We start from the raw sequence: 80899 nt of genomic DNA on the forward strand, positions 1-80899 counted from the left end.
AGGACGGTGACCTCGTTGGCGGCGAGCACCTCCAGCGCGTCGACCGCGGCCGGGGCGGAGAGCGCGTGCGTGTCGCGGCCGAGGAACAGCGGGCCGTCCAGGCCGCGCTCCCGGCGGTAGTCGCAGAGCGCCTGGGTGACCGCGAGGATGTGGTCGGAGTTGAAGGCGTTGCGCAGCGACGAGCCCCGGTGCCCGGACGTGCCGAAGGAGACCTGCTGCGCCGGGTCCTCCGGGTCGGGATGCTCCGCGTAGTACGCGGTGACCAGCATCGGCACGTCGACCAGGTCGGACGGCTGGGCGGGCTGACCCGCGCGGGGATGCGTGCTCACGGTTCCACCTTCTGGCCCTTGCCGATGACGACGATGCCGTTGTCGGAGACGGTGTAGCGCTGCCGGTCCTTCTCCAGGTCCACGCCGATCTCGCAGCCCTCGGGCACGTAGACGTTCTTGTCGAGGATGGCCCGGCGGATCACGGCGTGCCGGCCGATCTCGACGCCCTCCATGAGCACCGCGCCGTCGACGTGCGCCCAGGAGTGGACCTTGACCTTGGGCGAGATCACCGAGTTCTCCACCAACGAGCCGGAGATCACCGCCCCCGGGGAGACCATCGACGCCACCGCCCGGCCGACCCGCTCGCCCCAGTGGTGCACGAACTTCGCCGGCGGGAAGGGGGGCTGCTGGCTGTAGATCGGCCAGTCGAAGTTGTAGAGGTTGAACACCGGGTGGACGTTGATCAGATCCATGTGGGCGTCGTAGAAGGAGTCGAGCGTCCCCACGTCCCGCCAGTAGCCGCGGTCCCGGTCGGTGCTGCCCGGCACCTCGTTGTCCTTGAAGTCGTAGACGTTCGCCTCGCCCCGCTCGACGAGCATCGGGATGATGCTGCCGCCCATGTCGTGCTTGCTGGTCCGGTCCTCCGCGTCCCGCTCCACCGCCTCGCAGAGGGCCTTGGTGGTGAAGACGTAGTTGCCCATCGAGGCGTAGATCTGGTCCGGCGCGTCGGGCAGGCCGACGGCGTCGGTGGGCTTCTCCCGGAAGGCGCGGATCCGGCGGCCGTCCTCGCCGACCTCGATGACGCCGAACTGGTCGGCCATCGACAGCGGCTGCCGGATCCCCGCCACGGTCACCCCGGCGCCGGAGGCGATGTGGTCCTCCACCATCTGCCGGGGGTCCATCCGGTAGATGTGGTCCGCGCCGAAGACGATCACGTAGTCGGGCTGCTCGTCATTGATCAGGTTGAAGCTCTGGTAGATCGCGTCGGCCGAGCCGGCGAACCACCACGGGCCGCGGCGCTGCTGGGCGGGCACCGGCGTCACGTAGTTGCCGAGCATGGTCGACATCCGCCAGGTCTGGGTGATGTGCCGGTCCAGCGAGTGGGACTTGTACTGGGTCAGCACCACGATCTTGAGAAACCCGGCGTTGGCCAGGTTGGAGAGGACGAAGTCGACCATGCGGTACATCCCGCCGAACGGGACGGCCGGCTTGGCCCGGTCCGTGGTGAGCGGCATCAGGCGCTTGCCCTCCCCACCCGCCAGGACGATCGCGAGCACCTTGGCAGCCATGTCACGACGCTATCGATCCGGCCGCCACTTCACCACTCGTACGGGCACAGTTCCGCACCCGGTGCGGCGTGGGTTTCTGCACTAGGGTGCCGGGCATGACCGACGTCCCGCGGATCCGCGTCGACCTGCTCACCCGCGAGTACCCGCCCGAGGTGTACGGCGGAGCCGGGGTCCACGTCGAGTACCTGGCCCGCGAGCTGCGCGCCCTCGCCGACGTACGGGTCCACTGCTTCGGCGCGCCGCGCACCGAGCCGGGCGTCACCGCGTACGCCGAACCGGCCGGCCTGGCCGGCGCGAACGCCGCGCTGCGCACGATGGGCGTGGACCTGGAGATGGCCGCGGGCTGCGCCGGCACCGACGTGGTGCACAGCCACACCTGGTACGCGAACCTCGCCGGGCACACGGCGAAGCTGCTGCACGGCGTGCCGCACGTGGTGACCGCGCACAGCCTGGAGCCGCTGCGCCCGTGGAAGGCCGAGCAGCTCGGCGGCGGGTACGCGCTGTCCTCGTGGTGCGAGCGGACGGCGGTGGAGTCGGCCGACGCCGTGATCGCGGTCAGCGCGGGGATGCGGCAGGACGTGCTGATGGCGTACCCGGCGGTGAACCCGGACCGGGTGCGGGTGGTCCACAACGGCATCGACACCGCGCAGTACGCCCCCGACCACGGCACCGACGTGGTCGACCGGCTCGGGATCGACCCGTCCCGACCCAGCGTCGTCTACGTCGGGCGGATCACCCGGCAGAAGGGCCTGCCGTACCTGCTGCGCGCCGCGCGGGAACTGCCCGCCGACACCCAGCTCGTGCTGCTCGCCGGCGCGCCCGACACGCCGGAGATCGCCGCCGAGGTGGAGAGCCTGGCCGCGGAGCTGCGGGCCAACCGCTCGGGCGTGGTGTGGGTGGCCGAGATGCTGCCCAAGCACGAGGTGATCCAGGTGCTGACCCACGCCACCGTCTTCGTGTGCCCGTCCGTCTACGAGCCGATGGGCATCGTCAACCTGGAGGCGATGGCCTGCGAGACGGCGGTGGTGGCCACGGCGACCGGCGGCATCCCGGAGGTCGTCGCCGACGGCGAGACCGGGCTGCTGGTGCCGATCGAGCAGGCCGGTGACGGGACGGGCCGGCCGCTGAACCCGGCGCGCTTCGTCGCCGACCTGGCCGCCGGGATCAACGAGGTGCTGGCCGACCCCGCGCGGGCCGCCGAGTTCGGGCGGGCGGGGCGACGGCGCGCCGTGGAGCACTTCTCCTGGGACACGGTCGCGCGGCGGACCGTGGAGGTGTACCGGTCGGTGGGCGCCGCCGGCTGACCCGAGCGCGAAGCGATCTCTCGCAGTAGGTTGACGGGGTGACTGGACGCTTCCCGATCGAAGACGTCTCCCCCGTCGTCTCGTGCGGTCGCTACCCGGCCAAGGCGGTCGTCGGCGAGCTGGTCCCGGTGTCGGCCCGCGCCTACCGTGAGGGGCACGACGCGCTGGGCTGCAACGTCGTCTGGCTCGGCCCGGACGGGCAGGCCCGGCCGTTCACCCGGATGGCCCCCGGGGAGCCGGGGCAGGACCGCTGGCATGCCACCATCCGGCCGGACACGGTCGGCGAGTGGACGTTCACCGTCGAGGCGTTCGCCGACCCGTACCTGACCTGGCAGAACGCGGTGACCAAGAAGATCGCCGCCGGGCAGGGCCCCGACGACCTGGCCAACGACCTGGCCGAGGGCGTCCGCGTGCTCACCGCCGCCGCCGAGCTGGTGCCCGCGGGCGACCGGGAGCGGGTGGCCGCCGCGGTCGCCGCGCTCGCCGATCCGGCGCCGCCGCTCCCCCGCCGGGTGGGTCCCGCGCTGGAGCTGGCCGACCTGCTGTGGGAGCACCCGGTCCGGGAGCTGGTCACCACCGGCGACGTGTACCGGCTCTGGGTCGACCGGAAGCGGGCGCTCTTCTCCGCCTGGTACGAGTTCTTCCCCCGCTCGGAGGGCGCGATCCCGGCCACCGTCGACGCGCCGGCCCGCTCCGGGACGTTCGCCACCGCCGCCGAACGCCTGCCGGGTGTCGCGGCGATGGGCTTCGACATCCTGTACCTGCCGCCGATCCACCCGATCGGCCGGATCAACCGCAAGGGCCCCAACAACACGCTCGTCGCCGGGCCGGACGACGTGGGCTCGCCGTGGGCCATCGGCGCCGCCGAGGGCGGCCACGACGCCATCCACCCCGACCTGGGTACGCCGGAGGACTTCCGGGACTTCGTCGCGGCCGCCGCCGAGGCGGGCCTGGAGGTGGCGATGGACCTGGCGTTGCAGTGCGCGCCGGACCACCCGTGGGTCACCGAGCACCCGGAGTGGTTCACCACCCGCGCCGACGGCACCATCGCGTACGCGGAGAACCCGCCGAAGAAGTACCAGGACATCTACCCGCTGAACTTCGACAACGACCCGGAGGGGATCCGCGCGGAGATCCTCCGGGTCGTGCTGCACTGGGTCGGCGAGGGCGTGAAGATCTTCCGGGTCGACAACCCGCACACCAAACCGGTGAACTTCTGGCACTGGCTGATCGCCGAGGTCAAGAAGGTCGACCCGGACGTGCTCTTCCTCGCCGAGGCGTTCACCCGGCCCGCCATGATGCACGGCCTAGGCAAGATCGGCTTCACCCAGTCGTACACGTACTTCACGTGGCGGACGTCGGCGGCGGAGATGCGCGCGTACTGCGAGGAGCTGGTGGCGGCGGTCGACTACATGCGACCGAACTTCTGGCCGAACACGCCGGACATCCTGCACGAGTCGCTCCAGCACGGCGGCCCGCCGATGTTCAAGATCCGGGCGGTGCTGGCCTCGCTGCTCTCCCCGTCCTGGGGCATGTACGCCGGCTACGAGCTGTTCGAGCACGTCGCCCGCCCGGGCGCGGAGGAGTACCTGGACAACGAGAAGTACGAGCTGCGCCCCCGGGACTGGGCCGGCGCGCAGGCGCAGGGGCGTTCGCTCGCCCCGTTCATCGCCACCCTCAACCGGATCCGGCAGGCCAACCCGGCCCTGCACCAGCTCCGCAACCTGGTGTTCCACGACATCGACAACCCGGCACTGCTCTGCTGGTCCAAGCGCGACGCCGACACCGGCAACACGGTGATCGTGGTCTGCTCCTTCGACTCGCACGGCGTGCAGTGGGGCAACACCACGCTGGACATGCCGGCGCTGGGCTTCGACTGGCACGAACGGTTCACCGTGCACGACGAGCTGACCGGGGCCAGCTACGACTGGGGTCAGCGCAACGCCGTCCGGCTCGACCCGTACCTGCAACCCGCACACGTGCTCACCGTGCGCCGCCCGGTCCCGCCCGCGCTGGCCCCACCGCCGGCCGCCGCACCGGCCGAGCTCACCGTCGAGGCGGTGCCCGACGACCTCTCCGGCGGCACCGCCCCCACTTCGAAGGACGAAGCCCGATGGACCAGCTGATCGCCGGCCACACCCACGATCCGCACGCGGTGCTCGGGGCCCACCCGGCCGACGGGCGCACCACGATCCGCACCCTGCGCCGCGGCGCCGGCGACGTCGCGGTCCTCGTCGACGGGGAGCGGCACCCGATGAAGCGGGTGCACGACGTGGGGGTCTTCGAGGCGGTCGTCCCCGGCGAGGTGCTCGACTACCGGGTCGAGGTCGACGGGCGGCCGCACGACGACCCGTACCGTTACCCGCCGACGATCGGTGAGCTGGACCTGCACCTGATCGGCGAGGGCCGGCACGAGCGGCTGTGGGAGGCGCTCGGCGCCCGGGTGTTCGACGAGGGCGTGGCGTTCAGCGTGTGGGCCCCCAACGCGCGCGGTGTCCGCGTCGTCGGGGACTTCACCGGCTGGTCCCCGGACGACGGCTGGCCGATGCGCTCGCTCGGCTCCAGCGGCGTGTGGGAGGTCTTCGTGCCGGGGGTCGGGGCCGGCGCCCGGTACAAGTACCGCATCCTGGGGCCCGACGGCCACTGGCGGGACAAGGCCGACCCCCTCGCGGCGTACGCGGAGGTGCCGCCGGCCACCGCGTCGGTGGTGCACCACTCGACGTACCAGTGGAACGACGCGGCCTGGCTGGAGCGGCGGGCCCGGCGAGCGCCGCACCAGGAGCCGATGAGCGTCTACGAGGTGCACCTCGGCTCGTGGCGGCCCGGTCTCGGCTACCGGGAGCTGGCCGACCAGCTGACCGCGTACGTGACCGAGCTGGGCTTCACGCACGTGGAGTTCCTGCCGGTGATGGAGCACCCGTTCGGCGGATCCTGGGGGTACCAGGTGACCGGCTACTACGCGCCCACCTCGCGCTTCGGCGACCCGGACGAGTTCCGCCACCTCGTCGACACGCTGCACGGCGCCGGCATCGGCGTGATCCTCGACTGGGTGCCGGCGCACTTCCCGCGCGACGAGTGGGCCCTCGGCCGGTTCGACGGCACCCCGCTGTACGAGCACCCCGACCCGCGCCGGGGCGAGCACCCCGACTGGGGCACGTACGTCTTCGACTTCGGCCGCCGCGAGGTGCGCAACTTCCTCGTGGCCAACGCCCTCTACTGGTGCGAGGAGTTCCACGTGGACGGGCTCCGCGTCGACGCGGTGGCCTCGATGCTCTACCTGGACTACTCGCGCCAGGAGGGCCAGTGGGTGCCGAACCGGTACGGCGGCCGGGAGAACCTGGAGGCGATCGCGTTCATGCAGGAGACGAACGCGACGGTCTACCGGCACCATCCCGGGGTGGTGATGATCGCCGAGGAATCCACGGCCTGGCCCGGCGTCACCCGGTCCACCGACAGCGGCGGGCTCGGCTTCGGGTTCAAGTGGAACATGGGCTGGATGCACGACACCCTGCTCTACACCTCGAAGGACCCGATCTACCGGCAGCACCACCACCATCAGCTCACGTTCTCCCTCGCGTACGCCTGGAGCGAGAACTACGTGCTGCCGATCAGCCACGACGAGGTGGTGCACGGCAAGGGTTCGCTCGCCGGGAAGATGCCGGGCGACACGTGGCAGCGGCTGGCGAACGTCCGGGCGCTGCTCGCGTACATGTGGGCGCACCCGGGCAAGCAGTTGCTCTTCATGGGTTGCGAGCTGGCCGACGACCGGGAGTGGAGCGAGGAGCGCGGCCTCGACTGGTACCTCCTGCACGACCCGGGCCGGGCCGGCGTCCAGCGGCTGGTCGGCGACCTCAACCGCGTCTACCGCGACACGCCCGCCCTGTGGGCGCAGGACACCGAGCCCGCCGGGTTCCGCTGGATCGCCGGGGACGACGTCGCCAACAACACCGTCTCGTTCATCCGGATCGCCCCGGACGGCGCGACGCTGGTCTGCGTGGCGAACTTCTCCGCGCTGCCGCTGGAGGGATACCGGGTCGGCCTGCCCGCCGGCGGGACGTGGAGCGAGGTGCTCAACACCGACGCCCACCACTACGGCGGGTCCGGTGTGGGCAACCTCGGGCAGGTACGCGCCGAGGACGTGCCGTGGCACGGGATGCCGGCGTCGGCGGCGCTCCGCGTACCCCCGCTCGGCGTCCTCTGGCTCCGCCCCGCCTGAGCGGCGTCGCCGAGGCCCGGCGGCGTCGGGTGACGTGATCCACTCGACTTCGGTGACGTCGCGGTATCGGTCCCAGCGGAAGGCCCCGACTTCAGGGAAGTCGAGTTGGCCTTCGGCTGTTGCGGGTCGGACGGTCACGCCGAGCACCCCGGCCGGCCTGCTTCGTCACGCTGCGTGGATAGTTTGGCCGTCGGGCGTAGATTGTCTGAACTTCCCCTGCCGCCCTGCCGTACCGCACATCGGATGCCGGCCACTTCCTGACGGACGAGGCGGAGGGAGCTTCGATGGCGTGGACGAGACGCACCAGCAGCAGGACGACGGTAACGGCCCGACAGCGCAAGATCGCCGGGATCGCCGCGATCGCGGTGACGACAGGGGCCGCGTTCGCCGTGGCCACCGGCGTCGGCCAGGCGGCGGAGAACTGCCAGGGCCTCGACACCGCCCTACGCAACAACCTCACGTTCATCGCCGGCCAGCGCCAGAACCCGGACGCCAACTCGGCGGCGCGGATCGCCAACCGGCAGGCGGTCGTCGACCTGCTCCAGCAGCGGCGGGCCGCCGCCGGCTGCACGGCCCAGGTGCAGGTCGCCGGCGCGGTGTGCCCGGAGGTGCCGTGGGACGTCGCGGTGGCGGCGCGGGCGAAGGAGGCGTGGGCGGCCACCGAGCGGTTACGCGCCGAACGGGCCGGCCGGATCGACGACCCACGGGCGACGGCCGCCCGGGTGCAGCAGGTGCGCGGTGCCGTCGACTCGATCGGCGGGATCGTGGACCAGGCGCGCGAGCGGGCCGCGCAGCGGGCGTCCGGGAAGGCGGCGGCGCGGGGCGGCGGGGCCGAGCAGGCCGCGGCGATCGTGGGCCAGATCGGCGGCCTGATCCAGCAGATCGCCCAGCTCGTCGAGGCGGCCCGGGCCGGCCAGGACGCGGGCGGGGACGCCGGCGCTGAGGCCGACCAGGACGCCGGAGCCGGCCAGGACGCGGGCGACGCCGGAGCCGGCGCGGACGCGGGCGACGCCGAGGCCGGCCAGGAGGCGGGCGACGCGGGAGCCGGTCAGGAGGCCGGAGCCGGCGACGCCGAGGCGGGGGCCGACGCGGGCCAGGACGACGCAGCCGGCGAGGACGCCGAGGCGGGCGCCGAGCAGGGCGTCGGAGCTGAGGAGGACGCCGGCGCCGAGCAGGAGGCCGGTGCCGAGCAGGACGTGGCGGACCAGATCGCGGCCCAGCTGGCGGAGGTGCGGGCCCTGCTCCAGGAGATCCAGGCGCTCGTGCAGGCGATCCAGCAGGCCCGCCAGGAAGCCGACGCGGGCAACGACGCCGAAGCCGGTGCGGAGGCCGGTGCGGGTGACGCCGAGGCCGGTGACGAGGCCGGCGCGGCTGGCGACGAGGCCGGTGCCGGTGACGCTGGCGCGGGTGACGTCGAGGACGGTGCGGGCGACGACGCCGAGGCGGACGCGAACGGCAACGGCGCTGCCAACCGCAACGGCAAGGCGAACGGCAAGGACAAGGCCGGCGCCGCCAACGCCAACGCCAACGGCAACGGCAACGGCAAGGCCGGCGGTGCCGCGGCTCCCGTCATGGTGGACGACCCCAGCCCGGCTGGCTGCCTGACCGACAACTGAGATCGACTCCATGCCGCCGGCATGGGGCTGCCACCGGGTGCCGGAAGGCGGGATGCCGGCGGCATGGAGACGACCACGCTCAGCGGGGCGCGGACCAGGACCGACCTGGCCCGCGCCCCGCCGCCGCCTGCACGGGCTCCGGCGATCCCCGGCCACACCGATGGCAATCGTGGACGGAATCGGCCCCCTGGAGGGCCGAACGAGGTCTCCGGATCGGTGGAAAGTTCGACGGGTCACGCCTCGTCACATCGGTCACTCGCCGTGACCCCGACCGGCACGCACTGCTGATCTTGTGGCCGCCGGCGTCCGCCACGCTGAACGATCCGCGTCCGCCGCCCGTACCGCTCACCGATGCCGGGCCGGGCGCCAACTGACGTCCCTGCGGGACGCGGGCGCCGGCGCGACGGACGTCAGACCAGGCCCGCGTCCCGCAGCAGCTTCCACAGGCCGGCGCCGTCCGGCGCGGAGAGCCACTTCTGCCCCATCGGGCCGGCCGACGAACTGTCGCCGGCCGGATGGGGCATGCTGCCGGCGAGGACCGACTGGGTGGGCGAGAGCCGCCGGATCGCCACCCCGGCCACGTTGTCCGGGTGGGCGGCGGCGAACTCCCGGTAGATCTCCTGGTCGTGCTGACCGTCGTCGCCGACCAGCAGCCACTTGACCTCGGGGAACTCACGGGCCAGCCGGGCCAGGGTGGCCCGCTTGTGCTCCCGGCCGCTGCGGAACCACCGGTCGGCGGTCGGGCCCCAATCGGTGAGCAGCAGCGGCCCGGCCGGGTAGAGGTGCCGGGACAGGAACCGGGTGAGGGTCGGCGCGACGTTCCACGCCCCGGTGGACAGGTAGAAGACGGGGGCACCGGGGTGGGCGGTCACCAGCCGCTCGTAGAGCACGGCCATCCCCGGCACCGCCGCGCGGGCGTGCTCGTCCAGGACGAACGTGTTCCAGGCGGCGAGCAGCGGCCGGGGCAGCGCGGTGACCATCACCGTGTCGTCGATGTCGGACAGGATGCCGAAGCGCACCTGCGGGTCGAGGATGCGCACCGGCGCCTCGACGGGCTCCGCGTCAGGCACGGTGATCCGTACCGAGCCCCAGCCCGGGGGCAGGTCGGCCTCGACCACGGTGTCGACGAAGCCGCTGCGGTCGGTGCGGGTCTCGTGCCGCTTCCCACCCGACTCGATGGTCACGGTGACGTACTTCGCCGGCAGGGTGGTGAAGCTGCGCCAGCCCCGGACCTTCTCCAGCCGGCCCCGCTGCCTAGTGTCCGGCCGTCCCAGCAGCACCCGGCACATCACGCGTACCCAACCGGGCGCGCCGTAGCCCGTGTAGGCGACGATGTTGGTCCGCCAGCCGGTCCGCCGCAGGCGGCGCTCGACCAGGTGGTGGACGGCGTCCTCGATCCGTGCGGCCCGGTGCAATTGGGGTACGGCCAGCTGGCCGGCGGCAGTGGGTGGCACGCTGCAACCCTGCCACAACCGGCGTAGGTCGGCCATGCGAGCGATCCAGCCCGGCCCGCGCCCCGCCCCTCCGCTGTCCCGAACCGGCCCGGCCCGCCGGTACCACGTGACAGACTCCGGTCGGGACGACGACGGGGGCCTTGGTCGTGTCGCAACCTGTGCACGGTGGGCGTCGGCGCCCGCGGCTGGACCGGCCGGCGCTGGTCGCGCTGGTGCTCGGGGCGGCCGGCGTCGCGTACCGACTGGTCCTCACGCTGCACACCATCCCGGTGTCGAACAGCGACGAGGCCACCTTCGGGCTCGCCGCCCTGCACATCGCCGAGGGCCGGGAACACCCCGTCTTCCTGTACGGGCAGCGCTACATGGGGATGCTGGAGGCGTACCTGGCCGCACCCCTGGTCGCCCTCGCCGGGCCGAGCTGGCCGGTGCTGCGGCTACCCCTGCTGGTGCTGTACGCGCTGTTCCTCTGGCTGATCCACCGGCTGACCCGGCGGATCGCGTCGCCGTGGCTCGCCACGCTGGTCGTGGGGTTGCTGGCGCTCGGCTCCGAGCGGGTGGTGCGGGACCAGCTGACCGTGGTGGGCGGCCGACCGGAGACGAAGGTGGCGGTGGTGGTGATGCTGCTGGTGGCCGTGGGGCTGGCCCGGGACACCATCCGGCACCGCCGGCTCGCCGCCGGCCTCTTCGGTCTGCTGGCCGGGCTCGCCGTCTGGTCCGACTGGCTGAGCCTGCCGTACGTGGGCGCCGCCGCCCTCGCGCTGCTCTGGGTGGCCCGCCGCGAGCTGCTCGGCTGGGCGGGCGCGCTGCTGGTGGCCGGGTTCGCGCTCGGGATCGCCCCGATGGTCCGGGACAATCTGGTCGCCCCACCGGGCCAGGACTCGGTGTCGGTGCTCCGCGAGATCAGCAGCCGCGCCGGACCGGCCCCGCCCTGGTCACAGCGGATCTCCGGGGGTGTGCTGGAGGGCGTTCCGCTCGCCATGGGGCTCTGCCCGGTCGACGGCTGCGCCCACTGGCAGGGCTGGTTCGGGCTGCTCTACCCGGTGCTGCTGGTGGTCGCCTCCGTGGCCGCGCTCGTCGCGTACCGTCGGGCCTCCGGCCGGGCCGCGCGGGTCGGCCCGGTCGTGCACCTCGCGCTGGTCGTGGGCGCGGCGTTGACCCTGCTGTCGTACGCCCGCAGCCCGCACTCCGTCTCCGATCCGCTGGGCAACGCGCGCTACCTGGCGGTGCTGCAACTGTCCCTGCCGGCGGTGCTGTGGCCGCTGTGGCGGGCGGCGGTGGCCGCGTGGCGGGGAACGACCGGTGTGGCCGGCCGGCTGACGGGCGCTGTCGCCACGGCGGCCCTGGCCGCCTTCGCGGCGACCAGCCTGGTGGTCACCCTGCTGTTCGCGACCACCGGCACGGGGGTCTCCCGGACCGAGGAGCGGGCCGCCCGCGACCTGGCCGACGCCCTGCGCGCGACGGGCCCGCGGGAGGTGTACGGGGACTACTGGACGTGCAACCGCCTGATCTTCAACACGGGCGAGGAGGTCGTCTGCGGGGTCCTCGACGACGCGTTCAGCCCGGGCCAGAACCGGTACCCGGCGTACTGGAAACGCGTCGCGGCGGCCGACCGCCCGGGGTACGTGGTGGAGGCCGGCTCGACGCTGGAGCGGCGGTTGCGCCGGCTGCTGCGGGACCGGGCCGACGCGGCGCTCGTCGCCGACGTCGGCGGGTATCGCGTGTACCACCCGGAGACGCCGGTCCGGCCCTGGCGGTAGGGCGGGACGTACCCTGGCCTCCTCCGGTGCGCGGGCACCGGGAGCGAGGAGTTCCCCCGATGCTCATCCTGCTGCCGCCCTCGGAGGGCAAGGCCGACGCCGGCACCGGCCGGCGGCTCGACCTCTCCCGCCTCTCGCTGCCGGAGCTGACCCCGGCCCGCGAGGAGGTCGTGGCGGCGCTGGCCGCCGTGTCCGCCGGCGACGAGGAGGCGGCCCTGGCCGCGCTCGGGTTGAGCCCGGGCCAGCGGGGCGAACTGCGCCGCAACGCCCGGCTGCGGGAGGCGGCGACCGCGCCGGCCGAGCGCCTCTACACCGGGGTGCTCTACGAGGCCCTCGACCTCGCCACCCTGCCGCCGGCCGCGGTACGCGCCGCCCGCCGGACGGTCCTGATCAGTTCCGGCCTGTGGGGCGCGGTCCGTCTCACCGACCGGATCCCGCCGTACCGCTGCCCGGTCGGGGCGAAGCTGCCTGGGATCGGGGCGCTGTCGGCGTACTGGCGGCGGGCGCTGGCGCCGGTGCTGGCCGCGGCGGCCGGCGACGGGCCGGTGCTAGACCTGCGCTCGGGCGCGTACGCGGCGACCTGGACCCCGCGCGGGCCGGTCGCGGACCGGACCGTGACCGTCCGGGTGCTGCACGAGCGGGAGGTCGACGGCGTGCCGGTCCGGTCGGTGGTCAGCCATTTCAACAAGGCCACCAAGGGTCGCCTCGTGCGGGACCTGCTGACCGCCGGGGCCCGGCCGCGCACCGCCGACGGGCTGGTAGCCGCGCTGCGGGACCTCAAGTACGCGGTGGTGGAGCAGCCGTCGCCGACCGGCCGCCCGCGCACCGTCGACGTCGTCGTCACCGAGTTGTAGCGAAGTCCACCCGCAAGATTTCCTCAAAGCTCGGCCGGATGTGTTCCGCCGGGGGCAGGCAGCGGCCACGGTAGGGGAACCCCGACGCCGCCCGAAGGAGTCCCAGGTGGAACCCATCCTGCTCGACCGGCCCCGGCCGCCGTCGATTTCGCCACCGCTGGACTGGCTGACGCTGGCCGCCGCGTTCGAGGCCGCCTGCCTCCTGCGCTGCGTGACCCCGCCAGCGATGGTCGGGACCAGGCGGACCACGCCCGTGTACCGGCCCGGGATCGTGGAGTTCAACCGCGAGGACGCCGCCCTGCGGATGCGTCAGCTGCTCGACCGGCTCGACGTACCGGTCACGCACGAACGTGCCGTCGGCGGTCTGCGCCGTCGCTACGAGCTGCACCGGCTGACCGTGCCGGTGGCGCGGCGGCACGCGTACGCGACCGCGCTGGAGGCCGGCTGGCGGCAGGGGCGGCGCGAACTGCTCGGCGGGCCAGTACCCGGCGCGTCCGCCGCACGGCGCGTGTGGCGGCCCCGCCTCGCCGCGGCGGCCTGGCGCGCCGCGCTGCTGGCCGGCGGCCGGCACGTACGCCGGCACATCCTCGGGGTCCGGCTCACCGACCGGGATCTGGCCGCGGTCCTCGTCCGGGGTGCCGCCCTGCTGGACGTCCCGGCGCTGCTGCGCCCCGGTACCGGCTGCTTCCTGGTCAGCGTCGCGCACGGCCCGGACCGGGACCGCATCCTGGAGGCCGCCGAGCTGGGCGCCCCCCGCGAGGCGGACTGACGGGCCGCATCGGGGCGAACCGGGCGGGCCCGCTTGCGGTCGACCGCCCGGACGGCGCACAGTGCAGCCCGTGAACGCACGTGTCCGCCGAGCCGCCGCGGCGCTGCTGGCCCTGGTGCTGGCGGCCGCGCTGCCCGCCGGATGCCGGGAGGACGCCGGCCCGCCGCTGCAGATCCGCATCGCCACCGGCAGCCCCACCGCCGTGTACCACGCCTTCGGTCAGTCGCTGGCCACGATCCTGAACCGGGAGCTGCCGAACGTCCACGCCAGTGTGGTGGTGACCCCAGCGTCGGCGGAGAACGTCCGGCGCGTCAGCGCCGGCTCGGCCGAGCTGGGCTTCACCCAGGCCGACGTGCTGCCCGCCGCGCCGGGCGCGGACCCGTCGGTGGCCGCGGTCGCCCGGGTGTACGACGACCTGCTGCACCTCGTCACCAACGCGGCCGGCGGGATCCGCACGATCGGCGACCTGCGCGGCCGGCGGGTGTCGGTGGGCGCGCCGGGTTCCGGCACCGAGATCACCGCGTCCCGGCTGCTCGACGTCGCCCGGCTGGGCGGCGAGGGCGTACGCCGGGAGCGGCTGGGCCTGGACGACTCGGTCGCCGCGCTGCGCGCGGGTCAGATCGACGCCTTCTTCTTCTCCGGCGGCCTCCCCGTCCGGGGCGTGGCCGAGCTGGCCCGCGACCGGCACGTCCGGATCGTCGACCTCGGCGCGTGGACCGAGCCGCTGCGTGCCCGCCACCCCGGCGTCTACGTCTCCCGGGACATCCCACGCTCGGTGTACGGGGTGGAGCCGGTCACGACCGTCGCCAACCCGAACTTCCTGATCGTCCGCGCCGACCTGCCGGAGGGGCTGGTCCGGGAGGTGACCCGGCTGCTCATGGAGCGGCGGGAGGAACTGGCCGCGGCCCACCCGGCCGCCGGCCGGATGAGCCCCCGCTCGGCCATCACCACCGCTCCCCTACCCCTGCATCCGGGTGCCGCCGCCTGGTACCGCGCCACGAAGCCCTAGGGCCTTTCAGGATTTTCAGGGGCTGTCCACCACCGGCTACTCAGCGCAGGGTGAGCGGGGTCGCGGATCCGATACGGGTCAGCTTCTCCGGGTTGCGGACGTAGTAGAGGCCGGTGATGCGGGCGTCCTCGACGCGGATCGCCATGACGCCGTCGATCTCGCCGTCGAGGCGTACGAGGAGTGCCGGGTTGCCGTTGACCACGGTCGGTTCAGCGGTCAGCGTGCCGTCGACCTTGCGCAGCCCACCGACGAACATGCGGACCACCTTCTCGGCGCCGGTGACCGGCCGCAGCGCGGCCTGCTTGACGCCACCGCCGTCGCCCACGAGGACGACCTCGGGGGCGAGCACGTCGAGGAGCCCCTGGAGGTCCCCCGTTTCGAGCGCGCGCTGGAACGACTCCAGAGCCGCCCGGGTCTCACTCGCCGAGACCACCTCGCGCGGGCGGCGGGCATCGACGTGCTGGCGGGCGCGGTGCGCGATCTGGCGGACGGCCGCGGGGCTCTTGTCGACGGCGGTGGCGATCTCGTCGTAGCCGAGGTCGAAGACCTCGCGCAGCACGAAGACGGCGCGCTCGGTCGGCGACAGCGTCTCGAGGACGAGCATCAGCGCCATCGACACACTCTCGGCGAGTTCGACGTCCTCGGCCACGTCCGGCGTGGTGAGCAACGGCTCGGGCAGCCAGGGGCCGACATACGCCTCCTTGCGGCGTTTTATCGTGCGTAGGCGGTTGAGCGACTGCCGGGTCGTGATCCGGACCAGGTAGGCGCGCTGGTCACGCACCTGCTCCAGGTCGACCGTGACCCACCGCAGCCAGGTTTCCTGGAGGACGTCTTCGGCGTCGGCCGCCGATCCGAGCATCTCGTACGCGACGGTGAAGAGCAGGTTGCGGTGGGCGAGGAAGGTCTCGGTCGCCGCGTTGGCGTGGTCGTTCATGTCCCTCTCCGCCGCGGCCGGCCCCTGGTCAGCGCCGGCATTCACGCGTGCATCCACAGCAGGATCCTCTTTCGTTGGCTGCCGTCCGATCCGACCCGGGCCGCTCGTTCAGCGGGTGGCCGACAGCTCGCCTCGCGTGGCCCGTAGCAGGCGACCACATCGGTGTTCCCAGTCATGGTGTCTCCTTCGTGCTAAGGGTTCGGCCATCCGACACCGCGGGACCGATCGTTGTGACACCTGCGGGGCGGATCACTCCGACACCGCAGGCTGGGCACGCGGAGTCGGCGGTCAGGCGGTGAAGGACTCGGGGCCGAAGCGGCCCCACGCGATGAACGCCGCGAGAGCCAGGTAGATCAGGTTCAGCAGCACGAACCTGGGTGAGCCGTGTCGGACGTGGGTGATCATCGCGCCGACCATCAGCAGGACCCAGCAGACGGCGGTCACCGGCACCAGAACCGGTGCGATGTCGACCACGGCGGGCAGGATCAGGCCGACCGCGGCCAGGATTTCAAGGACCCCGAGGGTCCGGACGAAGCCGACGCTGGCGTGTGCGGTCCATTCCCCGCCCGGGGTCCCGGCCAGCTTCTCCTTGGGTACGAATGTCTTGCTGATGCCACCGGCCAGGGCGACCACGGCGAGCAGTCCGGCGGCGATCCACAGTGCGAGGTTCATGAGGCCTTCCTTCGTTCCTGGGGTTCGGCCTCAAGGCACCGCGTGGTCGATCGTTGTGACAGCGCGTGAGGCAGGTCACTCCACGGGCGCGGGCTCGGCGTGCGGAGCCCCGCCGCGGGGATGCGCGCCACCGCCGTGCGGTCCGGTGCCCGCCGGCCGGAGCCCGGTCCTAGCGTTCGTCGGTGCACGAAGGCGTATCGGCGGGCGCGGGGAACCATAGGGTGGCGGCCAGGCCGCGCGGCGAGTTCGCGCGCATGGTGAGCCGACCGTCGGAGGCGTCCACGAGGACCGCGACGATGGTCAGGCCCAGCCCGGCGCCGTCGACGTTCTGCACCTCCGGCGCCCGCCAGAACCGCTCGGTCGCCTGGTCGAGCTGGCTCGCCGTCATGCCGGGCCCGGTGTCGCGTACCTCCAGGCTCGTCCCGCCGTCGCGGTGCCGGACCTCCACCGTGACCTCGCCCCCGGCGCCGCTGAACTTCACCGCGTTGTCGATGAGCGCGTCCAGCGCCTGGTCGACCGCGGTCGGCACGGTCCGGGCGTACGCCGGGGCGTCGCCCGCCGCGAGGCGCAGCGTGACCGACCGGCGGCGGGCGAGCGGCGCCCACGCCGCGACCCGGCTGGCGGCGATCGCCGCCGCGTCGACGGTGACCCGCAGGTTCTCGGTGCGCTCGGCCCGGGCCAGGGTGAGCAGCGCGTCCAGGACGAGGGCCAGCCGGTCGGTCTCCTCCAGCGCCAGCCGGTGCTCGGCGCGGCCCTCCGGATCGGTGAGGGCGACCCCCAGCTCCTCCACCCGCAGCCGCAGCGCCGTCAGCGGGTTGCGGAGCTGGTGGCTGGCGTGCGCCACGAACGCCCGCTGCCGGTCCATCACGTCCGAGACCGCGTCGGCCATGTTGTTGAAGCTCGCCGCCAGCCGGCGCAGCTCCGGCGGCCCGAGCCGGTGCTGCACCCGGGCGCTCCGGTCCCCCTCGGCGATCTCGTGGGTCACCACGTCCAGCTCGGTGACCGGGCGCAGGACCCACCCGGCCAGCCCGAACGCGGTCAGCACGCAGGCCAGCACGGCGAGCAGGCCGGCCCCGGCGAGCACCAGCCACCAGGTGGTGACGGTCCGGCGGACCGTGGCGACGGAGGTGGTGGTCACCACCGCGCCCAGCACCTCACCACCGTCGTTGATCGGGACCGCGACGACGATCCGGCCGTCCGTCCACGGCCACACCGACTCCGGCCCGCTGGCCTGCTGGCCGGAGAGGGCCACGTCGAGGGCCGCCCGGGTGCCCGGCGCGGCACGCCAGCTCTCCGACGCCACGACCGTGCGCCGGTCACGGTCCACGACGGCGGCGCCGATGCCGTACAGCTCGTCGTAGCTGTCCAGCTCGTTGTCGAGCGGGCCGGGGACGCCGCCGCGCAGCGCCGGCCCGGCCAGCGAGGCGAAGCGCGTGGCGTCGGCGAGCCGGTCCGCGCGGACCCGCTCGGTCTCCCGGCTGGCCAGGGTCGCCGCCAGCGGCGTCTCCAGGGCGATCAGGACCAGCACCATCAGCAGCAGGTAGCTGATCACCAGACGGCGTCGCACCGCGCCTCACTCGCCGCGCAGCCGGTAGCCGACCCCGCGTACGGTCTCGACCAGGCGGGGATCGCCGAGCTTGCCGCGCAGCGAACCCACGTGCACCTCGACGGTGTGCCGGTCGGCCCAGGTGGTGCCCCAGGCGTCCAGCAGGATCCGGTCGCGCGGCACCGCCACCCCCGGCTGCCGGGCCAGGGAGAGCAGCACGTCGAACTCCTTGCGGGTCAGCGCCACCTCCCGGCCGTCGACGCGGACGGTCCGGGCCGCCACGTCGATGCGGACCGGCCCGACCTCGATCAGGTTCCGCTCCGGGGCCGCGTGCGCCGCGCGCCGCAGCACCGCCTCGATCCGGGCCTGCAGCTCCACCATCGAGAACGGCTTGACCACGTAGTCGTCGGCGCCGAGGCGCAGCCCGAGCACCCGGTCCCGCTCCTCCCCGCGGGCCGTCACCGCGATGATCCCGAGTTGGCTGCTGCGCCGGCGCAGCTCGCGGCACAGGTCGGTGCCGTCCCCGTCGGGCAGGGTGAGGTCGAGCAGCACCAGGTCGCAGGGGGCGGCGGAGAGCGCGGCGGCGACCGTCGCCGCGTGCTCCACCTCGTAGCCCCGCCGGGTGAGCGCGGCGGAGAGCGCGGCAGCCACCCGGCGGTCGTCCTCGACCAGCAGGATGCGCACCCGCGTGCCCCCAATCGTCTCCGTCGCCGACCACGAATGGTGACAGATGGCGGCGACGAGCGGGAGGGCCGGTCCGACAGCGTCGTAGGCTGCCGGGGTGATCTACAAGCTGCTCGCCACCACCGAGTGGGACGACGCGCTCGCGGCCGGGCATTTCGCCGGTACCGCCCTGGACCATCAGGACGGGTTCGTCCACCTGTCCGGACCGGACCAGGTGGTCGAGACGGCCCGGCGGCACTTCACCGGCGCCACCGGCCTCACCCTGCTGACCGTCGACCCGAGCCGGCTGGGCGGGCGGCTGCGCTGGGAGCCGTCCCGTGGCAGCCAACTCTTCCCGCACCTGTACGGTCCGCTGCCGGTCACCGCGGTGGTGGCCGCGGCGGCGCTGCCGGCGGACGTCCCGGTCGCCGACGCGGTGGCGGCGCTGGTCGGGTAGGGCCTGCGCTCCACAGGTGTGTAGCAGGTCCTGGCGGATCGATATGCTACGCCGAGTCCGTCCGCCCGGATCGTGACGTTCCGGGCGGAGCCGGTTGACGGCGTCCCGGACGGCTGCGGCTGGCGGCCCCGGGCGATCCCCGACGTGGCGCGACGCCGCGCCCCGAGACCGATGCGAGATGACATGACTGACACCAACGACCGGCCGCCGGTCTTCGTCCACCCCAGCGCCGACGTGGAGTCCGGCGCCAAGGTCGGTGACGGCACGAAGGTCTGGCACCTGGCCCACATCCGGTCCACCGCCCAGGTGGGCGCGGGCTGCGTCATCGGCCGCAACGTGTACGTCGACGCCGGGGTGACGGTCGGCGACCTCGTGAAGATCCAGAACAACGTCTCGGTGTACCAGGGCGTGACGATCGAGGACGAGGTCTTCGTCGGCCCGTGCGCGGTCTTCACCAACGACTTCCGGCCCCGCGCGCAGAACCCGGACTGGACGATCACCCCGACCATGATCCGCCGGGGCGCCTCCATCGGCGCCAACGCGACCCTGGTCTGCGGCATCGAGGTCGGCGAGTACGCCATGATCGCCGCCGGCTCCGTGGTGACCAAGGACGTCAAGCCGTACCAGCTGGTGGTCGGGAACCCGGCCCGCCCGAGGGGCTGGGTCAACGCCAAGGGTGAGGTGGTCTCCCGCGACGTGGACAACCCGCCGGCCGGTCTCGCCGAGGGCTGAGCCGTGTCTCGCAGTCCCGGGCTGTGACGCCGAGACACGGCCTGACGTGACGCGTACGCGAACGGGCCCCGACCGTGCGGTCGGGGCCCGTTTCCGTGCGCAGGGGGCGGGTCAGCCGCCGATGACGACGCGGCGCACGTCCGCCCAGCGGGCCGGGTCGGTGACGCGGCGGCCGTCGACCAGCACGCGGACCGACGGCAGGTCCCTCGCGGCCAGGTTGCGGTACTCGGCGTGGTCGGCCTGGATCACCGCGGCGGTGACCGGCTGGCCCTCGTACGGCGGCAGGCCGTGCGCGGTCAGCTCCTCCGAGGTGTACATCGGGTCCGACACGTACGGCTTGGCGCCCCGGGCGCGCAGCGCCTCGACGGTCGGGAAGACACCGGAGAACGCGGTCTCCTTGACCCCGCCCCGGTAGCTGGCGCCGAGCACCAGCACCTCGACGCCGGTCAGGTCGCCGTACGCGGCGGCCAGCAGGTCGACGGCGTACTGCGGCATCGCCGCGTTCGCCTCGCGGGCGGACCGGACCACGGTGGCGGCCGGGTCGTTCCACAGGTACATCCGCGGGTAGATCGGGATGCAGTGGCCGCCGACGGCGATACCGGGCTGGTGGATGTGGCTGTACGGCTGCGTGTTGCACGCCTCGATGACCTTGAGAACGTCGACGCCGACGCTGTCGGCGAACCGGGCGAACTGGTTCGCCAGGCCGATGTTGACGTCCCGGTACGTGGTCTCGGCGAGCTTGGCCAGCTCGGAGGCCTCGGCGGAGCCCAGGTCCCACACGCCGTTCGGCTTGGCCAGGTCGGGGCGCTCGTCGAAGTCGAGCACGGCCTGGTAGAACTCGACGCCGTGCGCGGCCGAGGCCGCGTCGACGCCGCCCACCAGCTTCGGGTAGCGGCGCAGGTCGGCGAAGACCCGGCCGGTGAGCACCCGCTCCGGGCTGAAGACCAGGTGGAAGTCCTTGCCGGCGGTCAGGCCGGAGCCCTCCTCCAGCATCGGCGCCCACCGGTTGCGGGTGGTGCCGACCGGCAGGGTGGTCTCGTAGCTGACCAGGGTGCCGGGCTTGAGGCCGCGCGCGATGGCCCGCGTCGCGTCGTCCATCCAGCCGAAGTCCGGTACGCCCTCGGCGTCGACGAAGAGCGGCACGACCACCACGACGGCCTCGGACTCGGCGACCGCCGCGGCGGTGTCGGTGGTGGCCGACAGCAGACCGGCGGCGACCACCTCCTTGAGCTTGACGTCCAGGTCCGCCTCGCCGGGGAACGGCACCGCCCCGTCGTTGACGAGGCTCACCACCCGCTCGGACACGTCGGCACCGATGACCCGGTGCCCCTTCGACGCGAACTGCACGGCCAGCGGCAGCCCGATCTTCCCGAGGGCGACGACGCAGATGTTCATGACTACTACTTTCCTCCTAGTGGGAGCCTGCGCCGCAGGCGGGCCATCAACCGGCGCGGCGTGACAGGTGCTACGGCGATGACGAGCTGGCCCTTGTGGTTGGTGGTCGTGGTCAGGACGTGCAGCCGGGCGCCGCGACGCAGCACCGCCCGCTGGGGCACCGGGCGCCGGGCGCCGCGCAGCGCGGCCACGCCGGTGGTGCCGAACGCGTCCACGTGTGCCTGGACGGTGCGCAGCTCACCGCCCGGACCCGCACCGTCCAGCAACCGGTCCAACGGAATACGGGCCCGGACGGTCGTGCCCGTGGCGTCGGGGACGACCGAGACGGTCGTACCGGTCACGTCGCCGGCGCCGAGGCGGACGGCCGACGCCAGCTCCGGCAGGTCGGGGCGCGGGCTGCGGGCGGTGACCACCAGCGCCCGGGTGCCCTCGAAGGCCGCCGAGACGGTGTCCAGCCGGGCGACCCAGTCGGCGGCGGTGTCGGTGATCTCGTACCAGGCGTCGGGGATGCGCAGCTGCGGGTCCCGGAAGCCCGGGTAGCCGGCGTACCAGCGGTCGCCGTCGACCACCGCGGGCGGGATGCCCAGCTCGGCGTCCTGCCGGATCACCGCGAGCAGGTGGTCGGTGTCGCCGTACCGGGCTGCGGCCAGGCGGACCCGCGCCTCGATCGGCAGGCCGTCCCGGATCCGGTCGGTCAGGTACCCCTCGGCGAGGGTCCGGACGCCCGCGACGACCCGGTCCTGGACGTCACGCTCCAGCCGCAGGAAGTCGTTCTCCAGCAGCTTGGCGATCTCCCAGGTGAAGTGGCGCAGCAGCACCGCGTCCCGCTCCGGGCCGGCCTCGACCAGCTTGGCCACGAACGTGACCAGGTCCTCGGCGCAGCGCAGCCGCTCCAGGTGGCGGCTCTTGTAGGTGATGTTGCGGGCGTTGAGCCGGCGGACCGCGAAGTAGTAGTCGTAGTCGGCGAGGACCGAGATCCGGCGGGCCCGGACGCAGGCCTCGATGGTGAACGGCTGGTCGCTGCCGACCGGCATGTCCTCCGGATAGCGCAGCCCGTACCGCTCGATCAGCTCCCGCCGGAACAGCTTGGTGTTCGACAGGGACCACGGCAGGGCCGAGTCGAACAGGTCGACGTCGGCGGTGGTCTCCGCGTAGATCGCCTGGTGGATGTAGCGGCTGTTCACCCCGACCAGGCGCCCCAGCACCACGTCGGAGTCCCACCGGTCGGCGGCGGCGACGAGCCGCTCCAGCGCCTCCGGCCCGAGGTAGTCGTCGGAGCCGATGAAGAAGACGTACCGGCCGGTGGCCAGCTCCAGCGCGCGGTTGCTCGGCGCGGCCGGGCCGCCGGAGTTGGGCTGGTGCACCACCTTCACCGTGCCCGGGTAGAGGCGGGCGAAGCGGTCCAGCTCCCGGCCGCTGCCGTCGGTGGAGCCGTCGTCGACCGCGATGACCTCCAGCCGGTCCCGCCCGATCGTCTGCTCCACCAGGGAGGTCAGGCACCGGGTGAGGTACGGCATCGTGTTGTAGACCGCGGTGACGACCGTGACGTCGGGCGTGCTCACGTGCCGACCCCGAGTGCGCCCTGGGCGTCGCCCGGGGCGGCCGTCCCGGCGTAGTCGAGGCCGAACGCCACCCGGGGCAGCGCGATGCCGCGTGCCTCGTAGTCCGCGAGCAGGCCGGCGGCGTACGGCATCGAGATCGGGTCGAGGACGACGATCAGGTCGAAGGTGCCGGGCAGGCCCTGCCGAATCACCGGGTGCGAACCCTCGCCCCAGCCCGACCGGTACAGCGGCACCGCCAGCCGCCGGTGCACCCGGTCCGCGAAGCGGGCCTCGTAGGCGCCCGAGAGGCGGCCCATCCGGTCCCGCAGCCCACCTCGGCCGACCACCCGGAAGAGCCTGCGCGGCGCCCGGTAGAGCAGAAGCTGCTCGATCCTCACCGGGAGCCGGCCACTTTCCAGTCGGGACAGCTCGACCACTCTGACGGCCGGGTCGAACGTCACCCGCTGCCACGGCTTGCGCTGGTCGATCAGCACCACGGCCTGACCGCCGTCGGCCACCACCTGCGCGGACTCCTCCGCTGCCGTCCGCGTCCGGCTCGCGCCGAGGGCCAGAAACAACACCTGCACGGTCACTCCAACGGGCCGGCGACGGCGAACGAAGGCTGGGTGGTGGAGGCGACGTCACCGGGCGGAGGGAACCACGCCCGCGCGTGAGCCCGGCCGACCGCGTCGTACCCGTACCGCTCCTCGAGCACGGAACGGGCGTACGAGAGGTCCACCTGGTGCGGGAACCGGTCGCGCAGCCGCCGATAGCCGGCGGCGATCGTGTCCGGATCGTCGGTCACGTCGATCAGCCCACCGGCGGCGTCCTCGATCCCCGCCAGGGTCTCCTCCGGCCCGCCGCACCGGGTCGCCAGGACGGGGGTGCCGGCGGCGACCGCCTCCACGATCGTCATGCCGAAGGTCTCGAGCCGGCTGGGGTGGATCAACAGGTCGTGCTCGCGGATCAGCCGCAGCGCGCGGTCGGGCAGGACCGAACCGACGAACGTCACCGAGTCCGCCACGCCGAGCTGGGCGGCCCGCGTGGCCAGCGACGCGTGCAGACGACCCTCGCCGACGAAGGTCAGGCTCAACGACTGGTCCTCCGCCCGGCACCGGGCGAAGGCCTCCAGCAACAGGCCCACCCCCTTGCGCTCGTTGAGCGAGCCGACGTAGAGCCACCGGCGCAGCGCGGTGACCGGTTGCTCCCGTGGGGCACCGAAGGAGATGGCGTTGGGCATGAAGCCGATCCGCCCGGCGTGGTGCGGGAAGGCCTCGGCCAGGACCGAGCGCACCGCCTCGCCGACCGCGAAGAACCCGGTCGCCCGGGAGATGACCTCGTCGTACATTGCCCGGGAGTCCGGCTGGGCGAGGACCGACGGCAGGAAGGTGGCGTGTTCGGTCACGAAGACCCGGGCGTCGGGACGTGCGTTCTCCAGCGCCGTCCATCCGCCGCTCAGGCCGACGTGCGCGTGCACCACGGGGGCGTCGATCGGCGTTCCGCCCAGCGCGGTCCGCAACGCCTCAGCCTGCTGCCGGGCGGCTTCGGCGTAGGAGACGCCGGAGCACACCGGCACCGGCACGTACCGCAGCGCGGCTCCGGCGACCGTCCGGCTCTCGCCCAGGGCCCGGGTCAGCAGCCCCGGGTAGGCCCGCATGATCGCCTCGTGCTGCGGCGCGGAGACGCCGGCGCTCCACCTGTCGACGTGGTACACCGTGGCTCGGCGCCACGCGGACGATGTCGCCTCGACCATCGCCTGCACGAAGGCGCCACCGAAGGGCACCTGCCTCGTCGGGTACCAGGGCGTGACGACAGCGACGTCCCGGTCATCGGGAGCAGCCACCCCGAAACTCTCCTTCTCTGGTCACCGGACTCGGCCGGCGGCTCGCACCGCCAGATCTCCGTCCGTGCCTGCGCGTCGCTCGCGAACGTCGGCGAGTCTACGGCAAGCCGGGTCACGGCCGTCCGCAGTGCGCGAGCCGGCGTTGACCTGCGACTGCGGCCTCGTCGAGTCCCGGCGCGAGCTGGGCGCGCCGGTCGGGCCGCCAGGCCCCGCCCGGGACGATCCGGCCATGCGGGGTACGCGGTGACGTATCGTGGCCCGGGGTCCCCGGCGCCCGGGTGGCCCCCGCGGACGGCCCTCAGCGGTCAGTCATGCTACAACCGGCAGTTATCCGGACAGTCCACGTCACCACACGCCAGGAGTAGACCTCGTGAAGGTTGTCAGCGTCGTCGGCGCCCGCCCGCAGCTGGTGAAGCTCGCCCCCATCGCCGCGGCGTTCGCCGGGACCGCCCACGAACACGTGATCGTGCACACCGGCCAGCACTACGACGCGAACCTCTCCGACGTGTTCTTCTCCGGGCTCGGCATCCCCGACCCCGACGTGCACCTCGGGATCGGCTCGGGCAGCCACGGGGTGCAGACGGGCAACATCCTGGCCGCGCTCGACCCGGTCTTCGCCGAGGCCGCGCCGGACTGGGTGCTCGTCTACGGCGACACCAACTCGACGCTGGCCGGCGCCGTGTCCGCCGTGAAGCAGCACATCAAGGTGGCGCACCTGGAGGCCGGGCTGCGGTCGTTCAACCGGCGGATGCCGGAGGAGCACAACCGCATCCTCACCGACCACGCCGCCGACCTCCTGCTGGCCCCCACCGAGGAGGCCATGCGGCACCTCGACACCGAGGGTCTCGCCCGCCGGTCGGTCCTGGTCGGCGACGTCATGGTCGACGTCTGCCTGAACATCCGCGACGCGGTCCAGCGGGGCGAGCACCCCGCGCCCACCCTCCCGGAGGGGATCGACCCGCGCGAGCCGTACCTGGTCGCCACCCTGCACCGGCCGGACAACACCGACGACCCGCGTCGACTGACCGCGCTGGTGGAGGCGCTGGCCGGGCTGAGCGTGCCGGTCGCGCTGCTCGCCCACCCGCGGCTGGTCGCCCGCGCCGAGGAGTACGGCGTGAAGCTCGCCCAGGGCGCGGTGCACGTCGGCCAGCCCCTGCCCTACGCCGGTCTGGTCTCGGCCGTGATGGGCTCGGTGGGCGTGGTGACCGACTCGGGCGGCCTCCAGAAGGAGGCGTACCTGCTGGGCCGGCCGTGCACCACGCTGCGGCCGGAGACCGAGTGGGTGGAGACCCTGGAGGGCGGCTGGAACGTCCTCGTTCCGACCCCAACCGACCTGGGGCCGCGGTGGGCGGACGTGGCCACCCGGCCGGCGCCCGAGGCCCCGCGCGGCACCCCGTACGGCGACGGGCGGGCCGCCCACCGCGTCGTCGAGGTGCTCGCCGAGCGCGCGGGCTGACCGGGCGACCGGCGACCGCTACCGCCGTCGCCGGTCAGGTTCCCGGCTTGCGGACGGCCACGACCACGCCGCTCGGCACGGTGTCGTCGATGCGCCACACCGCCGGATCGAACTGCTTCGGGTGGAAGACGATCTCCCCGAAGTGCCAGCCGGCCGGCCGGCGCCGCAGCACGAAGACGTCGATCTCCCCGAACCGGGTGTCCCCGGTGGCCCGCGCGAACTCGGCCGGATCGGTGATCCCGGCCAGGCGGATCACCTCCGCACGCCGGTCGTCCCAGTGGGTCCACGTGTTCGAGGCCAGCCGCTCCACGGCCATGTAGCCGGGCCACGGCTGGTACGCGTACATCCGCTCGTCGTAGCTGAGGGTCACCGGCAGCGCGTCCGGGCCCAGCGTCTCGTGCACCACCCGGCGGACGGGTTCGGCGGGGAACCAGGTGACGGTGACCTCGTCCGGCGCGGGGTAGCGCTGCTTGGAGCCGTCCGGCAGCGGCTCGGCGTGGGTGTAGACGGCGAGGTTGTAGTTCTGCGGGCCGGCCGGTCGCTTCACCGAGGCGAGCCCGGGCGGCGACGGCATCCAGGTGCCCGCGCCGGACAGCCCGGCCAGGACCAGGAGCCCGGCCGTGCCGACCAGCGCCACCCGGCGCAGCGAGCCGGCGACCCGCAGCCGCGCCGCGAGGGCCCGGCCCGCCTCGACCAGCGCGAGGACCCCGCCGCAGGCGAGCACCAGGCCGAGCAACCGGGTGGTGTAGTGCAGGTACAGCGTGTGGCCGTTGTGCATGAAGATCAGCACGAACGCCCAGCGGTAGACGTACGCCCCGAGCAGCACGAGCAGCAGCGGCCGGGCCCACCACCGCTTGCGCCAGTACCAGGCGAGCCCGACCAGGCCGCAGATCTGGAGCACGTGCAGCGGCGCGGACAGCGGCGCCTTCAGGTACCAGACGCCCAGCGGATCCTCGACGATGGCCGGGGAGATGAAGTAGTCGTTCACCCGGCTGCCGCCGATGGTCAGCGTGCCCCGCAGGTACGGGATCAGGTACCACGCCGCCACGGCGAACGCGGTCACCCCGACGCCGACGAGGTGGCCGAGGTAGCGCCACCGGCGCGGGCTGCGCCAGAACGACACCCCGACCAGCACCACCAGGCCGACGGCGGCGAACATGACGTAGCCCTGGTAGGTCATCAGCAGCAGCCCACCGATCACGCCGGCGGCCAGCCAGTGCAGGCCGCCCTCCCGGCGGGACCGGTCGGTGAAGGTGCGCAGCACCCACGGGACGAAGACGGCGAGCGTGATGATCTCGTACGACTTGCGGGGCTGGCTGAACACCCACGGCGGCAGCACCGCCAGGGCGAGCGCCACCCAGGCGGGCACGACCCCCCGCCAGAGCACGAACGCGACGACGACGGCCAGCGAGATCAGCGTCGCCTCGCCGTAGCCGATCAGCGACCAGGCCGGCTGGTCGAGCTGGAGGGCGAGCCGGCCGAGCAGGAACGGGAACAGCGGTGGGTACTCCGACGGCACCGACGACACGATCCCGTCGACCGGCTGGGTGTGCACGGTGAACTTGGTGGCCATGGCGGCCAGCCGGGCCGAGTCGCCCCGCAGGCCCGAGTCGCCGAACGGGCTGCCGTTGTACGAGGCGATCAGGGTGAGGCCCACCCACGCCGCGTACGCGCCGGCGACCAGGCCGATGATCCGGTCGCTGCTGCGCCACAGGGCCAGCGCGAACAGGAGCAGGCCGCCGACGATCGCGGCACCCGCGGGGACGAGCGCGCCTTGCGCGGTGAACGGGTCGGCGTCCACGATCTTCACCAGGGCGGCCCCGCCGGGGTACGCCGCCGCCCAGGTCAGGACCGCGATGGTCGGCGCGCCGATCCGCGGCCGGAGCCGCCGGCGCCAGGTCCGCTCGGCGTCGCCCTCGACCGGTGCGCCGCCCGTCGGGCGCGCGTCCATTCGACGCGGGGCGGGGGCCGGGGTGGGCCCCGGGTCGTCGACGTCCGCCGGCGCCGGGCCGGACGCCACCTCGGACGAGCCCTCAAGGGCACGTTCCTCCGCCGAACGGTGGTCGGCCCGGTCGTCGGGCGCCGCGTCCGACGGCCGCTCCGCCGGGTCGGACGGGACGTCCTCGGGTCGGCGGGCCGTCGGCGGGTCCGTGGGTGCGGTCGCGCCCGGGGTGGTCGAGTCCGCGTCGGCCACGGGGCCGGCCTGCGCCGGAGCCGTCTCCGCCGCACCGGTCACGGTACGGGCCGCGCTGGAATCCTCGTCCACACTGCTCGTCACAGGCACCTCCTGCTCGGGAAAAACCCGCGCCAGCCTAACGGCCGTGCACGGATCGTGGTGGTCCGCACGCCGCGGCACGCGGCGACACACCCGGGCAACTCCACCGATCGGCCGCGTACCGGCTCCCCCGGACCCCGCGGATCCGGCGCCGAACAGCGGCTCGACACCCGCCGAACAGGCATCGACCGGACGCCGCGCGGCGGGGCGGCCGGCCACGCCGACGTGCGATAGCCTGGCGCCGCACCCCTCACGAGCATCCACGCGACCCGGCTTCTGGCCCGCGGAGCCCGACGGCCACGAGGCCTTCTGCAGGAGGCAACTCCCTTGGCGAAGCTAGACACTGTCCCTACGACGGACGCTGCATTGCAGTCGACGACGCTGCAGGAGGTGGCGACCGCCGCGGCGAAGTACCACCGCTGGCTGACCAGCCTCGCGCTGCCCCACCTCGGGGACCACCCGATCGAGGTGGGCAGCGGATTCGGCGACTACGCCCAGCAGTGGCTGGACGACGGCGTGCCGGCGGTGACGGTCGGCGACATCGAGCCGACCCGGCTGGCCCACCTGCGCGAGCGCTTCGACGCCGACGAGCGGGTTGAGGTGCTGCCGCTGGACCTCTTCGCGCCGCCCCGGCGCGAGCACTCGGCCCTGGTCTCGTTCAACGTCCTCGAGCACATCGACGACCACGTCGGTGCGCTCGCCGCCGCGCACCGGCTGCTGCGCCCGGGTGGGCGGGTCGTCACGTTCGTACCGGCCTTCGAGTTCGCCCTCGGCCACTTCGACCGGCAGGTCGGTCACATCCGCCGGTACACGAAGGCCACGCTGCGCGAGACGTACGAGCAGGCCGGGCTGGTCGTCGACAAGATCCACTACGTCAACGCACCGGGGCTGTTCGCCTGGACCGTGGGCGTCCGCATGCTGCGCATGACGCCCGGTGACGGCGCGCTGCTGCGGGTGTGGGACGCCGTCGTCGTCCCGACCGCCCGGGCGATCGAGCGGCGCGTACGCCCGCCCTTCGGGCAGTCGGTCTTCGCCGTCGGGCACGTGCCGGCGACGGCCGGGGTGCCGGCGCAGCCGGACGCGGACGGGCGGGCGGCGACATGATCGTCGGTCCGCGTACCCCCGAGTCGGCCGTCGCCGCCGGCACCGCCGTCGAGCAGCTCGAGCTGTCCGTGGTGATGCCCTGCCTCAACGAGGCCGAGACGCTCGCGGTGTGCATCCGCAAGGCGCGCGAGAGCATGCGCGAGCTCGGCATCGCCGGCGAGGTGGTCGTGTCGGACAACGGCTCCACCGACGGCTCGCAGGAGATCGCCCTGGCCGAGGGTGCCCGCGTCGTGCACGCACCCCAGCGGGGGTACGGCGCCGCGCTGCGCGCCGGCATCGCCGCCGCCGAGGGCACGTTCGTCATCATGGCCGACGCCGACGACAGCTACGCGCTGCACGACCTCGGCCCGTTCGTCGAGCGCATGCGCGCCGGCGCCGATCTGGTGATCGGCAACCGGTTCAAGGGCGGCATCGAGCGCGGCGCCATGCCGCCGCTGCACCGCTTCCTCGGCAACCCCGTGCTGTCCTTCCTGGGCCGGACGTTCTTCGGCGTCCCGGTCGGCGATTTCCACTGCGGGATGCGCGGCTTCCGGCGGGACCGCATCCTCGAGCTGGGGCTGCGCACCTCGGGCATGGAGTTCGCCAGCGAGATGGTGGCCCGCGCCGCGCTCGCCGGGCTGGTCATCGACGAGGTCCCCACCACGCTCGCGCCGGACGGCCGCAGCCGCCGGCCGCACCTGCGGACCTGGCGGGACGGGTGGCGGCACCTGCGGTTCCTGCTGGCCCTCTCGCCGCGCTGGATGCTGCTCTACCCGGGCCTGTCGATGCTGCTGGCGGGCGGCGCGGTGCTGGCGTGGCTGCTCACCGGCACCCGGCAGGTCGGCCAGCTCGCGTTCGACCTGCACACGATGCTGGCGGCGGCCACGGCGATGGCCATCGGCATCCACGCCGTGGCGCTCGCGGTGGTGGCGCATGCCCACGCGATCCACATGGGTCTGATACCACCCGACCGGAAGGTCGAGGTCCGCATCGCCGACGTGGCACTGCGGTACGGCGTACCCGTGGGCTCGCTGCTCCTGGTGGCCGGCGTGGCCTGCTTCGGCTACGCCCTGTGGAGCTGGGGCTCCGGCGGCTTCTCGCAGTTGGACGTGGTGTCCACGCTGCGCCTGCCGATCGTCGGTGTCGGCCTGGTCGTGGTCGGCGTGCAGTCGGTTCTGCTGTCGTTCATCATCAGCCTGACCCGGGTCGGCGACCTGTAGCACGACGAAGGGGGCGGGCGCCGTGTGCACGGCGCCCGCCCCCTTCTTTTCCCGTCAGGAATCCTCGCGCGCCCGGAGCTGCTCGTGCAGGGCCACCAGGTCACGGTCCAGCGCCGTCGTCGCCACCAGGTGCGGGTGCTTGCGGGCCAGTCGCCAGCCGAGCGTGACCGCGTAGACGTCCGTGGCGACGATCCGGTCCACCGTCCGGAAGTCCACGTCGGCGAGGCGCCGGCCGAAGAGCTTCGCCAGCACCGACGGCCGGGCCAGCTTGTACGCCTTGTTGTAGATGCGGGAATGGAACGCGCCCGCCACCCGGCGGTGGCCGTTCTCCAGTGCCTTCGCCGGCCGCTGCAGGGGCCGCAGGGGGCCGACCCGCTCGGTGAGGCGGGTGGCCCGACTGAGCACGGCCTCGGGGGCGCGGAGCACGATGACCCGCTCGACCCGCCGCAGCGGGTGCCGATGCTCGGCGCCGTCGAGCGTGTAGAGGGTCAGCAGGGGGTGGTTCCGCACCTGCTCCCAGCCCTCCGGATCGACCTCTTCCCAGGACTTGGCGCCCAGGAACACGAGATCGACCCGGATGCCCTCCTTCTCCAGCAGATCCCGGACGTAGTTACGGATCCGCTCCTTGAGCTGGTAGACCGTGGAGATGATCATCACCCGGAGGGGCGCGTCCACGCCTGCCACCTGAACCTGCTCCTTCGTCGCCGCGTACTCGTCGATGTTCATCGCGCCGGCTGCCCGCTCACGGTGATCCGCTCCCGGCCGGCGATCGCCCGTAGGCGCTCCTCGAGCGCCACCAGCAGGGTGTCCCGGGTGTAACCCTGGGCGTGCCGGCTCGCCACCGCCCGCTGCTCGGCGGTCAGCCCGCGCGCCACCTTGCCGGCCTCCACCATCGAGTTGGCGACCGCCTCGACGTCCAGGCTGTCGGCGTTGAACCAGAGCGGGTAGCCGTCCAGCACGTCCTGCGCGGCGATGCCGGGCGCGTGCACCGACACGATCGGCTTGCCGCTCGCCATGTACTCGAAGATCTTGCCGGAGGTGACGTACCGCCCGCCGCCGGCGAGGAAGACCAGCACGTCGTTGTGCTCGTAGACCGACGCGACCTCGGTCTTCGAGACCGGGCCCCGGTAGTGGATGCCCAGGTCGGGGGTGGTGGGGTCGTCGATGAGCTGGCCGTCGGAGTCCAGGTCCAGGCCGAGCCGGTTCGCGAGATCCCGCCTGCCGCCCTTGAAGAAGCCCAGGTGGCCGTGGATGTTCAGCTCGGCGTCGGCCAGCTCCGGGTAGGTCCGGGCCCGGATCCACGCGGCCGCCAGCTCCTCGACGGGCTGCGAGTTGGTGAGCGTGCCCAGGTACCCGAAGCGCAGCGGCCGGGCGGTGATGCCCGGGTCGACGCCCGCCTCGCCGGCCGGCGACATCAGGTCCGCGTCCCAGCCGTTCGGCACGACCATCATCCGGTCGGCGACATCCGGGTAGCGCTCGGCGTGCCACCGCCGCAGCGGCTCGTTGACGAAGACGGCACCGGCGGCGCGGCGCAGCACCCGGCGCTCCCACTTCCACGCCGGGTGGTCGTCGGGGAAGGCGGGCTGATCGTTGAACAGGTCCAGCGTCCACGAGTCACGGTAGTCGACCACGTACGGCACGCCGGTCAGCCGGTGGAAGGCCCAGGCCGCCGCGAACGACGCGAACGGGTTCCCCGTCGCCAGCACGACGTCGAAGCGGCGCTTCGTGTGCAGCCGGAGCCCCCGGGCCACCGCCGACCGCCCCCACGACGCGTAGTTCTCCGGGAAGAGCGTGCGCTGGTTGAACTGGTACAGCTTCTGCGCGACCAGCGGCATCCGGGCCCGGAAGGCGCTGTACTTGCGCAGGTCCCGCTCCCAGGCGAAATGGTTGAGCTTCGGGCGCTCGACGGTGATCCGCGGGTCGACGGTGCTCGCCAGCTCCTCGTCGACCGAGCCGATCACGTCGTGCAGGAAGCTCATCGGGGCGGCGCAGACGGTGACGTCCCAGCCTCGGGCGGCGAGGTGGTTCGCCGTCGCCCGGGCACGGTAGACGCCACTGGCCCGTGACGGCGGGAAGTAGAAGGCGAGGTAGAGGATCCGCGGGGCGCGGGTGTCGCGGCGGGAGGAGTTCATCTGCCGTCCTTCGGTCAACTCGTCCGGGGGCCGACGGCGGGGTCGAACCCGGCGTTGTCGTAGCTGTAGGCGATCTGGGGCTCGGGCAGGCCACCGGCGGCGAAGCCGGCGACCAGCCGGGCGGCGGTGGGCATCGAGTCCGGGTCACTGACCACGACGAGGTCGAAGGGCGCCCGGCCGGCGAGCACGTGCCGGTGGATGAGCCGCTGACGCACGTCACCCCACGCCTTCCGCTGTCGCGGGAGGATCAGGGCGCGGTGCGCCGGCGCGGCGATCCGCCGCTCGTACGCCTTCTTCGCACGCGCGACGAACGGGCGCAGCGGGCCTCGGCCGACCACCTTGAACACCGCGCCGGGCCCCCGGTACAGCAGCACCTTCTCCACCCGGCGCGGCGGGTGGAGCGCCTCGAGACGCGCCAGCTCGACCACCTCGACGCCGGGGTCGAACTCGTCCCGGTGCCAGGTCTTGCGCTGCTCGACGAGCACGACCGCCGACGCGCCGTCCGCGACCGCGCGGGCGGACTCCTCGGTCACCGCCCGCCGGCGGGTGCCGCCCAGGGCCAGGAACAGTACCTGCATGTCACTCCGTCACTTCTGGCCGGCGAGCCGCTCGGCCTGGCTGGTCGTCGACTGCGACTCGGGGAACCAGATGCGGTGGTGCTCCCGCGCCACCGCCGGGTAGCTGTAGCGGGCCGCCAGCTCGGTGCGTGCCCGGGCGACGTCGGTGCCGTGCGGGAAGCGGTCCCGCAGCCGGCGGTACCCGGTCACGATCGTCGCCGGGTCATCCGTGACGTCGATCAGCTCGCCCGCGGCCTCCTCGATCCCGGCGAGGGTCTCCTCCGGGCCGCCGCACCGGGTCACCAGCACCGGCATGCCGGCGGCGAGCGCCTCGACCACGGTCACGCCGAACGTCTCCATCCGGCTCGGGTGCACCAGCAGGTCGTGCTCGCCCATCAGGCGCAACGCCTCGTCCGGCGGGAGCGCCCCGGTGAACGTCACCGCGTCGGCCACGCCCAGCTCGGCGGCCCGCTCGGTGAGGCGGCCGAGCAGCTCCCCCGCGCCGACCATGGTCAGGGTCAGGGTCGGGTCGTCGGCGCGACAGGTGGCGAACGCCTCCAGCAGCAGCTCCACGCCCTTGCGCTGGATCAGGCCGCCGACGTAGATCCAGCGGCTCAGGCGGGTCACCGTGCGGGTGGGCCCGTCGCCGAAGTCGACCGGGTTGGCGATGAACTCGATCTTGTCCTTGTGGTGCGGGAAGGCCTCCAGCAGCGGGCCGCGGACCGCCTCGCCCACCGCGTAGAAGCCGGCGCTCCGCGTGATCACCTCGTCGTACGCCTCGCGGGCCTCCTCGGTGTCGAGGACGCTGTCGAGGAAGGTGGCGTGCTCGGTCACGTACACCCGCGCGTCGGGGCGGGCGTTGCGCACGGCCGCCCAGCCGCCGGGCAGGCCGACGTGGGCGTGCACCACCGGGGCGTCGATCGGGGCGCCGCCGAGCGCCGCGCGGAGCGCGTCGTCGTTCCGGCGGGCGATCTCCATGTGCCACTTGCCACGCGGGATCGGCACCGGGACGTACCGCATCCGGGCGCCGCCGACGGTCGGGGTGGTGCGGGCGGCGCGGGACAGCAGCTCCGCGTTGGCCCGGACCACCTCCACGTCGCGGCGGTCGGTCATCCTGGCCACCCAGGCGTCGCAGTGGTACACCGTCACCCGGTCGCAGCCCGGCGCGGTGGCGTCCACCATCGCCCGCACGAAGGCCCCGCGGAAGGGCAACTCTCGGGTGGGCCACCAGGGCGTAACGATCGCAACATCTCTCACAGCAGCTGCCGCCACCCGAACCATGCCTCCCACTGTCACGCCAGGGCGTCCCAAGCTATCACCCGGATCTACCGGGCCGGCCGCACCGCCGGAGCGGCGGTGCGGCCGGATTCCTGTTTACCCGCTCAGCCGGCGGAGGCCGCCGGCTCGGTCACCGGTCCCACCTGGACCGTGCTCCCGTCCGCGGCCGAGCGCAGCAGGGCGGCGGCCACCTGGACGGTACGCAGACCCTGCCGGAGGGTCACGATGTCGCTCTCCTTGCCCTCGACAGCGTCCCGGAACCGCTCGTGCTCGACCAGCAGCGGCTCGCGCTTCGGGATGGCGTACCGGACCATGTCGCCCTCGGCGACGCCGCGGAAGGCGCGCAGCGCCTCCCACTCGGTGTCGATGGCGGCGTTGGCGTAGAAGGTCAGGTCCGCGGTGAGGGTGTCGGCGACGAAGCAGCCCTTGTCACCGGTGATCACGGTGGACCGCTCCTTGAGCGGGCTCAGCCAGTTGACCAGGTGGTTGACCATCGTGCCGTCGGCGAGCTGGCCGACGACGGCCACCATGTCCTCGTGCAGCCGCCCGCTGCGGGAGACGGTACGGGCCGACACCGACGTGTACTCCTGGCCGGTCACCCAGCTGGTCAGGTCGATGTCGTGGGTGGCGAGATCCATGACCACGCCCACGTCGGCGATGCGGTGCGGGAACGGGCCCTGGCGGCGGGTCACCACCTGGAAGACCTCGCCCAGCTCGCCGGCCTCCAGGCGGAGCCGCAGGTTCTGCAGGGCGGGGTTGTAGCGCTCGATGTGGCCGACGCCAGCCACCAGGCCGGCGGCCTCGAACGCCTCGACGACGCGGGTGGCCGCCTCCACCGACTGGGCGAGCGGCTTCTCGATGAGCGCGCAGACCCCGGCGGACGCCAGCCGGAGGCCGACCTGCTCGTGCAGGGCCGTCGGGCAGGCCACGACGGCGTAGTCGACGCCGAGCTTGAGGAGGTCCTCCAGGTCGGGCACGACCGGCGCGCGGAGCGTGCCGGTGGTGTCGCCGGCCGGGTCGACGATGCCGACCAGTTCGACCCCGTCCAGGCCGGACAGGATGCGGGCGTGGTTGCGGCCCATCGCGCCGAGGCCGATCAGGCCGGCGCGCAGCTTGCGACGCTCACTCATCGGGCACCACCGGCCAGGTTCGCGCCGTCGGCGATCCGCTCCAGGTCGGCCTGGCTCAGCGACGGGTGGACCGGCAGCGAGACCACCTCGGCGGCGGCCCGCTCGGTCTCCGGCAGGTCCCACGGACCGGGCGTGCCGTCCTGGGTCAGGTACGGGATGAGCCGGTGGATCGGGGTCGGGTAGTAGACGGCGTTGCCGATGCCCAGCTCGGTCAGGCGCTTCTGGGCGGCGTCGCGGTCACCCCGGACCCGGACCGTGTACTGGTGGTAGACGTGCACCGCACCGTCGGCGACCGGCGGGGTCACCATGCCGGTGATCTTCGAGTCGAGGAACTTGGCGTTCGCCTGGCGCTGCGCCGTCCAGTCCGGCAGCTGGCGCAGCTGCACGCGGCCGATCGCCGCCGCCACGTCGGTCATCCGCATGTTGGCGCCGACGATCTCGTTCGCGTACCGCTTCTCCATGCCCTGGTTGCGCAGCAGGCGCAGGGTGCGGGCCAGCCCGGCGTCGCCGGTGGTGATCATGCCGCCCTCGAGGGAGTGCATGTTCTTGGTCGGGTAGAAGCTGAAGCAGCCGGCGGTGCCGAAGGCGCCCACGGGCTTGCCGTGCAGGCTGGCGCCGTGCGCCTGGGCCGCGTCCTCGACCACGGCGAGGCCGTGCCGCTCGGCGATCGCCATGATCTTGTCCATGGCGGCGGGGTGGCCGTACAGGTGCACCGGCATGATCGCGACCGTGCGGGGGGTGACGGCCGCGGCCACCGCCTCCGGGTCGACGCAGAAGCTGCCGGGCTCGATGTCGACGAAGACCGGCTCCGCACCGACGAGCCGGACGGCGTTCGCGCTCGCGGCGAAGGAGAACGAGGGGACGATGATCTCGTCACCCGGGCCGAAGCCGAGCGCCATCAGGGTGAGCTGAAGCGCCGAGGTACCGGAGTTGACCGCGACACAGCGGCGGCCCGAGACCAGCTCGCCGAACTCCTCCTCGAACGCCGCCACCTCGGGGCCCTGCACGACGAGGCCGCTGCGCAGCACCCGCACGGCCGCCTCGATCTCGGCTTCGCCGATGACCGGCTTCGCCGGTGGGATGAAATCTCCGTTCAGCCCAGTCATGGGCTTCCTCCTGTCGACAGGGAGTCCCTTCGGGACGCGATGCTAACTGGTGCAGATGTGACCAGGACGGGCGGTAGGTGATGGGTCATGAGCCGCCGGAATCAGCCATCGGTACCACGCCGGACAGACGAACGTCCGGCTCGTCGGGCACGGACGGCAGGCATGCTACCTCCAGGGCGGCGGCGACGGCCGCCGCCAGTCTGGGCAGGTCCTCGACGGCGAGGGGAGCGCGGGCGACGGCCAGCCGCCAGTAGAGCGGCCCGACGATGAGGTCGACCGCGACGTCCACGTCGGTGTCCGGCCCCAGCTCGCCGCGGGCGATCGCCCGGCCGATCAACTGGCCCCCGATGTCGCGCTGGTTGCTCCGCAGCGCGCCCTGGAGGGTCTGCGCGATCTGCGGGTTGCGGGCCGCCTCGGCGAGCAGGTCGGGGATGATCTGCGCGGCGAGGGGATGGCCCAGGGCCCGGGTCATGATCAGGAACAGCATCTCCAGGTCGCCCCGGAGGTCGCCGGTGTCCGGCAGCGGGAACCGCTGCCCCGCCGCCGCGGACACGATCTCCAGTACCAGCTCCAGCTTCGACCGCCACCTGCGGTAGACGGCGGTCTTGCTGACGCCGGCCCGCCGGGCCACCGCCTCGATGGAGAGCCGGCCGTACCCGACCGCGGCGAGTTCCTGCATGACAGCACGGCGGATCGCCGTGGTGATCTCCCCACGGAGCACCGCCGCACCCGCCGGAGCACGCCTCTTCTCGGTCGTCACGTGGGACAATGTACCGCAGCGACGGTACGGTTGCGTCCCGACGTGTTTTCGACTACGTTCCACGCCAGCGACGGAGCCTGAGGCCCCCGAGCGGCCCACGCTCTCTGCCGTCGAGCACCTCCTCAAGATCGGAGCGCCCAACCATGGCCAACACGGCGGTGGCCGACGCCGATTCAGGACTGACCCGGGCACAGCTCGCCGCCCGGTACGGCCTGAGCGTCGCCGGCGCAAGGCCCACCCTGGCTGCCTACGTCCGGCAGCTGTGGGCCTACCGGCACTTCATCTCGGCGTACGCGCACGCCAAGGTGACCGCGTCCTTCAGTCAGGCCCGGCTGGGCCAGCTGTGGCAGGTGCTGACACCGCTGACGAACGCCGCGGTCTACTTCCTGATCTTCGGCGTCATCCTGAACACCAGCGGCGAGGTCGAGAACTTCATCGCCTACCTGTGCGTCGGGCTCTTCGTCTTCACCTTCACCCAGAGCGTCGCCCTCGGCGGCGTGCAGGCGATCACCAGCCACCTCGGCCTGATCCGGGCGCTGCACTTCCCCCGGGCCGCGCTGCCCTTCGCGATCACCCTCACCCAGTTCCGGCACCTGGTGACGGCGATCGTCGTGCTGGTCGCCATCGTGCTGGTCACCGGCGAGCCGATCACCCTGGAGTGGCTGCTGGTCCTCCCGGCGATGCTGCTCCAGACGGTCTTCAACGTCGGGCTCGCGCTGGCGCTGGCCCGAGCGGGCTCGAAGATGACCGACCTCAAGCAGGTCATGCCGTTCGTGATGCGCACCTGGATGTACGGGTCCGGTGTCCTCTACAGCGTCCAGAACTTCGCCAAGCACCTGCCCACCTGGGCCGCGACCCTGGTCGAGCTGAACCCGCTGCTGATCTACATCGAGCTGTTCCGGCACGCGCTCATGGAGAACGCCCCGCTGACCTCGGCGGCGCCGCGGTTGTGGCTCCTCGCCACGGTCTGGGCCCTCCTCGTCGGCATCGGCGGCTTTGTCTACTTCTGGCGCGGCGAGAAGGAGTACGGACGTGGCTGACCTCAACGCGATGCCCGCGGACGCGACCACCACGGCCGTCGGCGAGCGGATCCCCACCGTGATCGTGGACGACGTGCACCTGATCTACCGGGTCTACGGCGCCAGCAGCGGTGCGGCCGCCTCCCCGGTCGCCGCCCTCAAGCGGATCGTCACCCGCGAGAAGTCGCGCCCGACGCTGCGCGAGGTGCACGCGGTCAAGGGCGTCAGCTTCACCGCGTACCGGGGCGAGGCGATCGGACTGATCGGCAGCAACGGCTCCGGCAAGTCCACCCTGCTGCGGGCCGTCGCCGGCCTGATGCCCGCCACCCGGGGGGCGATCTACACGCAGGGCCAGCCGTCGCTGCTCGGCGTGAACGCGGCGCTGCTCGGCGACCTGTCCGGCGAGCGCAACGTGACGCTGGGCTGCCTGGCCATGGGGATGACCCCCGAGCAGGTCCGCAAGGTCGCCCCGGAGATCATCGACTTCTCCGGGATCAACGAGCGCGGCGACTTCGCCTCCCTGCCGATGCGGACCTACTCGTCCGGCATGCAGGCCCGGCTGCGCTTCTCCATCTCGGCCGCCAAGAAGCACGACGTCCTGCTCATCGACGAGGCCCTCGCGACCGGTGACACCCGGTTCCGCCGCCGCAGCGAGCAGCGGATCCGCCAGCTACGCGCCGACGCGGGTACGGTCTTCCTGGTCAGCCACTCCATCGGCACCATCCGGGACACCTGCGAGCGGTCGATCTGGCTGGAGTCGGGCGTGATCCGGATGGACGGGCCCACCGACGAGGTGACCAAGGCCTACGAGGACTACATGGCCCGCCGGTGACGGCACGGCCGGCGGGCGTCCGGACACCGCGTACGCGCGGGTGTCGGGCGCCCGCCGTCCCGTCCGGCAGGCAGCACCTTCATGAAGATCAGTGAGGATCGGCGATGACGCAGGACGGCACCCCCACCCCGGCCGCCACGACACCCTGGCGACCCACCCGGACCGTGGCGGTGATCCTGGCCGGCGGCACCGGCACGCGGCTCGGCCTGGGCATCCCCAAGCAGTTGCTCAAGGTCGCGGGCAAGCCCATCATCGAGCACACCCTCGCGGTCTTCGAGGCCGCGCCCGAGATCGACGAGATCGTCGTCCTGATGGCCGCCGGGCACGTCCCCGACGCCGAGCGGATCGTGCAGCGGGCCGGCTTCCGCAAGGTCACGAGGATCGTCGAGGGCGGTGACACCCGCAACGCCACCACCCGCCTCGCGTTGGACGTGATCGGCCCCGACGACTGCAACATCCTGTTCCACGACGCGGTGCGCCCGCTGGTCAGCGGCCGGATCATCCGCGAGTGCGTGAACGCGCTCTGGACGTACTCCGCCGTCGACGTCGCCATCCCGTCGGCGGACACGATCATCCAGGTCGACGACGACGAGTGCATCACCGACATCCCCGTCCGCTCCCGGCTGCGCCGGGGCCAGACCCCCCAGGCGTTCCGCTCCGGCACCATCCGCGAGGCGTACCGGCGGGCCGAGGGCGACCCGGACTTCGCCGCGACCGACGACTGCGGTGTGGTGCTGCGCTACCTGCCCGGCACGCCGATCAAGGTGATCGACGGCGCGGACGAGAACATCAAGGTCACCCACCCGGTCGACGTGCACCTGGCGGACAAGCTCTTCCAGCTCGCCGCCGCGAAGGCGCACCGGCTGGCCGACCACCGCGGCTACACCGAGGAGCTGACCGGCCGCACGATCGTGGTGTTCGGCGGGAGCTACGGCATCGGGCAGGAGCTGACCGACCTGGCCCGGCGCTTCGGCGCCCGGGTCTTCCCGTTCAGCCGCTCGGCCACCGGCACCCACGTCGAGCGCGCCGAGGACGTGGAGGCGGCCCTGAAGACCGCCTTCGACGCCACCGGCCGGATCGACCACGTGGTGGTCACCGCCGGGCTGCTGGAGAAGGGCGCGCTCGCCGAGATGGACGCCGCCACCATGGACCGGCTACTCCAGGTCAACTTCGTCGGGCCGGTGACGGTCGCCCGGGCGGCCCTGCCGTACCTGCGGCAGACCCGCGGCCAGCTGCTGCTGTACACCTCCAGCTCGTACACCCGCGGCCGGGCCCGGTACGCGCTGTACTCGGCCACCAAGGCCGCCCTGGTCAACCTCACCCAGGCGCTCGCCGACGAGTGGGCGGAGGACGGCGTACGGGTCAACTGCGTGAACCCGGAGCGGACCGCGACCCCGATGCGGACGCGGGCGTTCGGCGCGGAACCGGCGCACACGCTGCTCTCGGCGGACGCGGTGGCCCGGGCGTCGCTGGACGTGCTGCTGTCCGGGCTCACCGGTCAGGTGATCGACGTACGCCGCTCCGGCGACGAGGCCGCGGAGTCCGCGACCGGTCCGGAGTCGGCGACCGGCGCGGAGTCGACGGTGGTGCCGGCACAGGCCGGGCCGGAGCGCGACGAGCGCCCGGCGGACCAGGTGGGAGCGGGCCGCAATGCGTGGTGACCTCGTCCGGAAGCTGATCGCCCGGGGCCTGGCCACGGGCCTGGCGGTGCTGGCCTTCGTCGTGCTCGCGCTCACCGGCGCGACGGCGTGGGGCCTCGCGCTCGCGGTGGCCGCCCTCGCGGCGGCCGGCTGGGAGCGCCGGGTCCGGCCGCAGGCCGACGGCGTCGCCGAGACCGTCCTGCTCGCGGCGGGCATCCTGACCGCGTACGCCCGGCGTCTCGACGACGGCTTCGACCCCGCCCTGGCCGCCACCGCGCTGGTGGTGCTCGGGCTGGCCCTGCTGGTCGGCCCGCTGCGGCAGGCGGGCAACCTCCAGATCCGCGCCGCCAACCTGCCGGTGCGCGGGTGGACCCCGCTGGTCGCCGCCGAGCTGCCCGTCGCCCTGCTCGTGCTGCTCGCCCTGATCGCCGGTGCGGCCGCGGCGACCCTGCCCGCCTGGGCGGCCCTGGCCGCCGCCCTGCTCGTCGGCGGTGTCGCCGGTGCGGTCGCCCTGGACCTGGCCCGCCGGCGGTTCCGCCCGGCCGCCGGAGGCGGACCGGTCGCCCGCGCGCTGCGCCGGCACCGCCCCGAGTTCCTGCTCTACTTCTCCGCGCCGCCCGGCTCCGAGTACCAGGTCACCATGTGGCTGCCGTACCTGGAGCGGCTCGGCCGGCCGTTCCTGGTCGTGCTGCGCGAGCCGGAGTTCCTGCCGACCGTCTCGGCGGCCACCACCGCACCGGTCGTCTACTGCCCGACGCTCAGCGCGATGGACGAGGCGCTGGCGCCGAGCCTGCGGGTCGCCTTCTACGTCAACCACGGCGCGAAGAACAGCCACTGCATCCGCTACACCCAGCTCACCCACGTGCAGTTGCACCACGGCGACAGCGACAAGGCCCCGAGCGCCAACCCGGTCTCCGGCATCTTCGACCGGATCTTCGTCGCCGGCCAGGCGGCGATCGACCGGTACGCCCGCGCGGGCGTCCACATCCCCGCCGAGAAGTTCGTCGTGGTCGGCCGGCCGCAGGTGGAGGGCATCGAGGTACGCCGAGGGCGGGTGACCGCCGCGACGCCGACCGTCCTCTACACGCCGACCTGGACGGGGCACCACGCGGACACCAACTACTGCTCGCTGCCGGCGGGCGAGGCGCTGCTGCGGGGCCTGCTGGAGCGCGGCGCGACGGTGATCCTGCGGGCCCACCCGTACACCGCGCAGAACCCGGCGTCGGCTCGGCAGCTCGCGCGGCTGCACGACCTGCTCGCCGCCGACCGCGCCCGGACCGGGCGGGCGCACGTCTTCGGGGCGGCGGCCAGCCGCGAGCTGACCCTGACCGAGTGCGTGAACCGGTCCGACGCGCTGGTCTCCGACGTCTCCGGGGTCATCTCCGACTACCTCTACTCCGGCAAGCCGTACGCGGTGACGGACATGGTGGACGCGGGCGCCCGGTTCCCGGCGGAGTTCCCCCTCGCGGCGTCCGGGTACGTGCTGCGGCGCGACATGTCCAACGTGGACGACGTGCTGGACCGGCTGCTCGGTGACGACCCGCTGGCCGACACCCGCTGGGCCACGCGGACCCGATACCTGGGCGACTTCCCCGCCGAGTCGTACGCCGAGGGCTTCCTGGCCGCCGCGCGGCGCGAACTGGACGGGGGCTCGGCCGCGCCGTCCCCTCGCACCGCCGACCCCGCCACGGTGTCCCCCACGGCCTGACCCACACCGCCAGGCCGCCGTCGATCATGACGTTGGCGGGTGATTCAGAGATCAATCCACCCGTCAACCTCATGATCAACGGTGGCCTGGGGGGTGGGCGTCGGGTGCGCGCGCCGGCGCTCAGCGGTACTCGTCGACCAGGGCCAGGACGGCCGCCGGGTCCTCCACGTGGGCGTTGTGGCCGAGGTCCGGCAGCGTGGCCACGGGCACGCCGAGCTCCTTGAGCTGCGCGTCGGAGACCATCAGGTCGTGCTCGCCCCGAGCCAGCAGGACCGGCACGTCGGTCGCGGCCAGCAGGGCCGGCAGGTTCGGCTCCCCCACCCCGAACGCGACCGGGTCCATCGCCAGCCGCCAGCGGCCGTCGACCTGCCGCAGGCCCGCCTCCACCACCGGGTGGTCGGGCGCGAGCAGACCGGCCAGGCCGGAGACCCGCAGGTACCGCCGGGCGGCCTCGTCCCGGCTGGCGAACCAGGTCACCGGGCGATCCGCCAGCTCCTGCGCCTTCGCCAGTTCGGCGGGCGACCACACCGCCTTGATTCCCAGCCCGACCACGGCGTCGACCGGCAGCCCGGCCGACCGGGCGGCCAGGGCCAGCGCGACCACGCCGCCGAGCGAATGTCCGAGCAGGACGAGCCGGTCCTCGCGGGCGAGCGTGCCGGCGAGCCGGTCGGCCAGCCCGGCGAACGAGTACGACGGCAGCGGCGGGGACCAGCCGTGACCGGCCAGGTCGGGCGCCAGCCAGCGGCCGGCCCACCGGCGTTCCAGCAGCGGCGCCCAGGGCAGCCACACCTCGCCGGTCGCACCCATGCCGTGCAGCAGCACCAGGACGGGACCACGGTCACCCGATTCATCGACCATGCGCGCAGTCTGCCACCGTGGTCGTCCCCGGAGCGAGCATCCCGGCATCGCTCCGGCTCCAGCTCGCGCCCGTACGGCGGGTCTGTGTCCAGACGAAAGGTCCGCCCGGTCACCTAGACCGTGCCGGACAGGTATGCCCGCCGTCGTTGCGGTTCGAACTTCTCGATCGCGTACCGCAGCATGACCCGTGGCATGGCGCGGTGATGCCGGACCAGGAATTCCTCCGCCGCCGTCCGGTCACGGTTGCCCACCTCGCGCAGCATCCAGCCCACCGCCTTGTGCACGAGGTCGTGCGGGTCGCGCAGGAGCCGCTCACCGAGCCGGAAGGTCCAGTGGAAGTCACCGGCCTTGATGAAGGCGAACGTCGCCATGACGGCGATGCGTCGGTCCCACACCAGGCTCGACCCGGCCAACCGATCCAGGACGCTCCGGTCCTTGTCGACCAGCCAGGGACCGACGATGTAGGGCGCGGACGAGTCCACCAGGTCCCAGTTGTTGATGTGGCCGGTGTTGGCCAGGACCAGGCGGAAGATCCTCGCCCGTTCCTCCTCGTCCCCCTTGTCGAACTTCCGGACCAGGATGAGGAGCGACGTCAGCCGCTCCTCGTGCACGCCGCTGGTCAGCAGCGTCGCCGTGTCGGCCAGGGAGAGGTCGCGCCAGTAGCGGCCGGCCACCCTGCGCTGTTCCGGCACGGGTACGCCGATGGCCCGATCGCCCTCGCCGTACCCGCCCGGAAACATCTGCAGATAGCGGCTCACACCCTCGGCCCGGCTGCGGTCGGCGAGGCCGGCGAGGTCGCGACGGACATCGGCGGTGGTGGCCATGACGGTCAGGAGATCGCAGCCTTCACCAGCTCGGCGACTTTCTTCTCCACCGCGGGGCTCCACTTCTGGAGCGCGTACGACACCGGCCACATGTCGCCCTCGTCGATGTTGGCCGCGTCCTGGAAGCCCAGGGTCGAGTACCGGTAGTTGAACTTGCCCGCGTCCTGGAAGAAGACGACGATCTTGCCGTCCGCGTTCGCGTAGGCCGGCATCCCGTACCAGGTCTTCGGCGACAGCTCCGGGGCGTTGGCGGTCACCGTCACGTGCACGCGCTCGGCGAGCGCGCGATCCTCCGGCGCCATCTGCGCGATCCGGTCGAGGACCGCCTGCAGTCCGTCGGCCTTCTTGGCACCCTTCCTGCCCTCGGCGCGCAGCTCGGCGGCGCGCTCCTTCATCGCGGCGCGCTCCTCGGCGGTGAAGCCGTCGGACTCGGTCTTGACACTCTTCGCGGTCATGTCCTGGCTGCCTTTCGACGCTCCCTGCCCGGCGTGCTGCCGGGCATCTGAAGGAAGGCTAGGACCGGCGAGACCCCGGGTGCTTCTCGATTCCTGATCGAGTCGGCGGGTCGATCCACTGACACGTCCCACCCAGCCGCAGGTCGCGACAGAGAACAGCCCACCGGCCGGCCCGGGGCGCCCTACTGGCCAACGGGGCCGAAAACGGTGTGCGCCCGTCCGCCGGAATCCCAGCCGCAGTCGCCGCATCGGGCCAGCGGGTTGGCACGGTATCGTGCCAACCCTTTCGCTCCGGCATGGGCGGTCGCCACGCTGACGACGAGGACGACGACCGGGATCACGCTAGGCCGGCCATCGATCAGCAGCCACCCGCCGCTCAGGATTGCGATGGTGCCCGAGAGCAACCCGAGCAGCAACAGACCGATGGACACATGGAAGGCAACGCGCGCTCGTCGTGGCGCCAGGCGCGGCCCGAACCAGCCGCCGCCACAGTTCGGGCACGAGAACATCGACTCATGGTCGTGTGTCGTCCTATAGATCAAGTACCCGCCTACTGCCGCAACCGGGAGACCGATCGCGTGCGCGATCAGGGTGACGACCATGCCTGCCAGTTCTTCGTCGATCCAGGTCATCCCGGTACACCGACTCCGGTCTGGGTCATGGTGGCGGACGAGCCGTTCGTACCGGGCATGCGAGCAGTATCAGCCGCTCTATCAACGGCATCGTCATGTTGGTCGGCCACACGACAACACGGATGGCCTCCCGATCGGCCAGCTGTCGGCACGGTCACCCAAAGGTGCCTGGGTCTCGGAAAAGTGCCTTCTTCCCAGGCCAGAGGTGGTCTCTTACGGTTATTTAGTAACCGCAAGAGAGCGTACGAGGAGAACTCATCATGGCTGTGACACTGGTGAACCCGAGCGGGCTGCCGGAGATCGACGTGTACCGGCAGGTGTCGGTGGCGACCGGGTCGAAGATCGTCCACGTCGCCGGGCAGGTCGCCTGGGACGCGGACGGGACGACGGTCGGCGCGGGGGATCTCGCCGCGCAGGTCGAGCAGTGCTACCTCAACGTCGCCACGGCGCTTGCCGGGGTCGGGGCATCGTTCGACGACGTGGTGAAGCTGACCGTCCACGTTGTCGACTGGAAGCCGGAGAAGATGCCCATACTGCTGGACGGGATCGCCCGGGCAGCCGCGAAGCTGGGGGCCACCCCGGCCGCGCCGGCGTCGCTGTTCGGGATCGTGGCGCTGGACGTGCCCGAGCACCTGGTGGAGGTCGAGGCGACCGCCGTCCTCGACTAGGGCCCGCCCTGGGCAGCTTTGAAGCGGCGACGGGAAGCCTCGATGTGGCCCAGGTAGCGCTGGGTCCAGCCGCACATGCCGTCCACGACCCCGCGCAGGGCTTCGCCGGCCTCGGTGAGGTTGTAGTCGACGCGGGGCGGGACGGTGGGGTGCACTGTCCGCTCGACCAGGCCGTTGCGCTCCAACATGCGCAGGTTCTGGGTGAGCATCTTGTGGCTGATCCCGCCGACCTCGTCGCGCAGCTCGCTGAAGCGCATGGTGCGCTGCCCGAGGAACTCGATGATCAGAAATGCCCACTTGTTCGCGACGTCCGAGAAGATCTCACGCGCCAGCGAGTCGGCCCGGGCCAGGTCGGCGTCCGGGGGCAGCTCACTGATCTCCTTCCTTGTGCCCACCTGGTCACTCTCCAACAGTTCCCGGGTTACCGCAAGAGAGCGGGCTACCGAGCGCGGGCCCAGGCCGTGAAGCGCTCGGTCAGGTTCGCCGGCGGAGTGCCGCTGTCCAACTCGGCAAGCTGCTCGGCGGCCTCGGCCTGGAGCGTCGCCAGGTAGACCAGCAGGGCCGTCCGGTCGTCGCGGTACTCCCCGAGCAGGCGGAGCTTCGCGGGCGAGCACGGCCACGCGATCCCGCACGCCCGGCAGCGCCAGGTGGGCCGGGACGGCACATGTTCGGCTCGGCGTCGGGTCACCGGACCCTCACCGGCTCTGTCTCCGTCACGGCGTCGACCCGGACCGCCGCGTACCGCTCGCGGGGAGCGACCGACCGGTCCGGGCGGATCTCCCGGCCCTTCAGCTGGACCCAGACCGCGCCGTCGACAACCTCGCTGCTGATGACCTCCGTGATGGCCAGGGTCAGGGTTCCGGTGCCGAACTTGTAGGCGTCCTCGGGGACCCGGATCGTGCGGCCGACGCCGATCGTCACCAGCGGCCCCCGTTCGCGCGGTACTCCTGCGCCGGGGTCAAGGTCCCGGCGCGGCCCGGTTGAACGGTCGGGATCGGCCGGGTGGGCGCGAACAGGGCGGCCGGCAGGTTCGCGCCCCGGATTCGCCCGGGCAGCGGCGGCGGGATCGGCTTGCAGCGCCAGAAGCGGAGACGCACGACGGAACCTCCTTCACGGGTTGGAAGGGGCCGCCCCGGTTGCTTGTCAAGGACGGCCCCAACAGCGCGACCGGCGAGTTCGGGTCCTCTACCGGCTCGCGCCGCATCTCCTTCCACCCTGGACGGTGACCCCCTACGCTCGGAACAGTCATCACTCGGTCACGGAACGGAGCGGCCGAATCCGGGCCGGCGCGGAGCGATGTGGAGAATCGTGGAAGGGTGTGGAAGCCGTGGGAATCTCGCCGTCTGAGTACCTGCTCCGCGAGCTGAGGCGACGCCGCACGGCCGCCGGGCTGACTCAAGCGCAACTCGGCGAGCTGGTCTTCTGCTCGGACTCTCAGGTCAGCGCGATCGAGACCGGGACCAAACCGCCGACGCTGCCCTACCTGACCGCCGTCGACAAGGCGCTGAACACCGGCGGGTACTTCGCGACGCTCTGGGATGAGCTGGTCAAGGGTGACGCCGCACCGGTCTGGCTGCGCGAGTGGATACAGATCGAGCGGGAAGCGACGGCGCTGCGCTGGTACGAACACGCCTTCGTGCCAGGGCTCCTACAGACCGAGGGATACGCTCGCGCGACGTTCCGGGCAGCGCGCGTACCGGTCTCGGGGCTTGACCAGCGCGTCGCGGCGCGGATGGAGCGGCAAGCGGTCCTCGCCCGCGACCCGAGTCCGCAGCTCTTCGTAGTGATGGATGAGATGGTCGTCCGGCGGGCGTGCGGCGGCCGTGACGTGATGGCCGAGCAACTCGAACACCTGCTTACGTGCGCTGAACAGCCGCATATTCAGTTGCACATCGTGCCGTTGTCCGCTGGCATCTACTCAGGACTTGCCGGGGCGTTCATCCTGGCTGACCTGCCCGACGGCTCGCGCGCCGGCTGCGTGGACCACCAACTAAAATCGCAGACCGAAGGACAGCCCGACCCGGTTACTCGTCTGGGATTGTCGTGGGACGCGGTTCGGGGCGAAGCTCTCCCGCTCGGGCAGTCACTCGACATTCTCAAGGAAGCGGCAAAGACATGGACAAGCTGACAGGCGCTCACTGGCGGAAGTCCTCCCGCTCTTCCACCAATGGCGGCACCTGTGTCGAGGTTGCCGACAACCTTCCCGGTGTCGTGGGCGTCCGGGACTCCAAGGACCCGGCCGGTCCGGCGCTGGCCTTCTCCCCGGCCGCCTGGCGGGCCTTCGTCACGCAGGTCGCCGAGCGCGGCTGACCAACCGCAGAGACGCACGAGCGCCCGTCCCGGTACCCGGGGGCGGGCGCTTCGTCATGGCCGGGCCGCTCGCCATGTCGCCTGGACACGACGACGATCCGGGGCTTCCGCCAGCGGCGGCGGCGCGGACGACGACGGGCGCCGGCCCCCGTGGGATCCGGCGCCCGTCGCGCGAGCCGATCGGTCAGGCGGAGTAGCCGCGGGTCGAGGCCCAGGTCGCCAGGTCGATCGTGGTCATCCAGTACGACGGGACCGCCGGGCTCGCCGAGTCGGCGATCCGCACCAGGCGCCCGCCGTCCTTGTAGCCGACGACGGCGATGTAGTGGCCGCCGGGGAACGAGTGCCAGCCGCCGTCGGTGTCGGTGGCGGTTCCGGCGATGTTCACGACGACGCCGCGCCCGCCGGTGATGGCCCTGACCACGTCGGCCTGGAGCTGATCCATCTGGGCCGGCGTCGCGGTGCCCGGGATCATCCGGGTCCGGTACGGGTTTCCCTTGACGATCGAGTTGAGCACCCGGGTGGTGTCTTCGGCCGAGTCGGTACCGAACTCGTCGGCGCCCAGCGGGCCGGCGAGCTCATCCTGCGTGCGCTCGATGCCGGTGGCGCTGAGGGCGTTCCGCACGGCCGCCGGGCCGCAGTTCCAGAAGGCGGTCTGAGCCTGGTAGTCGTACTTCAGGACCTTGGACTTCGGGGGCTTGGGCGCCTTGGGCTTCTGGCTGAGGTCCGGGTCGGGGGCGGCCTTCGCGGCCGGGGACTTGGACGGAGCGGCGCTCGACGGGGCGGCGCTGGACGGGGCGGCGGCCACGGAACGGGCCTCGCCGCGCGAGGCGGCGGTGTCGCCACGAAGCTCGGCCACGGCGGCCGGGGTCTGCGCCGAGGCGGGGGCCTCCTCGGTGCCGGCGGCCATGGCGCCGGCACCGGTCGCCAGCACGAGCGCGGCGGCCGACGCGGCGGCCACCTGGTACGGACGCTCGGTGGCGAGACGACGGAGCTGACGCTTGAGGTTGTGCTTCACGGGTTCCTCCACGGACTGTCGGGGCTTGCGGCGCACCGGGCCGGCCGCGGGTAGCGGCGGGCCGGCCGCCCGGACCGGGTCCGGCGGCAGGTGGCCACGAGGGGACGAGCCCGGCGGGACCGGGCGGGGCGGTGGGTCAGCGCCCGGCGGCGAGCCGGACGGGCGCGGGCACCGCGATGCCGTGGAGGCGGCGGTGGAACCGAGGGGTGGGTTCGGGCTGCACGAGGATTGGAACTCCTTCCGACACCGCCTACCGGGTTAGCTGACGGATTCGGGCGGGAAGTACGCCCTACCACGAAGATCGCGGATTCACCCCAGGTGCACATGGGTCCCCGGTTCGCCATGCGGCGATTGAGCGGGTCGGCGCGGCGTCGCCTCTTGCGATCGGGTACCGCACCGGACGCGCCGACACTACTGGTCGGTCAAGAGCCTGCCAACCCGCTCTGAGCTGGGTAAACCTCGATCATGGCAGCAATTTTGCGGGCAGTTTCGCACTGACGTGACTCAATGGGACAGGCGGCAATTACGGCACGGTGGGTCGACAACGGGACAAGCGGCGGCTGTCCGCCGGAAAGCGACGGAGAAAATCGACCGGACTGAGAACCTTGACCGGTTCGACGTCGGCGTGACCGGGGTCACGGAAATAGCGCACGTGCGGGACGCCAGCGGGCGGCGGTTACCGGCCGGCGGGCGAACGCCGTCCGAGGCTTCGTCCGCGGGGCCGGACGCAGGCTCTCCGCCGCCCCGTACGCCTCGGCGGCGAGCGTACGGGCCGCTTCCGCGGCCACCTCGGCGTCGCGCCAGGCAGCCCGCTCGGCTGCGGCGGCGGCCCGGTAGGCGGCCAGCTTGCCGTCCCGTACGGCACGCGTCAGGACGATCTCCTGCTCGACCGGGTGCAGGCGGGCGTCCCACCCGTCCCGGTGCCCGAACACGTCGCCGAGTTGCCGGGCGGAGAGGTCACCGCGCCAGTGGGCGGCCACCGCGGCCTGGTGCAGCCACCGCTCCCGCGCCGCGTACTCGGCGGGAGTGCGCGCGGTGCGCGGGGTGGGCAGCGCGGCGGTGGCGGTGAGCCGGCGGGCGGCGGTCTCCGCCTCGTCGTACGCCTGCCAGGCCCGGTCGGCCTCCTCCTGCGCGGTGAGCCAGGCGTCCCGCCGGCGACGGGCGGTCTGGGCCGCGCCGGCCGCCGCCACCGCCACCTCCTCGGCGTACCGGCGGAGGTCGGCCGTCTCGTCCACCGGCGGCGGCTCGGCGGCGGGCTGGTCCCGTTCGGGTCGGGCGGCGAGGACGGTGAGCGTGGTCAGGGCGAGGACGAGCAACGCGGACCAGATGGCGGTCGCCCGGGGCACGTCGATGAGGAACTCGTGGAGGACGGTGTTCATATCGGCAACCTCACGGGGAACGGATCGCGACGGGGCGGCGTACGGGCGGGCCGATCGCCCAGGTGGGCGCGGACCGCCGGCGCGGCGGGGAGTGCACGGATACGGAGGCAGCGGACGGGCCGGACCGGGACTGCTCAGGCAGGGCGTCACTGGCGTCGCACGGCGGGCTGCGGCCCGGGATCGGTCAGCTGCGCGGCGGAGCCCGCGAGCCGGAACTGGCGGGGAACCGGCCGGCCAGGGATCCGCACTCGCCGGTGGCCACCGGCGTCACCCGCTCGGCGTCGCCGGGCACGACTCCGGCAGCCGGCGCGACGTCCGCTCCCGACCCGGCCGGCACGGCGTGCGACGCGGTCCCGACCGCCGGAGCGTCGAGCGCGACCCGCACCGTCGGTGGGGTGTCGGTCGCCGCTCCCCGGGTGGACAACGCGAAGCAGTCACCGGTCGCCGGCACCACCGCCACCTCGGCCTGCCCGGCCGCGTGGGCGGGGGCGGTGACGCCGACGGTGAGGCCGGCGGTCAGCGCGAGACCGGCGAGCAGCCGCGAGGCCCAGCGCGCGACCCACCACAACGGACAGGTGAGCGCGACCGGAAACACGATGCCACGCTACCGTCACGGTCGGCCGACCGCACCCGTCAGGCCGCGTGTCGCGTCGTGACGACCCGCCGGACCGGCCAGCGTGGACACGGTCAGCGGCGGTCGCCCGCGTACTCCCTCGGGTGGTCCGGCTCGGCGACCCGCGGCGACGGCACGGCCTCCGGGCCCGTCGCTCCGGACGTCGCAGGCCCCCGCCCGCCGGCGCCGGGCGCGGCCGGGCGGGGCCGGCGGGGTGGACCGAGCCGCCGCGTCAGCGGCGTCTCCACATAGCGGTGCAGCAGCGCCGCGAACACCAGGTTGACCAGGAGGAAGCCGACCACCGCGGCTGGCCCCCGCCAGCCGGGGATTCCGACGCCGTAGTGGCCGGTCAGTCGGAGCACGCTCACCATGACCAGGACGTGCACCAGGTAGAAGGCGAAGGAGACCTCCCCGAGCCACACCATCGGGCGGCTGGCCCACAGGGTCCGCCGGCCCCGGACGTCCGCGTCGGCCGCGGCCGCGATGACCAGGACGTACGCGATCGACAGCAGCGCCGCCCACAGCTCGGCCCGGATCCAGCCGCTCGCCACCACCCAGGTCACGAGGAAGAGCACGCTGGCCACGCCCAGCCGCGGGCCGCGCCATCGGCCCCGGCGCAGCAGCTCCGCGGCGGCGACGCCGAGCCAGAACTCCAGCGAGCGCACCAGCGGGAAGACCTGCGTGAACCACCAGCGGCTCTCCTCGGGCACGAGGGTCTGCGCCGGCCAGAGCGCGAGGATGAGCAGCGGCACCGCGACGACCACGGCCCACAGGGCGCCCGCCGGCATGCGGTGGATGAGCGGCAGGGCGAACGGCAGGCAGGCGTAGAAGAACAGCTCGCAGGAGAGCGACCAGCTGACCGTGTTGACGCTGTAGAAAACGCCGGGGGTCGGGTCCCAGGCCTGCACCAGCAGCAGGTTCTCCACCGCGGCGCGGGGGTGGACCGGGTCGGCGAACGCGTACGCGACCAGCAGCGCCGCCACGAACATGACGACGTGGTTCGGGTAGATCTTCGCGATGCGGCGGCGCAGGAAGGTGCGCTTCGCCTCGCCGGGGCGGGCCGACCACACCAGCACGAATCCACTGAGGATGAAGAAGAACTGCACGCCCGACAGGCCGAGGGCGAAGGCCCGGTCGACGATCCCCTTGTGGGCCGGCTCGGCGACGATGCCCATCGTCGCGGCGTGGAAGCCGAAGACCAGCAACGCCGCGATCCACCGCAGCCCGGTGAGTGACGGCAGCCGGCCGCCCGGTGCCGGTGCGGCCGGGTTCGCCGCGCGTACCGGCCGGTCGGTGGGGGTCACCTGCACAGGGGTTCTCCTTCTCGGGTCGTGGGCGGGCCCGACGGCCCGGCCCGCACCGCCCCGCGACCTTACCCGCCGGTCCGGTGACCGCCGCGCCGCACCGACCACCGGTCGTACGCCTGTTCGATGCTGCGGTAGGCTCGGGGCCGTGCCGGACGTCGCCTACCAGCCCTCGATGCTGGATCTCGCCGAGGCCGGCCCGACGCTCGGGCCGCTCGCCGGCCAGGTCACGCGGCACCAGTTCACCCGAGGCGCGTGGGTCGACCACCTGCCCGGCTGGGTGCGTGGCTCGGACCAGGTGCTCGACACCCTTCTGCACCAGGTGCCCTGGCGCGCCGAACGCCGCACCATGTACGACGCGGAGGTCGACGTCCCGCGCCTGCTCTGCTGGTACGCGGCCGGCCGGCCGCTACCCCATCCGGTGCTGACCGCCGCCCGGGAGGCGCTGACCCGGCACTACGCGCCCGAGTTGGGCGAGCCGTTCGTCACCGCCGGCATGTGCCTCTACCGGGACGGGCGCGACAGCGTCGCCTGGCACGGCGACACCATCGGCCGTGGCGCCCACACCGACACGATGGTCGCCATCGTCTCCTTCGGCTCGCCCCGGGCGCTGCTGCTGCGTCCCCGCGGCGGCGGCACCAGCCTGCGGTTCCCGCTCGGCCACGGCGACCTCGTCGTGATGGGCGGCTCCTGTCAGCGCACCTGGGAACACGCCATCCCGAAGACGGCGCGCCCGGTCGGCCCCCGGGTCAGCGTGCAGTTCCGCCCCGCCAACGTCGCCTGAGCCGGGACGAGCAGGTCCCGGTCGGCGGCGGGCGACGCTCGCCGGCGTGCTAGAAACGACGTCCAGGGTCCGATCAACCCCTTCTGACGACGACGCGAAGGGGTACGCCCATGACCAAGTCCCCCACCGAGGCGCGCTCGCGCTGGTCCCCGTGGTCGGTGCACGGTGACGGCCGGTCGGTGCGCCCCGGCGACGTGGTGCACCCCGACGAGCGGCTGTCCTGGCCGCGGACGCTCGGAGTGGGCGTGCAGCACGTGGTGGCCATGTTCGGCGCCACCTTCACCGTGCCGCTGATCACCGGTTTCCCGCCGGCCACCACGCTCTTCTTCTCCGGGCTGGGCACCCTGCTGTTCCTGCTGATCACCGGCAACCGGCTGCCGTCGTACCTCGGCTCGTCCTTCGCTTTCATCGCGCCGGTGCTGGCGGCGAAGGCCGGCGGGGACATCGGCCCGGCGCTCGGTGGCATCGTGGTCGCCGGCGCGGCGCTGGCCCTGGTCGGCGTGGTCGTGCAGGTGGCCGGCACGCGGTGGATCGACGCGCTGATGCCGCCGGTGGTGACCGGCGCGATCGTGGCGCTGATCGGTCTGAACCTCGCGCCGGTGGCCTGGGACGGCGGCGGCAGCGGCACCGGCGTCAAGGCGCAACCGCTGATCGCCGTGGTGACGCTGGTGGCGATCCTCCTCGCCACGGTGGCCTTCCGGGGCTTCCTCGCCCGGCTCTCCATCCTGCTCGGCGTCGTGGTCGGCTGGGCGCTCGCCGCCGCGCTCGGGCAACTCGACCCGAAGGCCGTCGACGGGCTGCGGGACGCGGCGTGGGTGGGCCTGCCCCAGTTCCACGCCCCGAGCTTCAGCCTGCGTGCCGTCGTGCTGGTCATCCCGGTGATCCTCGTGCTGATCGCCGAGAACGCCGGCCACGTCAAGGCCGTCGCGGCGATGACCGGTCGCAACCTCGACCGGGACATGGGCCGGGCCTTCCTGGGTGACGGCCTGGCCACCGTGCTCGCCGGGTCCGGCGGCGGCTCCGGCACCACCACGTACGCGGAGAACATCGGCGTGATGGCGGCGACCCGGGTCTACTCGACGGCCGCGTACTGGGTCGCCGGCGCGGCGGCGGTGCTGCTCGGGCTGAGCCCGAAGTTCGGCGCGCTGATCCTCACCGTGCCCGCCGGCGTGCTGGGCGGCGCCACCACCGCCCTGTACGGGCTGATCGCCATCCTGGGCGCGCGGATCTGGATCGAGAACCGCGTCGACTTCCACGACCCGGTCAACCTCATGACCGCCGCCGTCGCGGTGATCGTCGGCGCGGCCAACTACACCCTCACCACGGGCGACCTGTCCTTCAACGGCATCGCGCTGGGCACCGCCGCCGCTCTGCTGATCTACCACGGCATGCGCCTGGTCGCGCGCCTCCGCAACACCACCCCGCAAACCCGCGTAGGCCCCGAACCCGAACTCTGACCGCGCGCCGCCCCGCCCCGCTTCCGTTGATCATGAGGTTAGCGGCATGAATTGTCCGATTCCCTGCCGCTAACCTCATGATCAACGCAGAACGGCGCCCCCGGTTGGGGCGCCGTTCGTGTTCGTTGCGGGATGCGCGGTCAGTCGCGGTCGACCTGGTGGCCGACCACCGTGGGGCCGAGCATCACGGCGAAGCCGCTGCCGTCGCGGCGCGGGTCGGCCGCCGGCAGGTCCACCGGCTCGCCGTTCGCCGTCGATCCCACCGGCCGCGGGCCCACCCAGGCGACGACCACGTCGGTCTCACCCTTGAGGAAGCGCTGGGCGCGCACCCCGCCGGTCGCCCTCCCCTTCGCGGGGTACGCCGCGAACGGCGTCACCTTCACCGTGGCGCCGGTCGACGTGACCACCATCGGCTCGCCGTGCGTCGGGTCGTCCGTGCGGACCGCGCCGAAGAACACCACCCGCGCTCCCGCGGGCAGGTTGACTCCGGCCATGCCGCCGCCCTTGGGCCCCTGTGGCCGCACGAGGCTGGCCGGGAACCGCAGCAGCGACGCCTCCGACGTGACGAAGGCGAGCGCCTCGGCGCCGTCGGTCAGCCAGGTCGCCCCGACCACCTCGTCACCGTCCCGCAGGCTGATCACCTCGAACTCGTCGGACCGCACCGGCCACTCCGGCGCGCAGACCTTCACCACACCCTGCCGGGTGCCCAGCGCGAGCCCCGGTGACCCCTCGGCGGTCGGCCCGAGCGGCGCGAGGCCCACCACGGTCTCCCCCGGCTCCAGCGGCACCAGCTCGGCGGCGGACATGCCACCGCGCAGCGAGACGGTGCCGGACTGCTCGGGCAGCACCGGCAGCGGCAGCACGTCCACCTTGAAGGCGCGGCCGGCGCTGGTGACCAGGAGGACCCGGCCGCGGGCCGTGGAGTGGACGACGGCGCGTACCGCGTCGTGCTTGACCCGGCCGTGCCGCCGGCGCCCCTCGGCCGCCTCCTCCGACTCGGCCGCGGTGCGCGCGACCAGGCCGGTCGCCGACAGGATCACCTGGCACGGGTCGTCGGCGACCTCCAGCGGGCCGGCCGGCGCGGACGCGGCCAGCACCTCCTTCAGGTCCCCGTCGACCAGCGTGGTGCGGCGTGCCGTGGCGAACTGCTTCACCACCGCGGCCAGCTCGTCGGAGACGACCTTCCGCAGCACCTTCGGGTCGTCCAGGATCCGGGACAGCTCGGCGATCTCGCCGCGCAGCTTCTCCCGCTCGGCCTCCAGCTCCAGCCGGTCGTACTTCGTCAGCCGGCGCAGCGGCGTGTCGAGGATGTACGTGGCCTGGATTTCGGACAGCTTGAACTTCTGCATCAGGCCGTCCTTCGCGGCCTGCGCGTCGTCGCTGGCGCGGATCAGCTTGACCACCTTGTCGATGTCGAGCAGCGCGATCAGCAGGCCGTCGACCAGGTGCAGGCGTTCCTCACGCTTGCGCTTCCGGTACGCGCTGCGCCGCGTCACCACCTCGTACCGGTGGGACAGGAAGACCTCCAGCAGCGCCTTCAGCCCCAGCGTCTGCGGCTGCCCGTCGACCAGGACCAGGTTGTTGACGCCGAACGACTGCTCCAGCGGGGTCAGCCGGTACAGGTCGGCGAGCAGGGCCTGCGGGTTCACCCCGACCTTGCACTCGATGACCAGGCGGGTGCCGTTCTCCCGGTCGGTGAGGTCCTTGACGTCGGCGATGCCGGTGAGCCGCTTGGTCTTCGTGACCTCGTTGGTGATGGCGGCGATGACCTTCTCCGCGCCGACGCCGTACGGCAGCTCGACCACGGTGATCGCCTGCCGGCCGCGGCTGCCCTCGACCGGGCCGATCTCCACCTTGCCGCGCATCCGCACCACACCACGCCCGCTCTCGTACGCGCGGCGCACCTCGTCGAGCCCGAGCAGCAGCCCGCCGGTGGGCAGGTCGGGGCCCGGCACGAACTCCATGAGCTTGTCCAGCGTGGCGTCCGGGTGGTTGATCAGCCAGCGGGCGGCCGAGACGACCTCGCCGAGGTTGTGCGGGATCATGTTGGTCGCCATGCCCACGGCGATCCCGGACGCGCCGTTGACCAGCAGGTTCGGGAAGGCGGCCGGCAGCACGGTGGGCTGGGTCAGCGAGCCGTCGTAGTTGGGCTCCAGGTCGACCGTGTCCTCGCCGAGCTCGCCGACGAGGTGCATCGCCTCCCGGGAGAGCCGGGCCTCGGTGTAGCGGGCGGCGGCGGGGCCGTCGTCCGGGGAGCCGAAGTTGCCGTGCCCGTCGATCAGCGGCACGTTGAGCGAGAAGTCCTGCGCGAGGCGGACCATCGCGTCGTAGATCGCCGCGTCGCTGTGCGGGTGGTACTTACCCATCACGTCGCCGACCACCCGGGCCGACTTGACGTGCCCCCGGTCCGGCCGGTGGCCGGACTCGTACATCGACCAGAGGATGCGTCGGTGCACCGGCTTCAGCCCGTCCCGGGCGTCCGGCAGGGCCCGGGAGTGGATGACCGAGAACGCGTACTCCAGGTAGGAGTCGGAGACCTCGGTGACCAGCGGGTTGTCGAAGACCCGCGCGCCGGCCTGGTCGAACGCGGAGAGGTCGACCTTCGTTTCCTTGCGGCGTGCCATGACTCAGCTTTCCCCTCGGACTGTCCCGGTGATCGTGCCTGTGGTCGCGGCGTGCCCGTTCATGCGTCGATCGCCTCGCGGTCGACCCGGTCGGCGGAGTCGATCAGCCAGTTGCGGCGGGGCTCGACCTTCTCGCCCATCAGCAGCTCCAGGATCTGCTCGGCCGCCTCGACGTCCTCCAGGGTGATCCGGCGGACCGCCCGGGTGGCCGGGTTCATCGTGGTCTCCCACAGCTCGTCGGCGTCCATCTCGCCGAGACCCTTGAACCGCGGGATCGGCGTGACGATCTGCTTGCCGGCCTTCTCCAGCCGGCGGACCGTCGACTCCATCTCCGCCTGCGTGTACGTGTAGACGGTCTGCGGGTTACGCCCCTTGGTGGTGATCTTGTGCAGGGGCGGCATCGCCGCGTACAGCCGGCCGGCCTCGATCAGCGGTCGCATGTACCGGGCGAAGAGCGTGATCAGCAGCGTACGGATGTGCGCGCCGTCCACGTCCGCGTCGGCCATGATCAGGACCCGGCCGTACCGCATCGCCGACAGGTCGAACGTCCGCCCCGACCCGGCGCCCAGCACCTGCACGATCGCCGCGCACTCGGCATTGTCCAGAACCTGCTGGAGGTTGGCCTTCTGCACGTTGAGGATCTTGCCGCGGATCGGGAGCAGCGCCTGGTACTCCGACGAACGGGCCATCCGGCTCGTGCCGAGGGCGCTGTCACCCTCGACGATGAACAGCTCGCTGCGGTCCACACCGGTCGAGCGGCAGTCGACCAGCTTCGCCGGCATCGACGCGCCCTCCAGGGCCGTCTTGCGGCGGGCGGCGTCCTTCTGCTGCTTCTGGGTGAGGCGTACGCGCGCCGCGTCGACGATCTTCTGGAGGACCGTCCGCGCCTCGGCCTTGGTCTTCCGGTCCTCCAGCCAGGCCTTGAGGTGCTGCTCCACGAGGCCCTGGAGCACCTTCGTGATGCCGGCGGTGGACAGCTCGTCCTTGGTCTGGGAGGTGAACTGCGGCTCCGGGATCCGCACGTGCACCACCGCGGTCATGCCCTCGAGGATGTCGTCCAGCGTGGGCGGCTCCTCCTTGGCCTTGAGCAGGCCACGGGCGTTGCGGACCGCGTCCACCAGCGCCCGCGCCAGCGCCCGCTCGAACCCCTTGCGGTGGGTGCCGCCGTGCGCGTTGCGGATCGTGTTGGTGAAGCACTCCACGGTGCGCTCGTAGCCGGTGCCCCAGCGGAAGGCCACCTCCACCTCGGCGCGGCGCTGCACGTTGGACTGCATGACGCCGTTGGCGTCGGCGGCGTTCTCCCGGTACGTCCCCTCGCCGGTCACCAGTAGCGTCCCGGACACCGGTCGGTCACCGGACGGGGCGAGGAACTCCACCATGTCGGTCAGGCCGTTGGGGTAGTGGAACCGCTCCTCGACCGGCTCCGCCCCGGTGTGGTCGCGCAGCAGGTAGCGGACGCCGGGCACCAGGAACGCCGTGTTGCGCAGCTTCATCCGCACGGCCTCGCCGTCCAGCGACGCGCCGGTCTCGAAGTAGCGCGGGTCGTGCCAGTAGCGGATCGACGTGCCCGTGCGCTGGCCGCGCTTCATCCCGCCGACCACCTGGAGCCCCGGGCCGGCGGTGAAGGGCGCGTCCGGCCCGTCGCCGTCGAAGATGCCGGGGACGCCGTGCCGGAACGACATCGCGTGGACCTTGCCGCCGCGGCGGACCGTCACGTCGAACCGGCGCGAGAGCGCGTTGACCGCCGAAGCGCCGACGCCGTGCAGGCCACCCGACGTCTTGTAGCCCGAGCCGCCGAACTTGCCGCCCGCGTGCAGCCGGGTGAGCACCAGCTCGACACCCGAGATGCCGGACTTCGCGTGCACGTCGGTGGGGATGCCCCGGCCGTCGTCGTCGACCTGGACCGAACCGTCGGCGTGCAGCGTGACCTCGATCGACGTCGCGTGACCGGCGACGCCCTCGTCGGTGGAGTTGTCGAGGATCTCGTTGACGAGGTGACCCACGCCACGGCTGTCGGTCGAGCCGATGTACATGCCGGGACGCTTGCGGACAGCGTCCAGCCCCTCGAGGTGCGTGAGGTCGTCGGCCCCGTACAGGGTCTCAGGCTCTGCGGTCAACTGGTCGTACTCCCAGGTCTCGGCGGTGTGGTGCCGCGGACGGCGGGCATCGGCCGGAAAGCGGCGCGCCGCAGCGAGCCTAGCCGCAGGCCCCGACAACGCCCGGGAGCCCCGCTCGACCCGCCGCAACCGGCGCAACCGACCCGGCCGCCGGGTGATTCCGACCGTGACCCAGGCGACACTCCTTCCCGGTCGGTCCACACCGCGAAACCCCCGCCGGAGGAGAGCGGCGAACCTACGGTCCCGCTACCCTGACGGCGGTCGCGCCCCGACCGGGGTGCCGGATCACGCGGGGGTGCCACCGTGGCGCAGGAGGACGCGGCGGACCGGTTGTCAGCGGAATCCCTCGCCGCCGGCGACCCGACCGGCTGGTTCGACCGGCTGTACACCGAGGCGGCGCGCGGCGACGCCGTCGTCCCCTGGGACCGGGACGCGCCGCACGGGCTGCTGGTCGACTGGACCAGCCGGCACCGACCGTCCCCGGGCGGCCGGGCCGTCGTGGTCGGCTGCGGCTACGGCCGCGACGCGGAGCACCTCGCCACCCTCGGCTACCGCACCGTCGGCTTCGACATCTCCCCCACCGCCGTCGAGGCGGCCCGCCGGCGGCACCCCGGCTCGCCGGTCGACTACCGCAGCGCCGACCTGCTCACCCCTCCCACGGACTGGCGGCACGGGTACGACCTGGTGGTGGAGAGCATGACCGTGCAGGCGCTGCCACACGAGATCCGGGCGGCCGCGATCCGCGCCGTCGGCGACCTGGTCGCCCCGGACGGCACCCTGCTCGTGATCGCCGCCGGCCTTGCCGAGGACCAGGATCCGCCGGCCGGCCCGCCGTGGCCGCTGACGCGGGCCGAGATCGACGCGTTCGCCGCGGGCGGCCTGACCGCTGTGCAGGTCGAGGATTTCGAAGACCCCTCCGGCGTACGCCGCTGGCGCGCCGAGTTCCACCGACCCGCCTGATCGGCCGCTCAGCCGCGGCTCCGCTCATGGGGGGTGCCGTGGGGGCGTGCGTCTCCGTCGGCGCCGGGTGTGGTTTGTGGTTGCGGTTGAGGGGTGTGGCCCGCCGTGCCCGGCTCCGGGCGGTCAGGCTTGATCCCTGCCCGGTCACGGCGGGCCACACCCCTGACCTGGTCGGCCACCTGCCGTGCGCCGGGCTCAGACCCGTATCCGAGCGAGATGGTGGAGGGAAATGGCCCCTGAAGGGGCCAAATTGTTCCGGAGACCTCGGTGCGCCGAATGCGCGTGCTGGGGGGTTTGTCGGGCTCGGCTGTGCCGTCTCGGGTGAGCTGTCCGGTTTGGGGGTGTGATCGGCGGCATCCTGGGGGTGGAATCGTGGCGGGGGCGGGGTCGTTACATCACCTGGACGATCGAGCAGGGCCACCCACCCGAGCGGTGGATGCGGGCCCCGGGCCGGCCGGAATGATGGCGAGCCGGCGGTCGTTACATCTGGACCCGGCACCAAGAGCCGTCCACCTCCGCCGAGGGATGGGGCTCTGAATCCCCCGGTCGCCGGTTCCTGATCCATTCCTGTCGGACCGGTCCACCCCCTGGACCTCGACGGGATCCCCCAAGTCTTTGAGCGCCGGACGGTGCTTGCGCCCCCAACCCGATCCCCCTCGGGTGGTGGCGTCTTTCCCCCGAATGGAGCTTGTCATGAACTCGAAGCTGCTGCGTAAGGGTGTTCTCGGTATCGCTGGTCTGGCCTTCGCCTCCGGTGTGGTCGCCGGCCCGGCTACCGCGCAGGCCGCCCCGTCGGTGGAGTCGAAGCCGGTCGCGGTCACCGTCCTCGCGGACAAGGTGGACAAGGGCACGCTGATCCCGCACGGTGTGCAGGGCGAGCAGTCGCGGATCGATCTGGACGACGAGCAGGTCGCGAATGTGAAGGCGATCATCGCGGCGACGAAGAAGGCCGGCATGGACGAGCGGGCCGCGGTGGTGGCGATCGCGACGGCGTTGCAGGAGTCGAAGTTGGTGAACCTGGGTCACCTGGGTGAGCGCAACGACCACGACTCGCAGGGCCTGTTCCAGCAGCGTCCCTCCAGCGGGTGGGGCACGGTCGAGCAGATCACCGACCCCGAGTACAGCACGATGGCGTTCCTGAAGGGTCTCAAGCAGGTCGACGGCTGGCAGGACATGCCGCTGACCGAGGCCGCCCAGACCGTGCAGGTGTCGGCCTACCCCTTCCACTACGCCCAGTGGGAAACCCAGGCCGCCGACCTCGTCGCCGAGCACTGGAACAGCTGACAACTGATGACTTTCCTCAGAGGGGGAACAAGCCGCTGGCCGGCACCCGGATCCCGGGTGCCGGCCAGCGGTGTCTGCGCACGCCGCGCTGGACGTGTCGTGACGCCCGGCGTCCGGGCCGGTCAGCGGGCGGCGGTGTCGCGGACCGCCTGGGCGAACACCTCGGAGCGGTGCTCGAAGTTGCGGAACCGCCCGTAGCTCGGCGCGGCCGGCGACAGCAGCACCACCCCGCCGACCGGCGTGATGTCCCGGGCCAGCCGTACGGCGTCGACCAGGTCGTCGACGACCTCGCAGCGCACCTTGGGCAGCCCGTCGAGCGCCGTCACGATGCGCGGGCCGCTGTCCGGGACGCCGATGACGGTGATCTCCCGCTCGGCGAGGTGCTCGCGCAGCGGGGTGTAGTCCAGCCCGCGGTCGGTGCCGCCGACGATGACGGTGAGCGGGCGCCCGTCGTACGCGTCGATCGCGTGCATGGCCGCGTACGGGCTGGTGGCGAGCGTGTCGTCGACGAACGTGAGCCCGGACGGGTCGACGATCTCGGTGAGCCGGTGGGCGAGGCCCTGGAACTCGGCGACCGCCACCGCGAGCGTGTCCCGGCGGGCGACCACGTCGACGCCGAGCGCGTCGAGGACGGCGAGCGCCACGCACAGGTTGCCCTCGTTGTGCCGGCCGACCAGCGGCAGCACGGCCCGCGGGAAGAGCGGCTGGTCGCCGAGGTGGAACCAGGGCGTGCCGTCCGGGCCGGCCGCCACGTGGGTGGTGTCCGGGGTGCCGGCGCGTACGGCGGGCCGGTCGCCGAGTTCGGCGGCGAGTCGCGCGTCCGCGCCGTTGACGACGATCGCCTCCGGCCCGTGCGCCAGCAGGTTGAGCTTGTCGCGGTAGTACTCCCGCTCGCCGCCGTGCGCGTCCAGGTGCTCGGGGAACAGCGCGGTCACCACGGCGACCCGGGGCGAGTCGGCCAGGTCGCTGCACTGGTAGCTGGACAGCTCCAGCACGTACAGCTCGGCCTCCGGCAGGTCCAGGGTCGGCACGCCGATGTTGCCGCCGAAGACGTTGGGCCGCTCCACCGCGGTGAGCAGGTGGCTGATCAGGCTGGACGTGGTGCTCTTGCCCTTGCTCCCGGTGACGCCGACGGTGCGCGCGGCGTGGTCGGCCATCCACAGGGCCGTGCCCTGGGTCACCGGCACACCGCGCCGGCGCAGCTCGACCAGCCACGGGTGGGTGTTCGGCACTCCGGGCGAGCGGACCACGACGTCCGCGGCGGCCAGCCGGTCGAAGCCCGCCTCGCCGGTGACCAGCGGCGCCGCCTCGGCGAGCGGCCCGTCCCAGGGAAGGCTGAGGAAGGAGCGGCTGTCGTCGACCGCGACCAGGTCCGCCGGGCCGTGCGCGGCGATCGCGGTCACGGCGGCGCGGCCCTCACGACCGGTGCCCCAGACGGCGACTTTGCGTCCGCGCAGGTCAGACAGGCGCACGGGCTCTCCTCGGGATGTCGGCGACGTCGGCGGGCGAGGTCCGGCGCACTCGGGCACGGCGGACGAACCAGGGCCTAGTATGGCGTGTGCCCAACGAGCAGCTACGGCGGATGGACGCCTTCACCTTCCCGTCCTACTCGATCGACCTCTCCACCGGGGAGGTGTTGTTCGACTACGCCCTGACCGGCCCCGACGGCGAGCAGCGGTTCACCGAGGTGGTCACCCTGCCGCTGCCCGACGCGCCCCCGTCGGACGAGACGGTCGCGACCCTGGGCCGCGTCCTGGAGCTGCTGCACGTGGTGGCGGGCGTCAGCTACTACAAGACGGCCGCGCCGCGCCGGCTGGTGCTGCCGGCGCCGCTGGGGTCGGCCGCCGTGGATCTGGTCACGGCCGTCTACTCCAAGGGCCTCGGGGAGTACGCGTACCGCAACGCGCTGCCGCACGTGCTGGAGCTGCGTCCCGAGGTACCCGCCGGTGAGGTGGCCCCGGCCGTCGGGTACGACACCTACGGCCGGCGGCCGCTGTCGGCGGTCGGCGGCGGCAAGGACTCGATCGTCAGCCTGGAGGCGCTGCGCCGGGGTGGTTTCGACCCGGTGCCCTTCTCGGTCAACCCCAACCGCGTGATCGAGTCGGTGAACGCGGCGTCCGGGCTGCCGGCGCTGGCCGCGCGGCGGCGGATCGACCCGGTGCTGTTCGACCTGAACGAGGCCGGCGCGCTCAACGGCCACATCCCGGTCACCGCGATCAACTCGCTGATCGCGGTCGCGACGGCGGTGCTGAACGGCCTCGGCCCCGTGGTGATGTCCAACGAGCGCTCGGCGTCGGACCCGAACCTGGTCTGGGACGGGCACGAGATCAACCACCAGTGGTCCAAGGGCGTCGAGGCGGAGGGGCTGCTGCGGGCGGCGCTCGCCGAGCACGCCGGGCTCACCGACCCGTACTTCTCCCTGCTGCGCCAGTTGTCGGAGCTGCACATCGCGCGGCTGTTCGCGTCGATCGACCGGTACGACGACGTGGTGACCAGTTGCAACGCGGCGTTCAAGCTGCGCGGCGCGAGCGAGCGCTGGTGCCGGAACTGCCCGAAGTGCCGGTTCGTCTTCCTCGCCCTGGCGCCGTTCATGCCGCGCGAGCGGATCACGCACATCTTCGGCGGTGACCTGCTCGCCGATCCGGCGCAGCTGCCGGGTTACCGGGAACTGCTCGGCGTGGACGGGCACAAGCCGTTCGAGTGCGTCGGCGAGGTCGAGGAGTCGGTGGTGGCGCTCAGCCTGCTCGCCGAGCAGGACCAGTGGCGCGACGCCCCGGTCGTCCGCGCCCTGGTCGACGCCGTCCCCGAAACAGCCTGGCAGGCAGCGGCCTCGTCGGACGTCCTCACCCCCGGCGGCCCCACCTTCGCCCCGACGGTCTACGCGAAAACCCTGGACTCCCTGTCCTGACCCACCCCGGCCCGCACGGGTTGATCATGAGGTTAGCGGGTCCGAATCGGGACGAACCGACCCGCTAACCTCATGATCAACAGGCCGAGGGTGGGGCGCGGGGGCGGACGCGCGGGGCGGGACGGTTACGGGGTGCGGATGGCGTCCAGGGCCAGCAGGGCCACGTGCAGGGAGAGGCAGGCGTCGACCGAGTCCAGGTCGACGTCGAGGATGCGGCCGATCCGGGCGAGGCGCTCGTAGAACGCCGGGCGGGACAGGTGCGCGGCCGCCGCGCCCGCCGACTTGTTGCGGCCCTGCTCCAGGTACGCGCGCAGCGTGCCGAGCAACTGCTCCCGGGGGTGCTGGGCGTCGTACGCGAGCAGGGCTCCCAGCTCACGCTCGACGAACGTCTGCATCCGTGGCTCGTCCCGCAGCAGGTGCAGCAGGCCGGCGAGGCCCACGTTCGGGAGCCGGAAGATCGGCAGGTCCCGGCGGTCGCGCCGGGCGGCGTCGGCGATCTGGCGCGCCTCGACCAGCGACCGCCGCGCCTCCCGAAGGCTGCCGACGCCCGAGCCGGCGGCGATGACGACGGCGGCGGGCGGCACCGGCCGCACGGGCGCCCCACCGGCCCGCGGCACGCCCCCTACGCCCGACGCCTCACGGGGTGCCGGCACACCGCCGCCACGGGTCTCCTCGTCGGGACAGGGCGCGGCGCGGGACGGCTCGGCCGGCCGGGGCACGTGCGCGTCCGGGCGGGTGCGGCGCAGGGCGGCGGCGAAGGCGGCGAGCGCCCGATCCTCGGCCGCCGCGTCCGGCAGGGCGAGCAGCGCCCCCACGGCCTGGTCGTCGAGGGCGCTGGTCAGCGCCGTCAGCTTCGCCTCGCGGACGGCGTGCCCCACCGCCTCGGCGAGGTCCCGCAGCCGGGCCGGCCCGGCCTCCGGCCCGCCCGGGGCGGGGCCAGGTTCGCCGGCCGGTTCGTGGCCACCCTCGCTGGCCGGGTCGTCGGACCGGTACCGGACGACCACGCCCACCAGGTGCCGCCGTTCCAGCACCACGCCGAGAGCCCGCGCCCGCAGCGCCACCTCGTCCACCGGCCGGGAATGGTCGAGCAGGGCGGTGAGCAGGGTGCGGTGCAGCTGCCGCTCCAGGCCTTCGGCGTCGCGGCGGATGAGCCGCCCCAACGCCAGGGTCGACGCCGCCCGCTCCACCAGGATGGTCAGCCGGGTCGGCGGGCTGTCGGGGGTACGCGGGCCCGCCGCCGGCTCGCCGGGCCGGGCCCCGCCGGCGGGTACGTCCCGCCCGGACTCGGACGGCCGGCGCGGGCCACGGGTGGTCAGCTCGCCGTCGCCGGGCCAGCGCAGCAGCAGCCGCCCCCAATCCTGCCCACGGGCCCCGACCATGGTCACCAGCCAGCCGCTGTCCGTGTCGTACGCGGTCCGCCCGGCCGGCCGGATCCGCCGGGAGTGCTGCTCCCAGCCGTCGAGCAGCAGCTCGGCGCTCTCCCCCGCCGGGTCGTACGCGAGCACCTGCCGGGACAGGTTCTCCAACACCACCGGGCACCCGGACAGCTCGGCGGCCTGCCGGACGACCTCGCCCGGGCCGGCGCCCTCCACGGACAGCTCGGTGAAGCGCTGGTGGATCTCCTCGGTGGCCCGCAGCTCGGTGAGCTGCGCGTCGACGATCAGCGCGTGCACGGCCTCGGTGATCCGCACGAACGGGGTGGCACGCCGCAGCTCGACCAGGGGCAGCCCGCGCCGCTCGGCGGCGGCCGCCATTACCCGGGGCACCCCGCTCACGTACCGGCGGCCCAGCTCCACGACCAGCCCGGACACCCCGACGTCGGCCAGGTCGGCGATGAACGCCCGCAGCCCGGCGTCGTCGGCCGGCAGCCCGATGCCGGTGGTCAGCACCAGTTCCCCGCCGCCGAGCAGGGTGGCGATGTCGGGCACCTCCGCCACGTGCACCCAGCGGACCGGCCGGTCCAGCCCGGCGTCGCCCGCAACCAGGCGCGGTGCGCCGTGTCGCAGCGGCTCCAGCGCGAGCACCTCACGGACGGTAGGGAACACGGCCGACACGCTACCGTGCGTGACCTCGAACGCTCACCCCCCGGCGGCGTCCGTCGGCACGTTCCTGCAGGAGCGGCCGTCCGGCGCGGCGAAGAGCCACGTCCTCGTCACCGGGAGCGCACGCTCCGGAGTCGGCACCCGGTCAGAGCGGGTCGTCGCGGCCGAGTTCCCAGCAGGCGACGGCGGTGGCGGCGGCGACGTTGAGCGAGTCCACGCCGCGCCGCATCGGGATCACCACGCGGACGTCGCTGGCGTCCATGGCCGCCCGGGTCAGGCCGGCGCCCTCCGCGCCGAGCAGCAGGGCCGCCCGGGCCCGCTGGCCGGCGTCGAGGTGCTGGATCGGCACCGCGTCCGGGGCGGGGGTCATCGCGAGCACGGTGAAGCCGGCCGCGCGGACCTCGGCGAGCGCGTCCGGCCAGGGGTCGAGCTTGGCGTACGGGACGGCGAACACCTCGCCCATGCTGACCCGGACGCTGCGCCGGTAGAGCGGGTCGGCGCAGGTCGGCGAGAGCAGGACCGCGTCGACACCGAGACCCGCGACAGCCCGGAAGATCGCGCCCAGGTTGGTGTGGTTGTTGACGTCCTCCAGGATCACCACGCGGCGCGCGGCGGCGAGCACCTCGGCCGCCGGCGGCTGCGGTCGACGCCGGAACGAGGCCAGCACTCCCCGGTGGACGTGGAAGCCGGTCGCCTGTTGCAGGACGTCCGGCGTCGCGGCGTAGATCGGCGCGTCCCCGGTGTCCAGGTCGGCGAGCTGGTCGACCCGCTTGGCGTCCACCAGGTACGACCGGACCGGGTAGCCCGCGCGCAGCGCGCGGCGGAGCACCAGTTCGCCCTCGGCGATGAACAGGCCGTGCGGTGGTTCCCAGCGGGTCCGCAGCTCCACGTCGGTGAGGGCGCGGTAGTCGGCGATCCGCTCGTCGTCGGGGTCGGTGATGAGGTGGACGGGCACCCGACGATTCTGCCGGACGGCCCGCCGACCCCCGACGGACGCCGCCCACCGGCCGGTTACCGGAACGCCCCGAGTGGTCGGCACGGCGTCGATCAGGTTGAGCGCCTCAGCCGGCCGACACCACCCGGACATCAGCGGTTGAGCTTTCCGGAAACATTCCGTTAGCATCGATCCGCGCGGATGGGCACTCCACCGGAATTCTCGCAGGCACCCGGGCGGCCTGCGCGGGTCGCGCGGCGCGGATGGGCAGCGCCGGCAGAGCACCCGCACCCCACCATCCGATCTCCCGGAAGGCATTTCGACATGAGCAACCCTCCGGTCCCCCGTGCGGACCGACCGAGCCGGTCCCGCGCGGCCCGACTCCTCGCCCTGACCGCCGCGGTCACGGGCACCCTGGTCGGCGCGACCGTCGCCCTCGCCCCGACGGCCAGCGCCGGCACGACGCTCGGCGCGTCCGCCGCCGAGAAGGGCCGCTACTTCGGTGCCGCGGTCGCGGCGAACAAACTCTCCGACAGCACGTACGTGGGCATCCTGAACCGCGAGTTCAACTCGGTCACGCCCGAGAACGAGATGAAGATCGACGCGACCGAGCCGCAGCAGGGGCAGTTCACCTTCACCAACGCCGACCGCATCGTCAACCACGCCCGCTCGAACGGGATGAAGGTGCGGGGCCACACCCTGGCGTGGCACTCCCAGCAGCCGGGCTGGATGCAGAACATGTCCGGCACCGCCCTGCGCCAGGCGATGCTCAACCACGTCACCCAGGTGGCCACCTACTACCGCGGCAAGATCGACTCCTGGGACGTGGTGAACGAGGCGTTCGCCGACGGCTCCACCGGCGCCCGGCGGGACTCGAACCTCCAGCGCACCGGCAACGACTGGATCGAGGCGGCGTTCCGCGCCGCGCGGGCCGCGGACCCGAACGCGAAGCTCTGCTACAACGACTACAACACCGACGACTGGACGCACGCCAAGACGCAGGCCGTCTACCGGATGGTCCAGGACTTCAAGCAGCGCGGCGTGCCGATCGACTGCGTCGGCCTCCAGTCCCACTTCAACAACCAGTCGCCGTACCCGAGCAACTACCGCACCACGCTGTCCAGCTTCGCCGCACTCGGCGTCGACGTGCAGATCACCGAACTGGACATCGAGGGGGCGTCGGCGGACACCTACCGCCGGGTCGTCGAGGACTGCCTCGCCGTCGCCCGGTGCAACGGCATCACGGTCTGGGGCATCCGGGACACCGACTCGTGGCGCTCGTCGCAGAACCCGCTGCTCTTCGACGGCAGCGGCAACAAGAAGCCCGCGTACACCGCGGTGCTGAACGCCCTCAACGGCGGTGCCACGCCGCCGCCCAGCACCACCCCGCCGCCGTCGACCCCGCCGCCCAGCACGCCCCCGCCCGGCCCGGGCGGCTGCTCGGCGACGGTGTCGCTGCAGACCTGGACCGGCGGCTTCGTCGCCACCGTCCGGGTGACCGCGGGCTCGTCCGGCACCAACGGCTGGGCGGTCAACCTGACGCTGCCCGGCGGCGTCTCGCTGGTCAACACGTGGAACGCCACGCCCAGCGCCAACAGCGGGGCGGTCCGGTTCAGCAACGTGAGCTACAACGGCCGGCTGGGCGCCGGCCAGACCACCGAGTTCGGGTTCCAGGCCAATGGCAACGCCGGCGGGCTGACCCCGACCTGCTCGGCGAGCTGACCGGAACGGCGCCCGGTGCGGGTTCCCCCCTCCCCGCACCGGGCGCCACCCTTTCGTGGCGTTTCGTCCGTTCTGCCCCGGGAATCCGCCCGCCGCACCCGTGAGCGGAGGGATCGATCAGGTGAGCATGGACGGCGACACGTACCTCCCGGCCGCGCCGTGGCCCCTGCCCCGCGACGCCACGGTCGCCGACCACATCGTGCAGCGGATGGCCTGCTGGGGCGTCCGCCGGTACTTCGGCTACCCGGGTGACGGCATCAACGGCATGACCTCGGCCCTGCAACGCACCCGGGAGCAGGCGCACTTCGTCCAGGTCCGGCACGAGGAGACCGCCGGCTTCGCGGCGTCGGCGCACGTCAAGTACGGCGGCGGCCCCCTCGGCTGCGTCCTGGTGACCAGCGGCCCCGGCGCGATCCACGTCCTCAACGGCCTGTACGACGCCAAACTCGACCACCAGCCGGTCGTCGCGCTGCTCGGGCACACCGCACTCACCGCCGAGGGCGGCGGCTACTACCAGGAGGTCGACCTGCTCGCCCTCTACAAGGACGTCGCCGCGGCGTTCCTGGCGCAGGTCGACCACCCCGCCCAGGTCCGGCACCTGGTGGACCGGGCCTGCCGGACGGCGCTCGACCGCCGTACCGTCACCGCCCTGGTCCTCCCCCTCGACGTGCAGGACAAGCCGGCGGTGCCGGACCCGCCGCACGCGCACGGCTACTACCACACCAGCAGCGTGCCGAGCACCGGCCCGACCGTGCCGCCGGAGACCGACGTCCGCCGCGCCGCCGAGGTGCTGGGCAGCGGCGAGCGGGTGGCGATGCTCGTCGGGCAGGGCGCGCTCGGCGCCGAGACCGAGGTACGCGAGGTCGCCCACCGGCTCGGCGCGGGCGTCGCGACCGCCCTGCTGGGATTCGCCGCCGTCGACCACCGCGAGCCCTGGGTCACCGGCGCGATCGGCCTGCTCGGCACCCGCCCGAGCTGGCACCTGATGAACCACTGCGACCGGCTGCTCATCGTCGGCAGCAACATGCCGTACTCCGAGTTCTATCCCCCGCCCGGGCAGGCGCGGGCGGTGCAGATCGACCGGGACGGCACGATGATGGGGCTGCGCTACCCGACCGAGGTGAACCTGACCGGCGACGCCGCCCCCACCCTGCGCGCGCTGCTCCGGGAACTGGGGCCGGGCCCCGCACCGACCGGCTGGCGGGAGACGATCACCCGGGAGACGTCGTCCTGGCGGCAGGCGCAGCGCGACCTCGCCGCGCAGGCCGCCGACCCGGTCAACCCGCAACTGCTCTTCGCCGCCCTGAGCGACCGGCTCCCCGACGACGTGATGCTGGCCGTCGACTGCGGCACCGCGACCGCGTGGTACGCGCGCCACGTCCAGGTCCGCCCGGGGATGCTGGCCAGCCTGTCCGGCACCCTGCTGTCCATGGGCGGCGCCATGCCGTACGCCCTCGCCGCCAAGTTCGCCCACCCGGACCGCCCCCTCGTCGCGCTGATCGGCGACGGCGCCATGCAGATGAACGGCGTCAACGAGCTGATCACCGTGGCGAAGTACTGGCGCGGCTGGTCCGACCCGCGCTTCGTCGTCCTGGTGCTCAACAACCGCGACCTGGCGTTCGTCAGCTGGGAGCAGCGGTCTACCGAGGGCACGCCGATGTTCCCCGACAGCCAGCAACTGCCCGACATCGGCTACCACCGGTGGGCGGAGGTGCTGGGACTCGGCGGCGAACTCGTCGACTCCCCCGACCAGATCCCGGGGGTCTGGGAGCGGGCGCTGAACGCCGACCGGCCGACCGTGGTCAACGCGCTGGTGGACCCGGCCGAGCTGATGCTGCCGCCGCACTTCACCGCCGACCAGGCCCGCAAGACCGCCGCGGCGATGCTGCGCGGCGACACCGACTGGGCGGGCATCCTCCGCCGCGGCCTGCCCGCGACGGTCGCCGCCTACCGGCCGCGCCGGGGTTGAGCGCCGCCGGTCAGTCGCGCTTCACCGCGGCGAGGAAGACCCGCCAGGCGTACGGCTCGAAGTTGAGCGTCCCGCCGTCGCGGTCCTTGGAGTCGCGCACCAGCACCACACCCGGCAGGTTGTCGGCAACCTCCACGCAGGACCCGCCGTTCGTGCCGGACCGGGTCGACGTGCGCCAGAGCGCTCGGGTCACGTCCATCGCTGTGCCGCTTCCGTGAGCAGGTGGAGCGACTGCCGGCAGGGCAACGCCTGACCGTGAATCGACTCCCACGTCTTCTGGAGCGTAGCAATGTCCTCGCATTCTGCGACGACCTGCGCCCGCACCTGATGATCGAGGTGCGCCACCGTCGAGCCGTCCGGAAGAGTGGCCAGGATGAAGCCACCCTGTAGTCCCGGGTAGACGGGCGTGTCAGCGGGCACCACCTGGATCTGGATGTGTGGTTGGTCGGCGCAGGCGGCCAGGTGCGCGAACTGGGCCGCCAACATGCCGGGCGGCCCGTCGAGCGGCCGTTGGAGGGCCGCGCCGTCGCACACCGACCGCGCCCTCGCCGAGATCGGCCGGGCCGGACTCCACGGACACCCGGTGCCGCTCGCCCCCGACATCACCCGGCCCTGCGGACACGTCCACGTCTACCCCACCGGCCGGCTCGGCGCTGACCCGGGCCACCCGTCGTGGTGCGACCGGGCCGGCTGCGCCACCCGTGGCCAGCACCGGTCAGTTCAACTGCCGATCAGCGTCGGCCAGCCGGAGGCGGCCATCGCCGATCTGGCCCTCACCCGGGGCCTCGCTCCGGGCCTGGAACCGGCGCTGGCGCTCACGGTCGTCGACGGCGCCGCCGGCACCGAGGTCGTGCTGTCCCTCGGGCAGGGTCGCGTCCTCTCATACCAGGTCCGCCGCCTGCTCGACCTCGCGACGCGACACCGCACATGTTAGGAAGGGCCCCTTGTGCAACGCCAGGCGTTGACAAGAGGCCCTTCCGTTGGCCTCAGCCGCGGCGGTCGAGCCAGCGGCGGAATTCCTCCAGCGGGTCCTCGGTGCGGTCGTCGCGCTGCGGCCGGCGGTCGTCCGGCTCGGGACGCTCGACCGGGCGGCGCGGGTCGCCGACCAGCGCCGGGCTGGGCGCGGCGAACGCCTTCTCCGGCCGGCCCGCCACCGCCGTGGCGATGACCCGGGCCACCGCGTCGATCACCTTCGCCTGGACGGGGCCGCCGACGGCGTCGGTCGTGTCGTCCGGGTTGGCGGCGATGCCGGCCACCGCGACCTGCGGGGTGAAGCCGACGAACGTCTCGGTGGCGTTGCCCTCGGAGCTACCGGTCTTGCCGGCGACCGGACGGCCGTCGAGGATCCGGGTCACCGAGGAGGCCGTGCCGCCGTTGCACTGGCCGAACGGCGACTGCTGGCCGACCGGGCAGCGGGCCGCGTCGGTGGCGGCCCGGGCGATGTCGGCGTCGAGCACCCGCTTGCAGGACGGCTCGACCGGCACCGTCGAGCCGTCCGCCACGGTCACCGAGACCACCGGCAGCGGCTTGCAGTACGTACCCTCGGCGGCCACCGTGGCGTACGCGTTGGCCAGGTCGAGCGGGGTGGTGGAGGCGACGCCGAGGGTGAAGGCGCCCCAGTTCTCGGCGTTGTTCTCGGCGAAGGCGGCGTCGGCGTCGGCGCGGAAGGTGATGCCGAGGCGCTGGGCCATCTCGACCACCTTCTCCGGCCCGACCTGCTCGGCGAGCCACACGAAGTACGTGTTCACCGAGCGGCCGAAGCCGTCCCACATCATCCGGTACCCGTCCATCCACTCCGGGTTGGCGTTGGCCGGGCACCACCGGCCGTCGCAGGCGCCCTCGCCCTCGGCGGCGTACCGGGTGGGCAGGCGGCTCGGGACGTCGAAGCCGGTGGACAGCGGCTTGCCGGCCTCCAGGGCGGCGAGCATGGTGAACAGCTTGAACGTCGATCCCGCCTGGTACCCGGCGACGCTGCCGCCGCCGGAGATCAGCGGGTTGACCGTGTTGGGGTGGTTGGCCTGGCCGTCCGGGTTCGCGTCCAGGCTGTAGTGCCGGTTGACTGCCATGGCGAGGACGCGGCCGGTGCCCGGCTCGACGGCGGCGATCGGCAGTGCGCGCTTGTTGTCGTACCCGTAGACGCCGGTCGCCTGCTTCTGCGCGGTGGCCTGGACCTGCGGGTCCAGCGAGGTGACGACGGTGTAGCCGCCGCGGCGCAGTGCCTGCTCCCGCTCCTCGACGGTCTCGCCGAACGCCGGCTGGGCGAGCCACCACTGGCGCAGGTAGTCGCAGAAGAAGCCCCAGTCGTCGTGCCCGCCGGCCGGGGCGGTGCAGCCGTTGGGCTGGGCGGTGGGACGGAGCTTGAGCTGCTCGGCCTTGGCCGCCGCGGCCTGGTCGGCGGTGATCGCGCCGGTGGCGACCATCGCGTCGAGCACGTACGACCGCCGCGCGAGGGCCGCGTCGGCGTCGCCGTCGATCGGGCTGTACGCCTCGGGCGACTGCACCAGCCCGGCGAGCAGGGCCGCCTCGGTGAGGGTCAGGTCGGCCGGCGCCTTGGCGAAGTAGCGCTGGCTGGCCGCCGCGATGCCGTACGCCCCGGACCCGAAGTACGCGATGTTCAGGTAGCGGTTGAGGATCTCGTCCTTGCTGAGGCTGTCCTCCAGCGCGTTCGCGTACCGGATCTCCTGGACCTTGCGCTCGACGGTCTGCTCGGTGGCCGCGGCGCGCTCCTCGGCGGTGCGGCCGGGATCGTTCTTGAGGACGTTGCGGACGTACTGCATGGTCAGCGTGGAGCCGCCCTGAGCGGTCTCGCCGCCGCGGACGTTGGCGACCAGGGCGCGGGCCATGCCCCGCAGGTCGACGCCGTCGTGGCTGTAGAAGCGGCGGTCCTCGGCCGCGACGATGGCCTGCCGCATCACCGGCGCGATGTCGGTTAGGGGCACGTCCGTGCGGTTGACGTCGTAGAACGTCGTGATCAGCGTCTTGCCGTCGTTGGCGTAGAGGTAGGAGCGTTGCGGCGTGGCGGGGGTGCGCAGCGCGTCGGGCAGCGCCGAGTAGCCCCCGAGCGCCGCGCGGGCGGCGTACCCGACCAGCAGGTTCCCCGGCAGTGCCGCGACCGCCAGGACCAGACCGGCGAGTACGCCGGCGAGCACCACGGTGAACAGCCGCGCCAGCGGCGTACGGGAGGCCATGGTCCCCAGAATTGCCACGAAAGCCGCCAACCGACCACCCTCAGCGGGCGGTTGTCAGCAACCTCACGGTGAGTAACCAGCACCTTCCCAGCCGCCTTGACCTGGTCGATCATGGAGTTGGCGGGTGATTTGGAGATCAACATGCCCGCCAACTCCATGATCAACGCGATTGAGGCCCGAGGGTCAGCCGGCGGCCAGGGGCCCGCCGGGGCCTCCGGTGGTGCCGGGGGCGGGCGCGGAGGTGGCGACGCTGGCGTTCGTCGCGTCGCGGATGATGTCGCGCGGGAGCAGACGGCCGGAACGGTAACCGATGCCGATACCGGCGATCAGCACGAAGATCGCCCCAAACGTCTGCAACGAGCCGATCAGCGACCCGCCCAGGCCGAGCAGCGGCGCCGCGATCATCAGCATCGTGCCGTCCCCCATGCTGAACATGCCGGAGCGGGCGACCGCCCAGCCGATCGACAACCACGCCAGGCTGTAGAACGTCGCGCCGACGAGCACCAGCATGCGGGCGGTGGTGCCGAAGACCGGCGTCTCCTCCGCCAGGCCGGCGAACGGCAGCATGAGCACGGTGCCGGCGAGGCTCAGCAGCAGGCCGGTCACCGCGCCGCGCCGGCTGCGGGTCGCCGCGAGCAGGCCGGTCAGGGCGAGGATCGCCAGCAACCCGAGCCACACCGCGGCCACCCACCCCACCAGGTAGAGGGGACGGCCGTCGGCCGGATACGGGTCGTTGCCGATCCCGCCGTCGCTGGCCATCGACACGAGGCCGTAGAGGATCGCGTACGTGGGAAGCAGCCACACCGCCGCGCGGGCCAGCCGTCGCAGCGACCAGGCCCAGGTGGCGTTGGTGGCCGGCGGAGCGGGCGGTGGATCGCCGACGAACGGCAGCACCCCGAAGCCGCCGCCGGTACGCCGGGTGCCGAGCGGCCCGACGGGGTCGTGCGCGCCGGGCACCGCCGCCGAGGACCGTGACCGCTTCGCCGGATCCATCATGCGTGACCTCGCTCCCTGCACGAGCGGTGCGGGACACGCCGGGGCGCCCCGAGGCCTGGTCACCGCCCGTCCTAGGACCGATGGTGGCAGGCGCCGGAGCGCCCCATGAGGAGTTCTCGTTATTGACCCGGGGTTGCCGCGTCAGCCCCGTTCGCGCTGGTCGGCGGGGTCGCTGAGGAGGCTGCTCGGGGAGACCGGCTCCGGCGCGGGCAGCCCCTGCGGTCCCTTGCCGCCGGTGGCCTGCGCCTCGGCGACGCGTACCTCGTCGTGGATCTCCTGCGCGGCGGCGGCCGCGGCCTGCGCCGCCTCGGCGGCCTCCCGCTCGACCTGGCTGGCGCCGTCGGAGGCCTCCGGCGTCGGGACGTCGCCGACCATCTGGCTCAGGCCGCCCAACGCGCCGCCCATGCCCTCGAGGGCCTTGGTCAGCTCGGCCGGGACGATCCACACCTTGTTGGCGGTGCCGTTGGCGATCTGCGGCAGCGCTTGAAGGTACTGGTAGGCGAGCACCTTCTGGCTCGGGTTCGCCTGGTGGATCGCGTCGAAGACGGTGCGGATCGCCTTGGCCTGGCCCTCCGCCTGGAGGATCCGCGCCTGCCGGTCACCGTCGGCGCGCAGCACCGCCGCCTGCTTCTCACCCTCGGCGGTCAGGATCTGCGACTGCTTGTGCCCCTCGGCGTTGAGGATCGCGGCACGACGGTCCCGCTCGGCGCGCATCTGCTTCTCCATCGAGTCACGGATGCTCGGCGGCGGCTCGATCGCCTTGATCTCCACCCGGGTGACCTTGATGCCCCACCGGCCGGTGGTCTCGTCGAGCACGCCGGACAGGTGCCGGTTGATCTCCTCCCGGCTGGTCAGCGCCCGCTCCAGGTCGAGGGAGCCGATCACGTTCCGCAGCGTGGTGACGGTGAGCTGCTCGATGGCCTGGAGGAAGTTCGAGATCTCGTACGTCGCCCGGACCGAGTCGACGACCTTGAAGTAGAGGACCGTGTCGATCGAGACGACCAGGTTGTCCGAGGTGATCACCGGCTGCGGCGGGAAGCTGACCACCTGCTCCCGCATGTCGACCTTGGTGCGCACCGAGTCGATGAACGGCACCAGCAGGTTGAGCCCCGGGTTCAACGTGCGCTTGTAGCGGCCGAGCCGCTCCACCACGTCCTGGCGCTGCTGCGGCACGATGCGCACCGACTTCGCCAGGGTCACCACCGCGATCACCGCCACGGCTATCAGCAGGACCGGGAACACGAGTTCCATATGCTCACCTTTTCGCGTCGGGTAGCTCGCCGGGGGAAGAAACGTCGTCCCGCCACACCAGGGCGGTGGCGCCGCGTACCTGGATCACCTGCACCCGGTCGCCCGGGGCGAAGACCTGTGTCGCGTCGTAGGAGCGGGCCTGCCACAACTCGCCGTCGATCTTGACCAGGCCGTGGTCGGTGTCGACCCGCTCCAGCACGAGGGCGGTGGACCCCTCGATGGCCTCCACGCCGAACGGCTGCTCGCCGCCGCCGGGCCCGGAGCGCCGGCGCAGCGCCGGGCGGACGCCCAGCACGGTCAGCGCCGAGACCACGGCGAAGACGATCGCCTGGATCTCCACAGGGGCACCCAGTGCCGCGGCGCCCGCGGCGGCGAACGCGCCGACCGCGAACATGATCAGGAAAAGTGTCGTCGTGAAGATCTCGGCGATGGCGAGCACCACGCCGAGCACGATCCACAGCACCGCGTCCACGCAACGATCGTGACACGCGAATGCACGTGTCATCGAACTGTCATGATCAGTAGGCTGCGGGCAACCCGCGCCCCGAGGAGAGCCCGTGTCCCTGCTGCCCGAGACCGCCCGCCGGATCGACACCCTGGTCGCCGAGGCGCAGTCCGCCGGCCGTACGCCGTCGCTCGCGATCGGCCTGGTCCGCGACGGCGCGCTCGCTCACCTCGCCACCGCCGGCGACACCCCCCGCCCGGACGCCGACCTCCAGTACCGCCTGGGCTCGATCAGCAAGACGATGACGGCGACCCTGGTCCTCCAGGAGCGCGACGCGGGCCGGCTGGCGTTGGACGACCCGCTCGACCGGCACCTGCCGGGCACCCCGGTCGGTGGGCTCACCCTGCGACAACTGCTCGGCCACGCGAGCGGCCTGCAGCGGGAGCCGGTGGGATCGTGGTGGGAGCGGGCCGAGGGCGGGGACCTGTCGGCGCTGCTCGCCGGGCTGCACGCCGACAAGATCGCGTACCCGCCGCACCGGTGGTACCACTACTCGAACCTGGCGTACGGGCTGCTGGGCGGTGTGCTCGAACGGGTCAGCGGCACGGCCTGGGCCGACCTGCTGCGGCAGCGGATCCTGGAGCCGCTCGGCATGCGCCGGACCACGTACGCCGCGACCGAGCCGTTCGCCCGCGGCTACGTGGTCCATCCCTGGACGGACACGCTTCGGGAGGAGCCGCGGACGGACACCGGGGCGATGGCCCCCGCCGGTCAGCTCTGGTCCACCGTGACGGACCTGGCCCGCTGGGCGGCGTTCCTCGCCGACCCCACCCCGGACGTGCTCGCGCCGGAGACGCTGACCGAGATGTGCGCGCCGGTGGTGATCAGCGACCTGGAGTCGTGGACCGACGGGCACGGTCTCGGCCTGGAGCTCCACCGGCGCGGCGACCGCGTGTACGTGGGCCACGGCGGCTCGATGCCCGGCTACGTCGCCGCCCTCGTGGTGCACCGGCCGAGCCGCACCGCCGTGGTCGGCTTCGCCAACTCGTACGGCTTCCGCAGCGGCGGCATCGGCGGTCTCGCCCTGCGGCTGCTCGACCTGGTGCTGGACGCCGAGCCGGTGCCCCCGGCGCCCTGGCGACCCGCCGCGCCGCCGCCGGACGAGGTGGCCGAGCTGGCGGGCCGCTGGTGGTGGATGGGCGTGCCGATGGACGTCACCTGGGAGGCGGGCGAGCTGGTGGCCGCCGTACGCGGCGAGCGGGTCAGCCGGTTCGCCGCGGAGGGGCCGGACCGCTGGCGGGGCCGCTCCGGGCCGGAGAACGGCGAGGGCCTGTCGGTGCTGCGCGACGGGGCCGGCACGGCGGTGGCGCTGGACATCGCCACGTTCGTCTTCACCCGCAGCCCGGACGAGGAGCCGTGAGCCGGCCGCCCGGACGTGCCGGACGCCGCCGTCCCACGCGGCGGCTCAGTCCCACGCGGCGGCTCAGTCCTCCGGCTCGGTGACGAAGTCGATCAGGCGCTCCATCGCGTTGATCAGCGGTGTCTCGACGTCGGCGAAGCTGTTCACCCGGGAGAGGATGTGCCGCCACATGTCGGCGGGCTCGGCCACGCCGAGAGCGGCGCAGACCCCCTCCTTCCAGGACCGGCCCGGTGGCACCACCGGCCACGCCGCGATGCCCAGCGCCGCCGGCCTGACCGCCTGCCACACGTCGACGTAGGGGTGCCCGGTCACCAACACGTACGGGGAGGTCACCCGGGCCACGATCCGGCTCTCCTTGGAGTTCGGCACCAGGTGGTCGACGAGGACGCCAAGCCGCCGGCCGGGACCGGGGGCGAAGTCGCGGACCTCGGCGTCGAGGGCGTCGATGCCGTCCAGCGGCTCCACCACGACGCCCTCGACGCGCAGGTCGTCGCCCCAGATCCGCTCGACGAGGGCGGCGTCGTGGATCCCCTCCACCCAGATCCGGCTGGCCTTGGCGACCTGGGCGCGGACGTCGTCGACGGCGATCGAACCGGAGGCGGTGCGCCGCCGGGCCGCCGGCACGGCGGGGCGCGCCGGGCGGCGCAGCGTCACCGGACGGCCGTCGAGCAGGAACGCCGCCGGCAGCAGCGGGAAGTTGCGCCGCCGCCCGTGCCGGTCCTCCAGCACCACCGCCCCGGACTCGAACCCGACGACGGCCCCGCAGAACCCCGAGTCGGCATCCTCGACCACCAGATCAAGCTCGGCATCCACCTCCGGGGTGACCTTCCGCCGCCGCCAGTCCTCCGCCAACACGTCCTGGTCGTACCGCCCCACCATGCCGACCACGCTAACGACCCGCGCCCGGGTCCCGGCTCCCGCCACGCCGCCCCCGGTCCACCTCGCCGCCGATCTTGCACTTCCTGCCCGGTCGAATCGCCACGAAGACCGCAAAGAAGGGACCAGAACTCCATGATCGGCGAGAGTGGGACGAGCGGGGCGCGGGAGACCGACGGCACGGGCGGCAGTCGAGACAGGGGCGGTCGTCAGCACGTACCCTTTCGGCATGTCCACCCCCGCAGCGGGCGCCGCCACCATCGCGCCGCGCCGGTCCAGCCGGTTCGTTGCCTGGGTACGCGCGTGGCGCGCCGGGCTGGTGCCCTTCGACGAGGTCGCCGACGCCATCGCCGGTGACGAGGAGCACCTGGTCGCCGACGCACCCGGCACCTGGACCGACGTCCCGCTGCCCGAGGCCCTGCCCACCCTCGCCAAGCTCTCGCCGGACGAGATCCGCCTGGTGCTGCCCGCCCCCGGTGACCCGCGCGGGCTGCCCGGGCCCGGTGACTTCGCCGGTGCGGCGCTGCTCGCGGGCGAGGCGGTGGTGGCCGGTGCGCTCGGCCTGATCCCGCAGGTCCGCACGCATACCTCCGGCTCCGGGGACACCTTCGAGACGGTGCTGTGGCGGGTCTACCCGCTGCCCGCCGACGCCCCGGCGGCGTCGCTCGTGCTGCCCGGCGCCGCCGAGGCGGAGGCGGAGCTGGCCGCCGCGCTGGCCGAGACCACCGCGGCGCTGACCCGGCTGGACGTGGCGCAGTGGCGACCCGAGCTGGCCGGGGCCCTGGAGGCGCTGCGCCGCCCCGACCGCACCACCGACCTGCCGCCCGGTTTCGACCCGCGCGCCCGTCGGCTGTTCGCCCGCGCCGCCGTGCTGGACCGGGTGCTCGCCCTGGCCGGGCACGCCGCGCCGGGCGGCGCGATCAACAACTACGAGGCCCAGCAGCGCGACGCCGCGCTGCGTCCGCTGACCACCGCCTGCCGGCAGGCGCTGGTCGCCGCCTGCAACGCCCCCCTGCGCCCGTAGCCCACGCCGACCCCACCGGTCCGGCCGCGCCGGCCCGGCGTGCCGCGCTCGCTCAGCGCCAGCCCGGCGTGCCGTGCTCGCTCGGCGCCGGCCCGGCGTGCCGCGGGCACTCCGCCAGGCCCACCATGCTCGCTCGGCGCCGGCCCGGCGTGCCGTGCTCACTCCGGTCGAGCCGCCTCCCGGCCGGGCGACACGTCCTTCGGCCGCTTTGCTCTGCTTCAACCCACGCACCGGTTCCGGCACAAGACCGTTGCGTCCGTTGAAGCAGAGCAAAGGGAGAGAGGGGTCAGTCCGTCCCCCCAGGGCTGCGCCGGGACGGCCGGC

The 80899-nt window shown here is 73.1% G+C and carries 72 protein-coding genes, 1 pseudogene and 1 riboswitch (1 of these 74 cut by a window edge); of the genes and pseudogenes, 30 read left to right on the plus strand and 43 right to left on the minus strand.

Annotation, left to right across the window (positions count from 1 at the left end; genetic code table 11):
- Nucleotides 1–329, minus strand: the beginning of a protein-coding gene (gene pgm / locus HCJ94_RS11575) for a phosphoglucomutase (alpha-D-glucose-1,6-bisphosphate-dependent) (RefSeq protein WP_168000987.1). It extends 1318 nt beyond the left edge of the window; 329 of the gene's 1647 nt are visible here — the first part of the coding sequence; its start codon is at nucleotides 327–329; its stop codon lies beyond the left edge, outside the window.
- Entirely contained in the window at nucleotides 326–1558 is a 1233-nt protein-coding gene (glgC, locus tag HCJ94_RS11580) for a glucose-1-phosphate adenylyltransferase (RefSeq protein ID WP_168000988.1), read from the minus strand. The genes pgm and glgC overlap by 4 nt, the downstream gene beginning before the upstream one ends.
- Before the next feature lie 95 nt (nucleotides 1559–1653).
- Between glgC and glgA the strand changes: the two genes are divergently transcribed.
- The 4 genes from glgA (at nucleotide 1654) to HCJ94_RS29605 (ending at nucleotide 8694) form a co-directional block, all read left to right on the plus strand.
- Nucleotides 1654–2862: a glycogen synthase gene (glgA, locus tag HCJ94_RS11585; RefSeq protein WP_168000989.1), complete on the plus strand. Its 1209-nt coding sequence runs from the start codon at nucleotides 1654–1656 to the stop codon at nucleotides 2860–2862.
- A 38-nt stretch (nucleotides 2863–2900) separates the two neighbouring features.
- Complete coding sequence (locus tag HCJ94_RS11590) at nucleotides 2901–4988, plus strand: alpha-1,4-glucan--maltose-1-phosphate maltosyltransferase (RefSeq protein ID WP_168000990.1); 2088 nt, start codon at nucleotides 2901–2903, stop codon at nucleotides 4986–4988.
- Nucleotides 4976–7078, plus strand: a complete 2103-nt coding sequence (gene glgB, locus HCJ94_RS11595) for a 1,4-alpha-glucan branching protein GlgB (RefSeq protein ID WP_168000991.1) — start codon at nucleotides 4976–4978, stop codon at nucleotides 7076–7078. The genes HCJ94_RS11590 and glgB overlap by 13 nt, the downstream gene beginning before the upstream one ends.
- A 284-nt stretch (nucleotides 7079–7362) precedes the next feature.
- Nucleotides 7363–8694: a hypothetical protein gene (locus HCJ94_RS29605; RefSeq protein ID WP_205801078.1), complete on the plus strand. Its 1332-nt coding sequence runs from the start codon at nucleotides 7363–7365 to the stop codon at nucleotides 8692–8694.
- Between the two features lie 410 nt (nucleotides 8695–9104).
- Here HCJ94_RS29605 and HCJ94_RS11605 read toward each other — a convergent pair whose 3' ends face one another.
- A complete protein-coding gene (locus HCJ94_RS11605) occupies nucleotides 9105–10184 on the minus strand; it encodes an App1 family protein phosphatidate phosphatase (RefSeq protein WP_168000992.1) in 1080 nt (359 codons plus the stop codon).
- Between the two features lie 110 nt (nucleotides 10185–10294).
- Here HCJ94_RS11605 and HCJ94_RS11610 point away from each other — a divergent pair, with 110 nt between their 5' ends.
- The 4 genes from HCJ94_RS11610 to HCJ94_RS11625 all read left to right on the plus strand — a co-directional run bounded on the left by HCJ94_RS11610 (nucleotide 10295) and on the right by HCJ94_RS11625 (nucleotide 14537).
- Nucleotides 10295–11905: a hypothetical protein gene (locus HCJ94_RS11610; RefSeq protein ID WP_168000993.1), complete on the plus strand. Its 1611-nt coding sequence runs from the start codon at nucleotides 10295–10297 to the stop codon at nucleotides 11903–11905.
- A 59-nt stretch (nucleotides 11906–11964) separates the two neighbouring features.
- On the plus strand, nucleotides 11965–12759 hold the full coding sequence (gene yaaA, locus HCJ94_RS11615) for a peroxide stress protein YaaA (protein WP_168000994.1): 795 nt from the start codon (nucleotides 11965–11967) through the stop codon (nucleotides 12757–12759).
- Nucleotides 12760–12865: 106 nt separating this feature from the next.
- The gene (locus HCJ94_RS11620; protein ID WP_168000995.1) at nucleotides 12866–13528 is read left to right on the plus strand and encodes a hypothetical protein; all 663 of its coding nucleotides are present in this window, start codon (nucleotides 12866–12868) and stop codon (nucleotides 13526–13528) included.
- 70 nt (nucleotides 13529–13598) lie between these two features.
- Nucleotides 13599–14537, plus strand: a complete 939-nt coding sequence (locus HCJ94_RS11625; RefSeq protein WP_309227225.1) for a TAXI family TRAP transporter solute-binding subunit — start codon at nucleotides 13599–13601, stop codon at nucleotides 14535–14537.
- A 40-nt stretch (nucleotides 14538–14577) separates the two neighbouring features.
- On the opposite strand, the gene HCJ94_RS11630 is transcribed toward HCJ94_RS11625, so the two are convergent.
- The 4 genes from HCJ94_RS11630 to HCJ94_RS11645 all read right to left on the minus strand — a co-directional run bounded on the left by HCJ94_RS11630 (nucleotide 14578) and on the right by HCJ94_RS11645 (nucleotide 18373).
- A complete protein-coding gene (locus HCJ94_RS11630; RefSeq protein ID WP_168000997.1) occupies nucleotides 14578–15471 on the minus strand; it encodes an RNA polymerase sigma-70 factor in 894 nt (297 codons plus the stop codon).
- 288 nt (nucleotides 15472–15759) lie between these two features.
- Nucleotides 15760–16143 (minus strand): DoxX family protein, encoded by a 384-nt coding sequence (locus tag HCJ94_RS11635; protein WP_168000998.1) that lies wholly within the window; start codon nucleotides 16141–16143, stop codon nucleotides 15760–15762.
- Nucleotides 16144–16312: 169 nt separating this feature from the next.
- Entirely contained in the window at nucleotides 16313–17710 is a 1398-nt protein-coding gene (locus tag HCJ94_RS11640; RefSeq protein ID WP_168000999.1) for a sensor histidine kinase, read from the minus strand.
- Nucleotides 17711–17716: 6 nt separating this feature from the next.
- Nucleotides 17717–18373, minus strand: a complete 657-nt coding sequence (locus HCJ94_RS11645; protein ID WP_168001000.1) for a response regulator transcription factor — start codon at nucleotides 18371–18373, stop codon at nucleotides 17717–17719.
- A gap of 97 nt (nucleotides 18374–18470) precedes the next feature.
- Between HCJ94_RS11645 and HCJ94_RS11650 the strand changes: the two genes are divergently transcribed.
- The gene (locus tag HCJ94_RS11650; protein WP_168001001.1) at nucleotides 18471–18809 is read left to right on the plus strand and encodes a DUF952 domain-containing protein; all 339 of its coding nucleotides are present in this window, start codon (nucleotides 18471–18473) and stop codon (nucleotides 18807–18809) included.
- Nucleotides 18810–18992: 183 nt separating this feature from the next.
- Nucleotides 18993–19541 carry an acyltransferase gene (locus HCJ94_RS11655; protein WP_168001002.1) on the plus strand — a complete coding sequence of 183 codons (549 nt, stop codon included), beginning with the start codon at nucleotides 18993–18995 and terminating at the stop codon, nucleotides 19539–19541.
- Nucleotides 19542–19652: 111 nt separating this feature from the next.
- Here HCJ94_RS11655 and HCJ94_RS11660 read toward each other — a convergent pair whose 3' ends face one another.
- From HCJ94_RS11660 to HCJ94_RS11675, 4 genes are read right to left on the minus strand one after another with little or no spacing between them, the layout of a single operon-like run.
- On the minus strand, nucleotides 19653–20936 hold the full coding sequence (locus tag HCJ94_RS11660; RefSeq protein WP_168001003.1) for a nucleotide sugar dehydrogenase: 1284 nt from the start codon (nucleotides 20934–20936) through the stop codon (nucleotides 19653–19655).
- A 5-nt stretch (nucleotides 20937–20941) separates the two neighbouring features.
- Nucleotides 20942–22498: a glycosyltransferase family 2 protein gene (locus HCJ94_RS11665; protein ID WP_168001004.1), complete on the minus strand. Its 1557-nt coding sequence runs from the start codon at nucleotides 22496–22498 to the stop codon at nucleotides 20942–20944.
- The gene (locus HCJ94_RS11670) at nucleotides 22495–23064 is read right to left on the minus strand and encodes a hypothetical protein (protein ID WP_309227226.1); all 570 of its coding nucleotides are present in this window, start codon (nucleotides 23062–23064) and stop codon (nucleotides 22495–22497) included. Before HCJ94_RS11670 ends, HCJ94_RS11665 begins: the two co-directional genes overlap by 4 nt.
- Nucleotides 23065–23066: 2 nt before the next feature.
- The gene (locus HCJ94_RS11675; protein ID WP_309227227.1) at nucleotides 23067–24320 is read right to left on the minus strand and encodes a glycosyltransferase family 4 protein; all 1254 of its coding nucleotides are present in this window, start codon (nucleotides 24318–24320) and stop codon (nucleotides 23067–23069) included.
- 370 nt (nucleotides 24321–24690) lie between these two features.
- On the opposite strand from HCJ94_RS11675, the gene wecB reads away from it, so the two are divergent.
- Nucleotides 24691–25776, plus strand: a complete 1086-nt coding sequence (gene wecB, locus HCJ94_RS11680) for a non-hydrolyzing UDP-N-acetylglucosamine 2-epimerase (protein ID WP_168001006.1) — start codon at nucleotides 24691–24693, stop codon at nucleotides 25774–25776.
- A 34-nt stretch (nucleotides 25777–25810) separates the two neighbouring features.
- On the opposite strand, the gene HCJ94_RS11685 is transcribed toward wecB, so the two are convergent.
- On the minus strand, nucleotides 25811–28054 hold the full coding sequence (locus HCJ94_RS11685; protein WP_168001007.1) for an arabinofuranosyltransferase: 2244 nt from the start codon (nucleotides 28052–28054) through the stop codon (nucleotides 25811–25813).
- Between the two features lie 387 nt (nucleotides 28055–28441).
- Between HCJ94_RS11685 and HCJ94_RS11690 the strand changes: the two genes are divergently transcribed.
- Together HCJ94_RS11690 and HCJ94_RS11695 are read left to right on the plus strand one after the other, a co-directional pair.
- Nucleotides 28442–29155 (plus strand): class I SAM-dependent methyltransferase, encoded by a 714-nt coding sequence (locus HCJ94_RS11690; RefSeq protein ID WP_309227228.1) that lies wholly within the window; start codon nucleotides 28442–28444, stop codon nucleotides 29153–29155.
- Complete coding sequence (locus HCJ94_RS11695; RefSeq protein ID WP_168001009.1) at nucleotides 29152–30354, plus strand: glycosyltransferase family 2 protein; 1203 nt, start codon at nucleotides 29152–29154, stop codon at nucleotides 30352–30354. Before HCJ94_RS11690 ends, HCJ94_RS11695 begins: the two co-directional genes overlap by 4 nt.
- A 54-nt stretch (nucleotides 30355–30408) precedes the next feature.
- Here the strand turns inward: HCJ94_RS11695 and HCJ94_RS11700 are convergent, their stop codons facing one another.
- The 7 genes from HCJ94_RS11700 to HCJ94_RS11730 form a co-directional block, all read right to left on the minus strand.
- Nucleotides 30409–31080 (minus strand): hypothetical protein, encoded by a 672-nt coding sequence (locus tag HCJ94_RS11700; protein ID WP_168001010.1) that lies wholly within the window; start codon nucleotides 31078–31080, stop codon nucleotides 30409–30411.
- Complete coding sequence (locus HCJ94_RS11705) at nucleotides 31077–32486, minus strand: glycosyltransferase (RefSeq protein WP_168001011.1); 1410 nt, start codon at nucleotides 32484–32486, stop codon at nucleotides 31077–31079. Before HCJ94_RS11705 ends, HCJ94_RS11700 begins: the two co-directional genes overlap by 4 nt.
- A gap of 14 nt (nucleotides 32487–32500) precedes the next feature.
- Complete coding sequence (locus HCJ94_RS11710) at nucleotides 32501–33064, minus strand: hypothetical protein (protein ID WP_168001012.1); 564 nt, start codon at nucleotides 33062–33064, stop codon at nucleotides 32501–32503.
- 9 nt (nucleotides 33065–33073) lie between these two features.
- The gene (locus HCJ94_RS11715) at nucleotides 33074–34225 is read right to left on the minus strand and encodes a glycosyltransferase family 4 protein (protein WP_168001013.1); all 1152 of its coding nucleotides are present in this window, start codon (nucleotides 34223–34225) and stop codon (nucleotides 33074–33076) included.
- 200 nt (nucleotides 34226–34425) lie between these two features.
- The gene (locus tag HCJ94_RS11720) at nucleotides 34426–35451 is read right to left on the minus strand and encodes a Gfo/Idh/MocA family protein (protein ID WP_168001014.1); all 1026 of its coding nucleotides are present in this window, start codon (nucleotides 35449–35451) and stop codon (nucleotides 34426–34428) included.
- Nucleotides 35448–36557 (minus strand): DegT/DnrJ/EryC1/StrS family aminotransferase, encoded by a 1110-nt coding sequence (locus HCJ94_RS11725; protein WP_168001015.1) that lies wholly within the window; start codon nucleotides 36555–36557, stop codon nucleotides 35448–35450. The genes HCJ94_RS11720 and HCJ94_RS11725 overlap by 4 nt, the downstream gene beginning before the upstream one ends.
- Nucleotides 36558–36642: 85 nt before the next feature.
- Entirely contained in the window at nucleotides 36643–37278 is a 636-nt protein-coding gene (locus HCJ94_RS11730; protein ID WP_168001062.1) for a TetR/AcrR family transcriptional regulator, read from the minus strand.
- A gap of 182 nt (nucleotides 37279–37460) precedes the next feature.
- On the opposite strand from HCJ94_RS11730, the gene HCJ94_RS11735 reads away from it, so the two are divergent.
- The 4 genes from HCJ94_RS11735 (at nucleotide 37461) to HCJ94_RS11750 (ending at nucleotide 42516) form a co-directional block, all read left to right on the plus strand.
- Nucleotides 37461–38357, plus strand: a complete 897-nt coding sequence (locus HCJ94_RS11735; protein ID WP_168001016.1) for an ABC transporter permease — start codon at nucleotides 37461–37463, stop codon at nucleotides 38355–38357.
- Between the two features lie 10 nt (nucleotides 38358–38367).
- The gene (locus HCJ94_RS11740) at nucleotides 38368–39168 is read left to right on the plus strand and encodes an ABC transporter ATP-binding protein (protein ID WP_168001061.1); all 801 of its coding nucleotides are present in this window, start codon (nucleotides 38368–38370) and stop codon (nucleotides 39166–39168) included.
- 104 nt (nucleotides 39169–39272) lie between these two features.
- Nucleotides 39273–40829: a bifunctional cytidylyltransferase/SDR family oxidoreductase gene (locus HCJ94_RS11745; RefSeq protein ID WP_168001017.1), complete on the plus strand. Its 1557-nt coding sequence runs from the start codon at nucleotides 39273–39275 to the stop codon at nucleotides 40827–40829.
- Nucleotides 40819–42516 (plus strand): CDP-glycerol glycerophosphotransferase family protein, encoded by a 1698-nt coding sequence (locus HCJ94_RS11750; RefSeq protein ID WP_168001018.1) that lies wholly within the window; start codon nucleotides 40819–40821, stop codon nucleotides 42514–42516. Before HCJ94_RS11745 ends, HCJ94_RS11750 begins: the two co-directional genes overlap by 11 nt.
- Nucleotides 42517–42636: 120 nt before the next feature.
- On the opposite strand, the gene HCJ94_RS11755 is transcribed toward HCJ94_RS11750, so the two are convergent.
- The 4 genes from HCJ94_RS11755 to HCJ94_RS11770 form a co-directional block, all read right to left on the minus strand.
- Nucleotides 42637–43374: an alpha/beta fold hydrolase gene (locus tag HCJ94_RS11755; RefSeq protein ID WP_168001019.1), complete on the minus strand. Its 738-nt coding sequence runs from the start codon at nucleotides 43372–43374 to the stop codon at nucleotides 42637–42639.
- A gap of 113 nt (nucleotides 43375–43487) precedes the next feature.
- A complete protein-coding gene (locus tag HCJ94_RS11760; protein ID WP_168001020.1) occupies nucleotides 43488–44198 on the minus strand; it encodes a DNA alkylation repair protein in 711 nt (236 codons plus the stop codon).
- 5 nt (nucleotides 44199–44203) lie between these two features.
- A complete protein-coding gene (locus HCJ94_RS11765; RefSeq protein ID WP_168001021.1) occupies nucleotides 44204–44653 on the minus strand; it encodes an iron chaperone in 450 nt (149 codons plus the stop codon).
- Nucleotides 44654–44835: 182 nt separating this feature from the next.
- Nucleotides 44836–45285, minus strand: coding sequence for a hypothetical protein (locus HCJ94_RS11770; RefSeq protein ID WP_168001022.1), 450 nt, complete (start codon nucleotides 45283–45285; stop codon nucleotides 44836–44838).
- A gap of 260 nt (nucleotides 45286–45545) precedes the next feature.
- Here HCJ94_RS11770 and HCJ94_RS11775 point away from each other — a divergent pair, with 260 nt between their 5' ends.
- Nucleotides 45546–45953 carry a RidA family protein gene (locus tag HCJ94_RS11775; RefSeq protein WP_168001023.1) on the plus strand — a complete coding sequence of 136 codons (408 nt, stop codon included), beginning with the start codon at nucleotides 45546–45548 and terminating at the stop codon, nucleotides 45951–45953.
- Here the strand turns inward: HCJ94_RS11775 and HCJ94_RS11780 are convergent.
- From HCJ94_RS11780 to HCJ94_RS11795, 4 genes are read right to left on the minus strand one after another with little or no spacing between them, the layout of a single operon-like run.
- Nucleotides 45950–46348 (minus strand): winged helix-turn-helix transcriptional regulator, encoded by a 399-nt coding sequence (locus tag HCJ94_RS11780; RefSeq protein ID WP_168001024.1) that lies wholly within the window; start codon nucleotides 46346–46348, stop codon nucleotides 45950–45952. The genes HCJ94_RS11775 and HCJ94_RS11780 overlap by 4 nt on opposite strands.
- Nucleotides 46349–46392: 44 nt before the next feature.
- Nucleotides 46393–46641, minus strand: coding sequence for a flavin reductase (locus HCJ94_RS11785; RefSeq protein ID WP_168001025.1), 249 nt, complete (start codon nucleotides 46639–46641; stop codon nucleotides 46393–46395).
- Nucleotides 46638–46874 (minus strand): hypothetical protein, encoded by a 237-nt coding sequence (locus HCJ94_RS11790; protein WP_168001026.1) that lies wholly within the window; start codon nucleotides 46872–46874, stop codon nucleotides 46638–46640. Before HCJ94_RS11790 ends, HCJ94_RS11785 begins: the two co-directional genes overlap by 4 nt.
- On the minus strand, nucleotides 46871–47050 hold the full coding sequence (locus HCJ94_RS11795; RefSeq protein ID WP_168001027.1) for a hypothetical protein: 180 nt from the start codon (nucleotides 47048–47050) through the stop codon (nucleotides 46871–46873). Before HCJ94_RS11795 ends, HCJ94_RS11790 begins: the two co-directional genes overlap by 4 nt.
- Before the next feature lie 221 nt (nucleotides 47051–47271).
- Between HCJ94_RS11795 and HCJ94_RS11800 the strand changes: the two genes are divergently transcribed.
- Together HCJ94_RS11800 and HCJ94_RS11805 are read left to right on the plus strand one after the other, a co-directional pair.
- Entirely contained in the window at nucleotides 47272–48081 is an 810-nt protein-coding gene (locus HCJ94_RS11800) for a helix-turn-helix domain-containing protein (protein WP_373684259.1), read from the plus strand.
- On the plus strand, nucleotides 48069–48263 hold the full coding sequence (locus HCJ94_RS11805; RefSeq protein WP_168001029.1) for a DUF397 domain-containing protein: 195 nt from the start codon (nucleotides 48069–48071) through the stop codon (nucleotides 48261–48263). Before HCJ94_RS11800 ends, HCJ94_RS11805 begins: the two co-directional genes overlap by 13 nt.
- A gap of 184 nt (nucleotides 48264–48447) precedes the next feature.
- Here the strand turns inward: HCJ94_RS11805 and HCJ94_RS11810 are convergent, their stop codons facing one another.
- The 4 genes from HCJ94_RS11810 to HCJ94_RS11825 form a co-directional block, all read right to left on the minus strand.
- On the minus strand, nucleotides 48448–49290 hold the full coding sequence (locus HCJ94_RS11810; protein WP_168001030.1) for a C39 family peptidase: 843 nt from the start codon (nucleotides 49288–49290) through the stop codon (nucleotides 48448–48450).
- 220 nt (nucleotides 49291–49510) lie between these two features.
- Nucleotides 49511–49646: riboswitch (cyclic di-AMP (ydaO/yuaA leader) on the minus strand.
- Between the two features lie 267 nt (nucleotides 49647–49913).
- Nucleotides 49914–50657 (minus strand): hypothetical protein, encoded by a 744-nt coding sequence (locus tag HCJ94_RS11815; protein WP_168001031.1) that lies wholly within the window; start codon nucleotides 50655–50657, stop codon nucleotides 49914–49916.
- 184 nt (nucleotides 50658–50841) lie between these two features.
- The gene (locus HCJ94_RS11820) at nucleotides 50842–51252 is read right to left on the minus strand and encodes a hypothetical protein (RefSeq protein ID WP_168001032.1); all 411 of its coding nucleotides are present in this window, start codon (nucleotides 51250–51252) and stop codon (nucleotides 50842–50844) included.
- A 92-nt stretch (nucleotides 51253–51344) separates the two neighbouring features.
- Nucleotides 51345–52580 (minus strand): acyltransferase family protein, encoded by a 1236-nt coding sequence (locus HCJ94_RS11825; protein ID WP_309227229.1) that lies wholly within the window; start codon nucleotides 52578–52580, stop codon nucleotides 51345–51347.
- Nucleotides 52581–52749: 169 nt separating this feature from the next.
- Between HCJ94_RS11825 and HCJ94_RS11830 the strand changes: the two genes are divergently transcribed.
- Both HCJ94_RS11830 and HCJ94_RS11835 read left to right on the plus strand, forming a co-directional pair.
- Nucleotides 52750–53358, plus strand: a complete 609-nt coding sequence (locus HCJ94_RS11830; RefSeq protein ID WP_168001064.1) for an alpha-ketoglutarate-dependent dioxygenase AlkB — start codon at nucleotides 52750–52752, stop codon at nucleotides 53356–53358.
- A gap of 110 nt (nucleotides 53359–53468) precedes the next feature.
- Nucleotides 53469–54815, plus strand: a complete 1347-nt coding sequence (locus tag HCJ94_RS11835) for a uracil-xanthine permease family protein (protein ID WP_168001033.1) — start codon at nucleotides 53469–53471, stop codon at nucleotides 54813–54815.
- Nucleotides 54816–54955: 140 nt separating this feature from the next.
- Here the strand turns inward: HCJ94_RS11835 and HCJ94_RS11840 are convergent, their stop codons facing one another.
- Together HCJ94_RS11840 and HCJ94_RS11845 are read right to left on the minus strand one after the other, a co-directional pair.
- The gene (locus tag HCJ94_RS11840; protein ID WP_168001034.1) at nucleotides 54956–57439 is read right to left on the minus strand and encodes a DNA gyrase/topoisomerase IV subunit A; all 2484 of its coding nucleotides are present in this window, start codon (nucleotides 57437–57439) and stop codon (nucleotides 54956–54958) included.
- Nucleotides 57440–57498: 59 nt separating this feature from the next.
- Complete coding sequence (locus HCJ94_RS11845) at nucleotides 57499–59556, minus strand: DNA gyrase/topoisomerase IV subunit B (protein ID WP_168001035.1); 2058 nt, start codon at nucleotides 59554–59556, stop codon at nucleotides 57499–57501.
- A 303-nt stretch (nucleotides 59557–59859) separates the two neighbouring features.
- On the opposite strand from HCJ94_RS11845, the gene HCJ94_RS11850 reads away from it, so the two are divergent.
- Entirely contained in the window at nucleotides 59860–60516 is a 657-nt protein-coding gene (locus HCJ94_RS11850; protein ID WP_168001036.1) for a class I SAM-dependent methyltransferase, read from the plus strand.
- A gap of 693 nt (nucleotides 60517–61209) precedes the next feature.
- Nucleotides 61210–61800 (plus strand): hypothetical protein, encoded by a 591-nt coding sequence (locus HCJ94_RS11855; RefSeq protein ID WP_168001037.1) that lies wholly within the window; start codon nucleotides 61210–61212, stop codon nucleotides 61798–61800.
- A gap of 122 nt (nucleotides 61801–61922) precedes the next feature.
- Here HCJ94_RS11855 and murD read toward each other — a convergent pair whose 3' ends face one another.
- Nucleotides 61923–63272, minus strand: coding sequence for a UDP-N-acetylmuramoyl-L-alanine--D-glutamate ligase (gene murD / locus HCJ94_RS11860; RefSeq protein ID WP_168001038.1), 1350 nt, complete (start codon nucleotides 63270–63272; stop codon nucleotides 61923–61925).
- Nucleotides 63273–63358: 86 nt separating this feature from the next.
- Here murD and HCJ94_RS11865 point away from each other — a divergent pair, with 86 nt between their 5' ends.
- The gene (locus HCJ94_RS11865; protein WP_168001039.1) at nucleotides 63359–64708 is read left to right on the plus strand and encodes a MurL-like N-terminal domain-containing; all 1350 of its coding nucleotides are present in this window, start codon (nucleotides 63359–63361) and stop codon (nucleotides 64706–64708) included.
- Nucleotides 64709–64833: 125 nt separating this feature from the next.
- Here HCJ94_RS11865 and HCJ94_RS11870 read toward each other — a convergent pair whose 3' ends face one another.
- Nucleotides 64834–66753, minus strand: coding sequence for a PucR family transcriptional regulator (locus tag HCJ94_RS11870; protein ID WP_168001040.1), 1920 nt, complete (start codon nucleotides 66751–66753; stop codon nucleotides 64834–64836).
- A gap of 142 nt (nucleotides 66754–66895) precedes the next feature.
- Entirely contained in the window at nucleotides 66896–67789 is an 894-nt protein-coding gene (locus HCJ94_RS11875; protein WP_373684261.1) for a TrmH family RNA methyltransferase, read from the minus strand.
- Nucleotides 67790–68008: 219 nt separating this feature from the next.
- Here HCJ94_RS11875 and HCJ94_RS11880 point away from each other — a divergent pair, with 219 nt between their 5' ends.
- Both HCJ94_RS11880 and HCJ94_RS11885 read left to right on the plus strand, forming a co-directional pair.
- Entirely contained in the window at nucleotides 68009–69406 is a 1398-nt protein-coding gene (locus HCJ94_RS11880; RefSeq protein WP_168001042.1) for an endo-1,4-beta-xylanase, read from the plus strand.
- A gap of 127 nt (nucleotides 69407–69533) precedes the next feature.
- Nucleotides 69534–71375, plus strand: coding sequence for a thiamine pyrophosphate-requiring protein (locus tag HCJ94_RS11885; protein ID WP_168001065.1), 1842 nt, complete (start codon nucleotides 69534–69536; stop codon nucleotides 71373–71375).
- A 10-nt stretch (nucleotides 71376–71385) separates the two neighbouring features.
- On the opposite strand, the gene HCJ94_RS11890 is transcribed toward HCJ94_RS11885, so the two are convergent.
- Together HCJ94_RS11890 and HCJ94_RS11895 are read right to left on the minus strand one after the other, a co-directional pair.
- A complete protein-coding gene (locus HCJ94_RS11890) occupies nucleotides 71386–71568 on the minus strand; it encodes a DUF397 domain-containing protein (protein ID WP_168001066.1) in 183 nt (60 codons plus the stop codon).
- A pseudogene (locus HCJ94_RS11895) lies at nucleotides 71565–71912 on the minus strand (Scr1 family TA system antitoxin-like transcriptional regulator); the annotation flags it as partial. The gene HCJ94_RS11890 and the pseudogene HCJ94_RS11895, both read right to left, overlap by 4 nt.
- 46 nt (nucleotides 71913–71958) lie before the next feature.
- On the opposite strand from HCJ94_RS11895, the gene HCJ94_RS11900 reads away from it, so the two are divergent.
- Nucleotides 71959–72309: a hypothetical protein gene (locus tag HCJ94_RS11900; RefSeq protein ID WP_168001044.1), complete on the plus strand. Its 351-nt coding sequence runs from the start codon at nucleotides 71959–71961 to the stop codon at nucleotides 72307–72309.
- Nucleotides 72310–72361: 52 nt separating this feature from the next.
- Here HCJ94_RS11900 and HCJ94_RS11905 read toward each other — a convergent pair whose 3' ends face one another.
- From HCJ94_RS11905 to HCJ94_RS11920, 4 genes are all read right to left on the minus strand, one after another.
- Nucleotides 72362–74563 (minus strand): transglycosylase domain-containing protein, encoded by a 2202-nt coding sequence (locus HCJ94_RS11905; RefSeq protein ID WP_168001045.1) that lies wholly within the window; start codon nucleotides 74561–74563, stop codon nucleotides 72362–72364.
- A gap of 183 nt (nucleotides 74564–74746) precedes the next feature.
- Nucleotides 74747–75556, minus strand: coding sequence for a hypothetical protein (locus HCJ94_RS11910; RefSeq protein WP_373684262.1), 810 nt, complete (start codon nucleotides 75554–75556; stop codon nucleotides 74747–74749).
- Between the two features lie 144 nt (nucleotides 75557–75700).
- Nucleotides 75701–76810 carry an SPFH domain-containing protein gene (locus tag HCJ94_RS11915; RefSeq protein ID WP_168001047.1) on the minus strand — a complete coding sequence of 370 codons (1110 nt, stop codon included), beginning with the start codon at nucleotides 76808–76810 and terminating at the stop codon, nucleotides 75701–75703.
- Between the two features lie 4 nt (nucleotides 76811–76814).
- Nucleotides 76815–77282, minus strand: coding sequence for an NfeD family protein (locus tag HCJ94_RS11920; RefSeq protein WP_168001048.1), 468 nt, complete (start codon nucleotides 77280–77282; stop codon nucleotides 76815–76817).
- A gap of 85 nt (nucleotides 77283–77367) precedes the next feature.
- On the opposite strand from HCJ94_RS11920, the gene HCJ94_RS11925 reads away from it, so the two are divergent.
- Complete coding sequence (locus HCJ94_RS11925) at nucleotides 77368–78675, plus strand: serine hydrolase domain-containing protein (protein WP_168001049.1); 1308 nt, start codon at nucleotides 77368–77370, stop codon at nucleotides 78673–78675.
- Nucleotides 78676–78738: 63 nt separating this feature from the next.
- Here HCJ94_RS11925 and HCJ94_RS11930 read toward each other — a convergent pair whose 3' ends face one another.
- Nucleotides 78739–79554, minus strand: a complete 816-nt coding sequence (locus HCJ94_RS11930; RefSeq protein WP_168001050.1) for a DUF3097 domain-containing protein — start codon at nucleotides 79552–79554, stop codon at nucleotides 78739–78741.
- 226 nt (nucleotides 79555–79780) lie between these two features.
- On the opposite strand from HCJ94_RS11930, the gene HCJ94_RS11935 reads away from it, so the two are divergent.
- A complete protein-coding gene (locus HCJ94_RS11935) occupies nucleotides 79781–80575 on the plus strand; it encodes an Rv1486c family protein (RefSeq protein WP_168001051.1) in 795 nt (264 codons plus the stop codon).
- Nucleotides 80576–80899 lie beyond the last annotated feature (324 nt).

The sequence above is a fragment of the Micromonospora thermarum genome, assembly GCF_012034245.1.
In the GTDB taxonomy this organism is placed as follows: domain Bacteria; phylum Actinomycetota; class Actinomycetes; order Mycobacteriales; family Micromonosporaceae; genus Micromonospora; species Micromonospora thermarum.

Excerpts from the sequence above, each read along its gene's own strand:
- glgC (WP_168000988.1), bottom strand. The coding sequence starts at position 1,558 with ATGGCTGCCAAGGTGCTCGCGATCGTCCTGGCGGGTGGGGAGGGCAAG.
- glgA (WP_168000989.1), top strand. The coding sequence starts at position 1,654 with ATGACCGACGTCCCGCGGATCCGCGTCGACCTGCTCACCCGCGAGTAC.
- glgB (WP_168000991.1), top strand. The coding sequence starts at position 4,976 with ATGGACCAGCTGATCGCCGGCCACACCCACGATCCGCACGCGGTGCTC.
- HCJ94_RS29605 (WP_205801078.1), top strand. The coding sequence starts at position 7,363 with ATGGCGTGGACGAGACGCACCAGCAGCAGGACGACGGTAACGGCCCGA.
- HCJ94_RS11605 (WP_168000992.1), bottom strand. The coding sequence starts at position 10,184 with ATGGCCGACCTACGCCGGTTGTGGCAGGGTTGCAGCGTGCCACCCACT.
- yaaA (WP_168000994.1), top strand. The coding sequence starts at position 11,965 with ATGCTCATCCTGCTGCCGCCCTCGGAGGGCAAGGCCGACGCCGGCACC.
- HCJ94_RS11630 (WP_168000997.1), bottom strand. The coding sequence starts at position 15,471 with ATGAACGACCACGCCAACGCGGCGACCGAGACCTTCCTCGCCCACCGC.
- HCJ94_RS11635 (WP_168000998.1), bottom strand. The coding sequence starts at position 16,143 with ATGAACCTCGCACTGTGGATCGCCGCCGGACTGCTCGCCGTGGTCGCC.
- HCJ94_RS11655 (WP_168001002.1), top strand. The coding sequence starts at position 18,993 with ATGACTGACACCAACGACCGGCCGCCGGTCTTCGTCCACCCCAGCGCC.
- HCJ94_RS11660 (WP_168001003.1), bottom strand. The coding sequence starts at position 20,936 with ATGAACATCTGCGTCGTCGCCCTCGGGAAGATCGGGCTGCCGCTGGCC.
- HCJ94_RS11695 (WP_168001009.1), top strand. The coding sequence starts at position 29,152 with ATGATCGTCGGTCCGCGTACCCCCGAGTCGGCCGTCGCCGCCGGCACC.
- HCJ94_RS11700 (WP_168001010.1), bottom strand. The coding sequence starts at position 31,080 with ATGAACATCGACGAGTACGCGGCGACGAAGGAGCAGGTTCAGGTGGCA.
- HCJ94_RS11705 (WP_168001011.1), bottom strand. The coding sequence starts at position 32,486 with ATGAACTCCTCCCGCCGCGACACCCGCGCCCCGCGGATCCTCTACCTC.
- HCJ94_RS11710 (WP_168001012.1), bottom strand. The coding sequence starts at position 33,064 with ATGCAGGTACTGTTCCTGGCCCTGGGCGGCACCCGCCGGCGGGCGGTG.
- HCJ94_RS11715 (WP_168001013.1), bottom strand. The coding sequence starts at position 34,225 with ATGGTGGACGCCACCGCGCCGGGCTGCGACCGGGTGACGGTGTACCAC.
- HCJ94_RS11720 (WP_168001014.1), bottom strand. The coding sequence starts at position 35,451 with ATGAGTGAGCGTCGCAAGCTGCGCGCCGGCCTGATCGGCCTCGGCGCG.
- HCJ94_RS11725 (WP_168001015.1), bottom strand. The coding sequence starts at position 36,557 with ATGACTGGGCTGAACGGAGATTTCATCCCACCGGCGAAGCCGGTCATC.
- HCJ94_RS11735 (WP_168001016.1), top strand. The coding sequence starts at position 37,461 with ATGGCCAACACGGCGGTGGCCGACGCCGATTCAGGACTGACCCGGGCA.
- HCJ94_RS11740 (WP_168001061.1), top strand. The coding sequence starts at position 38,368 with ATGCCCGCGGACGCGACCACCACGGCCGTCGGCGAGCGGATCCCCACC.
- HCJ94_RS11745 (WP_168001017.1), top strand. The coding sequence starts at position 39,273 with ATGACGCAGGACGGCACCCCCACCCCGGCCGCCACGACACCCTGGCGA.
- HCJ94_RS11750 (WP_168001018.1), top strand. The coding sequence starts at position 40,819 with ATGCGTGGTGACCTCGTCCGGAAGCTGATCGCCCGGGGCCTGGCCACG.
- HCJ94_RS11755 (WP_168001019.1), bottom strand. The coding sequence starts at position 43,374 with ATGGTCGATGAATCGGGTGACCGTGGTCCCGTCCTGGTGCTGCTGCAC.
- HCJ94_RS11760 (WP_168001020.1), bottom strand. The coding sequence starts at position 44,198 with ATGGCCACCACCGCCGATGTCCGTCGCGACCTCGCCGGCCTCGCCGAC.
- HCJ94_RS11765 (WP_168001021.1), bottom strand. The coding sequence starts at position 44,653 with ATGACCGCGAAGAGTGTCAAGACCGAGTCCGACGGCTTCACCGCCGAG.
- HCJ94_RS11770 (WP_168001022.1), bottom strand. The coding sequence starts at position 45,285 with ATGACCTGGATCGACGAAGAACTGGCAGGCATGGTCGTCACCCTGATC.
- HCJ94_RS11775 (WP_168001023.1), top strand. The coding sequence starts at position 45,546 with ATGGCTGTGACACTGGTGAACCCGAGCGGGCTGCCGGAGATCGACGTG.
- HCJ94_RS11805 (WP_168001029.1), top strand. The coding sequence starts at position 48,069 with ATGGACAAGCTGACAGGCGCTCACTGGCGGAAGTCCTCCCGCTCTTCC.
- HCJ94_RS11815 (WP_168001031.1), bottom strand. The coding sequence starts at position 50,657 with ATGAACACCGTCCTCCACGAGTTCCTCATCGACGTGCCCCGGGCGACC.
- HCJ94_RS11830 (WP_168001064.1), top strand. The coding sequence starts at position 52,750 with ATGCTGGATCTCGCCGAGGCCGGCCCGACGCTCGGGCCGCTCGCCGGC.
- HCJ94_RS11835 (WP_168001033.1), top strand. The coding sequence starts at position 53,469 with ATGACCAAGTCCCCCACCGAGGCGCGCTCGCGCTGGTCCCCGTGGTCG.
- HCJ94_RS11840 (WP_168001034.1), bottom strand. The coding sequence starts at position 57,439 with ATGGCACGCCGCAAGGAAACGAAGGTCGACCTCTCCGCGTTCGACCAG.
- HCJ94_RS11855 (WP_168001037.1), top strand. The coding sequence starts at position 61,210 with ATGAACTCGAAGCTGCTGCGTAAGGGTGTTCTCGGTATCGCTGGTCTG.
- HCJ94_RS11880 (WP_168001042.1), top strand. The coding sequence starts at position 68,009 with ATGAGCAACCCTCCGGTCCCCCGTGCGGACCGACCGAGCCGGTCCCGC.
- HCJ94_RS11885 (WP_168001065.1), top strand. The coding sequence starts at position 69,534 with ATGGACGGCGACACGTACCTCCCGGCCGCGCCGTGGCCCCTGCCCCGC.
- HCJ94_RS11905 (WP_168001045.1), bottom strand. The coding sequence starts at position 74,563 with ATGGCCTCCCGTACGCCGCTGGCGCGGCTGTTCACCGTGGTGCTCGCC.
- HCJ94_RS11910 (WP_373684262.1), bottom strand. The coding sequence starts at position 75,556 with ATGGATCCGGCGAAGCGGTCACGGTCCTCGGCGGCGGTGCCCGGCGCG.
- HCJ94_RS11915 (WP_168001047.1), bottom strand. The coding sequence starts at position 76,810 with ATGGAACTCGTGTTCCCGGTCCTGCTGATAGCCGTGGCGGTGATCGCG.
- HCJ94_RS11930 (WP_168001050.1), bottom strand. The coding sequence starts at position 79,554 with ATGGTGGGGCGGTACGACCAGGACGTGTTGGCGGAGGACTGGCGGCGG.
- HCJ94_RS11935 (WP_168001051.1), top strand. The coding sequence starts at position 79,781 with ATGTCCACCCCCGCAGCGGGCGCCGCCACCATCGCGCCGCGCCGGTCC.